This is a genomic window from Marisediminicola sp. UYEF4, assembly GCF_040546025.1.
Taxonomy (GTDB): domain Bacteria; phylum Actinomycetota; class Actinomycetes; order Actinomycetales; family Microbacteriaceae; genus Marisediminicola.
Genome location: NZ_JBEPNA010000014.1, coordinates 1 through 94,887 on the forward strand (window position 1 = coordinate 1; position 94,887 = coordinate 94,887).

Sequence of the window (94,887 nt, forward strand, 5' to 3'; positions counted from 1 at the left end):
AGCCGTGGTAGCCGTGGTAGCCGTGGTAGCCGGGGTAGCCGTGGTAGCCGTGGTAGCCGTGGTAGCCGTGGTAGCCGTGGTAGCCGTGGTAGCCGTGGTAGCCGTGGTAGCCGTGGTAGCCGTGGTAGCCGTGGTAGCCGTGGTAGCCGTGGTAGCCGTGGTAGCCGTGGTAGCCGTGGTAGCCGTGGTAGCCGTGGTAGCCGTGGTAGCCGTGGTAGCCGTGGTAGCCGAGGGTAGCCGTGGTAGCCGGCGCATGCCGCACGGGGAGCTGCCCACCCAGCAGAACCACTTCTACCCGCGCACTCCCAGCGCGAACGGCAGCACTCCAGCGGCGCCACCCTGGCGCAGCACCCTGGCGGCGACGGTGAGCGTCCACCGGCTGTCGACCAGATCGTCGACGAGCAGCACCGGCCCCGACAGTCCGGACAAGGCAGACCCGAGCGCCCCGCCGACCGTGAAACCGCCCCAGACGCTCTGCAACCGGTAGGCGCTGTTGCCGCCGGGCTCGCCGACCGGGCCGTCGCCAACGAGGTCAAGCGATCCGAGATAGGGCAGCCGGCCGACTCCGGCGAGCGCCGTCGCGACCGACTCGACGAGCAGCGGATGCGACCGCGACGGCATCGAGACGACCGCCGCGGGCCGCTCCTCCCAGCCCCATTCGCCGAGCACCCGGATGCACGCCGCGATGAGCTGCGGGGAGGCCGGAGCGTCGATGTTCGACGGGGAGAACACCGCGCGCAGGGTGCCGCCCCAGCCGAGGTCGGTGAGGCGGGCGAGGGCGCGGCCATCCAGCATCCGCTCGCCCGGCGCGATCTTGCCCTTCGCCGGCACGCCGAGGCGGTCGGCTCCGGTGGGCCACTGCGCGCGCGGCTCGATGATCACGCCGACGCGGTCGAGGGAGGACGCCGCCTTCGCCGCCTGCTCGTCCCGCACGTCGACGGGGTACCAGGCGCCGGCGCAGTTGTCGCAACGTCCGCAGGGCACAGCGGTGTCGTCGTCGAGCGAGCGCTGGAGGTATTCCATGCGGCATCCGTCGGTCTGCTCGTACTCGATCATGTGCTGCTGCTCGGCGATCCGCTCGGCGGCGATGCGCTCGTACCGTTCGCGGTCGTAGGTCCACGGCGTGCCGGTCGCGATCCAGCCGCCCTGCACCCGTTTGACCGCGCCGTCGACGTCGAGCACCTTGAGCAGCAACTCGAGCGGAGTGCGCCGGATGTTCACGCGCGCCTCGAGCGCCGGCGTCGAGAGGGGTGCGCCGCCGTTCGCGTTGAGCTCGTCGATCACGGTTTCGGCGCGCTGCTGGTTGGGCATCGACGCGGTGGCGAAGTACTGCCAGATCGCCTCGTCCTCGGTGCCGGGCAGCAGCAGCACGTCGGCGTTCGCGGTGGCTCGGCCGGCGCGGCCGACCTGCTGGTAGTAGGCGACGGGCGAGGACGGCGCACCGAGGTGCAGCACGAAGCCCAGATCGGGTTTGTCGAAGCCCATGCCGAGCGCGCTCGTGGCGATCAGCGCCTTCACCTGGTTGCCCTTGAGTAGCCCCTCGGACTCCTCCCGCTCGCTCGTGTCGGTCTGGCCGGTGTAGGCACGCACGACGTGGCCGGCCTCGCGCAGCAGCCGTGCCGTGTCTTCGGCGGCGGCGACGGTGAGCGTGTAGATGATGCCGCTGCCGGGCAGGTCGTCGAGGTGGCTGAGCAGCCAGCCGAGCCGGGCACTGGCATCCGGCATCCGCAGCACGCCCAGCCGGAGGGATGCCCGGGCGAGCGGCCCGCGGATCGTGACGACGTCGGTGTGCGCGGCCCCAGGAGCGAGCGCGCCGAGCTGCTCCGCGACATCCTGCACCACCCGGCTGTTGGCGGTCGCGGTCGTCGCGAGCACGGGCACCCCGGCGGGCATCTGCGCGATCAGGTCGCGCAGGCGCCGGTAGTCGGGCCGGAAGTCATGACCCCAGTCGGAAATGCAGTGCGCCTCGTCGACGACGAGCATGCCGACCCGCGGGATCAGCTGCGGCAGCTGCTGCTCCCGGAACGACGGATTGTTGAGCCGCTCCGGCGAGACGAGCAGCACGTCAACCTCGTCGGCGGCGAGCTGGCGCAGCACGTCGCCCCACTCGTGAGCGTTGGTCGAGTTGATCGCGACCGCGCGCACCCCGGCGCGGGCCGCTGCCGCGATCTGGTCGCGCATCAGGGCGAGCAGCGGCGAGACGAGGATTGTCGGGCCGGCGCCCTGCTGGCGCAGCAGCAGCGTCGCGACGAAGTACACCGCCGACTTGCCCCAGCCGGTGCGCTGCACGACGAGCGCACGGCGGCGGTCGTCGACAAGGGTCTCGATGGCCTCGAACTGGCCCTCGTGGAAGGCCGCGTCGTCACGCCCGACGAGCGTGCGCAGAATCTCGAGAGCGGATGCGCGGGTGTCGGTCATCGCTCCAGCCTGACAGAGACCCACGACACCGCCCATCAACTACGCTTGGCGCCCATGGTCCTGCCCGAAGTGAGCGTCTGCTATCTGCTGCGCGAGACCGCGGCCGGGCCCGAGATTCTCCTGGGACGCAAGAAGACCGGGCTGGGGCTGGGTAACCTCGTCGGGCCGGGCGGCAAGCTCGAGGCCGGCGAGACGCCGACGGATGCTGCGGTGCGCGAGACACGGGAAGAGATCGGCGTGACTGTGCACCCCGACTCACTCACCCTCATCGGCGAGCTCACGTACCCATTTCCCTACCGCCCGGCGTGGAGCCAGAAGTCATGGGCTTTCCTCTGCCGGGAGTTCTCCGGCGAGCCCATGGAGTCGGATGAACTGCGCCCGGAGTGGTTCGCGCTCGATGCGCTCCCCCTCGACCGGATGTGGGACGACGCGAAGCACTGGCTGCCGTTGGCCCTCGGCGGCCGGTTCGTGCGTGCGACGTTCACGTTCGCGGCCGACGGCAAGTCAGTGGAGTCGTCGGATTTCGTGAAGCCTCCGGGCTACCCGGCCGTCGACATGACGGGCTCCGAGTAGGAGAACCCGTCGGTGACGTTGTCGATCCGCACCTCGAGAGTGCCGGTGGCCCCGGTGTCATCGGTGACCGCGCAGTCGAGCGTCGCCCCCGGCAGGATCTGTTCCGGCGTTTCGCACTCCACCGTGTGCTCGGTGCCGCCGACGGACAGCTCCCACGCGATCGACTCCTCGATGTTGCCCGTGATCAGGGGCACAAACGAGGCGCGGAACGAGAACGCGAGCACCACGCATCCGGCGGCGACGATCAGCACGTTCAGGAACCACACCCAGGCGGGTGCTGCACCGATTCCCGCATGCTTGCGGGTCACGACGGCCCGGGCGATCAGGTAGACCGGTGCGCCGAGCAGCGACCACGATGCGCGCGCGACATCGTGGTGCCCCCAGATGCGGAGGCGGCGCACGTCACGCACAGCGAAGACGATCACGACCAGGTAGGGCAGCAGGACCGCGGCGAGTACCCACCAGGTCCAGCCGTAGAGGGTGATCAGGACGAGCGCGGCGGCGCCCGCGACGAACGCGACGAATGGGCTGAACGCGATGATCCAGACGGAAATCGAGCTCCATCGGCTCGGCAGGATGTCCCAACCCCCGGGGGTCTCGACGCGGCGCGCGACAACGACAGCGGGGCGATTGCTTTCTTGACGCGGCCACCCGAAGCTGGGCTCCGGCTCCGGCTCCGGCTCCGGCTCGGGCTCGGCCTCAACCTCGTCAGCCGGCAGCGGGGCCGTGTGCTCCGACCAGCCCTCGCCCGTCCACCAGCGCATGCGCGACGGCGACGCTGGATCCACGTGCCATCCCGCGGGAACGACGGCGGTCGGAACGTCAGTCACTTGGCCCCCCAATAAGTGTTGACCAATAGTGGCGTACGCGGGCCCCCGGCGCCCTCCCCACATCTGGGGTGAAACGCCCCGTTCTTCCCGCGGGAATCAGATGATTTTGTGGTCTATCGGCGGCAGCAAAACAACCCCTCCCCCGGCCCCCTGCCCGCCCCTATCCTCGGAGCACTGAAAGTCCCAGCACCGCACCTCACAGCATCCGAGGCCACAGCACATTCACCGACGAATGGAGCGACGCGATGACGGCCATCACCACTATCCGCAATCGGATGCGGCCACGGTCGAGGCTCGGCTGGTGGAGCACCGGCCTCGCGGGCCTTGTCCTGTTTGTCGCCCCGCTCGCGAGCCTCATCACCGGCCTCGCGATCGCCCTCTTCGAGCGTTCCTACGTGGTGAGCACAAGCGACGCGGTGTACCTGACGATTCCGTGCGTTGTGGTCTCGGCCACGCTCGGCATCGTGGCGGTCCTACGCGGAGACCGCAGTCCCGTGGTGGTCCTCGGGACTGGTGTGATGACGGCGATCACAGGCGCCCTCTGGGCGGACGAGTTCCTCTTTCGCATCTGAATCCGCGCCTCAGGTCGCGAAATTCCCGCGTTCGGGAATGTTGTCCGTCTTCGGCGGCTTTCAGCACAGGGAAGCAGACGAGGATGGGCCAGTGACGGAGACCACGCGGTGACGAGCAGAGCCGATGTGGGGTTCCGATCGGAACGCGGCCCGATCCTCATCGCCATCATGATGACGACCGGACTCGTCGCCATCGACGCGACGATCCTCGCGACCGCGATCACCTCCATCGTCGGCGACCTCGGCGGGTTCGCCCAGTTCCCGTGGCTGTTCTCGATCTACCTGCTCGCGCAGGCCGTCTCGGTGCCCATCTATGCAAAGCTCTCCGACGTGGTCGGGCGGGGGCCGATCATCATCTTCGGCATCGCCCTGTTTTTGCTCGGCTCGATCCTCTGCGGGCTCGCCTGGAGCATGCCGGCCCTCATAGCGTTCCGCGCCGTGCAGGGCCTCGGCGCCGGCGCCGTGCAGCCGACGGCGATCACCATCGTGGGCGACATCTACAGCATCGCCGAGCGGGCGCAGGTGCAGGGCTACCTCGCGAGCGTCTGGGCGGTTTCGTCGGTCGTCGGCCCGACGCTCGGCGGGCTGTTCTCGGAGTTCCTGTCGTGGCGCTGGATCTTCTTCATCAACATCCCGCTCTGCATCGTCGCGGGCTGGATGATCCTGCGCACCCTGCACGAGAAGATCGAGCCACGTGCGCACCGCGTCGACTACCTCGGCGCGGTGCTGCTCACCAGCTCGCTCAGTCTGCTCATCCTCGGCATCCTCGAGGGCGGACAATCGTGGGCCTGGGATTCCCCGCTGAGCATCGGGGCCTTCGTCGTCGGCGGGATTCTGCTCGGATGCTTCGTGCTGGCCGAGACGCGCGCCGCCGAGCCGATCCTGCCGCTCTGGGTCTTCTCCCGCAGGCTGCTGCTGACCACGGCACTGGTCGGGCTCGGCGTCGGTGCGATCCTGATCGGCCTCACCTCGTACGTGCCCACCTACCTCGAGGGGTCGCTCGAGGTGTCGCCGCTCGTCGCGGGGCTCGCCCTCGCCGCACTGACGATCGGCTGGCCGATCTCGGCATCCCTCTCCGGGCGCTTCTATCTGCGGATCGGGTTCCGCAACACGGCGGTCATCGGAATGGTCATCGTGGTCTCGGGCGCCGTCATCCTCGCCGCCTTCGCGGGCGAGCCGAGCCTCGTCACCGTCGCGGCGAGCTGCTTCCTCATCGGCCTCGGGCTCGGCCTCGTCGCCACCCCGACGCTCATCGCCGCCCAGTCGAGCGTCGAGTGGAACCAGCGTGGCGTCGTGACCGGCGCGAGCCTGTTCTCCCGCTCAATCGGCAGCGCGATCGGCGTCGCGATCTTCGGCGCGGTCGCGAACGGCATCTTCGCGGCATCCGGGGGCTCCGGAATGGATGCTGAGACGATCACCACCGCGTCGTCGGCGGTCTTCCTCGCCGTCGTCATCGCCGCGGCGGCGACCGTCGTCGCGGTCGTCGCGATGCCGCGCACCCCAGCTCAGGGTGCCCGGGCGTAACAGTCGGCGCGGCGGCGATCGTTCTCGCCGACGACGATTTTCCGAGCGAGCCCCGGCAGTGGCTCAGCTCGTGTGCGGCTGCTCGATTATGGTGTCGCCGCCGGGAAACACGAGCGCCTCGTGTCCGTCATCGAATCGCACGAGGTATGGCGCGGACCCCTCACTGCCACGCACCTCGAGAATCTCGCCGTGCCTGTCCGGGGACTCGACCGTCTTGCCGCGGATCACAATCCGCTCGCCTGCCTTTGCGCGCATCTGCGTCACCTCCTGGCGAAATGGTAACTCCGGAGGCGGTCAGCAATAAGGGGTTGCCGCCGGGCGGATGCCGTGGGGCGGGGCCGCGCTTTCATCATTCAGGAGTTTCAGCCCTGCCGGGCTTTCATCATTCAGGAGTTTCAGCCCTGCCGGGCTTTCATCATTCAGGAGTCTGGAACCCGGGGCGACCGTAAATTGTCCAGCATCCGTCATTCTGGCTATTCCCGCGCGGCCTCGAGCCAACTTTCCTTGCCCAACTCCTGAATAATGACCAGCCTGCCGCCGGTCAACTCTTGAATAATGACAGTGCCCCCGCCGTGCCCCCGCCGGTCAACTCCTGAATAATGACGAGGCGACCCCCGTCAGCGCCCGGCGAAGCCGTCCGTCGCCTCGATCAGCGCCGACAGGATGCCGGGCTCGTCGAACGAGTGCCCCGCATCCGGGATCATCTGGAACTCGGCCTCCGGCCAGGCCCGGTGCAGGTCCCACGCGGTGACGGGCGGGGTGCAGATGTCGTAGCGGCCCTGCACGATGACGGCGGGGATGTCGCGCAGCAGGCGCGCTCCCGCGATCAGCTGGCCGTCGGCCATCCACCCCTTGTTGACGAAATAGTGGTTCTCGATGCGCGCGAACGCCAGCGCGAACCGGGGGTCGGAGAAAACGGCCACGGTCTCGGGTTGCGGCAGCAGGGTGATCGCGCTCGCCTCCCACGTCGACCAGGCCACCGCGGCGGGCCCGTGCACGGCCGGATCGGGGTCGCCCAGCAGCGCGTGGTAGGCGTCGATGTAGCCGCCACGCTGCCCGCCGGGAACCTGCGCCGCGTAGCGCTCCCAGACATCCGGGAAGATCTGCCCGGCCGGGCCCTCGTAGAACCAGTCGAGCTCGGACTCGCGCAGGGTGAAGATGCCGCGCAGCACGAGCTCGGTGACCCGAACCGGATGCGTCTGGGCGTAGGCGAGCGCGAGGGTGCTGCCCCAGCTTCCGCCGAACACCTGCCAGCGGTCGATCCCGAGGTGCTCGCGCAGCCGCTCAATGTCGGCGACGAGATGCCAGGTTGTGTGGACCGCGAGGTCGTAGCCCGCCTCGCTCGCGTGCGGCACGCTCTGGCCCGATCCGCGCTGGTCGAACAGGATGATGCGGTATTTCGCAGGGTCGAACACGCGGCGGTGCTTGGGCCCGACGGCGCCGCCCGGGCCACCGTGAAGGAACACGACGGGCTTCCCGCCCGGGTTGCCGGATGCCTCCCAGTAAAGGCTCTGGCCGTCGCCCACGTCGAGCAGGCCGGAGTCGTACGGTTCGATCTCGGGGTAGTAGGTGCGCATCAGCCCAGCCTAAGTCGATGGTGCCGGGCCAACGGGGCGTGCGCTCCCCACCGGCGGGCGTAGTGTGGGCGAGTGCAATTGCGGCCCCGGCTGGAACGCGCCTCGACGAGGCGCCCTCGCCTGCACCCGGCGCAGATTGTGATGGCCGGGTTCGCGGCGACGATCCTCATCGGAACCGGCCTCCTGATGCTGCCGATCGCGCGCGTCGGCCCCGGTGGCGCGAGCTTCCTCGAGGCGCTGTTCACCGCCACGTCTGCCGTGTGCGTCACGGGCCACATCGTCGTCGATACCGCGGCCTACTGGACCCCGTTCGGGCAGGTCGTGATCCTCGCCCTCGTGCAGATCGGCGGATTCGGCATCATGGCCTTCGCGTCGGTGATCGGACTCGCCGTTGTGCGGCGCATGTCGCTGCGCGCCAAGGTCACGACCGCCGCGGAGGCCCACAGCATGGGGCTCGACGACGTCGGTGGACTCGTGTTGGGCGTCATCCGCATCTCCCTCGTCGTCGAAGTGGTCGTCGCGGTGATGCTCACACTTCGGTTCGCGATCGGCTACGGCGAACCGATCGGACGCGCGGCGTGGCTCGGCGTCTTCCACGCCGTGTCATCGTTCAACAACGCCGGCTTCGCGCTGTTCAGTGACAGTTTCGTGCAGTACGCGACCGATCCGTTCATCTCCCTGCCGATCTGCGCCGCGATCATCATCGGCGGCCTCGGATTTCCCGTCATCATGCAGCTGCGCAAGCACCTGGGCCGCACGCTCAAATGGACCATGAACACGCGCATCGTCGTCGCCGGCACGCTCGCGCTGCTCGTCACCGGCTGGGTCTACATCACGGCCATCGAGTGGAACAACCCGGCGACGCTCGGCCCCCTCGACTGGCCGAGCAAACTCCTCGTCGGCTTCTTCACCTCGGTGCAGACGCGCACCGCGGGCTTCAACTCCATCGACACGGGGCTGATGGATCCCGCGAGCTGGCTCGGCATGGACGCCCTCATGCTCATCGGCGGCGGCCCGGCCGGCACCGCCGGCGGCATCAAGATCACGACCTTCGCGGTGCTGTTCTTCATCATCGTCACCGAGCTCCGCGGCGACGGCGCCGTCAACGTCTTCGGCAAGCGCCTGTCGCGGGCCGTTCACCGCGAGGCGATCACCGTCGTGCTGCTCGCCGTCGCGGTCATCGTCGCCGCCACGACCGCACTGCTGCTGATGACCGACTTCGACCTCGACCGGGTGCTGTTCGAGGTGGTCTCCGCGTTCGGCACCGTCGGAATGTCGACCGGCATCACGGCCGACCTGCCGCCGGCCGGCCAGCTGATCCTCGTGCTGCTCATGTTCATCGGGCGGCTCGGTCCGATCACCTTCGCGTCGTCGATCGCCCTGCGCAAACGCCGCATCACCTACGAGTTCCCGCAAGAGAGGCCCATCATTGGATAAGTTCGCGCTCTTCTCCCGCAACCACCCCAACCGAATTGCAGAGGCGGGGGCCGTCGTTGTCATCGGGCTCGGCCGATTCGGCAGCGCGCTCGCGCTCGAGCTGATGGCCAGCGGCACCGAGGTGCTCGGGATCGACGACCGCGAAGACATCGTGCAGAGCCACAATGGGCTGCTCACGCACGTCGTGCGCGCCGACTCGACCAAGGCAGAGACGCTCGAGCAGCTGGGCGTGCCGGAGTTCGAACGCGTCGTCGTGGCGATCGGCGGCGACCTTCAGGCCAGCATCCTCACCGCCGCGCTCGTTCTCAAGCTCAAAGTGCCGACCGTGTGGGCGAAGGCGGTCACAGACCAGCACGGCGAGATCCTCACCCAGCTGGGCGTGCACCATGTGGTCTATCCCGAGAAGGACATGGGAAAGAGGGTCGCGCACCTGGTGCGCGGTGCGATGCAGGACTACATCGAGGTCGGCGAGAACTTCGCGATCGTCAAGACCACGCCGCCCGCATCGGTGCTCGGCAAGCCGCTTGGCGAGACGAAGGTGCGCGCGAACCACGGCATCACCATCACGGCATTCGAGCGGCCGGGCACGGGATGGAGCTACACGACGCTCGACACAGTGCTCGAGCCAGGCGACATCATCCTGATCGCCGGACAGCCCGACCGAGTGGAAGCGTTCAGCCAGCTGCGGTGATCTGGGAACCGCCGACTCTGATTCGGGAACGCGCGAAAAAATTGATACCGTCGGCTTCACTGACCAGCCGCTGCGGCCGGTGGGACTGGGGGTCTCGTGGATGACGACGAATCGCGCGCGGGCGCACCGCGAGGCATGCTCGCGGAGCTCAAGGACCTCGCGCTCAGCCCGGCGATGAGCGTCTGGGGATCGAGCGTCGATCGGGCCCTCCGGCACATTCCGCGCCCGTCCGGTCCCGCACGCGCGTACGCCTCGGGACGGGACAGCCTGCGCGCCCTCATTTTCGGCGCTGGCCCGGCGATCGGCTGGGGCGTCACCTCTCACGACCTCGCGCTCCCGGGGGCGTTCGCGCGGGCGCTGTCGGCGAGCACCGGGCGCGGAGCGGATGTCGACCTCGCCGCCGATCCGGACCTCTGCATCTCGAGTGCGCTGCAGTCCATGCTCTCGATGCAGCTGTGGCGCTACGACGTGATTGTGATGGTGCTCGGGGTGAATGACGCCACGCGGCTGACCTCGCTCGACACCTGGAAGCAGAAGCTCGACGAGCTCGTGGCCGGAGTGGAGGAGGCCACTTCGTCCGGCACGAAGGTCGTCGTGACGGGCATCCATCCGATCCGGTCCATTCCCACCTTCGATTCGGTGCTCGGCACCGTCGCCGACCAGCACGCCACGGCAATGAACGAGATCACCGAGCAAGCGTGCGCGCGCTCGCAGCGGGCGACGTTCGCGCCGCTCACCTCGATTACTGCGGTGAACACGAAGCGGCACCGGGAGCCGGCCGCCTACACGCACTGGGCCGACGAGATCGTGCGCGTGATCCCGGCCGGCCCGAACGACGTGCTCCGGGTGCCGCGGGATCCGCACCGCCCGAGCGCCGTCGACGAGCCTGCCCACGAGGCGAACCGCCAGCGCGCACTCGACCGCATGGCCCTCGACGCGCGCCCGAACGTGCGACTCGACCGGGTCGTATCGATCGCGCAACGTGCGCTCGGCACGGCGAGCGCGTTGTTCACGGTGATCGACGGTGATCGGCAGTGGCACAAGGCGCGCAGCGGAGTCGACATGACCGAGATTGCGCGCAAAGACGCGTTCTGCGACTTCACGATCCGCACGCGGGAGGGAATGGTCGTCTGCGACGCCCGCGAGGACCCGCGGTTCCGCGACAAGCCCTATGTGACCGGCGAGCCCTTCATCCGCTTCTACGCCGGATACCCAATCGAATCGCCCACCGGCGAGCGCATCGGCGCCCTCTGCGTGTTCGACTCGAAGCCGCGCGAGGAGTCCGACGTCGACATGGTCTACCTGCGTGAGCTCGCCCGCCTGGCTCAGCGGGAGCTCGAGCGGGACGACGACGAACTTAGCGTGGACGGTCGCTGAGAGTAATCTCGGTCAGTCGGCGGCCACGTCGACGCTCGAACCGGAGGCGACGGCGGAGCGGCCGATAGCTTCGATGTGCCGGATGTCGCATCCGCAGCATCCGCCGAGCACCGTCAGCTGGTGGTTGGCTCGCCGCAGGTCGCCGAGCTGACACCCGAGTTCCTCGGGGTTGCCGTCGTCGAGCGTGTCGGAGTTGTCGAGTTCGGCGTGGCTGCTGCTGGATGCGTTCGCGCGGAGCCCGCGGACCCGCCGGCGCACCACGTCGTCGTCCCACATGCCCTCGGCAAGGTGCGTCGGATGCGCGCAGTTGACCGCGAAATACGCCGGGTACCAGCCGGAGTCGATGTCCACCGCGGAGATAGCCTCGCTGAGGCTCTCGCCACTCGCGAGCCGGCCGTCGGTCTCGACGGTGAACGAGATGGCGACGGGCATCCCCGCCTCCCGCGCGGCGCGGGTGATACCGATCGCCTCCTCGCTGTAGTTGATGGTGAGTGCGCTGATGAAGTCGGCCTCCGTGTCGGCGAAGAGGTCGATCTGCCAGGAGTGGTAGTCGGCGGCCTGCTGCGCGGACTGCCGCTCGGAGATGACGTAGCCGTCGGCGCGGGGACCGACCACCGCGGCGATCACGATCCGGGAGCCATCCGTCTCCCACACCCGGCGCACCTTATCGGCGAGCAGCACGGACGAGCGATTGACCCGCTCGAACTCGTGCGCGTCGTAGCCGAGTCGCGCGGTCCAGTCGGGATTCGCGCGCCAGGTCGCGGTGTCGAGAACGAACCCGAGGCCGAGCCGGGTGGCGGCGGCGGCGTGACGGTTGAAGTAGGACCGCAGCACGTCGCGGCCCTCGTCGGTGCGCAGCAGCTCGCATGCCGCGAAATGCGGGAGATCGATCCCCTCCCGAAACAGGAGGGTCGTCTCGAGTCCGGCGTCAGTGAGGAACAGCGCGCCCTCATCCAGTTGCGGCAGGGCGGCACGGTACTTCGGCATTCGGGCTCCGATCAACGATGACCACCCCCCCCCTTGGTTGGCCCAACGCTAGACCCGCTCCCGCGCCGGTGCAACTGCGGGAGACGCTTATTCGGGTCGACGTCCGGTGTGCTAGTCGGTCTCGTCGTCCGTCGCGCCGTCGCCGGGGTCGTCGCTGTCGCGTCGTTCGTGGCGGAGTCCGTCTCGGTGGCCGGGGCCGATATCGCGAAGCCCCTCGCCGGGGCCACCGGGACGATCGCCGTCCGAGTTACCGACGAAGGCCGCTCGGTCGAAGCCGCGCGGCCCGTCGAGGGCTGATCCGAGCAGCGCTCCCCCGCCGAGGCCGATCGCGAGTCCGGCCACGAGGGCGATGCCGGGCACGAGCAGGCGGCGGACTCGGCTCGGCCTGTCTGCCGCAGCGGGGGGAGCGGATGCTGTCGGTGCGGATGCCGTCGCTGCGGCCTGAGCGGATGCTGTCGGTGCGGCCTCGCCGGTCCAACCGGCATCCGGTGCCTCGTCGTCCTTATCGGCCATGGCTGTTCTCCTTCGTCGGGGCGGCGCCGTTGCGCCGGTTCTCCCTCGACACTGCCGACGAACCCTATGGGCCAGCTATGCGCGAACTATCGCGGCGCCGTGAATCGTGGATGGTGCGTCGCCCGCGCAGACGACGGTCAGGCCGCGCTGATCGCGTCGAGGAGCTTCTGCCCGTACTTCTCGAGCTTCGACTCGCCGACGCCCGACACCGTGCCCAGCTCGGCGAGGGTGCCGGGGGTGCCGGTCGCGATCTCGCGGAGAGTCGCATCGTGGAAGATCACATACGCCGGAACGCCCTGCTCCTTCGCCTCCGCGGCACGCCAGGCCCGCAACTTCTCGAACAGCGGGGCGGCTCCGGCGGGGAGCTCGGCGGATGCCCCGCGCGCCGTTCGTGACGCCTTCTTCGCCGGGCGATCGGGCTCGCGGCGCAGCGAGACCTTGCGCGCTCCGGAGAGCACCGCGGCGCTGTCGTCGGTGATCACGAGCGTGCCGAAGCCGTCGCTGTTGACCTGGAGCAGCCCCTGCGCGAGCAGCTGCCGCACAACGCCGCGCCACTCTGCCTCACTCAGCTCGCCGCCGATTCCGAAGGTGCTCAGGTTGTCGTGGCCGTTCTGCTCGACGCGCGGCGTGCGCTTGCCGAGCAGGATGTCGATGAGTTGTCCCGCGCCGAACTTCTGGTTGCGCTCGCGCTGCAGCCGCACGACCGTCGACAGAAGCTTCTGGGCGGCGACGGTGCCGTCGATCGACTCGGGCGGCGACAGGCAGGTGTCGCAGTTGCCGCACGCGGTCGACGTCTCGCCGAAGTAGGCGAGCAACTGCACTCGGCGGCATTCGACCGTCTCGCACAGCGCGAGCATCGCGTCGAGGTGCGCGGAGAGCTTGCGTCGGTGCGCGTTGTCGCCCTCCGAGTCGGCGATCATCCGGCGCTGCTGCACGACGTCCTGCAGCCCGTAGGCGAGCCACGCGGTCGACGGCAGCCCGTCGCGGCCAGCGCGCCCGGTCTCCTGGTAGTAGCCCTCGACGCTCTTCGGCAGGTCGAGGTGGGCGACGAACCGCACATCCGGCTTGTCGATGCCCATCCCGAACGCGATCGTCGCGACCATGATGATGCCGTCTTCTCGCAGGAACCGAGACTGGTTCGCCGCCCGGATCGGCGCAGGGAGACCCGCGTGGTACGGCAGCGCCGGGATTCCGTTGTCGACCAGCATCTGCGCGGTCTTCTCGACGGATGCCCGCGACAGGCAGTAGACGATGCCCGCGTCGCCGTCATGCTCGCTTCGCACGAGCTGGAGCAGCTGTTGCTGGGGAGAGTTCTTCGCCGCGATCCGGTACTGGATGTTCGGACGGTCGAAGCTCGCCACGAAGTGCTTCGCCTCGCCGAGCTGCAGGCGCTGGGCGATCTCCGCGTGGGTCTGTTCGGTCGCGGTCGCGGTGAGCGCGATGCGCGGCACGCTCGGCCAGCGCTCGTGCAGCATCGACAACTGCAGGTAGTCGGGGCGGAAGTCGTGGCCCCACTGCGACACACAGTGCGCCTCGTCGATCGCGAACAGGGCCATCTCGCCCCGGTCGAGCAGAGCAGCGGTCGACTGCACCCGCAGTCGCTCCGGCGCGAGATAGAGCAGGTCGAGCTCGCCCGCGAGATAGGCGCGCTCGACGGCCGCCTTGGCATCCGGCGCCTGGGTCGAGTTGAGGTAGGCCGCGCGCACCCCGACCGCGGAGAGCGCGTCGACCTGGTCCTGCATGAGGGCGATGAGCGGGGAGATGACGATGCCGGTTCCGCGGCGCACGAGCGCGGGGATCTGGTAGCAGAGGGACTTGCCGCCGCCGGTGGGCATGAGCACGAGCGCGTCGCCGCCGGATGACACGTGGTCAATGATCTCGGCTTGGTTGCCGCGGAATTCGTCGTACCCGAAGACGCGGTGCAGCACCTCCGCCGGTGCGCTGCGCGCGAGGGGGCGGGCGGGCGCATCCGGTGTCGAACTCATGGCTGCAAGTTTACGAGGCCCCGCCGACAGCCAGGCCCTCCCTGCTCAACCAGCTCAATCTCGAGCGGGCTCCTCCACCTGCGGCCAGACAGCATCGCCAGTGGCGGGCACCGGCGCCGGTTCCGGCGGCAGCACCGTGCGCGTCGTGACGAGTCCGCTGCGGTTCGCCGCCCGCACCACGAGCGCCGAGTAGGCGACCATGATGACGACCGTCACGAGCAGCCCGATCGGGCTGCCGGAGTCGGCGTTGAGGTCGGTCAGCCCGAACGCGCCGAGAACGAACAGCGTCGTGTTGTTGATCACGTGCGCCACGATCGCCGCCTCGAGTCCGCCGGTGCGCCAAGTCAGCCAGGCCGCGGTGACGGCGAAGATGGCGACGTCCAGCATTCCCCACACGTCGTAGTTGTGGCCGAACACGAACAGCGGGACAGGCAGCAGGATCGCCCAGGCCGGATGCTTCAGCCATCCGCCGATCGTCTGCATGAGGTACCCGCGGAACACGTACTCCTCCGCCGTCGCCTGCAGCGGGGTCAACACGAGTGCGAGCACGATGAGCACCCACGTCGTCGAGGTGACGACCGGAGCGAGTGGTTCCGCCCCGGTGAGGGGGTCGATGACGAGGAAGGAGAGCCCGAAGACGGCGCCGTAGACGAGGAGGGCGAGCGGGATGCAGCGCGCGAGCCAGCCCCAGCGGAGGCGTCCGGCCACCGACGAGAGCAGGCCGAGCGGCCGCGGTCCCATGATCAGCGTCGCGAGGATGACCGACGGCAGCAGCAGGGCGATCGAGCCGACCGCGAACGCGAAGGTGACCGGATCGGACAGGTCGATCTCGCCGAGGGAGAGCACGTCGTCGAAGCCGCCGAAGACATCCGGGGCGAGGTAGGACCCCACCATGAAGGCGACCGCGACAACGAGCGACAGCAGCACGAAGATCGCCCCGCCGATGAGCGCGGTGATCAGCGGCTTCCACCACGTGTACTTCGGCCACGAGCGGGTGAGGCGGTGATAGGCATAGTCCACGGGACGAGCCTAGACACACTCCCCTGACAACGGGATCAACCTCAGATATAGATCGCCGGGTCGATGTAGAAGTCATCGCTGGCAGCATCCGGCGCATCGACCGGCACGGCCTTCGCGGGCATGCCGGTGAGCACCGAGCGTGCGGGGGCGTCGCGCACGACCACCGCGCCGGCGCCCACGCTGCTTCCCTCGCCGATCGTGATGGGCCCGAGGATCACCGCGCCGGCCCCGACGAGCACGCCGTTGCCGAGGGTCGGATGCCGCTTCTCCTGCTTCGTGCTGCGTCCGCCGAGGGTGACCCCGTGGTACAGCATGACGTCGTCGCCGAGCACCGCCGTCTCGCCGATCACGACGCCCATGCCGTGGTCGATGAACAGGCGGCGCCCGATCGTCGCGCCGGGGTGGATCTCCACGCCCGTCGCGGCGCGCGCGGCCTGGGAGATCGCGCGGGCGACGAAGAAGAAGCGCCGCCGCCACAGCTTGTTAGCAAGCCGGTACCACCAGACGGCGTGCACGCCCGGGTAGAGCCAGAACACCTCGGCGTTGCTGCGCGCGGCCGGGTCACGCAGCCGGGCGGCGGCGATGTCCTCGGTCATCCGCGGGCCGAGGCCGAACGCCGCACGCAAGCGCCGACGCACCCCGGCCAGGTAGCTCAATGTCAGTCCTGGAGGTGTTCGAACAGCACGCTGGACAGGTAGCGCTCGCCCGTGTCGCAGATGATCGCAACGATGGTCTTGCCGGCGTTCTCCGGGCGCTTCGCCAGCTCGAGGGCGGCCCAGATGATCGCGCCGGAGGAGATCCCGGTGAAGATGCCCTCCTCTGTGGCGAGGCGGCGGGCGATGTCGAGCGAGTCGTCCAGAGTGACGTCGATGATCTCGTCGTAGGCGTTCTTGTCGAGGATCGACGGCACGAAGTTGGCTCCGATGCCCTGGATCTTGTGCGGCCCGGCCTTGCCCTGGGTCAGCAGGGGCGAGTCGATCGGCTCGACGCCGACGATCTGCACGCCGGGCTTGCGCTCCTTGAGCACCTGACCGACACCCGTGATGGTGCCGCCGGTGCCGATGCCCGCGACGAAGATGTCGACGGCGCCGTCGGTGTCGTTCCAGACCTCTTCCGCGGTGGTCTCGCGGTGGATCTGCGGGTTCGCCTCGTTGTCGAACTGGCGGGCCCAGATGGAGTTCGGGGTGTTCGCGACGATCTCTTGCGCCTTCTCGATCGCTCCGCGCATCCCCTCGGATCCGGGGGTGAGCACGATCTCGGCGCCGAACGCGCGCAGAATCACGCGCCGTTCCTTGCTCATCGTCTCGGGCATGGTCATGATCACCTTGTAGCCGCGGGCGGCGCCGGCCATGGCGAGCGCGATTCCCGTGTTGCCGCTCGTGCCCTCGACGATGGTGCCGCCGGGCTTCAGCTCGCCGGACTTCTCGGCGGCGTCGATGATCGCAACCCCGATGCGGTCCTTGACGCTTCCGGCGGGGTTGTAGAACTCGAGCTTCGCGAGAATCGTGGCTCCGACTCCCTCGGCCAGTCGGTTGATGCGCACAAGGGGCGTGTTTCCGACTAGTTCAGTGACGTTGGAGTAGATGCGTCCGGCCATGTGTGCGCGTTCCGTTCTTCGTTGAGGGCAGTCGTACTTACCCTAACCACCAGCGCTGCACGGTCCCCAGATATTCCGCCTGCTGCTTTCATCATTCAGGAGTGGGCTGCCGGCGGCTGCTTTCATTATTCAGGAGATGAAAGCGGGAATCGCTGCGGATGCTGCCTCCTGACGCCACAGGAAGTAACATCCATCACTCCAGCCCCAACCAGTCCTGAATTATGAAAGGGCGGATGCTGCCGAATCAGTCGATTCTGCAGCATCCGCCCACTTCAGTCCCCACCACTCCTGAATAATGAAAGTGATCAGTCGCCGGGCTTCTCGGCGACGCGCGACCGGGTGCCCCTGATGCCGCTCTGCACCTTGTCGCTGTTCCAGAACTTGTCCGCCCTGACCTTCAGCTTCTCGTAGGTCTCTCGCCCGGCTCTGGAGCCCAGCACGTACCCGGTGGCAGCACCTGCCACAAAGAGGATCTTGCCCATCATGAGGTTCTCCTTCGCCCCGAGCCGCGTGCTCAGTGGTAAGTATCAGTGGTGAATGACGTCCCCGCCGAGCCCAGTCGGCGGGGACGTCAAGTTGTGGGGGGCTACTTCTTGAAGATGTCCTTGACGTTTTCGCCGGCCTGCTTGGCGCTGCCCTTGGCCTGGTCGGCCCGGCCCTCAGCTTCCAAACGCTCGTTGTCGGTGAGCTTGCCCGCCGTCTCCTTGGCCTTGCCCATCATCTTCTCGCCCGTGTTCTGAGCCTTGTCATCGATACCCATTGTCATCTCCTTCTTCAGTGATTCTGTTGGGGGAATACCGGTCGGATGGTTTCCTCGCGGTGGTGAGTCTGTTGGGCACCGGAGGCGTCCGCGTCCGTGCCGAGCACGATCCCCTGCCGGCGCTCGAGGCGCATCCCGACGATCGCGCTGACGATCAGGAACGCCGTGCCGAGGCTTGCGCCGAGCACCGCGATCGCGATGAGGATCAGGCTGTAGATGTAGCCAGGGTTCGCGGTGGGCGAGCCGACGAATTCCGAGATGAACGACGTGCGGCCGAGGGCACGGAGCAGAATCTCGGTGCCCACCAGGGCGGCGAGAGCGAGCACCGTGACGGCGACGGCGATCACCGCCACAGCGAGCATCAAGCGGTCGTGCTCCGGCTGCACCGGCGGCGTCGGCGGCTCGAGAGGGGCTGCCCCTGCGCGGGTAATCGACGCAGGGGAAGAGTGGCGGGATCGCTCGGGAAGTGCTGCCCCCGCGGGTGAACTCACCGCAGGGGAAGAGTGGGGGAGCCGCGCGAGGAGGTCGTCCCACATCGACCGCATGGTGCGCGTCTCGCGTACGGCAAGCTCACGATAGGTGGAGCGGCGCTTGTTCACAGGAGTCCTCTGGTGTGCGTCACGAATCGCAGTAGTTCGAATTGCTGCGGTCGCTACCATCGTCGGGGCTCCCGGGGTCTTGGGGAGAGTGTCTTCAACAGGCACGCTACGCGATGGTTATGAGATAGTCATTGACTAAGACGGTGCCGGGGGCCATTTCGTCACGCGCGAGGCAAAAATTTGTTGAAAAAGAGAAGAGGTGGTCACCGTCGCGTCTGAACACGCTCCGGCCTCTCTCTCCGACGCCGACGACCGCACCCTCGCCGGCCGCGCCTCCGACGGCGACGTGCGCGCCTTCGAGGTGCTCGTGCGCCGGTACGGCCCGCTCATGCGCGCCTATTCCACCCGCATCCTCGGGTCGAATGCCGAGTCCGACGACGTCGTTCAGGATGCCTTCGTGACGGCCTGGCAGCAGCTGTCGAGCCTCGACGACGGCCGCGCCGTGAAGAGCTGGATGATGCGCATCGTCAGCAACAAGAGCATCGACCGGCTGCGGGTCAGGCGCGAGCACGGCGACATCGACGACCACGACCCGCAGGCACCCATCGAGCAGTCCCCGGCGCACCTGGCCGAGTCCCGCTCGCAGGAGGAGGCGCTCTCGCAGGCCCTCGCCGCGCTTCCCGAGCTGCAGCGCCAGTGTTGGACTCTCAAGGAGATCGCCGACTACAGTTACGAGGAAATAGCCGAGCAACTCGACCTGCCGACCTCCACCGTGCGCGGCCTTCTGGCCCGGGCGCGCAAGGCACTCACTCGAGAAATGGAGGCGTGGCGATGACGAGCAATTCCGCCGAGCCTGCCGACTTCTCCGGCGACGAGCCCGAGGGCCTGGACGGCCACACCATCGAGGAGCTCAACGACTACCTCGACCGCGACCGCACCCCGAGCGACGAGTCGATCGACAACTCCCCCGGCTGCCAGATCGCCCTTGCCGCGCTCGAGCGGCTGCGCGGACTGACCAGCACGATTCTCGACCGGGATGCCCTCGCCGAGCCCGAGCGCGACGACAGCTGGGTCGCGTCGATACTCGCCAACCTCACGCGCGAGGTGCACGCGGGTCGCGACATCCCGATCACGCATGACTCCCCCAACGCGCGGCTCAGCGTCAGCGAGGGTGCGGTGCGCGGCATGATCCGCGCCGCCGGCGACTCGGTGGGCGGTATCGTCACGGGACGCTGCCGTCTCGAGGGCGACGTCACCGTTCTGGGAGAGCCGATCGTCGTGCTCGTCGAGGCGAATGCCTTCTGGGCCGACAGCCTCGCGGATGCCGAGGAGGATGTTCGCCGCGCGGTTCGCGCCGAACTCGAGCGCCACACCGAGCTCAATATCGCGACGATCGATGTCGCCATCGAGGATGCCACGGCATCACTCGCCCCGACGGAGTAGCAGATGACCGACACCGAAACCATTTCCACCGACCTCACCGAGCTCGTGCAGTCGACGCCCGGCGTGCGGATCGTCTACGACGCGGCGTCCACGATGGGGCGCGTGCTCGACAAGGTCGTGGACTTCGTGACCGGACGCGAGTCCGACACGAATCCCGTCGTCGTCAAGGAGCCGAAGGGCGGCACGCCGGTGCTCGACAAGGTCGTGGACTTCGTGACCGGGCGCGGGTCCGACCCGGATCCCGCGGCCGCCAAGGAACCGAAGGGCGGCACCGAGGTGCGCGTGAGCATCGGCGTGAGCGAAGACGAATCGGCATCCGAGGTCTGCCGCCGGGTGCACGATGCCGTCGCCGCGTACCTCGAGCAGCAGGGCGACGAGGCCACCGAGATCTCAGTGAAGGTCAGCAGCATCGGCTGAGTCCTGCGGCCGTGGCGCGGGGCACCACAGGCGTTCACAACTGCGGTGAATCGGCCGGGCGCCAGCATCCGCTCCCGGAAACGCGGGCCGCCGCGGGCAGCCCCTGCAATTCCGCCTGAGTTGCGCACAGGATGCCCGGCAGGCGCAGCCGGCCGCGATCATGCGCAGCCGGCCGCGATCAGCAGCTGCTACCGGGTGCCGTGCTTGCCCTTCGCGCCCTTCACGAGCTTCGCGTGTGAGGTCGCCGTACCGTCGGCGTAGCCTTCCGCTGACGCCGTCGCGGTGACCGTGAGCGATGTGCCCGCATCGGCGGCGGTGAGGGTGTAGCGCACGTCCGTCGCCCCGTCGATCGCGACACCGTCACGGTTCCACTGGTACGACACCTCGGCATCCGTGACATCGAACTTCGCGCCGACGGCCCTGACCGTGAAGCCGACCCTCACGTTGCCCGCGATTTTCGGGTCCTTCAGCGCGGTGATCGGTTCGTCGGCGAAGGTGAATGGCACCGACACGGACGTTCCCGTCTCGGGCACCGACACCGTCAACACCTGGGGCCCGAACACGCCCTCGGGAACCGTCATCACGATGGATGCGCGGCCGACCTCGTCCGTCGTGTCGATGATCGTCGGGTCGATCGGCGCGCTGCCAAGCACCGTGTCGCCGAGCGAGACGACTGCGGTTCCCCGGTTCGCCTCGCCGGCGCTGAAGAGCAGCGACGACAGGTCGATGGTGACCATTTCGCCGGCGTTGTAGCCGTCGGCATCGGCCGGCGAGAACTTCACGCCGACGGCGCGCTGCTCGAGCGGCGGGGAGTTGACCGGGAAGGCCACGAAGTAGTCGACCATGCTCTGCAGGTCGATCCTGCCGGTGTCGGCGCGGTTCGTGCCCGAGGCCAGGGTGAAGAAGTTGTCTCCGCCGCCGGCGAGGAACGAGTTCACCGTGACCCGGTACGACTCGCCGGGCTGCACGAGCACACCATTCACGTACATGGCGGTGATGTGCGAGCCCGCCGCGGCGGTGGGATCGTAGGCGTAGGTCAGCGACTCCGACAGGCCGAGCTTCAGGAACGGCCGGCCCGAACCGGCGGGCTGCCACTGCTCCTCGAGGACCGCCTTGAGCTGCTCGCTCGTGAGGTCCATGGCGACGAGCGTGTTGGCGAACGGCTGCACGCCGGCCGCCTCCGAGAACGTCACGAGCCCGTCCGCGTCGCCGGCCGTGGCGGGGTCGGCCGCGTAGGTGAGGTTGGCGCGGAGCCCGCCCGGGTTCATCAGGGCGATCTCGGCGGATGCCGACTGCGTGGCCCACAGCTGAACGTCGGCGACGAAGTTGCTGAGCGTCGACTCGCCGCCGCGGTTCTCCTGACCGTCAGTCCGGCGGGCACGGTTGAAGTCGGCGGTGATGTCGCCGACCTTGACCGATCCCAGCACGCTCGCGACCTCGACGGCATCCGAAACGATCGCAGCGACCTCGGGGTCGGGCAGGAAGGCTCCGGCGAGCGACTTCACCTCGGACGTGATACTGAGCAGCTCCTTCGAGGTGGGGTCGACCTGCAGGTTCATGGCGCCGTACTGCTCGCCGTACTGCCCGGCGGAGATGACCGGGCGGATGCGGTCGGTTCCAGCGATCGGAATCTGGTGGTTATAGGCCAGGTGGGTGTGCGCCGAGACGATCGCGTCGACGTTGGCGTTCACACCCGAGACGAGACGGCCGAAGTCCGAGTCGTCGGTGGCCGAGGAGATGTTCGTGGTGGCGGCACCCTCGTGCACGAGCATGATGAGCACGTCGGCTTCGCCGTTGGTCTCGTCGCCGTCGCTGAGGCGGTCGGCGACGCGGTTGACCGCGGGGACGACCGGGCCCACGGCGAGGCTCGCGATGCCGGTCGGGCTCACGAGCGACGGGAGGTCCTCGGTGGTCGCGCCGATGAAGCCGACGCGCACGCCCTCGAACGTCTCGATCGAGTACTCCTGGTAGGCGGGGGTGGTGGTGCCCGTTTCGTAGATGTTCGCGCTGAGGTAGTCCCAGTCGGCCGCCGGAATGACCCGGTCGTCGAGGTCGGCGCGACCGCGATCGAACTCGTGGTTGCCGAGCGCGGAGGTGTCGAGCCCGATCTCGTTGAGCGCGTCGATCGTCGGCTGGTCGTCCTGGATGAACGACGTGAACGTCGAGGCCCCGATGAGGTCGCCGGCACCGACGAGCAGGGTGTTCGGATTGTTCGCCTCGAAGGCGTTCACGAGCCCGCCGAGGACGGCCGCCCCCGCGACCGAGCGGTTGGCCTCGAGGCGACCGTGGAAGTCGTTCGTGGTGAGCACGTCGATGCTCACCGGGGCGTGATCGACGGCCACTGCGGGCGGCGCCGCGAAGGCGGAGAGACCGACCGTCAGGACGACCGCCGAGGCGACAACCCCCCGGCGAGATCGTGGCCGCGTCGAGAGCGCGATCGTGGTGGCCGAGGGCAGGCTGTCGTGCATGGCGAGGACTCCTTGTGGGGGGATAACCGTCGTTGGATCACCCCCTGATGGGGGTCGTTATTTGACACTAACCTCAGCTTGCGGCATTCGCTACGACCCAGGGGAAATGTCATCAGGCGTTAACCAGTAGCGTGTCTGTGACCCCCTCGATTGGCTGCCCTTGTTTTCAGTACTCCTCGGCCTGACCGGCGCCCTCGTCTACGGGGCCGCCGACTTCTTCGGGGGAATCGCGGCCAAGCGCATCAGCGCGCTCAAGGTGACGGCAATCGGCGCCGCGAGCGGACTCGTCCTGCTCCTGCTGCTGCTCCCCCTCACCGGCGGAACCTGGTCGGTGCAGGCCGTCACGCTCGGCGCTCTCTCCGGCATCTCGGGGGCGCTGGCCATCTCGCTGCTCTACGCCTGCCTCGCGATCGGGCCGATGAGCATCCTCTCCCCGCTCACCGCGGTGATCTCGGCGATGGTTCCGCTCACCGCCGGGGTGCTGCGCGGCGACCGCCTCCCCCCACTCGGATACCTCGCGCTCGGCCTCGCCCTGCTCGCGGTCGTCCTCGTCGGGTTCGTGCCCGACCGTAAGGCCGTGCGCCCCTCAGCCAAGGCGCTCGGGATGGCGGTCGGGGCCGGCGCCCTGATCGGCGTCTTTCTCATCGTGATCGACCTCACTCCGAGCGACTCCGGCGTCGTCCCGCTCATCGCCAACCGCACCGTGAACGCGACGCTCATGTTCGCGACGATCGGCGTGCTCGCCCTCCTCGCGTCGCGGCGGACGAGGCGGGCGGATGCTGCGGTGCGGGTGGATGCTGCGGGCCAGAGCCCCACCACTCCCGCCAGCACCCCGGGACGCCTCGCCCACTGGTCCCCCGGGCTCCGGCTCGCGATCGTGGGCGGCACCCTCGACGCAACGGCGAACGTGCTGATCTTGCTCGGCCTGCGCGCGGGCGACCTCAGCATCATGGCCGTGCTCACGGCGATGTACCCGGCGGGCACGATCATCCTCGCGGCGGTCCTGCTCAAGGAACGCATCACCCCGACGCAGGGCATCGGTCTCGTGCTCGCCCTCGCCGCGGCCGCGATGCTCGCGCTGATCTGACCGTCCGCGTCCGCGATCCTCCCGCTGATCTGATCGCCGCGACACCCCTCCCGCCAACTCGCCGCTCCCCCGCGCCGAACGTGCCCGCTCGCGCCGAGAGCACCCGTTCCTGCAGGCACACTCGGCGGCAACGGGCACACTCGCCGAATGGGCACACCGAGCGGCAGCCCACGAGAGCCTCGGCCCGCGCCGGCGCCCCTTCCCTCCCAGAGCATCCGTTCGCGCAGGCACACTCGGCCGCAATCAGCGCCGAACGTGCCCACTGTCGCCGAAAGTGCCCGTTCCTGCGAGCACACTCGGCGCCCACAGGCACTCTCGGCGAACATGACGCGCAGCGCGTCTCAGTCGCCCGCGACCTCGGTCATGACGCCGTCGACGAACTCGAAGCGGTCGCCTGTGCTGGGGCACAGCCATCCGTCGCCCTCGGGCTCCAGCGGCACGCCGGCCCTCCCTACCCAGCCGACCTGACGGGCGGGCACCCCGACCACGAGCGCGAAGTCGGGCACGTCCTTCGTTACGACCGCTCCGGCCGCGACGGTCGCCCACTTTCCGATGCTGACCGGCGCGATGCACACCGCGCGCGCGCCGATCGCCGCCCCGTCGCCAATCGTCACTCCGACGGCCTCCCAGTCGTGGGCGTTCTTGAGTGAACCGTCGGGGTTGACCGCCCGAGGGTAGGTGTCGTTGGTCAGCACCACTGCCGGGCCGATGAAGACCCCGTGGCCAAGCACGGCCGGCTCGTAGACGAGCGCGTAGTTCTGCACCTTGCAGTTGTCGCCGAGCACAACGCCCGGGCCGACGTAGGCGCCGCGGCCGATCACGCAGGTGGCGCCGAGCACGGCATGCTCCCGCACCTGGGCGAGATGCCAAATCGAGCTGCCCGCCCCGATCTCGGCGGTCGGTGCGACGTCGGCAGTCGGTGCGACGCGGGTCTCGGGGGTGGTGGTCACTGGGGCTCCTTGTCGGCGTGAACCGGGCGTGTGGCGCTCACCCTACTCCGCCCCTGTCGGCGGTCAATCGCCGGCGACGGTGGCGCAGTCGAGCTGATTGGTCACAATCACGGTGGGGTTCACGAGCGGGGTCACCTGCGCCTCGAGCGCCTTCTCCCCGGGCTCTGCCGAGACGAAGTCATAGGTGAGAGTCACGGTCTCCCCTGGCCGCGCGAGCACGACAAGCTTCGCGACCGGGTAGTCGGTGTCGTGCAGGTCGGCGATCGCGGCGGGGGCGCCGTTGATTGTCGCCCCCGTGATGCTCGCTCCGGGCGGCGCGTAGAGCACCACCCACAGGCGCTGGGCGGCGCGGGGCACACCCTCGCGCTCCCAGGTGCCCACGATGGAGGGCGAGAGAGTCGCGGCATCCGCGGGATTGACGGTATTGGTCAGCTCGACCGTCACCCGGTTGCTCTGCCGGCCGTCGTCGCGGCAGCTCGCCGTGCCGAGCGCCACGCTCTGCTGCAGGTAGTAATTGAGTTTCGAGCCCACGTTGTCGTGAAAGTAGACGCCAACACGATCGGTCTCGTTGTCGCTGACCGGCAGCTCGCCGGTGAGGCCGTTCGCCTCGAGTTGCGTCTGCTCCTCCGGGTTCGTGCTCCAGAACAACAGCCGCCGCTCCTCCCAACCCTGCAGGAGCGCCTCGACGAGAACCTTCGGGTCGACCTGCCCGCTCGTCAGCTGGTCAAACGTCTTCTCGACGGCCTCGGCGTAGACGGCATCCTGAGAGATGTTGTCAAGGGCGGTGTCTCCTGAGTTGAACCATCGATACACGCTGTTGAGCAGCACCGTGACGGTGCTGTCGCCTGTGAGCACGTCGCCGTTGGACAGGGGAATCGGGTCGGTTGCCTGCATCACGTAGCCGAGCGCGACCGGGTCGGCCGACAGCACCCCGTCGATCTCCATGCCGAACGAGCGCCTCCAGTTCTCCTGGGTGATCGCCGCCGCGGTGCCAAAGCTCGGCCGGGTCGTCGCGTTGGCGATAAAGGTTCCGAGATAGCCGGGGTAGATCTCGTCGACGCCGTCGGGCAGCGGAACGATGGACTCCGGGTAGGTGGGAAACCCCGCCCGCGAGGTCGGCACGGCCGGCAGCAGGTCGATCGCGCCGTTGTCAACAGTGATCACCGCGAACGACAGGGCCGTGCCACCCAGGGCGCGCGATTCTGCGGGGTTCTGGAACATGAGCACGTAGTTGCGCGGGCCCTCGGAGCCGAGCGCGGGGGGCAGCATCGGCACGACCGCATTGAGCGTCTTGAGCGTCGGCGCGAGCTCGGCGAGCAGGGCAGCGAGCTTGTCCCGCGCCTCGCCGATCGGCGCGATCGTGCCCTCGGTGTCGATGGCATCGACCGCATCGACGGCGCGCCCCACGGCGACAGTCGCCTCCTCGACCGCGGGAACGGCCGCGATGAGCGGCTCGAGGTCGACGACCTGTTCGACGGGGGTGAAGGATGCCGGGTCGATGCTGCCGGCGACGCCGACGAGCGGGGCGGCGACATCCGTCATCACCTGGTCGGAGACGGCCGCAAGCTCCCGGACGGCGGTGAGGTTCTTGCCCAGCACGGGAAACGCCTCGGCCACTCGCCACAGCGCCCCGTCGGTGAGGTCGGCGGCGCGGTTGGTGTGGCCGATGACCGTGTCAAGCGTGGCCTCGGCCGCCCCGAGGTCGAGCGCGGTCGCCTCGCTCTGCAACTGGGGCAGCAGCGCCTGTGCCGACTCGAGTTCGGTCTTGGCCTCGAGGGCGCGCGTGCCGATGTAGGCGGCGGATGCTGCCGCGACCACGACCAGCGCGACGACCACGATCACCCAGAACCACCACCGGCGCAGGATGCTGCGGCGCCGAGTTGCCGTGGCGGGCGCGGGCTCCGGCGGCGGCGAGGTCGGGTCGGTCGCGGTCACGAAGTCATTCAAGCATGAAGGCCACGATCGCCGGTCGGTGTCGGTGAGGAAAATCCGGGAACGGCGCGGGCGCGGCCCCGAGTCTGCTACGGAGCCGCGACCGTGGCGCAGTCGAGAGCCTCGGTCGAAATCGCGGTGGCGTTCACCATCGGAGTCACCTGCGCCTCCAGGGTCTTCTCGCCGGCCTGCGGCGACACGAAGTCGTAGGTCACCGTGACGGTCTCGCCGGGCGGCACGGTCACGGTGAGCTTGCCGACGGGGAACTCGGCGTCGTGCAGGTCGTCGAGCGGAACGGCTGATCCGCCGATCGTCGCGCCGGTGATCTGCGCCCCGGGGGGCGCGTAGAGCAGGCTCCAGATGCGCTGGGCCCCCTTCTGCACGCCTTCGGCTTTCCAGTTGCCGAGCACCGAGACGGTGCGGGAGTCGACGATCGACGGGTCGAGCGAATTGGTGAGGTCGACCGAGACGCGGTTGCTCTGCAGCCCGTCGTCCGCGCAGCTCGCGGCACTCAGGCGCACCGCCTGCTTCAGATAGAAGTTGACCTTCGAGCCGACGTTGTCGTGGAAGTAGACGCCGACGCGCTCGGTCTCGGCGTCGCTGATGGGGATCTCCCCGTTGAGTCCGATCTCGGCAAGCTGCGCCTGCTCTGCCTCGTTCGCGCTCCAGTAGAGAAGCCGCCGTTCGTCCCACCCCTGCACCAGCGCCTCGATGAGCAGGTTGGGGTCGAGCGGGCCTCCCGTGATCCGGCCGAAGGTCGCGTCGACCGCCTCGGCGTAGACCAGGTCCTGGGCGATGTTGTCCCTTCTTGCGTTACCCGAATCAAAGCGCTGGTAGACGTCATTGAGCAGGAACGGAACGAGGGATTCGCTCGTGAGGATGTCGCCGGTGGAGAGGGTGATCGGGTCGGTCGCGCGGAGGATGTATCCGAGTGCGACGGGGTCGACCGACAGCACGCCGTCGACCGGGGAGCCGAACTGGCGCTTCCACGTCTCTTGGGTGATCTGCGCGGCGGTCGTGAAGCTGGGGCGGGTGGTCGCGTTGGCTATGAAGGTGCCGATGAAGTCGGGGTAGACCTCGGCGGCGCCGTCCGGAACGGGAATGACACCCTCCGGGTAGCGGTCAAAGTTGGAGAAACCGGCGGGACGGGTCTCGACCAGCTCGATGCGGCCGTTGTCAACTCGGATCAGCGCGAACGACAGTGCAGTGCCGCCGAGAGACCGAGCCTCGGCCGGGTTCTGGAACATGAGCGCGTAGGTGCGTGGCTCCTCTGAGCCGAGGGCAGGCGGCAGCAGCGGCAGCACCGTATTGAGCGTCTCGAGGGTGGGGCCGAGATCATCGAGCAGCACGGCGAGCTGGTCTTTCGCGCCGGAGACCTGCGACAGCGTGCCGTCGGTGTCGATCGCGTCGAGCACATCGATCACCGCCGTCACGCCAGCGGTCGCCTCTTTGACCGCTGGCACGGCGTCCACGAGCGGCTGCAAGTCGATAGCGCCGTCCTTGGGCGCGAAAGAGGCCGGATCGATGCTGCCCGCGACGCCGATGAGCGGTGCCGCGACATCCGTCATGACGTCGTCGGTGACGACTGCGAGTTCGCGCACTGCCGTGAGGTTTTTGCCCAGAATCGGCACGAACTCCCCGACACGCCAGATCGCGCCACCGGTGGCATCGACGGCGCGTCCTGTGTGGCCCGTAATTGTCTCGAACGTGGCGGTGGCGCTCTCGATGTCGAGGGCGACCGCCTCGGTCTTGAGCTGCGGCACGAGGGCCTGGGCCGCCTCGAGCTCGGACTTCGCTTCGAGAGCACGGGTGGCGATCGCGAACGCACCGGCTGCCGCAACACCGAGCAGAACGACGACAATGAGTGTCCAGAACCACCAGCGACGATGGATGCCCGCGCGCGATCGCCGTGCGTGGGCTCTTGGAGTCGCGGCGGCAGGCATCCGATCATTCAACCATGGAGGGTTTCCGCGCCACTGCAACACGGCGATTCGGTCTACCCCTGTTCTGGGGCAGCTTGGGTGACCATAACTCGCTTTGAGAGGAGGGGGCGCACTCTAGGCTGTGGCACGTGTCGAGAATCCGCCCGGAGCAACGAGGCCACAGCCACTTCCTCAAGCGCGGGCGAAGCACGATTGTGCTTCAGTACGGGCTGCTTGCATTCGCTGCGATCGCCGCCGGGGTAGGTGCATTTCTTGCGTTCTCGATGACTTGATCGTGCCCCGAGGCACCGCTGTTCGATCCGCGCGTGACCACAGAGTGACTACAGATAAGTCCGATACGGGATCAGGCCGGCATAGTTCTGCAGGTACGCGAAGAAGTACGCGGCCGCCAAGATCAAAACGGCCGCGACATGCAGATTTTTCCCGCGGTCACTTATGTCACGCGTCAGGGCCAACGCATTCGGCAGCGCGAGCACGAGGAAAATTCCAAAGTACATCTCCATTCGAGCAACCACCAGGTACTGCGTGCCAATAATGAGGAAGATAAGGCCCACCGTAACCATTGCCACATACTCGGCGGGCTGCCGACGGAGCAGGTGCAGCGTGTACAGGAGGATCCCGAGCTTGAACATGATGGTCAAGTAGGTGCCGAGCCCCACGGCGTTGGGCACCAGATAAATCTCGTACCGAGGAATGATGGACGCAAGAACCTGTCGGACGGGAGGAAAAGACATCAGCAACACCACCACGAAAGCGGAGAATAATGCGACCAATACGCCTCCGGTTCGCGGCTTCCACTTCCTCACCGCTATCTGGACGACCGCAGCGACAGCGGCCGAAAGGTGCAATGTCGAGGCGACCACATTCAAAGCCACGAATACCCAGGGGCGCTTTTCTAGGAACGTACTTGCCCAAAAATTTAGACCTACGGCCATGCCCTGGCGGATCGCGTTCAAAGGGGCGAGGTAGAAAGCGAGCAGAATGTAAAGGAGCAAGGCGAAGGCGGGATGCAGGCTCTGCTTCTTGATCACGACATAGACGGGCAGAATCGTGACTGCGGACGTCACCCAGAAGATAAGGTAGGGAAAATCAGACAGGGCGCGAAGCGCAATTGTCAGTTGCGTATACCCCCAGTCCAGGCTGGACCGCTCAAGATAGTATTGCCAAAACTCAGGTTGAATTTGCGAATAGTTCAGTGCGTAGATCGCATAGTCGGTGCCGACTTCAAAGCGGAATGCAGAGAACGAAATTAAGGCGCTCAGCGCCAGCACATCAAAGACTGTCCAGCGCGACGCGCGCAAACCTTCGCCGTTGACGCCGGGCCTGGTTAGTTTCGACTTAGTCGCAGCGATCACGCTAGAGAGTCCAGCGAAGACACCCGCTACGGCAGTCACCGCGAAGTACGCAAGCAAGATTGCCCTTCGTGTCGCAACTGGTAAGAAGATTTGGCCGAATTGGCGTATCGGTGTGTACATACTTTCACGGATGCGAATCGATAAATGCGGCTCAGGCAGCGACTCGTCTGGAGCCCCGAGAGCTACATTCGCCTGCGATAGGATTCGTAAGTCGTTTGCTTCGCCTGTGCGCATCATCCTCGACGGGAAGTAAAAGTCAACGGCCGCAAACGACCAAGAGCCTCGGAAGGACGTCCAGGTGCTTGATCGTGCATGGTTGAAGAACTGGCCGGCGCTCCTGGTTCTGGTCTCCAATATCGCGCGCGCCGCTTCGCAGTGGATCCTAGTCTGGTGTTATGCGCTGCTGGGCGGTTCGTCTGCCGTCGGTGAATTTTCACTGGCACTAGCCATTGTCACCCCGATCTTCATTGCGTCCGAGATGTCCCTACGCAACGTGTACGTGACTCTTCATCGGGAGATTGCGTTCACCAGCTACGTTCTCGTGCGGAGCGTCTCAACCATGTTCGCGCTGGGGGTCGCCGTGGCCATTTCGGGCTGGAGCTTCGTGAGCATGGAATTAGTCCTCCTGCTCGCACTCATCAAGGCCGCGGACTCAGTAGCGGATTTATCATACGCTGCACTCCAAAAAGAAGGGCGACTCGCATCAATTGCGACAAGTTCGATTGCCAATTCGTTTCTGACGGTCCTAGTCGGTGTGAGCGCGTATTGGGCAACTCGAAGCATCGAGCTATCACTCCTGGGCTCGCTTCTTGCGTCCGTTGCTGTGGCTGGAGCCGTATTTGTCCCAGTGCTTCGACGTCGGCCCGGAGCCAGCACACCGGGAATTTCAACTGGTGGATCCTATCGAGGGATCTTGCATGCTGGCCTTCCGTCCGGTCTTGCCTTCGCATCGGTGTCCTTGCTCACATATGTTCCGTTTTACTTCCTCGGGCTCACCGCGGGAATTGACCAGGTGGGGTCCTTCGCGGTGCTCGCATACTTCCTAGTCTTTGCGAATCTCTTCTACGCGTCGGTGCAGCAATCTACCCTCCACTCCTTTGTCGCTTCGTTCATTTCGCACGGCAAGACGGGGCTGCTCAGATACGCTGTTCGAATCGGCTGGCCGCTAGCCTGGTGCGGGATCCTGAGCGGCACCGCCGTGCTATTTGCAGGCGCCCCCTTAATTGAGCTCCTGTACGGAGCTGAATTCACTTTGACCGCGGGGGAGGTTTGGCCGATCGCCGTAGCGCTTGCCCTTCTTCCCTTGACATATGTGTCCGGCGCCGTTCTTCTGACCCGAAACCTTTACACCGTCCAGTTCGCAATTGGGCTCGTATCGCTTCTGGCGACGGTGGGGATTGGCGTTTCGCAGACTGAGGGCTTTTCCCTGACGACGGCTGGTCTGCTCGTTCTCGCTGGCACAACCTTTAGAGGCGTGCTTGGAATCACGGCAGCTGCTGTCGTTCTGGCGCCCCGAGGCCCGAGGCGAAGTCCCATCGAGAATGCGACATGACCAAGGAATCTCATATGCCCAGAAGACAGCGCGCTCACATTGTTGGGTACTACGGGATGGCAAACTTTGGCGATGACCTATTCTGCGAGGTTATCCGAAACTACGCGAGCCATCTGCTCCCCGGCCTTGACGTCAAGATTGTGGGTGACTTTGCCCGTGGGAAGGCAAAGGGCACGTACTTAGAGTCGTTAAGGGCCCAGTTGTTCTCTTCGAACAGTCCTCTTGGATCAGCCGTTCGCCTCGCAGTTGGCTTGAACACTGTCGTGAGGGCTGATCTCATAGTCCTTGGCGGCGGATCCGTGCTTTCAAGCGTCAAGGGGGTGTGGTCTGTTCAGAACCGGCTCGCAGTTCTATGCAACACGTCGTTCCGCGCACTTGGCGTTTCGATCGGTCCTTTTGCAGCTGACGTCGACCGTTCTGCGATCTCCGTCTTTGCAAATAGATTCGACAGAATAGTGGTGCGGGACAACTCATCCCTTATGAATGGGCGGGAACTGGTCTCACCCGCAAAAGTGACGCTAGGCGGGGATCTCGCTGCACTTTATGTGTCTCCCGACGTCAAGGTACCTCGAGTTCCCGGGATCCGACGGGTCGGCATTGCCCTGTGCAACTTCCCCGGGTTCACCATCAGGGAGTTGAAGGATCTGATTTCGGCCACGGTCGAAGCTCTAGCGCTAACGAGGTCACCCGATGTAATTGACCACGTGTTCGTGATCTCCTTGAACAGCAACGTCGAGTTCGGGGACGACGAACTCTCTCAGCTCGCGGCCCGAGAGCTGACCGCGGCGAATGTCGCGGTGTCTCTCATTAGGTATGCCGACAACGACGTTTCATTCATCTGGAATCTTCTCGGTTCTTTGGACGCTCTCATCGCCGTGCGGCTTCATGCTGCCATCTGTGCATATATGAACTCCGTGCCATTCGTATTGTTGGAATACCATCAGAAATGCCGCGACTTTTGCGATGACATCGGCCAGCTCGCAGCGCTGCGCGCTGGCGCCTTCCCCAGCCAGTCGTCTGCGCTCATTAAGATCACTGCGCTCTTATCTGGAAGTCGCTCGACTGTGGCGCTTGCCCCAGCCGAGTATGCCGCTCGGGCTCGTGCGATTTACTTCGAGGGGACTCAGTGAAGGCGAGCGGCCCGGTTCAGACGGGCGATACGTCGCCGGTGACTGCAGTGATTCCCTGCTTTCGCAATGCCACTACATTGCGCCGTGCCGTTAAATCGGTCTTTGCTCAAACCAATCGCCCACGGGAGGTGATTGTGGTCGACGACGCTAGTGATGACGAAGATACCGAAGTACTTCTCTCTGCTCTTGAGGTTGAATATGGCGATCTTGTCAAGGTGATCAGGTTAGATTCGAACGGTGGCCCATCAGGAGCTCGCAATCGCGGATGGGAAGCCGCTTCCCAGCCATTTATCGCATTTCTTGATGCGGACGATGCCTGGCACCACGAGAAGATTGCGCTGCAGATGCCGCTCATGCTTGGTCCCCACGGTGCTTCAATATCGGGGCATCCGATTTCAATCAACACATTCTTTATGTGCGACGCCAATGTGGACGTTGAGCATCTGGCTAGACCACTCAGGATAGGACAGCTACTTTTTCGCAATCAGTTGCCAACGCCCTCCGTCATTGTGAAGGCTTCGCTTCAACAGCGTTTCGATCCTTCGAGACGCCTGTGTGAGGACTATGACCTTTGGTTGCGTATTTTGATGGCAGGCGAATTCTGCAGGTACTTGCCGATTCCACTGACAACCACCTTCAAAGCGTCCTTCGGCGAGGGCGGGCTGAGTGAAGACTTGTTCGCTATGGAGCAAGCCCAAGCTGGTGTATACCGTGGCTTGGTGGCCGATCGATTGATTTCGATGCCGACCTATGCGGCCTTGGTAGTTTGGGGTTGGGTGCGATTTGCGCGCCGGGTTGCAATATCGAAAACGCGGCAGCCCTTACGGAAATTGCGGCGTGAATGCTAGATCACCGTGCGACAGCTTTCGGAACCGTATCCCACGGCCAACCGCTTCTTATTTCCATTGTTGTTAGCCATTGACGAAGTTGGCGATTGGGTGGGATTTGGCAGGCGCGAACCTGCTATTCGTTCCAGTCGCACGGGGAGAGCCTAATGATTGACCCGTCGATGCCCCGGGTCCTCATCTTGGGGGCCGGGGGGAATCTGGGGAGGGCACTTCAGCTGCGTTTGCGCTCGTCACAGCGATGGTTAGTCTTGCCGATCTTTGGCCCGCGCGCCGCCTCTGGCCAGAAGAGGGTAGACATCACCGATCGCAATGAAGTGGATGCACTCATCCGAGAGTTACGTCCGAACGCCGTCGTGCACCTAGCCGGGCTAACCGGCAACGAGTGCGCTCAAGACCCGGAACGGGCGGTCGAGGTGAATGTGCGCGCGGTTGAAAAGGTCGCCCGCGCCAGTAGTAAGTATGGGGTGACGTCGCTCCTATTTCCTTCCACCTCGGCCGTATACGGAGACCGATATACGCGTCCGGCTGCCGAGGAGATGCAACTGGACATCCGGAATGCGTATGCGGAAACGAAAGCCCGTGCAGAAGCTGTCTTGAGGGATCTGCACAGAGAGGGCGATGGGCCGGCCGCGGCGATCCTTCGCGTATTCAACGTTTATGGGGCTGGCCTCGCCGAATCGCTCGTTGAACGATTACTGGCGTCGAGCCCGACGAGGCCCGTGTCGCTGCGTAGCGCTGAAACTTTCACTCGGGATTACAGCAGCGTGTCCGAAATCGCAAAGGTGATGGAATTCATCCTCGATCAATCGGCAGCGGATCAAATTGACCCTTTCACCGTCAACATTGGAAGCGGCATACCGACGTCCAACGGTCGTCTTTTGCAGATCCTCCAACGGCATCGTCGAGTGTACACAAGCGAGACGCCAGGGGCCTGGAGTTACAGTTGTGCCGATGTGACCGCCGCCCGGAGGCTCGCGATCCCAATTCCGCTCGGCTTGGATGCGCTGGTCGAACGTGCATCAGTAGTTGGGGATTAGGGCGCCACGAAGGGTTTCGCAAGATTTTCGGCCTGACGGTGATGGCGCGGAGGGCAGCGGCGGTGCGGTGTTTAGCGGCCATCTTGTCGTGGCGGGTGGTGATTGAGTATTTGAGGCTTTGAGCACCACCCAATCGTGCGGTTCAGCACCACCGATCGTGCGAGAGAGGGACTGCCCCGAGTTCAGTTGACTCGGTGGGTTAGTGGTTTCACGCGGCCTTGAGGGGCACGTTTATTGTCTCAAACTCGATCGGGGTGAGTTTACCGAGGCGGCGCTGGCGGCGCCTCCGGTGGTAGGTCCGCTCGATCCAGACGACGATCGCCAGGCGCAGTTCTTCCCGGGTCGACCACCGTTGCCGGTCCAGGACGTTCTTCTGCAGCAACGCTGATGGCGCTCACTGAAATTCCCCAGTTCTGCTCACTGAAATTCCCCACTCCGGGTCGCTTCCGCACATAGAAGCGGGCCCTCCTCGATGCTGATGGTCTTCGACCACACACCCGCTCGAGAAGGGCCCTACTCCTATGCTTTCAGTCCCGAACTACCAGATGTAGTTCAGGGAGCGTTCGACGACACAACACCCCGCGTCATGAAGAAATTGACGCATCCCGATCGGATCTGTTTCAAAACCCAGGGCGAGTTAGCCGAATTTCAAGTGGCAACCGACAACCTCGTTGCATTTCCGATCGATTGGCCACCAAAAGCCGCTCAGCCGCTACCACGCGACTTACGCCTTCGACGTGCGGGCCTCAAGGCCAGAGCGAAGGAATTTTCGTATGGTGAATTGGACCTCAGACGTCTCGTACCGTGCTTCGACCATTTCCAGTGCACTCTCCACCATTGACGCTGATGCGTCTCGATCGAGCAGGGCCTTTCGCAGAGCATAGGCGAGTTCATTCTCAGATCCGAGCGGTACCAGGTATCCGGATACACCATCCTCAACGAGGTCTCTCGAGCCGGTCGCATCTGTGGCGACTACAACTCGTCGGCTTGCCATTGCCTCAAGGATCACATTTGGCAAGCCCTCTCGGAGGCTCGGCAAACAAAAGACGTCCATCAACGCATAGAAGGGCGCAACGTCATCTTGATATCCAGCAGATATGATTCGCTGCCCCGTGCGATTCAACAAATTCAGCGCATCGTGACCAGAATCATCGTCAACCATACCCACAACCAGAAGCTGGAGCTCAAGGCCGCTGTCGTGCAGAATACTCAAGGCTCCCGCAAGTTCCGGGAGTCCCTTGTCGCGCGTCAGCCTTCCAACGAACCCCACCACTGGGATCTGATCGTCTATGCCCAGGTAGTTCGACCAATATTCCGTAGTTGTTGTGTCCTGGGATATTTGTCGGAAGCGCGCGGTGTCGACACCATTGCAGCTTCCGGCACCTAGAACGGAGCTGTGACCGAACTTTGTGATTCCCAGATCAATCGCGAGCATTCTGAGGGACTCACTCACGGCGACTACGTCATGGGCGCTGGCCGCCGTGAGCCGCTCCATCAGACGATATACCCACCTTGAAGGCCCTACAGACGTCTCCAAGCGAAGCCCCAACAGCTCATAAACGCGATAGGGCACTCGGAACGCTCTTGCGGCCACAGTACCCAACAACGCCGCCTTTGGGGTCCCGATCAGCGTGACTTCCGGGCGTACCTGACGAATGAGCTTCAGCCATCGCCACAATGCAGCGAGGTCCCGGAATAGGCTCGTTTCTCGCGCCATCGATAGCTCGTGGACCGTTACCCCGTTCACCGGGCGCAGCGACTCGAGCCGACGACCCGGGCCGGACACGACGTGAACGTCCCAGCCGTCCTGCACCAGCGCTTCCGGGAGCCCAACGTGAAATTGAAGCGAGTCATCGATCGTAACGCCGATGAGTATTCGCCTAGATCCCGCTAAATCGCGCAAAGTCAGTCGCCTGCCCGAGTATCCGAGCGGGAAGCGAAGACTCGCCCAGTCGCACGAAGGGCAACTCGTGTCGCGACAACCTCGGTGTAGTTCGGTATGAATTGAGAAATATTCGTTATTACCTTTAGGTCCCCGATGAGTCTTTCCACCTCCGGCCTCCTGCCGCTTAGGGAACCGGCCAGCTCGAGCAAACGTGGCGGGAATGGGAAGAGTCGCGGCCTCCGCCCCAGCCCGGCCGCCAATTCCCGGATAATGTCTGCTGTGGACAACGATTCGCTGTCAGCGACGAGTACTGCGTCCGCCGTGCCAAAATCTGGGCCGATGCACAGGGCAATTATGTTCGTGAAATTGTCGACCGAGATCATTGCCCGCTGATTATGGACCGATGCAAGTGGTAACGGAATGCCTCGTTCGATGATTTTCATCAGCCGGAGCAAATTTCCGCCCACCCCGCCCCCGTAAACCAACGGCGGCCGAAGAATCACAATGCCGAACTCAAACTCGCGTTCCAGCCTACGTAATCCCTCCTCCGCACGGAGCTTCGATAGGCCGTAGGCATCGGTTGGGCTGGAGGCGTCGGTGACTGCGTACGACGAAGGGCCACCCTCGCCCTGAGCCTTTATTGAACTCACATATACGAGGCGATCGACCCCTGCAAGGATTGCCTGCTCTGCGAGTCTGACGGTGCCAGCCGCATTCGCTTTCGCAAACGCGGCGTGAGGATCCGAACTGGACTCCGCCATGACGTGGACCCGCGCCGCAAGGTGAACCACATATTCTTGGCCATCCAGCGCTCCCTCCCAGTCCGTATCTGGCCCCAGATCGCCGACGATTACTTCGCGGGCCCCTTCGGGCGCCAGCCCTGGTCGCCGAACGGAAGCCGTAACTACATGGCCTCGTGAAATCATCTGACTGCAAAGGTGACGTCCGACGAAGCCGTTAGCCCCTGTGACGAGTACTCTGCTCAAGTTCGCTCCGATGCTTTTGATCTAGTGAGTGCGTTCAACAGACTTGGTAGCAAAAGGTACGCGGTGGCAACGCCCACCATGCCGATCGCGGCAGGGAGCAGGAAGTCCACGTTCAGCGTCAACAGCCCAAGGGATGCCGTAAGAATGGTTGCGCCGGTAACAGCACACGTAGCCTGAACGTGGCTCAGGCCCGAGGATGTTAGTCGCTGATAAACGTGGGTGCGGTGAGCCTCAGCCCATCGCTCCCCGCGTCGAATTCGGCGCAGAAGGGTGCTTCCAACGTCGACGATGTAGATAACGAGCGGGCCAGCGACTGCGCCCAACGATGTGCCACCGGCGATTGCCGCAACGGCAATGATTGCGATTGCTGCGCCGAGCAAGTAACTGCCCACGTCGCCCAGAAACATCCCACCTCGGCTCAGCAGGTTCCACGGCAGGAATGCAATAAAGGCAGCCGACAGCAGCAATCCGCAAGCAGTAAGCCAGGGCAGGTTCACCAGCATGCCAAGGGCCGCATAGGCCCCGCCTACGACGGCTCCGTGCAGACTTGAGATGGCGTTTATGCCATCCATAAAATTGGCGACGTTAATGTAGGCAGCAATAGCGATTGCGCCCAGAGGAACGAGCCACCAATCTGCACCCGTAAGTGCAACAACCGTTACGGCACCCGCACTCCCGATAAGAATCTGGGCAATCGCGCGAGCGTAGACGGGCAACCCTCGAAGGTCCTCTGTCAGACCAAGTATGCCAGCGGTGGCCGGCATTGCGACCAGTAACAAGAGGAGTGCCTCATCAGGGCTGTCCGCGCTTGAATACAGCAGCACTCCGTATCCAGCCAACAATCCAGCTAACGGGGCCAGTCCAACTCCGCGGACCGTCGGTCGCTCATGTGAAGACCTGTCGTTGGGCACGTCAAGGATTCCGAGCCTCTTGAGCAATGGCCGGAATAGGAGTGGCGAAGAGACGCTAACGAGAAACGCGGTGGTCACCGCTATAGCGAGCGCCATTCCTAGGCGCCGCTTACTGAGTTGCCCAATGAACGCTCCCCGCTCTCCAACCGGCAGCGCGCTTCCCAGTCATCCCGGTCAAGGTCGTGCGGAGCGAGGGGGTTGATCGCCGCATGAGATATCTTGGGATGAACAGGGCGGTGGTCGCTCTCGCCGTCTCCGATGAGCTCCTCGTGCAGCTTCTCCCCCGGGCGCAGACCCGTGTAGACGATCGCGATGTCCTTGCCCGACATGTCGATCATGCGCTGGGCCACGTCGAGAATGCGCACCGGCTCTCCCATGTCGAGAATGAGCACCTCGCCGGGACCGCCGATGCCGCCCGCCTGAACCACGAGCTGGCAGGCCTCGGGGATGGTCATGAAGAAACGCGTAACGTCGGGATGGGTGATGGTCAGCGGTCCACCGGCCTCGATGATCGAGGTGAAGGTCGGCAGCATCGAGCCCCGGCTGCCGATCACGTTGCCGAAGCGCACAGAGAGGTATCGCGAGCCAGTCTCGTGGGCAGCCCATGCAGTGAGCTTTTCGGCAACTCGCTTGGAGTGACCGAGCACGCTCGTGGGATTCGCCGCCTTATCGGTCGAGATGTTGACGAAGGTTGCGACGCCGACCGCTCGTGCGGCCTCCAATACGTTACGCGTGCCAAGCACGTTCGACTTCCAGGCCTCGGCCGGGTACTGCTCCAGCATCGGCAGGTGCTTGAGTGCCGCCGCGTGGAAGACGACCTCCGGGCGCCGCTCGTCGAATATGCGCTTCAGTGCGTCGCGGTCGCGGATGGAGGCGAGCACGACGTCCTGGGTGTCAAGCAGGCCGTGGCCCAGGATCGACAGCTGGGTGCCCTGAAGCCCGGTCTCGTCGTGGTCGAGCATGATCAGCTCGCTCGGGCCGAACCGGGAGATCTGCCGGCATAGCTCTGAGCCGATCGATCCGCCGGCGCCCGTGACGAGCACGCGTTTGCCTTGGAGGTAGCCAGCGATCGACTCGACCTCGGTGTCGACGGGGTGTCGACCGATGAGGTCCTCGATGGCGAGGTCACGGAGGTCCTTGAGCCGGGACTTGCCCTCAAGCACCTCCTCCAGCGGCGGAAGCACCTTGACGGAGACGCCGGCGAGCAGGGCAGCATCCGAAATCTCGCGGAGGAGGGTCGCATCCGCCCGCGCGATGGCGACCACGAGCACGGTCGCCTGGGTGGTGCGCGTGGCGTAGGTGAGGTCGAGCGCTGTGCCCAGCACCCGGATGCCGTCGAGCCAGAGATTGCGCTTAGTGGGGTCGTCGTCGATGAGGCCAACGGGCAGGTAGGCCGACTCGCGGTCCGTGAGCATGCGCCGCACGATGGTGGAACCAAGGTAGCCGGCTCCGTAGACGAGGGCCCGCTCGGTGTGGCCGACGGGGCGGATGGCGCGCTCGACAAGCAATCTCTTGACGTAGCGGACGAGCCCCATGAGCACGAACGCGATCGGAAGGGCGATAAAGATGGCGCTGCGCGGCACAAATACGACCGGACCGAAGCTGAGGAGCGGGATCGCGAGCACGGCGGCGGTGAGGAGGACGACGAGCGAGAGCGCCCGCACCTCCGCGAAGCTGCCATAGGGGTGGCGTCCGCGATAGAGGTAGAAGAGGTATCCGGCGCAGAGCTGTAGAGCAGCGGCCGCGAGGCACACCATGAAGGTCGAGAACCAGGTGATTTGGTCGAGCGCGAAATCGTAGCGTAGCAAGACCGCGAGGAGGATTGCCACAGTCCACGCGAGCGCGTCGAGAACATATTGTGTTCCGAACCTCGACACCGGCCCGTTCTCATACAACGCCTGCATCTTGCCCACAGCGAGATCGCTCAGAGCCATGTTTCTCCCCCATCCCCCGAACGGACGAGCGCGTCGCCAGCCCAGAGCCAAATCGTGTCGTCCGTCACCGAGACGGCCACGTTGCCGGCCAATGCTTCTGGCGTCTGCGCGCTCGGCAGGCACCCCAGCGGTGCAGCGGCGGCCGCCTCACTCAGCCCGACCAGCCGCACGCCGGCGCAGGCCTCGTCGCCCACAACCGCGACGGTGTATCCGTCGCTCGACGCCGCGATATTGAGCGCGCCCGCTATCTGCACTGGCGCAGACCACGTGGTCGCTGCGTCCGCCGTGCGGTGGATCGTGCCGTCCGCGCAGAGCACGGCCGCGCCGGCCGCGTCCCGGGCGGCAAGGGCCAGCACCGTTGCACACGGCGCCGCGAAGTCGCCAGCAGGGCTGCGCACTTCGGCGCCGTTCAGCGGGTTGACATGCCAGGCACCTCCGAGGCCCTCGGCGAACTCCTCGTAGTTGGTTCCGCCGACGAACGTGCGCACGAACATCGCCGCGCAATCGACTGGTGACTGGCCGACGAAGGAAGCCAGATCCCGGCCTTCGACGATGATCCTACGAATCGACCGCATATCGGTGGGGGCGGTGGCATCTGTGGCAACCCAAGTCCCACCTGCGTCGGTCGTGCGCTCCGGGAGCGCCGGCGTCTCCGGACACGTGCCGGTCGTCGCGCGCCAGGCGATCGAGTCGTCGAGCGCGACGAGGAGGCGAGTAGGGGCGACGGCGAGAACGGCTGGGGCTGCGGTCGTCGGCTCGGGCGTCACCTCGGGCGCGGCGTCCACCTCCACCGTCGGTACCGGCGCCTCGGCCGCCGCGCCGCTCGGAGCGCGACCTGTGTTGAGCGCGACGGCGACGAGTCCGATGTCCAGAATCAGGAACAGACCGAGAGCGAGCGCCATGAACCGTCGACGACGAAGGGTTCGACCGGGGTCGACGCGCCTCACCTGTTTGACTGCCATGGCTTCGCCCTCAGGGGCTCGTCACCGCCAGGGCGCGAGCGAACTGCGCGAGCACCACGTTGACCGCCGGCACGAGCTGGTCGGCTGACGCACGGTAGACATCGTCGCCGCGACGATAAGGATCGACGACGTCATCGTCCGTCGGGAACTCCGGTGGCTCGACCATGCCGCGGCGTGAGGCCGCGACCTCGACGAGTTCGGCGAGGCGTCCGGACCTGTCCGACAGATCGAGTGCGGCCGCGTCGGCGAGGTCGTCATCGGTGATTCCCTCCGCCAGACGCGCGAACTCGCGCAGCGTGAATGTGCGCCGTGAGGCGCGAGGGAGAAGCTCGACGGCTCCGCGCCGGTGCTCACGGGCGAGGCCGAGGATGAGATCGAAGTCGCGCACGTGATCGGCGGTGAGATCACGCGCGGTGTGGGCCTCCGGATTCGCGCCGCCGAATTCCCTCGACAGCGCCTGCGCCTGGTCGGGCATGCCGTCGCCGACCAGCGCGGACGTGCCCGCACTCGCAACCTTCACCTCAGGCCACTGTGCCGTGCCGGCGCGGAGGAGCTGCTCGGCGAGCGGAGAGCGGCAGATATTGCCGGTGCATACGGTGAGGATCGAAAATGTCATGGGCTACTTGCCCCGGCGTCGTCGAACGTTCTTCGACAGCTCTTCGACGTCGGGCTCGAGCCGCGTGTCGCCGTAGGTGTAGGTGCCGTAACCATAGGCATCCGGACCCTTGGTCGGGAGCATCGTGATGACGACTCCGAGCAGACGGCTGCCGACATGGTCGAGGGCGCGCACCGCGCCGGACATCTCGGCCCGCTTGGTGCGGCCGGACGCCGCGACGAGAATCGCGCCGCCGGCCAGCTTGCTCAGCAGCGCGGCATCCGTCACGAGCAGCAGCGGCGGCGCATCGATGATCACGTAGTCGAACTTGGAGGTGAGGGTCTCGAGCAGACGAGCCATGTTGCCCGATCCGAGCAGCTCGCTCGGGTTCGGGGGGATGCGTCCGCTGGGCAGCACGAAGAGCTGGCCCCGGCCCCACTTCTGCATGACATCGGTGAGCTCTGCCCGCCCGATGAGCACATCGGTGAGGCCCACAGCGCCCTCGATGCCCATGTATTCGGCGACGCGCGGCAGGCGGAGGTCTCCGTCGACAAGGGCCACCTTGGCGCCGGTCTCGGCGAGCGAGATCGCGATGTTCGCCGCTGTGGTGCTCTTGCCCTCGCCGGGCACCGAGCTGGTGATGACGAAGCTCGGCGGGCCGCCGTCGACGTTGACGAACTGCAGGTTGGTGCGCAGGGTGCGGAACGACTCGGCGCGCGGGCTTCGCGGGTCGACGTGAACGACGAGCGGACGACGTTTAGCGTCGGGGTCGAACGAGATGCCACCGAGCATGGGCTTGTCGGTCACCAGCTCGACGTCGTGGGACGAATGGATGCGCGTATCGAGCACGGTGCGCAGCACGGCGACGCCGATTCCGACGGCGAGCCCGACGAGGAAGCCGAGGGCGATGTTGAGGGGCACGTTCGGGCTCGCGGGCTTTGTCGCAGCGACGGCGGGCTGCACGGTCTCGATCTTCACGAGGCTCACCGCTCCCTCGCCTTCCGGCTTCTCCAGCACATTGACCACGATGTCGGAGAAGTTCGTGCCGACGGAGTTGGCGATCGCGGCGGCGCGAGCCGGATCATCATCGGTCACGGTGATCTCGATGAGCACAGTGTTGAGCGGCGAGGAGGCCGTGACTCTGGATGCGAGCTGCTGCACGGTGATGTCGAGTCCGAGTTCAGCGATAACGGGTTCGAGCACGCGCGCGCTGTTGACCACCGAGACGTAGGAGGTGACGGCCTGCCGGGCGAAGGTCGTGCCCTGGGCCGCCTCGCTCGTGGTCGAGTCGGTGCCGGAGCGCACACTTACGTACAGCTCCGTTGACGAGACGTACTTCGGGGTCGAGGCAATCGAGAAGCCCGACGCCGCAGCGACACCGAGGAGGGTGCAGGCCACGATCAGAATCCAGTTTTTGTGCAGGATCCTCAGATAGTCGCGCAGTTCCACGTGTGTGTCCTTCGTATTTCATCGTGACCCGAGCGCGTCGTCGGCATCCCCCGACGGCGAATTACCCTTTGTGGCAGGGCTCGCGTCCAGCAGCCTTCCCGAGGCTGACCTGTTTGAGACTACCCGCTCGGTCAACCTCAGGCGGGCTGCAACTGCTGTTGCGCGAGTTATTGCGTGTGCCACGCTGCGGCTGCGGGCACCGGGTCCTCCACCCACGCCCCCATAAACCGCTCCCTACGATACGCCGCTGGCAGTGGCCACCGTCAGGCGATGGAGTCGAAGTGGAGCTTGAGCCCGAGAGCCCTGGCGACCTTCATGATGGTCGCGAAGCTTGGGTTGCCGTCGGCAGATAGTGCCTTGTAGAGCCCTTCGCGACTCATGCCGATCCGGCGGGCGAGCTCGCTCACGTTGCCGGAGCGCGCGATGGTGCCGAGCGCTTGGGCGATGACTGCGGGGTCGTCCCCGGTCTCGTCAAGGGCCGCCTCCAGGTAGGCAGCAGCCGTCTCGACATCGACGAGGTAATCGGCGCTGTCGTACGGGCTGAACGTCTCAGTCGTCTTGGTCATCATTCTTCCACTCCTCGGCGATCCGGTGCGCTTGCTCGATGTCGCGGTCCTGGCTGGACTTGTCGCCACCACACAGCAGCAGGATCAGGCGCTGCCCCTCTTCCAGGTAATAGACCCGGTAGCCCGGGCCATAGTCAATCCGCAGCTCCGAGATCCCGCTACCGACCGGCTTCACATCGCCGGGGTTGCCCGCGGCAAGGCGGTCGATCCTTACCAAGACTCGTGCCGCGGCCCGCCGATCCTTCAGTTTGCGCAACCAACGGTCGAAGGCCGCGCTTTTGACGATCTCGACCATGTGTTAACTGTAGTTCACAGTCCTGCCGGTGCCAAGTCCGCCGACGAATACGCCGACTTCACGAAGGAATACGGCCCCCACCACGAAGGAATACCAACGACTTTCAATGCACAATCGGCATTTCCAACTCGTTATCCCTTAGCGGCACACTTCCGAAGAAAGGCGGCCACCCCGAGGGGTGACCGCCATTCTCCGCGGAGCTGGTTGCTCAGGCTACAGCGCGGCGAGCTCGTCGAGCAGCGCGTCGCCGGGGCGAGCGGCCACCGACGTGGCGCGGATCTCGGCGCGGCCGAGCAGCTCGTCCATGCGGCGCTTGCGCGACTTGGAGACGAGCGTGACCACGGTTCCGACCTTGCCCGCGCGGCCCGTACGGCCGGCACGGTGCAGGTACGACTTGTACTCGTCCGGGGCGTCGGCCTGGATCACCAGGGTGATGTCGTCCACGTGGATGCCGCGGGCCGCAACGTCCGTCGCGACGAGCACGTTGACGCGCCCGCTGGTGAGCAGCTGCAGGTTGCGGGTACGTCGCGACTGGTTGAGGTCACCGTGCAGCGACGTGGCGGGAACGCCGGCGTCTTCGAGCTGGTCGGCGAGCTCCTCCGCGAACGCACGGGTGCGGGCGAAGATGAGGGTCTTGCCGGCGCCGGATGCCAGCTGCTCGATGATCGCGCGCTTGTCGCGCTGCTCGATGAGCAGAACCTTGTGGTCGATCGTCGAGGAGGCCTGGTCTTCACCGGCGACCTCGTGCACGGACGGGTCCTTGAGGAACTGCTTGACGAGCGTCGCGACACCCTTGTCGAGGGTTGCCGAGAAGAGCAGCTTCTGGCCGCCCTTCGCGGTCGAGGTCAGGATGCGCTGAACGGGCTCGAGGAAGCCGAGGTCGCACATGTGGTCGGCCTCGTCGAGAACGGTGACGATGACCTCGCTGAGGTCGAGGCGTCCCTGCTCGATGAGGTCTTCCACGCGGCCCGGGGTCGCGATGACGATGTCGACGCCGCGCTGCAGCGTGGAGACCTGCTTGAACTGCGGCACGCCACCGACGATGGTCGTGGTGAAGAGGCCGACCGAGCGGGCGATGGGCTCGACGGTGCGGTTGATCTGCATCGCGAGCTCACGGGTCGGGGCGAGGATCAGCGCGCGGGGCTTGCGGCCCGGCTTGCGTCCCTTGCCGCCGTTGTTCTCCATGAGGCGCTCGACGAGAGGAGCGCCGAAGGCGATCGTCTTGCCGGAGCCGGTCTTGCCGCGACCGAGCACGTCCTTGCCGGCGAGCACATCCGGAATCGTCGCGGCCTGGATCGGGAACGGCGCGGCCGCTCCCATCGTGGCCAGCTGGCGGGTGATGTTGTCGCCGAGGCCGAGATCGCCGAAGGTCTTGCCCTCGACGTCACCGGCGGTGATCACCTTGGCCTCGAGGCGCTCGAGAACGACGTCTTCCTGCGGGCCGCTCTTGGCGTCGCGGCTCGGGTAGAGGTCGGACGAGCGGCGCTGCGAGCCGTCCTGCGAGGGACGGTCGCTGTAGGAGGGGCGCTCGTTGCGCGACGAGCGGTCCGAGTAGGACGAACGCTCCGGGCGGTCGCCGTAGGACGGGCGCTCGGTGCGGGCCGGGCGGTCGTTGTAGCTGGGACGCTCGGTGCGGGCCGCGCGGTCCTGGTATGAGGGACGCTCGGGGCGGTCGCCGTACGACGGGCGCTCCGTGCGGGCCGGGCGGTCAGCGTACGACGAACGCTCGGGGCGGTCTCCATAGGAGGGGCGCTCGGTGCGCGCCGGGCGGTCGCGGTCGTTGAAGTTCGTGCGCGGGGCGCGGTCGTTCGTGGCCGGGCGGTCGCCGTAGGAGGGACGCTCGGTGCGCTGCGGGCGGTCACCGTACGACGGGCGCTCGGTGCGGGCCGGGCGGTCGTTGTAGCTGGGGCGCTCGGTGCGCTCGCCGTAGGACGGGCGCTCGGTCCGCTGCGGACGGTCACCATACGACGGGCGCTCAGTCCGCTGCGGACGGTCACCATACGACGGGCGCTCAGTGCGCTGCGGGCGATCGCCGTACGAGGGACGCTCGGTCCGCTGCGGACGGTCACCATAGGAGGGACGCTCGGTGCTGCGCGGGGCGCGGTCGTTCGTGGTCGGGCGGTCGCCGCGCTGCGGGCGGTCGCCGTAGGAGCCGCTGCGGTTCGGGCGGTCGCCGTAGGCGGGCTTCTCGCGCGGGTTCCAGTCGGGACGACGGTCGTTCGACGCGGAACGGTCGCCGGTGCGCGCGGCGCGGTCGTTGTTGGTCCAGCGCTTCTTGGCGGGAGCGGCGTCGCCGTGGAATCCACGGTGGCCTTCGCTGCGGCTGCCGGGGGCAGACGAGGAGGCCGACTTGCGCGGCTCAAACTTGTTGGTGTTCGGCTTTTTGTAATCAGGCATTGAGAGGAGTTCTGGGTTGTTGTCATTGCATGGCAACGCAGAGCTCGGTTGAGCTCGCACTACTAGAACCCGGGCAGTCAGGATCGAGCGGACAGAAATCCGCACAGAAAACCGATCGGGGCCGTTTCACATACATTGTGAAGTCTCACCCCACGCAGAGTTCGCGCACACGGAGTCCATATCCGATTGGTGAAGTACCGGCCCAACTGACTTACAAACCCATCCGCCAAATCGCGGTGTCAAGAGCCGACCTATATACGTTACACGGCGCGGCCCGGTCACGCCAGCTTTGCATCCTGCGCCGGGTAGATTGAACCCCATCATGAAGGTCGCGGCCGGCACGGGTGCCCGCGTGCTGGCGGCGTGCGTCAGCCTGGTCATCGTGCTGTCGGCATGCGCCCCCACCGGCGACGAGTCCGAGCAGGTCGAGCGCGAGCCGGTGCCGTTCCCGGTGGTGCAGACCTACCCGGACATCGACGTGATCGAGAATCTCGCCTATGGGGCGGGGGCGGATGCCGGAGGCGCCGAGATTCTCGTGGACGTCTGCCTTCCCGAGGTGGTGACCAAGCCGGCATCCGTCACGGTCGAGCCCGCGCCAGCCACAGACGATGCGATCACCGCGTCGACCGCCCGCGCCGCGGTGCTCTCGGTGCACGGCGGCAGCTGGCGGCAGGGCGACAAGGCGGACCTCTACTGGCGCAGTGCCTGCCAGTGGCTCGCCTCGGAGGGATTCGTCGCGTTCTCGGTCAACTACCGCCTCGCCCCGGCGAACCCCTACCCCGCGGCGATCGACGACGTGCGCCAGGTCGTCCGCTGGCTGCGCGACGACGCGCAGGTCGAGCGGTTCGACATCGATCCCGACCGCATCGGCGCGTTCGGCGGCTCGGCCGGCGGCAACCTCGTCTCGCTGCTCGGCCTCGAGGGCATGGGCGACCTCGCCGAAGGATCGAGGGTCGCGGCGGTCGTGAACCTCAGCGGGCCGATCGACCTCACGACCGACGGGTTTGCGCTCGGCGGGGTGGTGCCCGCGTTCCGCCAGGTGCAGCTCGACTATCTCGGTTGCGAGAGCTACACGGACTGCCCGCAGGCGCTGGCCGCGTCACCTCTCTATTCGGTGGACGAGAGCGATCCGCCGTTCTTCGTCGGGCACTCGCTGGAGGAGATGATCCCGGTGCAGCAGTCGGATGCCCTGGTCGAGCTGCTCCGCGGGGCCGGCGTCGACACGACCTACCTCACCGTGGAGGGAAACCTTCACTCGATCGCGATGCTCGACGACCCGATCCGGCTGCAGATCGCGGACTGGCTGCGAGACAAGCTCGAGCCGTAGCCAGCGGGGCGGGATCGCGCGCGTGGCTGCTGCGCGCCCGCCGCGGCTACCGCAGCGGGCGCTCAGACGCCTTCATCGTGCGCATGCGCCGGATCGCTGCCGCGCCCCGACCGCACGACCGCCGCGATGACACCCCCGAGCACGAGCATCCCACCGAGGGCGGCGATCGCGACCGCCGTGATCACCCCGCCGCTGAAGCCGCTCAGGTCGACGAAGGTGCCGACGAGGAACAGGGTGGCAAAGCCGATGAGGATCGCGCCCCAGACGATGGTGGTGGTTCGGGTCTTCATCAGCGGTCTCCCTCGGTGGTGATGGTCAGGTTTCCGGCGCCCACGATGATGTCGAGGGTGAGCCGGCGGTCAGTGGTGCCGGCGGTCTCGCCGACGGGGCCGAACTCGAGCGCCAGGTCGTCGTAGCTTCCGCGGCCGAAGTCCCGGTCGGGCGTGCTGAGCTCGCCCCAGCCGACGATCGAGTCGACCGTGACGAACTCGTCGTCGGGCAGGATCACGGTGATGTCACCGAGCCCGCCGACGATGTCGACACTCGACGTGCCGGTTACCGAGTCGGTCTGGCCGTCCCAGTATCCGGTCAGGTCGATCACCGCGTCGCCGACGCCGACCACGTAGTCCTGGGAGCGTCCATCGGCATAGCTCGGCGCGAACTCGGTGCCGTCGTCGGCGATCGCGGTGAACCGTGAGCCTCCCGAAACGACGTCGATGGAGCTGAACCCGTTGACGGCGCTGGCCCCGACGAGCGCGATCGCGACCACGATGGCGAGCCCGCTCGACCCGCCGCTGCGCTTGCCCCGGATGCCGTTGATCACGATGGCGGTGCCGAGCACGGCGAGCGCCGAGGCGAGGCCGGCGACCAGCCCGCGGCTCGTGAACGAGTAGTCGCCGACCAGGAGCGTGACGAGCGCGCCGACAACTAGGGCGAGGCCGATCGCGACGAGCGTGTAGAGCGGGTTCGACCGGGTGAGCCGGCGTTCATCACGGTAGGCGGCGGCGCGCTCCTCACGGATCCGTCGCTGCTCCTCGGTGTGCGCGGCGAAGGCCGCGCGGCGTGCCTCCTCCTCGGACTTCACGAACTCGTCCCTCTCCTGCTTGAACCGCGCCTGCTGCGCCGTCCAGGCTGCGAGCTCGGTCGCGTCGGTCGGCGGGGGGCCGGCCGGGGCGGCGGCCGTCAGCACGGTGGCGGCGTAGGCGGGTGCGTAATTCGGGGTGCCGCTCGGCGACGGGCCCGGGTCGGATGTGGCGGGCGAACTGGGCATCGAGTAGCTGGGCGTGCCGTAGCCCGGCGCCGCAGCATCCGCCCCTCGAGCGCCGCGGCTGGAGCGGCGCACGATCCAGACGACGAACCAGATGGCGGCCGCGATGATCGCGAGGGTCCAGACGGCGCGTCCGAAGCCGCCGAAGCCGCCGTCGCCGATGTAGGGCAGACCCCAGCTGACGCCGCCGAACCAGCCGGGGCCGGAGGGCAACAGGGAGAGCAGCACGAGCACGCCGGCACCGGCGACGGGCGCCTCGAAGTTGCCGCGGCCGAGCTCCTCGGCGTGGATCTTGCCGGTGTGGTCGGGCAGCAGCATCCACGCCGCGGCGTAGGCGAGCAGCAGCGGGGCGCCGAGAATGGCGAGCACGACCACGATGCCGCGCACGATGATCGGGTCGATGCCGATGCGGGTGGCGATGCCGGCGCAGACGCCGCCGATCCAGCCGGGCTGGCGCGGGAGGTCGAGCGAGCGCATCCAGGAGAAGAAGCGGTTGCCGCGGGGCGGGGCGTCGGAGGGGGCCGCGGGAGTCGACTCCGGAGGGCTTTCGGGCTGGGCGGAGGGGTTCTCCGAGTTGGTTTCAGTGGGCATGGTCCGATGCTGGCAGCGCGGGCGCACCCCGCACCATCAGGGTTCACCCTGAACGCACCCTGATCGCTCGCCCCGAGAGGCCCGTGTCGTGGTTGGATTTGGCTGTGACCGAGACTCCTCGGGCGCCCTCTCGGGCGCCTGCGATGCGCCGCCCGCGCGCCGCCGTGCTCGGCGGGGTCTGCGCCGGGCTCGCCGAGCATCTCGGCGCGCCCGTGGGCCGGATGCGGCTGCTCGCGATCGTGCTCACCTTTCTCGGCGGCGCCGGCGCCCTGCTCTACCTGTGGCTGTGGGCGCTGACCCCGCTCGAGAAGCCCACGGATGGCGCTGCCGCAGTGCGGCGCTCCTTCCCGGCCGCGCCCGTGCTGCTCGGGCTGGCTGGCCTGAGCGCCCTCGCCGCGCTCGCGATCGCGGTCCGCGACGCGGGCGCCGACCCGGCCGTCGAGGTGCTGCTCACGATCGTCTTCGCGGGCGGGGCCGTCACCTGGAGCCTGCTCTTCGACCGGCACGACCCGCGTCGATCGGACCGGTACGGGTTTCAGGTGCGCACCGCCGCCGCGGCGCTCATGCTCCTGACCGCGGTTCTGCTGCTGCTCACCGACCCGCGTGCGCAGACCGCCGTGCTGTCGGTCGTGATGATCATCGCCGGATTCGGGGTGCTCGTCGCCCCGCAGGTCGTGCGTCTGTGGACCGAGCTCATGGCCGAGCGCAGCACGCGGTTTCGGCAGGAGAGCCGCGCCGAGGTCGCCGCACACCTGCACGACTCGGTGCTGCAGACCCTCGCCCTCATCCAGAACCGCGCGGGGGCGTCGAGCGAGATCGCCCGCATCGCCCGGGCCCAGGAGCGGGAGCTGCGCGACTGGCTCTTCGCCGGCACGACCCCGAGCGACGCCGACTTCGCCGCCGAGCTGCGCGAGGCCGCCTCGGAACTCGAGCTGGAGCATCCGGTGCGCTTCGAGGTCGTCACCGTCGGCGACTTCACCGACCGATCCTTTGCGGCGGTGCTCGCCGCCGCTCGGGAGGCGATGCTCAATGCGGCCCGGCACGCCGGCGGCGACGTCTCGGTCTACGCGGAGCTGTCGGCCTCCGCCCTCGACGTGTTCGTGCGCGACCGCGGTGCCGGCTTCTCCGTGGCGGCGGTGCCGGACGGGCGGCTCGGGGTGCGGGAGTCGATCGTGGGCAGGATGGCGCGGCACGGCGGGCGCGCCACCGTGGTCTCGGGCGCTGGCGGCACCGAGGTGCGGCTGCACCTGCCGCTGGGCGGCGCGCAACAGGTGCCCGCGCACCCCGGAGTGGCGCAGCCCTCTGGCGGGCAGCCCGCCCCGCCTACGCCCTCCGCTGGGCGACCCGCCGACGACGTCCTGCCCGCCCACCAGCCTGCCCCGGGAGGCACCGCATGAAGGTACTCATCGTCGACGACCACTCGATCTTTCGGTCGGGGCTGCGCGCCGACTTGGCCGAGTTCATCGAGGTGGTCGGCGAGGCGGCGACAGTCGACGAGGCGCTCGCGCTCATCGAGCAGACCGCGCCCGAGGTCGTGCTGCTCGACGTGCACCTGCCCGGCGGGGAGGGCGGAGGCGGTGCCGAGGTGATCCGGCGCAGTGCGCGGCTGCTCGGCAGCATCCGGTTCCTCGCGCTCAGCGTGTCCGACTCGGCCGAAGACGTCGTCGGCGTGATCCGCGCCGGCGCCCGCGGCTACATCACCAAGAGCAGTTCAGGAGCCGAGGTCTCGCGCGCGGTCGCCGCGGTCGCCGCCGGGGACGCCGTGTTCTCGCCGCGGCTGGCCGGCTTCGTGCTGGATGCGTTCGGCGCGGTCGCCGGGGAGCAGGCCGAGACGAGTGATGAGCTCGACCGGCTGAGCGCGCGCGAGCGCGAGGTGATGCGGCTGATCGCGCGCGGCTACGCCTATAAAGAGGTCGCGACCGACCTGTTCATCTCGATCAAGACGGTCGAGACCCACGTGTCGGCGGTGCTGCGCAAGCTGCAGCTGTCGTCGCGGCACGAGCTGACCGCCTGGGCGCTGGAGCGCAAGCTGCTGTAGCTCGCCCTACTGTGCGTCGAGACGCGCGGCGATGTCGGCCGGGAAGCCACCCGTCGCGATCGGTCCCCACCGGGTCGGGGTGATGCGGATGAGCGACTTGTCCTGGACCGCCATCGCGGCGCGGTACTCGTCCCAGTCGGGGTGTTCCCCGGCGATGCAGCGGAAGTAGTCGACGAGGCCGTCGGCGGCCTCGGGCATGTGCAGCACCTCGGCATCGCCGTCGACCTGCACCCAGGGGCCGTCCCAGTCGTCGGAGAGTACGAGCACCGAGGCGCGGGAGTCCCGCTCGGCATTGCGGGTCTTGAAGCGCGTCGGGTACGTCGAGATAACGATGCGCCCGTCGGCATCGACACCTCCGGCGACCGGCGACATCTGGGGGCGCCCGTCGACGCGGGTGGTGGCGAGCAGCATCCGATGACGGGGACGGATGAAGTCGAGCACGTCTCCGAGCTCGACCCGGGTGGAAGTCGCGATTGTTCTGGCCATGGTTTCGAGGGTAGCTGGCCAGAATCGACCCGATCTCTTTCATCATTCAGGAGTTTGAGGGCCACCACTCGACCGTCTGCTGAGTTTGGGGCTGGCACCTCTTTCATCATTCAGGAGTTTGAGGGCCACCACTCGACCGTCTGGTCAGTTTGGGGCTGGCTCCTCTTTCATCATTCAGGAGGTGACGGCAGCCGCGTTGACGGCGTGCGATCGAAAGTTGCGTGGCACGTTAGATTCGTGCGGCGGATGCGGGGATGGGCGCAACTTTCCGGCATCCGCCCGCCCATGCTCGAAGTCGCCTGCTCTCCACTCCTGAATAATGAAAGCCGCCCAGACCGGCTGGCTCCTGAATAATGAAAGCCGCCCAGACCGGCTGGCTCCTGAATAATGAAAGCCCATGCAGATCGCCATCGCCACCGAACCGCCCCGCCAGCCCGAGCTGATCGAGCTGCTGCGGCTCAGCGACGAGTTCGCGCTGAGCCTGTACCCGGCCGAGAGCTGCTACATGCTCGACGTCGGCCAGCTCGAGGCCGACGGCGTGACGGTGTTCGTCGCCCGGGCGGGGGCCGATGCCGTCGGGATCGCCGCCCTCGTCGACCGCGGCGACGGCTCGGGCGAGATCAAGCGGATGTTCGTGCACGGCTCCGCCCGCGGTCGCGGCATCGCCCGCGCATTGCTCGCCGCCATCGACAGAACCGCGCTGGCCCGCGGCATCCGCACGCTCCAGCTCGAGACCGGGCCTGAGCACGTCGCGGCGATCGCCCTTTATCTGGCGAGCGGATTCGCAGTCATCCCGAACTTCGGCCAGTATGTCGGCGACGAGTTCAGCATCTGCATGGAGAAGGCTCTCCCGTAGACTCCAGTTTGGTTTAAGGGAGAGTTTCTATGGCCAAGCGCGCCTTCATCACCGGCATCACCGGCCAGGACGGCTCCTACCTCGCGGAGCTTCTGCTCGCCAAGGGCTACGAGGTGCACGGCCTCATCCGCCGGGCCTCGACGTTCAACACCTCGCGCATCGACCACCTCTATGTCGACCCGCACAACCCCGCCGCGAAGCTCTTTCTGCACTACGGCGACCTCAGCGACGGCGGACGCATGGCGACCCTGCTCGCCACGATCAAGCCCGACGAGGTCTACAACCTCGCCGCCCAGTCACACGTGCGCGTCTCGTTCGACGAGCCCGAGCACACCGCCGACACGACCGGCACGGGAACAATCCGCCTGCTCGAGGCCGTGCGCATGGCCGGCATCGAGACGCGTTTCTACCAGGCCTCGAGCTCGGAGATGTTCGGCGCTACCCCGCCGCCGCAGAACGAGGACACCCCGTTCTACCCGCGCTCGCCCTACGGCGTCGCCAAGGTCTACAGCTACTGGATCACCAAGAACTACCGCGAGGCATACGACATGTTCGCGGTCAACGGCATTCTGTTCAACCACGAGTCCCCCCGCCGCGGCGAGACCTTCGTGACCCGCAAGATCACCCGCGCCGTCGCCGCCATCCAGGCCGGCAAGCAAGACCACGTCTACCTCGGCAACCTCGACTCGGTGCGCGACTGGGGTTACGCCCCGGAATATGTCGAGGGCATGTGGCGGATGCTGCAGGCCGACGAGCCCGAGGACTTCGTGCTCGCCACTGGCGGCAGCTACACCGTGCGCGACTTCGTCGAGGCCTCGTTCACCCGGGCCGGGCTGGACTGGGAGAAGCACGTGAAGTTCGACCCGCGTTACCTGCGGCCCACCGAGGTCGACGCCCTCGTCGGCGACGCCTCCAAGGCCCGCGACAAGCTCGGCTGGGTGCCGACGGTCGATACCGCCGAGCTCGCCCGAATCATGGTCGACGCCGACATCGAGTCGCTCACGCACGACGGGAGTCACTGGATCGACTCCCCGAAACTCGCCTCGTGGGGCACTGAGTGACCCGACCCGACCTGGCCACGCCCGCACCGGACCAGTTCACACCCGGACGCCTTGACCGCGATGCCCCGTTCTACATTGCCGGTCACCGCGGACTCGCCGGCTCGGCGATGTGGCGCCTGCTCGAGGCCGAGGGCTTCACGAACCTGATCGGTCGCTCCTCGGTAGAGCTCGACCTCAAAGACCGCGCGGCGGTATTCGCGTTCTTCGAGGAGGCCAAGCCCCGCTACGTGGTGCTTGCGGCCGCGAAGGTCGGCGGCATCATGGCCAATAACACCTACCCGGTCGACTTCCTCAGCGAGAACCTGCAGGTGCAGGTGAATGTGATCGATGCGGCTCTCGCCGTCGACGTCGAGCGTCTGCTGTTCCTCGGCTCGTCATGCATCTACCCGCGGCTGGCCCCGCAGCCGATCACCGAGGACACGCTGCTCACCGGCTACCTCGAGCCCACCAACGACGCCTACGCGATCGCCAAGATCGCCGGCATCTTCCACATTCAGGCCGCCCGCCGCCAGTACGGCAAGCACTGGATCTCGGCCATGCCGACCAACCTCTACGGGCCGGGCGACAACTTCTCGCCCCAGGGCTCGCACGTGCTGCCCGCCCTGATCCAGCGCTACGACACCGCGGTGAAGTCGGGCGCGACCACCGTGACGAACTGGGGCTCCGGCACGCCCCGGCGCGAGTTCATGCACGTCGACGACATGGCGGCCGCCTTCCTGCACCTGCTCGAGCACTACGACGCCCCCGAGCAGGTCAACGTGGGAACCGGCAAGGACCTCACCATTCGCGAGATCGCCGAGACCATCGCGCGCGTCGTCGGCTTCACCGGCGAGACCCTGTGGGACACCAGCAAGCCCGACGGCACACCGCAGAAGCTGCTCGACGTGTCCAAGCTCGCGGATGCCGGCTGGACGGCTCGCATCGACCTCGAAGACGGCGTGCGCAGCACGGTCGACTGGTACCACGAACACTTGGCGACCCTTCGGCGCTAGGTTCGGCGTAGCGCGTCGGCCCTGGCGGCCGGCTCCGGTCGGCTCAGTATTGCCGGTGGCTATCATTCCGTGATGCACCCGCCCGACGCCGCCGGAGCCGACGAGCCGCGGTGACCATGCAGCACCGCGCTGACCTGCATGACCGCTCGCCCATGGTATGCCTTATCTATTGTCGTACAGTAGAAAAGGTACACTTTATATGTTGGGGCACAATAGATAACGTACGTCTGAGCAGAGACTTGCTCTACGCTTGGGACATGGCAACGTCGATCGGTCTCCTCGCCCAGGAACTCAGCAACGGGAATCCGTGGTGGAGGGGCACTCAATGGGTCGAGCGGGATCCAGACCTCAGCGAAGTCGCGCAGGCGCCGTTGAGTTATGAATCCGGTTGCCTGAGTGGCCTTGAGGCGGGCAATCTCTACATCCTGCGGGGGCCTCGCAGGGTGGGGAAAACGGTCGCTGTGAAGCAGACCATTCGACGACTGCTCGATGACGGAGTACGGGCGACCAGAATCATCCGCGTCGCCGTGGACGGGTGGGACGCCAAAACTCTGAGGACTTTGGTCAGCAACTCTACACTCCCCGTTCTCCGCGAGGGCGAGACGCGCTTCTGGTTCCTCGACGAGGTCTCAGCGGTATCTGGAGACTGGGCTCAGCAGTTGAAGTGGCTGCGCGACAACGACGAGCAGTTCCGGAAGGACACGGTTGTTCTCACTGGATCTAATGCGCGGGCGCTGACGGAGGCCGCCGGTGTCCTTGCCGGTAGACGCGGACGCGGAAGTCATCTCGACCGGATGCTGCTTCCTATGGGTTTCAGGACGTTCGCGACCACGATCCTGCGCGGCGACGTGCCGCCCGGGAACCATCTCTCCGCCGGGGCACTCCGCACACACGAAGCGAGAGAGCGATTCGAAGGCTCGATTCCGTGGCTGGACGGACTCACTAAGGCCTGGGAACAATACCTGCTCTACGGTGGGTTCCCTCGCTCAGTCTCCGCACTCCTCGACGGTCAACCGGTGCCGGCGTCGTTCATCGGCGACCTGTTCGACGTCGTCTCCGCGGACGTATTCAAGAACAGCCAGCTTCCTTCGGCCACCGAGATGGCGCTTCTCGAAAGGCTGTGGAAGAGCATCTCGAGCCCGGCGAACCTCACGTCTATCGGCGAAGACGTCGGCATAAGCAACCAGGTCGTCACCCGACACGTCGAGTATTTGCGCGACGCATTCCTCTTATGGGCGTGCCCGCAACGACACGACAGCAGGTGGCTTCCGCGACCGAAGGCACAGAACAAGCTCTACGCTGTCGATCCTCTCGTCGCGCGCCTGCCGCACCTGAGAAACCCGGCACGTCCTGACCTCGATCCGACACTTCTCGCCGAAATGCAGATCGGAATGGCCATCAGACGGAGAGCGCTCGCCGACCGACCACTCGCGGGCAACGACGACTTCCTATTCTACTCGCGCACCCCCGCCAGAAAAGAGATCGACTTTGTTTCGGCCGACCTCGGCGGCGTGGCGGTTGAAGGCAAGTACACCGACCGGGGGTCGTGGAAGAGCGAAGCCGCGACTGTGAACGCGTCCGAGTGGGACGGAATACTCATTACGAGAAACGTTCTAGATATTTCCGATCCGCACGCAGCATGGGCGGTACCCGCGGGCATTTTCGCGTACTGCCTAGACGTGTAACTGCAGAATTCGACGTCGGAGAGGTCGACCGCGCGTCCGTTTCAGTGCCCGATCGACGTGGCTGACGCCCGCAGCGCCTCGGCCGACGCGTGCAGCTGGTCGAGCTCCACAGCATCCATCGGCACATCGAGCACTCGCTCGACGCCGCCGGAACCGACGATCGACGGCACACTGAGCGCGACCCCGTCGATTCCGCGGTAACTCTCCAGAACCGAGCTGACCTGCATGACCGCGCGCTCGTCGCGCAGCACGGCTTCGACGATGCGGGTGCCCGACAGACCGATTGCATAGTTGGTGGCGCCCTTGCCGGCGATGACCCGGTCGGCAGCATGCACCACGTCGTGCCGGATCTGGTCGAGCACGCTCTGCGGGAAGACCAGCTCGCCGTCGGAGTCGGTCCACTCGCGGATCGGCGTCGGGCCGATGCGGGCGCCGGACCAGAGCGGGAACTCGGTGTCGCCGTGCTCGCCGACGATGTGGGCGTGCACGCTGTGGGCGGCGATGCAGGCGCGCTCGGCGATGAGCCAGCGGAGCCTCGCGGAGTCGAGCAGGGTGCCGGAGGAGAAGACCCGCCCGGTGGGGAGTTGCGCGATCTGCTGGGCGACGACCGTGAGCACGTCGCAGGGGTTGGTCACCAGCAGGTAGACCGCACCTGGTGCTCGCTCAAGCAGCTGCGGCATGAGCCGCTCGAGAATTCCAGCGTTGGTCGCGGCGAGGTCGAGCCGGGTCTGGCCCGGGTTCTGCTTCGCACCCGCCGTGATCACGACCATGTCGGCATCCGCCACGACGTCGATATCGGCGCCCCCCCTGATGCGGGAGGCACCAGTGAACGGGGTGCCATGAGCGAGGTCGAGCACCTCGGCCTCGGCCTTCGCCGCGTTGACGTCGTACAGCACCACCTCGCGTGCAGAGCCTCGAATGAGGGCGGCATAGGCCAGCGAGGTGCCGACGCTTCCCGCGCCGATTACGGCGAGCTTCGTGTTTCCGGAGGCTGTCATGTGCTCATCTTGGCAGCACTGGGTCCACTGGGCTCATCCCGCTGGCCAGGGACGCTGCGATGTCAGCCCTCAGCGCCGAAAGTACGCGAATTGGCGCCTCCCCAAGCCGGGGAAGAGCCGAAACCCGTACTCTCGGCGAGCGCGGCGGCGGAAGCCCGGGCGGAAGCCCGGGCGGAAGCCCGGGCGGAAGCAAGCCCGCCGCTCAGGGGCGCGGCGACAGGTGCTCGTGCACCGCGAGCCAGCGGATGCCCCGCTTCTCGAACACGATCGTCTCGCGCTCGCGCATCGTGTCAATCAGGCCATCCATCTCGATCATCGTCTCGACGTCGTGCGTGAAGATGCCGAAGTGCTCGCCCGTCTGCACGTGGTGGTTCGTCGAGTTGCAGCCGAGCACGCGGAACTGGTTCTCGGACTCCCACGTCGCCCACAGCGTCTCGTAGGCCGCCCTCGACTCGAGCCGCTCTGGCGTCGAGTAGAAGATGAACGAGGCGTCCATGGCGAAGCCGTCGAAGTAGCGCAGTGGGTCGTGCGAACCGAATGCCGCAACGATCTCCGCCGCCGCCGCGAGAATCTCGTCGTCCTTGACCGTCATGCCGATCCCTTCCGCGTCTGCACCCTCTGAGCCTGGATGGCCATGCTCGAGATGAGCTCATAGGCCACGTGCGCCGCCGCGATCCCCGTGATCTGCGCATGATCGTAGGCGGGTGCGACCTCGACAATATCCGCCCCGACGAGGTTTGTCGACGACAGGGCGCGCAGAATCGCGAGCAGTTCGCGGCTCGTGAAGCCGCCCGCCTCGGGCGTTCCCGTGCCCGGCGCGAAAGCGGGGTCGAGCACGTCGATGTCGACCGAGACGTAGACCGGTCGGTCACCGACGCGCGCCAGCATCCGCTCGATCATGCCCGCGACGCCGATGCTGTCCATCTCGGTGGCGTGCGCGATCTGAAAACCGAGGTCGCCGTCTTGGGTGAGGTCGTCGGCGGAGTAGAGCGGACCGCGGATGCCGAGGTGCATGCACGAGTCCGGGGCGAGCAGCCCCTCCTCGGCGGCCCGACGGAACGGGGTGCCGTGGGTGTAGTCGGCACCGAAGTAGGTGTCCCAGGTGTCGAGGTGCGCGTCGAAGTGGATGACCGCGAGGGGCCCGTGCACCTCGGTCGTCGCACGCAGCAGCGGCAGCGCGATCGTGTGGTCGCCGCCGAGCACGACGAGCCGCGACCCGGCCCGCAGGTGGGCCGCCGCGGCCTCCTCGATCTGCATGAGCGCCTCGGCGATGTCGAACGGGTTCGCGGCGATGTCGCCCGCATCCGCCACCTGCAGCAGCGCGAACGGCTGCACGTCTTGCGCGGGGTTATACGGGCGGAGCAGCCTGGACGACTCGCGGATGTGGCTCGGGCCGAAGCGCGCACCCGGGCGGTAGCTGACCCCGGAGTCGAAGGGAACGCCGACCACGACGACATCCGCCGACTCGACCTCGTCGATGCGCGGCAGCCGCGCGAAGGTCGGCGCACCCCCGAAACGGGGCACGATCGTCGCGTCGACCTGGCCGAGCTTGCCGCCGGTGGCCAGGCGCGGGATCGGCCCCTGGGCTGGCCGCGGGTCCGGGGTCGCGTCAGCCACGGGGGGACCTGGCATCCGCACGGGCGTCGGCGCGCACCTGGGCCCGGGCGGCCTGGGAGGCGTGGTCGATCACGACCTCCCGCTCGGTGCCGGGCTTCGAGGAGACCACCCGCGGGCCACTCGGCCCGAACGAGTACGAGGGCTCGGGGAAGATCACCAGCGCCCCGATGTACAACACCGCCGCCGTGCCGATCGCGACGATGAGGCTGAGGTCGACGCCGCCGGCGGCGTTCGCGAAAGGTCCGGAGATCACGGGCGGGAAGTAGGCGAAGAGCAGCCCGAGGGTGGCCGCGGCGATCCAGGCGACCATGCCGCGCCAGTTGACGCCGCCGTTGTACCAGTACTTTCCGCCGGTCTCGCCGCGGTTGAAGACCTGCAGCATGCGGGCGTCGTACTCGCCGCGGTGCACGAAGTAGCCGATCGCCATGATGATCATCCACGGCGTCGTCGTCACGATGATCGCGCCGACGAAGGCGTTGACCGCGCCCAGCAGGTCGAAGGCGAGGCGGCCGACGAGGATGAACACGAAGGCGAGCGAGCCGATCGCGATCGTCGCCTGCACCCGGCTGAACCGCGGGAACACCGACGAGAAGTCGAGGCCGGTGCCATAGAGCGAGGTCGTGCCGGTGGAAAGCCCGCCGATGAAGGCGACGAAGATCAGCACGACCGCGTACCAGAGCGGGGAGGCCTGGATGAGCGCGACGACGTAGTCGACTTCGCCCGCGACGATCGTCGCCGTCGCGACGCCGAACAGGAACGGCACGAGAGTGGCGAGCTGCCCGAGCAGGGTCGCGGCGAACAGCTTGCGCGGGGGCGTGTTCTTCGGGATGTAGCGCGACCAGTCGCCGAGGAATGCGCCGAACGAGATCGGGTTGCTCATGGCGATGAGGGCGGCGAGCACGAACGTCGGCCAGAATGAGCCGAGGGCATAGGCATCCGGTCCCGGGTCGTAGCTCGGATCGAACGTGGTCGAGAACGCCACGAGGGCGAGCAGGAACAGCACCGTGTTGGCGATGACCGCGGTCTTGTTCACCAGCAGCATGAACTGGTACCCGTAGACCACGACGACGATGACGATCGCGCCGATGATGGCGTAGATCACCGTGCGCAGGCCGATCGAGTCTTCGACGCCGGCGAGGCGGGTGAGCGCGCCGACGATCGCGTCGCCGCTCACCCAGACCGAGATCGAGTAGAACGCGATCGCGGTGAGCAGCGAGAGGAACGAGCCGACGACGCGGCCGCGCACCCCGAAGTGCGCACCGGAGGAGACGGCGTTGTTCGTGCCCGTCTTCGGGCCGAACAGGCCCATCGGCATGAGGATGATCGCGCCGATCAGCACCCCGGCGACCGTGGCGAGCACGGCCTCCCAGAACGAGAGGCCGAGCGCGATCGAGAAGGTGCCGAGCAGCACGGTCGCGAAGGTGTTCGCACCGCCGAACTGGATGCGGAACAGGTCGAAGGGCCTCGACGTGCGGTCGGCGTCGGGGATCGTGTTGATGCCATGGAGCTCGACCTCGGTCGCCTTGGGGCGAGGGTTGAGGGTCACGCCGGCGTCGTTGCCGTTCTGGGTCATGGGGAAGCCTCTCTACGGGTTCGCTGAAATAGTAGGCCCCAAGTTGCCGCTGAGGCAATATTGTTTTCTCATGAGGATAATGAAGGTCGTTGACCTGTCGGTCGTCGTCGGCGCCGGAACACAGGTGTATCCGGGCGACCCGGAGCCCCGGCTGACCCCGCACAGCACCATCGAACGCGACGGTTTCAACCTGCTCAGCGTGGCGATGGGCTCGCAGACGGGCACCCACGTCGACGCCCCGTACCACTTCGACGAGGCGACAGAGAGGATCGACGAGGTGCCGCTCGAGCGCTTCGTCGGCCGCGGTGTGATCGTCGACGCGACCGGGGTCGGCCCGCGCGGCGTGATCACCTGGGCGCACGTCGAGCCGGTCGCCGACTCGATCGACCCCGGATGCATCGTGCTGCTGCACACCGGCTGGAGCCTCCACTACGGCACCGACGCCTACTTCGAGAACCCCTACCTCGACGCCGCCGCCTGCCGCGAGCTGCTCGCGCGTGGGGTTCGCACTTTCGGCATCGACGCCATCAACATCGACGAGACGCCGGACCCTGAGCATCCGGGGATCGGGTTCCCGGTTCACCACCTCATCGCCGAGGCCGGCGGCATCATCTGCGAGAACCTCACCAATCTTGCGGCCATCGACTTCGCGGAGCCGCAGATCTCGCTGCTGCCCATCTCCTTGGAGGCGGCAGACGGCGCGCCGGTGCGGGCCGTTGCAATACAGTTCGGGGAGTGACACCGGGCAATGAATGGATGGCGATGGCGGAACAGGTTTTGATCGGGGCACGGCTGAGGGTCGCGCGCCTGTCGAAGGGGCTCACGCTCGGCACCGTCGCGTCGGTCACCGGGCTGACGCAGGGGTACCTGAGCAAGCTCGAGCGCGACCAGGTCTCGCCGTCGGTCGCGTCGCTCGTGGCCGTCTGCGCTGCCGTTGGGCTTCGCGTCGGCGACCTGTTCGAGCCGCCGCCCTCGGCGATCGTGCGGGCGGGCCAGGGCACCCTCATCAACTTCGGCGCGCACGACGCCCGCGAGTATGTGATCACTCCGGGCGACCAGACCATGATCGAAGTGATCCACTCGTTCGTCGAGCCGACCGGAAGCGGCGGCTCGACCCAGTACGCGCTCGACTGCGATATCGAGTTCATCTTCGTCGTGTCGGGCGCCCTCGACCTGATCCTCGGCGACGAGGTGTTCTCCCTCGGCGCCGGCGACGCGATGACGATGCGCGGTCGGGAGCCGCACACCTGGCGCAACCCGTCAACCGACGCCGGCTGCGAAGTGCTCTGGATGCTGGCGCCCGCGCCGTAGGCGTAGATCGAGGACGCGCCCGCCCGACCGGGCGCCGGCGTCACGCCGACTGATCGAGCGGGCCGCCCACGGCCGTGTCGAAACCGGCAGTCTTGCTACCCCATGTGCGTCGAGCGGTGGCGACGGCCCGACTCGACCTCGGCCAGGCCGAGGCGGTTCTCCTCGCGCCGCTCCTTCGCGCCCTCGACCAGGTAGTACAGCACCGGCAGCACGACGAGGGTCAGCGCGGTCGATGAGATGAGCCCGCCGATCACGATGATCGCGAGCGGCTGCGAGATGAAGCCGCCGGTTCCGGTGAGGCCCACCGCGAGCGGCAGCAGCGCGAAGATTGTCGACACCGCCGTCATCAGAATCGGCCGCAGCCTGCGGCTCGCGCCCTGGATGATCGCGTCGCCGACCCTGAGACCCCTCTCCCTGTACTGGTTCACGAGGTCGACGAGCACAATCGCATTGGTCACGACGATGCCGACGAGCATCAGCACGCCGATCAGCGACGGCACGCCGAGCGGGATGCCCGAGACCACCTGCAGCAGGATCGCGCCCGTCGCCGCGAACGGGATCGACACGAGCAGCAGAAGCGGCTGGCGCAGGCTCTTGAAGGTGGCGACCATCACGACGTAGACGATCAGGATCGCCACGAGCAGCGCGAGCCCGAGCTGCTGGAACGCGTCGGCCTGCTGCGCCGTGACGCCGCCGATCTCGGCATCCGCACTCGCCGGCAGGTCGGCATCCGCGAGGGCCGCCTGCACCGCGGCCGACGCCGTTCCGACGTCGTCGCTGTTCGGGGTGATGCTGATCGTCGCGGCACGGATGCCCTTGACTGTCGTGATGCTCGAGGGCCCGTCGACCTGCTCGACCGTGGCGACCTCGCTGAGCGGGATGATGCCGCGGGCGCTCGGGATGCCGAAGTCGCGCAGCTCCTGCACCGTGGTCGGGGCGTCGGGGTTCGTGATGTAGATCGAGAGGGTCTTCTCGTCGATCACGACGGATCCGACGGCGGCGGGCAGCTTGCTCTCGGCCACGATCGCGCCGACCGCGATCTCGCTGAGCCCGGCCTGGGCGGCGAGCTCCCGGTCGACGTTCACCGCGAGGTACGGCTGCGCGTTGGACAGGTTGCTGGTGGCCTCGGCGGTGACGTCGAGGTCGCGGACAGTCTCGAGCATCGCATCCGACGCGGCGTTCAGGTCGGCCTGCCCGTTCGCGGTGATGTTGATCTCGATGTCGGAGGAGGCGAAGCCCGACGCGGCGGCCGCGAGGGAGACCTCGCCGACGTCGTCGAGCTCGGCGAGTGCGTCGCGCACATCGGCCTGCAGGGCCACCTGGTCGACCTCCGGGTCGGTGGTGAGCGAGAAGGTGATGTTGCTGCCGCCGAGGAAGGCCTGGCGGATGGAGTCGTTGCCGCTTCCGAGCGAGAGCTGCACGACGTCGACGCCGTCGACGCCGAGCAGGGCCTCCTCGACCGTGGTCGCGGCCTCGTCCTGCGCCTCGAGGCTCGCCCCGAGCGGAACGGACTGGCTCACCGTGAGCGTGTTCTGCCCGCTGTCGCCGATGAAGTTGGTCTTCAGCAGCGGGATGAGCGCGACCGTGCCGCCGAGGATCAGCAGCGCGATGAGCAGCGTCGCGACGGGGCGGGCGAGGGTCCAGCGGATGATCGGCAGATAGCCGCGCTGCAACCGCGTCGGCTTCTCGGCGAGCTCGTCGGCGGTGAGCTGGGTTGTGGTGAGCTGGGTTGTGGTGCGGGCGGGGGCGGATGCTTCCGGCGCGGCGGCGGATGCGGTCGCGGCGACGATGGGCTGGGCCGGGCGCTTCTGCCAGGGGAAGCGGCGCTTGCGCGGCCCGGCGGGGGCCGAGGTGCCGGCGCCGGCCGCGAGGCTGGGTGCCGGGTGGCTTCCGGCGGCGGCGTCAGCGGCGACCACGGCATCCGTCCCCTCCCCCTCCGCGTCGGGCGCGGCATGCCTATGGGCCTGCGGGGCGCGCAGGAACCAGTAGGCGAGCACCGGCACGATCGTGAGGGCGACGAACAGCGAGGCGGCGAGCGCGATGGTCACGGTGAGGGCGAACGGGCGGAACAGCTCGCCGGTGATGTCGCCGACGAGCGCGAGCGGCAGGAACACCGCGACGGTCGTGACGGTCGACGCCGTGATCGCGGCGGCGACCTCCCTGACGGCGCTCGAGATCGCGACGAGCTTCGTCTCGCCGAGGCCGAGGTGCCGCTTGATGTTCTCGATGACGACGATGGAGTCGTCGACGACGCGTCCGATCGCGATGGTGAGCGCGCCGAGCGTGATGATGTTGAGGGTGTAGCCGGCCGCGTACATGCCGATGAAGGTGATGAGCACCGAGGCCGGTATCGAGATCGCGGTGACGAGCGTCGCGCGCACCGAGAGCAGGAACACGAGGATCACGATCACGGCGAAGAGCAGCCCGAGCGCTCCCTCGGTCGCGAGCGACTCGATCGACTGCTCGATGAACGGTGCCTGGTCGAAGACGACGGTGAACTGGGTGTTGTTGGCGAGCGCCTCCTCGAGCTCGGGGATGAGCTCCCGCACCGCCTCGGACACCGCGACGGTGTTGCCCGCGGGTGTCTTGGTGACCGCGATCGTGAGCGAGGGCTCACCGTTGACCCGGGAAATCCCGGTGACCGGCTCGTCGGCCACGGCGACCGCTGCGACGCTCGCGATCGTGACGACGCTGCCGTCGGTGGAGGTGGCGCCGACGAGCGGGAGCTGCCCGATCTCGTCGGCGGTTCCGAGACGCGCCCCGGTCTGCACTGTGAGCGTCTGGTCGTTCTCGGTGATCGAACCGGCCGGAAGCAGAGTGCCATTGGCGTCGAGGGCATCGCGGATGGCCTGGTTGTCGACGCCGGCGGCGGCGAGGGCGGCGGCATCCGGAGTGATCTCGACGCGCTGCTCGCTGATGCCGAGCAGGTCGGCCTCGCGCACGCCCTCGAGGCCCTGGATGTCGTTGAGCGTAGAGTTCTCCAGCTGTGCGGTGAGCTCGTTCGGCGGCAGGTCGCTCGTGACGGCGATCTGGATCACCGGGAGGTCCTCGATGCTTCCGGTGACGACCTGCGGGTCGATGCCGTCGGGCAGCAGCGACGAGATGCGGTTGATCGCCTGGGTGACCTTCTGGTCGGCGGTCGCGATGTCGGTGCCGTAGACGAAGGTGGCCGAGACGGTGGAGAAGTTGGTGTTCGAGGTCGCGGTGGTGCCCTCGAGCCCGGGCACTCCCTGGATCGCGGTCTCGATCGGGGTGCTCACGTCTTCGTTGACGACCTCCGGCGCGGCACCGAGGTACGGCGTGACGACGACCAGCTGGGGGAAGGAGACCGACGGAATCAGCTCCTGCTTGAGCAGTCCGAGCGAGATCGAGCCGAACACCGCGACGACGATGGTGACGAGGGCGATCAGCGCGCGGTTGCGCAGGCTGAATACCGACAGAAAATGCACGAAGTGTCTCCCGAGGCTCGGCGCCGGGTTCGCGGCGCTCGACTAATGAGCACGACCGCGTGCCCCTGGAGAATTGTGTCATTCGTGACTGGGAGTCTGCGTACTCCCGTGGGAGTGATCACGGGTGAGCCTCCGCAGGAGATTCTGCGGCACGCCGGCGATACTGGCGCGACAGCTCGGCGTGGCGCAGAATCTCCTGTTCTGCGGGGCGCTCGGGTCGACGTCATCCGCGATGCGTGCGCAACTCAGGGGAAACGGCGCGCGGCAGCATCCGGCGGCCGTGGTTGGGGGCCGTAATCGCGACGGCGGCGAGTTGGCCTGAATACTCGATGCGGATGCCGTGAGGCCCACCTACTCGGGTGCGGGGACGCTGGACACGTGACGAGACTGAGGCCTCCGGCGCGAGGCGGGTGAGCCTCCGCAGGAGATTGCGCGGCACGCCGGTGAACCTGGCGCGACAGCTCGGCGTGGCGCAGAATCTCCTGTTGTGCGGTGCGGTCGGGCCGACGTTTGCGGTGCGGTCGGGCCGACGTTCGCGACTCTTACAGCGCGCGGGAGGTCAGCGGCGTGCCCTTGAAATTGCGCAGCCGCAGGCTGTTGCTGACCACGAACACCGACGAGAATGCCATCGCGGCGCCGGCCAGCAGCGGGTTGAGCAGCCCGAGCATGGCGATCGGGATCGCCGCGACGTTGTACGCGAACGCCCAGAACAGGTTTCCCTTGATCGTGCCGAGCGTGCGGCGGGCGAGCCTGATCGCGTCGCCGACCACGACGAGGTCGCCGCTCATCACGGTGATGTCGCTGGCGGCGATCGCAGCATCCGTTCCCGCGCCCATCGCGATGCCGAGGTCGGCCGCCGCGAGCGCCGCCGCGTCGTTGACGCCGTCGCCGACCATGGCGACGACCCGTCCGCGGGACTGCAGCTCGCGGATCGCCTCGAGCTTGCCCTTGGGGGTGATGCCGGCGCGCACGTCGGCGATTCCGACGGATGCCGCGACCGACCCGGCCGCGCCCGCGTTGTCGCCGCTGAGCAGCACGGGCTCGAGCCCGAGATTGATGAAGTAGGCGATCGCTGCGGCGCTCGACGGCTTCACGGTGTCGCTCACGACGAAGGCGCCGCGCGCGGCGCCGTCCCACGCGGTGACGACGGCGGTGCTCCCGGCGAGCTCAGCGGCGGCAACGGTATCTCGCAGCGCGTCGGGAAGCTCGATCGACCACTCGGATGCGAGCCAGTCGGCGCGTCCGACAGTGACCAGGCGGCCGTCGACGATGGCCTGCACGCCCTGCCCCTGGTGGGAGACGAACGATTCGGTCGCACCGAGCTCGATCGCGCGGGTGCGGGCCTCGGCGACGATCGCGCGGGCGACCGGATGCTCGGAGGCGTTCTCGATTGTCCCGGTGATACGGAGGAGGTCGTCGAGTTCGGTGCCGGAACCCGAGACCGCGCCCGCGTTCGCAGAAGCGCCGACCGCAGCATCCGCCAGCACGACGTCGACGACGCTCATCTTGCCGGTCGTGATCGTTCCGGTCTTGTCGAGCACGATCGTGTCGATGCGGCGGGTCTGCTCGAGCACCTGCGGGCCGCGGATGAGGATGCCGAGCTGCGAGCCGCGTCCGGTGCCGACGAGCAGCGCGGTCGGGGTCGCGAGACCGAGGGCGCACGGGCAGGCGATGATGAGTGTCGCGACGGCGGCGGTGAAGGCGACCGTGAGCGAGGATCCGAAGAAGGTCCAGGCGAGGAAGGTGCCGATCGCGAGGACGAACACGACGGGCACGAAGACGGCCGAGACGCGGTCGGCGAGGCGTTGGACTTCGGCCTTGCCTGTCTGCGCCTCTTCGACCAGGCGGCCGAGGCGCGCCAGCTCGGTGTCGGAGCCGACGCGCGTGACCTCCACGACGAGGCGCCCGCCCACGTTGACGGTCGCACCGACGACGCGGTCGCCGACGGTGACCTCGACGGGCACGGACTCGCCGGTGAGCATGCTGGCGTCGACGGCGGATGCCCCATCGACGATGAGTCCGTCGGTCGCGATCTTCTCACCCGGGCGAACCACGATGGTGTCGCCGGGGACGAGGGAGTCGACGGCGACGGTGGACTCGCGATCACCGACCAGGAGGGTCGCCTCGCGCGCGCCCAGTTCGAGCAGGGCGCGCATCGCGGCCCCGGACTCCTTCTTGGCCCTCGCCTCGAAGTAGCGCCCGGCGAGGATGAACACCGTGACGGCGGCGGCCACCTCGAGGTAGATGTCGTGCGCTCCCCCGCCCGGCTCGGTGACGAGCTGGAACGACATGGTCATGCCGGGCATGCCGGCCATGCCGAAGAAGAGGGCGTAGAGCGACCAGGTGAACGCGGCGATCACCCCGACGCTGATGAGAGTGTCCATCGTGGCGGCGCCGTGCCGGGCGTTGGTCCAGGCAGCGCGGTGGAACGGCAGCGCGCCCCAGACCGCGACGGGCGCGGCGAGAGTGAGCGCGAGCCACTGCCAGTTGGTGAACTGCAGTGCCGGGATCATCGACAGCACGAGCACCGGGGCGGCCAGCGACGCGGAGACGATGAGGCGCAGACGCAGCGCGTCGACCTCGTTCTCGCGCGCCGACTGGGCGTCGCTCGGGGCATCCGTCTTCGCCGCGCGCGGCGGCGCGGGCAGGATCGCCGTGTATCCGGCGGACTCGACCGCCGCGATCAGCGTGGCCTGGTCGACGCCTTCCGGAACGCGCACGTGCGCTTTCTCGGTGGCGTAGTTGACGCTCGCCTCGACGCCTTGGATGCGGTTGAGCTTGCGCTCCACGCGCGTGGCGCACGACGCGCAGGTCATGCCGCCGATTTCGAGGTTTACGTCAGTGAGGCTCATGAGAAGGTGCGCGGTCCCACGAGTTCGTAGCCGGCCTCGGAGACGGCGAGGGTCGCAGCATCCGCGGGAATGGTCTCGGCGCTCACGACGGTCACGGTCGAGACGCCGCCCTTGTTCAGCTCCACCTCGACGGATTCGACGCCCTCGAGCGTGGAGAACTCCTCTTTCACGCTGGCGACGCAGTGTCCGCAGGTCATTCCGGTTACTTGGTATTCGGTCGTGGTCATTTTTTTCTCCCTTGGTGGATGGCGTGGTGAAGCGGTTAGGAACGGACGAGGCGGGCAATCGCCGCGGATGCTTCGCGCATCTTGTCCTCGCCGACCTGGCCGCCCTCCCTGGCCGCCTCGGCGACGCAGTGGTTGAGGTGGTCGTCGAGCAGGCCCAGCGCCACGGTCTCGAGCGCCTTCGTGGCCGCCGACACCTGAGTGAGCACGTCGATGCAGTAGGTGTCTTCTTCGATCATGCGCTGGATGCCGCGCACCTGGCCCTCGGCGCGGCGCAGCCGCTTGAGGAGGTCGTCCTTGTTGGCGACGTAACCGTGCTGCATGGGGGTTCCTTCCGCGTGCGTGGTTCCAGTATACCCCCTAGGGGTATTGGTTCTCGCGGTGCGACGGCCGCCAGGGCACCGGCGAACGGCGACCTTGTCGCCAAAGTCGGAACCCATGCGCGAGGCGCCCAGATATGCCGGCTCCAACCCTGACAACCCGGGCACATGCGGGCGGCTCGACGATGCCGGCTCAGAGAGTTCCGACTTTGGCGACACCGCGACCACGCGACCAGCAGAATCTGCATTCACTGACACGAGGGGGGAGGCACGGCGACAGCCACCTACTTCTTCACGATCCGCTCCGGGTTGAGGTCGAGCCGACGCAGCAGCTGCGCATTGAGGGCGACCACGACGGTCGACGCCGACATGAGCACGGCACCGGCGGCCGGCGAGAGCACGAAGCCCGCGAAGGCGAGCACCCCGGCGGCCAGCGGAACGCTGATGATGTTGTACCCGGTGGCCCAGGCGAGGTTCTGCCACATCTTGCGGTAGCTCGCCCGGGACAGGTCGATCACCGAGAGCACCGCGCGCGGGTCGTTGCCCGCGAGCACGACGCCGGCGGACTCGATCGCGACATCCGTGCCCGCGCCGATCGCGATGCCGACCTCGGCCCTGGCCAGCGCCGGGGCGTCGTTCACGCCGTCGCCGACCATCGCGACCTTCAGCTTGCGGGCCTGGAGTTCGGCGACCTTGGCATCCTTGTCTTGCGGAAGCACCTCGGCGAAGACCTCGTCGATGTCGAGCTCGCGCGCGACCCGGTCGGCGACCTGCTGGGCGTCGCCGGTGATCATGGCGACGCGCACCCCGCGACGGTGCAGGGCGTCGATCGCCTCGCGCGACTCCGCCCGCACCTCGTCCTCGAGCGCGATCGCCCCGACCACGGACCCGTCGCGCACGACGTGCAGCACGGAGGCGCCAGCCGCGACAAATTCCTCGACCCGGGTGCCGAGCTCGGCGGGGGTGTCGAGTCCGAGCTCGGTCAGCAGCGCCGGGCCGCCGACGGCGACCGTGCGCCCGTCGACCGTCGCCTGCACGCCGCGGCCGGTCATCGAGCGGAATTGCGTCGCGACCGGGCGGGCGGATGCTGGGGAGGAGGCGTCCGCGGGGGCAGCGCCCGCCGCCCGCACGATCGCCCGGGCGAGCGGGTGCTCGCTGTCGGACTCGACGGCCGCGGCGATGGAGATGAGTTCCCGCTCGGTGATGCCCCCGACGACGGCGGTCGCCGTGACGGCGGGCTCGCCCTTGGTGAGCGTGCCAGTCTTGTCGAAGAGCAGGACGTCGACGGTGCGCATGCGCTCGAGGGCCAAGCGATCCTTGACCAGAACGCCAGCCTTCGCCGCACGCTCGGTGGAGATCGCGATCACGAGCGGGATCGCGAGGCCGAGGGCGTGGGGGCACGCGATCACGAGCACGGTGACGGTGCGGGTGACGGCATCGTCGGGGCTGCCGAGCAGCATCCAGGCGATGAAGGTGATGACCGCCGCGGCGAGCGCGAAGTAGAACAGGAACGCCGCGGCCCGGTCGGCCAGCGCCTGCGCGCGCGAGGAGCTCTGCTGCGCCTCGGCGACCAGCCGCTGAATGCCGGCGAGCGCGGTGTCGTCACCGACGGCGTTCACCTCGACCCGCAGCGTGTTGTCGGTCGCGACGGTTCCGGCCACGACGGTGTCGCCGATGCCGCGGTGCGCCGCGCGGGACTCCCCCGTGATCATCGACTCGTCGACATCCGCCTCGCCCTCGACGACCGTGCCGTCGGCGGGCACCCGCGCACCCGGACGCACCAGCACCACGTCGCCCGGTGCCAGCTCGGAGATCGACACCTCGACGACCCCGGCATCCGTCACCTTGTCCGCGGAGTCGGGCAGCAGCGCCGCGAGCGCGTCGAGGGCCCCGGATGCTGCCCCCAGCGCCCGCATCTCGAGCCAGTGCCCGAGCAGCATGATGACGATGAGCAGCGCGAGCTCCCACCAGAAGTCGAGGTCGAATCCGCCGATCTGGAGGGTCGTGGCCCACGAGGCGACAAACGCGACCGAGATCGCGAGCGAGATGAGCAGCATCATCCCGGGGCGGCGGGACCTGAGCTCACTCCACCCGCCGCTGAGGAACGGCCAGCCGCCGTAGAGGAAGAGCACGGTGCCGAGAACGGGGGCGATCCAGGTGGCGCCAGCGAAGTCGGGGATGTCGTAGCCGAGCAGGCTCGCGAACATCGGGCTGAAGAACACGACTGGCACGCCGAGCACGAGGCTGGACCAGAACTTGCTGCGGAACTGGGCGGCGTGGTCGCCGTGGCCCGCGTGGCCCGCGGATGCGCCGTGGCCGGCGTTGCTGGCAGATGCGTCGTGGCCGGCGTGCGCGCCCTGCGTAGCGGATGCGCCGTGGCCGGCGTGCGCGCCCTGCGCGGCGGGCATTGTCGGTGCGTCGTGCGTGTCGTGCTCGAGTTCGTCGTTGCGAGATTCCATTGCGGCAAGCCTTCCTCTGGATACCCCTAGGGGGTATGTGCCAGAACGAACTTTGTGCTGGGGATATTCCTCTTCATGCGAATCATTCTGCTCCGACCCGTCTCACCCCGGAACGCGACCCCGGCGAGCACTCCCACCGTTTGCGCGGTCCCGCGATAACCGCCGCGCGAGTGAGCAACACCCGCGCGCGGTCGCAGATCAGCCGGCGGCAGGGAGCGCGGCGAGCAGCTTCTTCATCGTGGAGATCTCCTTCTGCTGGGCGCCCTCGATGGATTCCGCGAGCTCGACAGCATCCGCGTTTTTCCCGTCGATGACCTGCGGGCTGGCCATGTCGATCGCGCCCTCGTGGTGCTTGATCATCTGCTCGAGGAAGAGGCGCTCGGCATCGGGCCCGGTCGCGGCGTCGAGCGCCGTCATGTCGTCGTCGGTCATCATGTCGGAGGAGTGGTCCATTCCGGCCATGTCGTCGACGGCGGTCATCTTGTCGAATCCCCAGGCGACGAGCAGGGCGTTGAGCTGGGCGATCTCCGGCTCCTGGGCGGCCTTGATCTCCTCGGCGAGGGCAACGGTCTCCGCGCTGATCCCGGTCTTCGCGAGCAGGGTGTCGCTCATCTCGACGGCCTGCAGGTGGTGCGGAATCATCACCTGAGCGAACATGATGTCGGCCTCGTTGAACTCCGTGGCGTCGCCCTTGAGCTCCGTCGCCGGAGCTGATGCCGCGGGCTGGCTCATCGAGGCGGGTTCGGTTGGCGCGCAGGCCGCGAGGGTCAGGGCGGCAACGAGGGCCGCGGATGCGGCGAGTAATGTGCGTGTGCTGGTCATAGTGGTTGTCCATTCGTGTCTGGGGAGTTCGCGGTCGCGCCGGTCAGGCTGAGCCCGTGGTCGGCAGTGTCGGTGGCGAGCGCCAACCTAGACGCGAATGACCGACAGAAGAGCGCGCGACGGCGGACGTTCGGCCGCCTCCGTGGCGAGCAGCGAGGCGACCGGGACGGATGCGACGAGCGCCGAGACCGTGACGCCGGGGAACGCGTGCACAGTGATGGTCGGCACGCCCGAGGCGTTGGCCGCGGACGAACACCACTCAGCGTCATCGGACGAACTGCAGACCTCGGATGCGCCGTGGCCGTGTGTGCTGGAGGCGAGCTCAGCGGATGCGCCCTGGCCGCGAACCGCGGAGGCGGACCCGGCGTCGACGGCGACGAGCGTGTTCCCGCCCACCGCGGCCGCCTCAACCGAGTGGTGCGATCCGGCCGTCACCGTGGCGGTCCCGAATGTCAGCGAGTGCAGCGCGGCGAGCGCGATCATGACGGCGAGCGCGATCCCGATGGCGAGCGGGAGGGCAGGGCGCAGTGCAGCCTTCATCGCGCCCTCCTTGATGATTGGTGGGAGTTCGGCATCGGCAACAATCCCCGAACCCACGGTCCTACCCCTCAAGGGTAGCGCCCCCCGTTGGGAGCGAGCCGAGTTATGCGCGCACCCTACGCGCGGCCCCTACGCACGCACCGCGAGCAACGCGTCGCGCACCTGCCGCCGCATGACCTTGCCGATGAGCGACCGGGGCAGCTCGTCGAGCACGACGATCCGCTTCGGTACCTTATACCCGGCGAGGCTCCCGCGGCAGAACTCGCGCAGCGCTCCGGAGTCGAAGGCGGCCCCCGCACGCAGCACGACCGCCGCCGAGACCTCCTCGCCGCCCGACGAATGCGGAAGGCCGACGACCGCCGCCGCCGTGACATCCGGGTGCGCGAGCAGCGCCGCCTCGACCTCGGACGGCGACACGTTGAAGCCGCCGGTGATGATGAGCTCCTTCACGCGGTCGACGACGGTGACAAATCCGTCGGGCGCGACCGTGACGATGTCGCCGGTGCGAAGCCAGCCGTCCGGCATGAGGGTGTGCGCGGTGTCCTCCGGGTTGTGCCAGTAGCCGTGGAACACCTGCGGCCCGCGGATGAGCAGCTCCCCCGGCTCGCCGTCGGGGCGGTCGATGGTCGGGTCGGCCGGGTCGACGACGCGAATCTCGGTACTCGGGAACGGCACCCCCACGGTGCCGGGCCGCCGTGACGGCCCGATCGGATTGCCGAGCGCGACGGGCGAGGACTCGGTCATGCCGTAGCCCTCGACGAGGAGACCGCCGGTCACCGCCTCCCACCGCCGCACGGTCTCGACGGGCAGGCTCATCGCCCCCGAGATCGCGAACCGGATGCTGCTCAGGTCGACCTTCCGCGACTCCGCGGCCGCGGCGAGCTGGTCGTAGATCGGCGGTACGGCCGGCAGGAACGTCGGCGGCGACGTGCGCACGGCGGCCAACACGAGGTCGACGTCGAAGCGCGGGAACAGCACGAGCCGCGCGCCGATGCTCATCGCGAAGGTCAGACACAGGGTGAGGCCGTAGGCATGGAAAAGTGGGAGTACCGCGTAGAAGGTCTCCTTGCCCCGGGTCAGCCCGGGGACCCAGGCCTCCCCCTGCGCCGCGTTCGCCCGCAGATTCGCGTGACTGAGGATCGCGCCCTTGGGCGAGCCGGTCGTTCCGCTCGTGTACTGCAGCAGGGCGGTGTCGCTCGGCCGGGGAGCCGGATGCCGCTTCGACAGGCGACGGCCCGAGATCAGGCGGTCCCAGGTGAACACGTTGCGCCCGGAGGGGGTCGCCGTCATCGCAGCCCGCGCGGTGCGGGCCTTCGGGATCGGCAGGCGCAGCGCGAACCGCTTGCCGAACGGGAGCGCCGCGGTGAGGTCGACCGAGACCAGGCGTTCCAGCCGGATGTCTTTCGGAAAGCCGGCCAGCGTGTCGTAGACCTTGTCCCACACGATGGCGACTCGCGCGCCGTGGTCCTCGAACTGGTGGCGTAGCTCGCGCGCCGTGTACAGCGGGTTGTGCTCGACGACGATCGCGCCGAGCCGCAGCACCGCGTAGAAGGCGACGACGTGCTGCGGGCAGTTCGGCAGCACGATCGCCACGCGGTCTCCCGCCTCCACCCCGAGCCGGCGCAGGCCCTCGGCCGCGTGCGCGATCTGCTCGCCGAGCTCGGCGTAGGTGGTCTCCGCCCCGAAGAACTCGAGCGCGACGTCGCGACGGTAGGTGGCGACGGCCTCGTCGATCATGTCGACGAGCGTCTGGTTGACCGGCTCGATCTCGTGCGGCACGCCGTCGGCGTAGGCGCGGAGCCAGGGCTTGCTGTCGAGGCTGTTCATGGGAATCCTTTCGACGACGGGATCCAGTATCTGTCATCTTCGCTGGACGGATGCGGTCGGGCGCGGATCAGACGACGGCGGCGAGGTAGTTCTGCTCGGGGAGCGGATGCCGCGACAGCGCGCCCCACGCGCGGGCGAGCGACGCGACCGCGCGGTCGGTCTCGTCGGGGGTATAGCTGAACGGCAGGCGCAGGAACCGCTCGAACGCCCCGTCGATGCCGAATCTCGGGCCGGACGCGAGCACGAGGCCCTCATTACGCGCGGCGAGGGTGAGCTGCGAGCTCGCCGGTCGCCCGAGGTTCACCCAGGTGGTGAGGCCGCCCCTCACGTGCGGCACTGTCCACTGCGGGAGCGCCGCGCGCACGGCACGCTCGAGGTAGTCGCGACCGTGGCGCAGCTGCTCCCGGCGCCCCTCGAGTACCTCGTCGTAGCGGCCGAGCAGTTCGATCGCGATGAGCTGCTCGAGGATCGGCGTGCCGAGGTCGCCAGCGGACCGGGCCCGCACGAGCTTCTGGATCAGCTGGGGCTCGGCGCGGATCCAGCCGATGCGCACGCCGCCCCAGACGGTCTTGCCGAGCGATCCGATCGACACCGCGGGGCCGTAGCCGGCGAGCGGCAGCAGGGCCTCCGGCGCGTCGATGCCGAGCTCGGCCATTGTCTCGTCCGCGATGACTGTGGTGCCTTGGAGGGCGGCGAGTCCCAGCATCCGCTCCCGGAGCCCGGCGCTCATCACCCGGCCGGTCGGATTGTGAAAATCGGGCATGACATAGGCGAGCGCGGGGCTCGTGCGGCGCAGGCCCTGCTCGAGGGCGTCTTCGTCCCAGCCGTCGTCGCTCGTGACGCCGACCGGAACCAGCCGGGCGCCTGCAACCCGCAGCGCGTCGAAGGCGTGCGGATAGCTCGGCGACTCGACGAGGGCGCTGTCGCCGCGATCGAGCAACACCCGGGCGAGCAGCGCGATCGCGTGCTGCGCGCCGATCGTGATCATGACCTGCTCGGCGTCGGTGGGCAGGCCCCGCGCGGCATAGCGGTCGGCGACCGCCTGGCGCAGCCGGGGCAGCCCGATCGGGTCGAAACCGGTGTCGGCAAGGTAGGCAGGGAGCGCCTGGGCGGCCCGCACCGCGGCATCCGCCAGCAGGGGGCTCGCCGGCAGGGCCGCCTTGCTGAAGTCGAGGAACCCGGCGCTCGGCTCGTGGATCGGCACGGGCGCGCGGCCGGGCAGCCGGGCGATGCTGCCGGATCCGCGCACGCTCGAGAGGTAGCCGGCCTCGCGCAGCTCGGCGTAGCTCGCGCTGACGGTCGTGCGGCTCACGCCGAGGTGCTGCGCGAGGTCGCGTTCGGCCGGGAGGCGGGCGCCGACGGGGATGCGTCCGTCGAGAATGAGCAGTCGGATGCGGTCGGCGAGGGCCGTGTAGGCGGGCGTGCTGCTGCGCCAATCCTGCAGGAGCGAGTCCAATATGCGGGCTGAGATGCTGGACATCAGGCCAGTGTACGAAGATTGGCCTCTTGAGAGAAGACCAATTGAGCGATTGGATGCTTTCATGTCGTTTGTTTTCGCCCGTCGTGTGACCCAGCTGGTGGTCGGTCTCTTTCTCTACGGCGTCGCGATCGCGATGATGATCCAGGCCGGCATCGGCGTCTCGCCGTGGGACGTGCTCTCACAGGGGGTGTCGTTGCGCACCGGCATCCCGTTCGGCTGGGTGACGGTGATCATCGGCGCGATCGTGCTGCTGCTGTGGATCCCGATCCGGCAGAAGCCGGGAATCGGCACCATCCTCAATGTGCTGCTCATCGGGCCGGCCGCCGAGGTCGGCCTGGCAGTGCTGCCGCTCGCGACCGAGCTCTGGAGCCAGATTCTGCTGTTCGCCGGCGGCCTCGCGCTCCTCGCGATCGCCACCGGGCTCTACATCGGCGCCAGGTTCGGCCCGGGCCCGCGCGACGGCCTGATGACGGGCATCCACGACCGCTGGGGCGTGCGGTTCTGGATCGTGCGCACTGCGATCGAGGTGACCGTGCTGTCGATCGGATGGCTGCTCGGCGGAACGGTCGGCGTCGGCACGGTCGCGTTCGCGCTGCTGATCGGGCCGATGGTCAATGTGACGCTGCCGCTGCTGCGGGTGCCAGAGGTGGCACCCGCGACCGTCCTCGTCGTTGAAGGGAGGTGATCGGTGTGTACGTCGTTCTCGTTCCGGCGGTGACACTCGCCCTGTGGGTGCTCATCGCGACGATCGAGCTCATCCGGCGCGACGGCTATGGGCCGCGCCCAACGCTGCCCGGATACGACTCCCGGCGCGACTGGGTGCAGTACAGGCTGTAGGTCGCGGCGCCACGGCGCCCGCGGCTTTCACCATTCAGGAGTGCCGGGCCGGCGAGCCCTTTCATCATTCAGGAGTGCCGGGCCGGCGAGCCCTTTCATCATTCAGGAGTGGGGAGCCGGAATGGACGAACGGATGCCGGTATTGCAGCATCCGACGGCATCCGCCGCACCATTTCGGCGCGAAACGCATCTTTCTCGCGCCCGGCCCACTCACGGCACCACATCACTCCTGAATGATGAAAGCGGCCGGCGCCCGAAACCTCGGGTCAACCAGCCGCCCACACCTCCAACTCCTGAATAATGAAAGTCAGCCCTTCTCGGCCCCCTCCGTCGTGTTCATCAGCCGCTTCTGGAAGATGAAGAACACGACCGCAACCGGAATGGTCATGAGCATCGCCGAGGCGAGCACGATCGGGAACTGGTTGCCCGAGCCGAGCTGCCCCGACACGAGCGACGCGACACCGGTCGTCAGCGTGTTCAGGTCCGGATCGGACCGCGACACGATGAAGTGCGAGAACTCGTTCCACGAGCCCTGGAAGCTCAGGATCACGAGCGTCACGACCGCGGGCCGGGCCATCGGGAGCACGATCGTCCAGAAAGTGCGGAACACGCCGGCCCCGTCGATGCGGGCGGCCTCCTCCACGCTGATCGGGATCGACTCGAAGAACTGCCTCATGATGAAGATGCCGGCCGCGTCGATGAGGAGCGGGATGATCATTCCACCATAGCTGTCGTACAGGCCGAGCTCCTTGAGGATCAGGAAGCGCGGAATCAGCAACACCACGCCCGGAACCGCCATGACGGCGATGAGCGCGGCGAAGATGAAGTTGCGACCGCGGAACTGCAGCCGCGAGAGCGCGTACCCGGCGAGCGAGTCGAAGAACACCCGCCCGAGGGTGACGATGATGGTGATCATCGTCGAGTTGGCCGCCCAGCGCGGTAGTGGCACGTCGGTGAAGAGCCGTTCGTAGGCGGCGAACGACCAGGTCTCGGGGATCAGGGCGAGCGGGTTGGCCGTGGAATCGGCATCCGTCTTGAAGCTCCCCGCGACCGAGATGAGGAACGGGTAGATGTAGACGAGCGCGAGCAGGATGAGCAGCAGATAGCTCGCGAAAATCGACGAGCGCATCTTGCGCGAGAGCCCCTTCCGGCGCGGCGGGGTCGATCCGGCCGGGCGTGGGTCCGGTTCGGACTGGATCGCGGCCTGCGTGAGAGTCGTCATCGGATGCCCGCCTGTCTGGTGTCGGTGTTCGAGGAGGCGTTCTTCGCGCTGGCCCGCGCCGCGCCGACATGCAACTCGGCGGCGGCCTTCGTGGCATTGGTCTCGGCCCGCTTGCCGACGTCGCGGTCGCGCAGGATGAAGCGCTGCAGCAGCGTGAGCGCCACGATGATCGCGAACAGGATGAACGAGATCGCCGCTCCCTGACCCCACTTCAGATCGTTGAACGACGTGGAGAAAGCCAGGAATGCGGGGGTCAGCAGCGTCTTCGCCGGAGCGCCGTTGCCGCCGGTCAGATACACCTGGTCGAAGACCTGCCAGGTGCCGATCAACCCGAGCGTCAGCACGGTGAACAGGGTCGGCTTCAGCATCGGCAGCGTCACCGAGAAGAACTTGCGGAAGGGTCCGGAGCCGTCCATCAGCGCCGCCTCGTCGATCTCGGCGCCGATGTTCTGCAGCGCCGCGAGGAACAGCAGCATGAAGGTACCGGAGGTCGTGAACACGGCGAGCGCGATCAGCGCGCACATCGCGACCGATGGCCCGGCCACCCACTGCCACCAGCTGATTCCGAGCGGGCCCTGCACGTCGAGGAAGGCGGGCGCCGAGTTGACCCCGAACACGCCGAGGATGTTGTGGATGACCCCGCTCGGGTCTTTGAACCAGTTGGGCCCGTTGATGCCGAAGAAGGCGAGGATCGAGTTGACGACGCCCGACGCGGTAAAGAGGAACAGGAAGATCGTGGTGATCGCGATCGAGCTCGTGACACTCGGGAAGTAGAACGCGGTGCGGAAGAATCCGCGGCCGCGCAGCACGCGCCGGTTGACCTGCACGGCCAGGAACAGCGCCAGTGCTGTCTGGGCCGGCACGACGAAGATGACGTAGTAGAAGTTGTTGCGGATCGAGGTGCCGAAGTCGCTCTTGCTGAGCCCGTCGTCGACGAGTACCTTGGCGTAGTTCTCGGTGCCGATGAACTCGGAGTTGCCGAGCGGTGACCCGAGGCCATTCCAGTTGCTGAAGCTCACGTAGAGCGCCAGGAAGATCGGCGCCACCAGGAAGACCCCGATGATGATGACAGCCGGAGCGACGAACAGGTACCCGTACTTCGCTTCACCGGCACGCATGCCCTTGCTCATGATTCCTCTTTCGATGAGGGGCCGGGCGGCGGATGCTGCGCCGCCCGGCCGGTGTGTGGTGGGGAACCTACTGGGCGTTCGCTTCGTCCAGCGCGGCCTGAAGGCTCGTCTGGAACGACTCGAGGATGCCCTGGGCGTCGCCGCCGATGAGCGTCTCGAGCTGCGAGTTGAAGTCGGCGATCGCCGACGTGGATCCGGCGAAGTTGACCGGGCTCACGGCGTACTCGGCGCTCGCGACGAACGACGCGTTCTCCGGGTAGCTCTCGGCGTAGAGAGCTGCAGCCGACTCCGTCGAGGGCAGAACGCCGAAGGCATCCGCCGCGGCCATCTGCTGCTCGTCCGAGGTCAGGAACTCGACGAGCGAGGTCGCGGCCTCGGCGGTGTCGGAGCCCTGCGGGATGCCCCAGCAGTTGCTGAACGTGTAGGTCGACTGACCCTCGGGGCCGGCCGGCAGTTCATAGGCGGCGTAGTTGGTGTCGGGGAAGTCGTTCTTGATTCCCTTGATCCACGGTCCCTCGATCACCATGGCGGCGGCACCCTTGCCGAGAGCCTCGCCCGACCATCCGGAGTCGATCTCGGACGGGGTCTTGTAGACGCCAGCGTCGTGGAGCTTCTGGATGTACTCGAGGCCCGCGAGGTTCTCTGCACTGTCGGCCTCGACGGTTTCGCCATCATCGCTGATGAGCTGCCCACCGGCCTGGTTCATGAATGCGCCGGCCCTGGCGTATTCGAGGCCGAACGAGAGTCCGACCTGGCTGTCGGTCGTGAGCGTCGTCGCGACGGCCTCGAGGGTGTCCCAATCGGTGGGGATGTCGGCCTCGGTGAGTCCGGCCGCGGCCCACGCGTCGGTATTGACAATGAGGCCGAGGGTCGAGAAGTCCTTCGGGGCGCAGGTGAAGGTGTCGTCGTAGGTGAACGTGTCGACGAGGCCGCTGTAGAAGTCGCCGGAATTGGCGAGGTCGGCCGCGTACGGCTGGAGGTACCCGTTGCTCGCATAGGTCGCGAACTGGTCCCAGCCCATGTAGAAGAGGTCGGGGGCGCTGTCGCCGGCGAAGCCCTGGCTGAGCTGCTGGTTGAGGTCGTTCGCGACGATGACCTCGACGGTCGCGTCGTTCTCCGCCGCCCAGGCGTTCGCCGCCTCGGTGACCGCCTGCGTCTCGGCGTCACCGCTCGAGCCGATCAGGATGCTGAGCTCCTGGCCCTCGGCGCTGTCGCCGCCGGAGCCGGCCGCGCATCCCCCGAGGGTTGCGGTGAGGCCGATCGCAAGGGCCGCTGCGCCCAGTGCTTTCTTGTTCATGATGTTTCCTTTCGGTGATGATTGCGAACAGCGGGAGCTGTCCTCTCGGTGGTGGTGCCATAGAGCGGCAAGTGGTTGGGCGTGCGGAGCACGAGCGCCGGCGCGATGAGCCGGTGGGACGGGCCGGCATCCGTCCCGCGCGAAACGATGCTGTTGCCCTCGCTGCCGAGCAGCAGCTCGAGCGTCGCGACGGCGACACGGTCGAGCACCTGGTCGACGCTGGAGAGGCCGACGGCCTCGGCGACAGGCGTGTTGTCGAACCCGATGATCGGCAGGTCGGTGAGGCCGGCGGATGATGCGGCGATGAGCGCGCCGAGCGCGAGGGTGTCGCTCGCGCAGACGAGCGCATCCGGAACCCGGCCCGCGCGCAGCATGTCGGCGACGGTCTCGGTCGCCTCGGACACGCCGTCATAGGATTCGACGCTCAGTGCGACGAGTTCGGCGTCGCTCGCGCCGACGCGCTCCCGCATCGCCTCCTCCCAGCCGGCCCGACGGTCGTCGCCCGTGCCGGAGGGTCGCGGCCAGCCGACCCAGCCCACGCGCGTCGCGCCGTCGTCGATGAGCCGCGCGGTGGCATCCTTGACGCCCTCGCGTCCGTCAATGTCGACCCAGAGGTGCTTCGGGTCGTCCATGTCGTCGATGCCCCAGGGGCGGCCGAAGGTCACGAAGGGCACGTCGTTCTCGATGAGCCAGGCGGTGCGCGGGTCGCCGTGGAAGGTCGCCGTCAGCACGAACGCGTCGACATCCGCCCCCTCGTGCAGAGAGCGGATCTGCTCGATCTCGTCCTGCGGGCTCGCCGCCGTGAACAGCAGCACGCGCATCGAGCGGGCATCCGCCTGCTCGGTGAGGGCGTGCACGAAGCGGTCGAGCACGGCACCGGAGATGCCGTTGCGGACGGGGTCGAGGCGCACGCCGATCGTCGAGGACTTCTGCTGCCGCAGGCGGCGCGCCGAGAGATTGGGCCGGTAGCCGAGCTGGGCGATGGCCGCCTGAACCCGGTCGCGGGTGGCGGGCTTCACGATCGACGGGGTGTTGATGACATTCGACACGGTCTGCCGCGACACGTTCGCCTCGCGGGCGACGTCTTCTACCGTTGGCTGGGCCATGCGGCCTCCTTTGGCCTCAACAACACTGGTGGGTTGGATCGTTCAAGTTTTGGGCCGAGCAAACTGGGCGAATGCCCGATTCCCGATGATCCAAAAAATTTGATCGATCAAATTCTGAGTGTTACGTTACCTCAGAGGACGCAAAAGTCAATCGCGAGTTGCTGGCGAATATTCTCCGTCCCCCAGAAGACCTCCGTTCACGCCAATCAATGAGGAGTCGTGACAGTCCATGTCCAACCCCGTGCAATCCGTAACCCTGCCGTCGCCCGAGGCAACCGAGCCCGGGTGCGCCGAACACTCCCTCCAGCCGCTCATCCACGCCGAGACCCTCGTGCTGCGGGCGCCGACCCAGGCGTGGTCGGCGGCCGACGGCTCGATGGGATCCGCGAGCATCCACGGAATCTTCTTCTCCGACATGCGCCTCGTCAACCGCGCCGTCCTGCGGATCGGCGGCCAGGCCGGCGAGGTCATCGCGACGAGCTCGAACGGCGCGTCATCCGTCACCTTCGTAGCCCTCCAGCGCCACCTCGACGACCGGATGCCGGACCCGCGCGTTCGCTCGCTGCTCACGCGCACCGCGACGACGGCGGGCATCCGCGAGGACCTGCGACTCGAGTCGAACCTGGGCACCGAGATCAACACGACGGTCGAGCTCGTGCTGTCACTGGACCTCGCCGACATGGACCATGTGAAGGGCGGGCACGGCGCGGCCGACCCCGCCCCGCTCGCGAACGTCGACGGCACCGGCATCCGCTGGTCGAACGACTCGATCAGCGCCTCGATCGATGCCCCGGCGGCCACCATCACGGTGCTCGGCTCGGGCGAGGTCCGACTGCTGTGGCAGGTCACCGTTCCCCCGTTCGGCTCGGCCACCGTCGGCTGGAACCTCTCCGCGGTCGACTCGCGGGCGATCGTGCACGGCGTCGAGGGGCCGGCCGCCTGGAGCATCCCCACCGTGGACGCCGCCGACGACCGTCTCGGCCGCTGGCTTGCCGTCGCCCTCGACGACCTCGCCGCCCTGCGCCTCAGCCCCGCGAGCCACCCCGACCGGGTCTTCCTTGCCGCGGGCGCCCCCTGGTTCTTCACTCTCTTCGGCCGCGACTCGATCTGGGCCGCGCGGATGATGCTGCCGCTCGGCACCGAGCTCGCCGCCGACACTCTGCGCGTGCTCGCCAACCTGCAGGGCACCACCTCGGTGCCCGACACCGCCGAGCAGCCGGGCAAGATCATGCACGAGATGCGCCGCGACGGCCTCTCGATGCCCGGCGAGGGACTCCACCTGCCGCCGCTCTACTACGGCACCGTCGATGCGACTCCGCTCTGGGTCTGCCTGCTGCACGACGCCTGGCGCTGGGGCATGCCGGAGGAACAGGTGCGCGAGCTGCTGCCGAACGTCGTTGCCGCGCTCGAGTGGATGCGGGACTTCGGCGACGCCGACGGCGACGGCCTGCTCGAATACGTCGACGAGACCGGGCACGGCCTCGCCAACCAGGGCTGGAAGGACTCCGGCGACTCCGTGCAGTGGCGCGACGGCACCCTCGCCGACGGTCCGATCGCACTGTGCGAGGTGCAGGCCTACGCCTTCGAGGCCGCGACGCACGGCGCCGACCTGCTCGACCATTTCGGGGTCGACGGTGGCGACGCCTGGCGGGACTGGGCATCCGTGTTGCGCACCCGGTTCAACGAGGAGTTCTGGATCGACTCCCCCGCCGGCGCCTACCCGGCGATCGCTCTCGACGCCGCGAAGCGCCCCGTCGACACCGTAACGAGCAACCTCGGACACCTGCTCGGCACCGGGCTGCTCGACGCGGCCCAGGCGCGGCGGATCGCCGACCACCTCGTCTCGCCCGAGATGAGCAGCGGCTACGGCCTGCGCACGATGAGCACCGACTCGGCCGGATACTGGCCGCTCAGCTACCACGGCGGCAGCGTGTGGACCCATGACACCGCCATCGCGATCGCCGGCCTTGCCCGTGAGGGCTTCGCGGCCGAAGCCGGCGTGCTCGTCTCGGGGCTGCTCGCCGCGGCATCCGGATTCGATTTCCGTCTCCCCGAACTGCACTCGGGCGACCCCGCTGCACTGTTCTCCACGCCGGTGCCGTACCCGGCGGCGTGCCGCCCGCAGGCGTGGTCGGCCGCGTCGTCGGTGTCGATCCTGTCGAGCGTGCTCGGGCTCGCGCCGGATGCCGTGGCCGGGGTGCTCGGGGTGTCGCCGGCGGCGACGGCCCTCGCGCCGCTGAGCGTGACGGGTCTGCGGTTCGCGGGCGCACCGGTGTCGATCGCGGTCAACGCCGACGGTGAGGTCTCGGGGGCGTCGGGCGCGACCATCGAGGTGCGCTGAGCCGGCACCTCGATCACAGGCTGCCCCCGACGAGCGCCCGGTCGCTTTCATTATTCAGGAGTGGTGGGCGGGGCGGCGGGCGGATGCTGGGACATCGAGCATCCGACCGCTTGCGCCGCACCATTCTTGCGAGAAACGCAGCATTCTTGCGTCCGGTTGGCCCCGGCAGCATTTCACTCCTGAATAATGAAAGCTGTCAGAGGTTGCTGAGGGTCGCGACCACCTGACGCGCGATCGTGCGCCCGGCCCGGTTCGCACCGACCGTGGATCCCTGCGGCCCGTAGCCCGCGAAAAAGACGCGGGCGTCCTTCCAGGCCGAGCTGTTGCCAACCTGAATGCCGCCGGCCTTCTCGCGCAGCTTGAGCGGAGCGAGGTGGCGCAGCTCCGGGCGGAAGCCGGTCGACCAGATGATCGCGTCGGCTTTCTGGAAGCTGCCGTCGGCGAACCGCACGCCATCCGGCTCGATCGCGGTGAACAGTGGTCGGGCGACGAGCGTTCCCCGCTCGATGCCGGCCGCAATGCGCCGGGTCTTGGGCACACCGGTGCCGCTCACGATGCTCGGCAGCGCCCGGCCCTCGCGCGCGGCGAGGTCCTGCATCGCGACCGCGGAGACCCGAGCCTCGAGGTCGAAGTCGCCCTCGTCGAGAAACTCGATCTCGCGGCGACTGACCCATGCGAGCTGCCCGGCGACCCCCTCGAGCTCGAGCAGGAATCCGATCGCCGAGGTGCCGCCGCCGACCACGACGACGCTCTGCCCGGCAAACTCCGAGGCGGCCACGTAGTCGGTGGTGTGAACGTGGCGTCCCGCGAACGAGTTCAATCCCGGGTAGTACGGCACGAACGGCGAGCCCCACGTGCCGGTCGCATTGACGACGGTGTGTGTCGGCACATCCCGCTGCCCCGCAGGGCCGGCGATGCGAACGACAAGCTCGATCCCCCGGTTGAACACCGACCTGACCGCCGCCGGACGCTCCACCCGCAGCCCGAAGTGCTCCTCGTATGTGCGATAGTAGGTGGCCACGACGGCCTTCGCCGGGGCGTGGCGGTCTGCGTCATCGAAGCTCAGGCCGAGTTCCTTCATGCCGGGAAGGTCGTTGATGCGGTGTGCCGAACCAATCCGCAGGGCCTCCCACCGGTGCTGCCACGCACCGCCCGTTCCCGGCCCGCGATCGACGATGAGGAAGTCCTCGCCGGGGACCAGCCCGAGCTTCTGCAGGTAATAGGCGACCGAGAGTCCTGCCTGTCCTGCGCCGATGACGATGACGCCGGGATGGCTCGGGTCATAGGTCACGCGTTCACGCTACCGGTCGATGCCGCGCTCGCGAGAATTCCCATCGGACCAAGGGCGGATGCTCCAGTCCGACCCTGTGGACAGACGGCGCTGAGCGCTCGGCGCTTAGTGCTAAAGTTAGGGGTTAGTTCATAGCATTCCTGTTGGCCATTGCCCGACGCGTCCTTCCCGTGCGCGGGCTGGAATTGTAAGGGGGTCATCCATGGGACGCGGTCGCCAGAAGGCAAAGCACACCAAGGTCGCCCGGGAGCTGAAGTACTTCAGCCCAGACACCAACTATGGCGCGCTCCAGCGCGAGTTGACCCACTCGTCGCCCGAGCAGGATGAACTCATCGACAAGTGGGCGGATGTCGCAGCCGACCCCCAGGCGTTCGGCCCCAACGCCGATGACGACGACGACGAGACCGAAGATTCCTCCGAGGCGCAGAGCGCCTGAAGTTCCGGCGCTGAGCGCCTGACGGCTCGCCGATGGCGCACCGCCCCCGGGTCTCGAACAGCCGTCGCCAACTGCTGCCCGCGATCAACCGCCCGCGTGCATCCTCCGGTAGCTCGCCAGCGGCATTCCGCACGCCGCGGTGAAGCTGGCGTAGAACGTGCTGTGCGAGGGGAACCCCGACGCCCGCCCGACATCGGACACCGGGATGTCGCCGGTGACGAGCAGGCGTTGCGCCTCTCCCACCCGGTACTGCACAAGGTAGGCGTGGATCGAGAGTCCGACGACGCGCTTGAACAGCGCGGTGGCGTAGTGCGGGTGCACGTGCGCCACCTCGGCGACCTGCGCGACCCGCAGCGGCCGATGGAAGTTGTCGGCGATGTAGGCCGCCATGTCGCCCGCCCGCCGCACGGCGTCGTCGTCGGCCCCGGCAACGGCAGACGAGGCGCCACCCGGCGTCGGCCCGGCGCTCCCCTGCGGCTGGGCGACCAGCGCGAACCGGGAGAGGAACGCCTCCACCTCGAGCGCCGCCACGGATTCCGCGAACTCGGAGCCGCTCGCCAGGTCGTGCGTCCACGGCGCGAGCCGCCGCCCGCCGTCGGCCACCGTCCAGTCCGCGGGGGCGACTAGCACCTCGCCGCCGAGCAGCGCCCGCACCGCCGCGCGGGGCACCCGCCACGAGGTGAACCTGGCCAGCGGAATGGTGAGCCAGGTGATCGGCGCTTCGGCGCGCACCTCCACGAGCTGGTGCGGTGTCGCGCCCCAGAACGCGGAGACCCTTCCGGCCGGCACCTCGACCCGTCGCCCGCCCACCATGTAGGCGAGGTCCGACGCACTGAAGTTCACCTCGATGTCGTTGTGCTGGTGCGCGGTCGACATCCGCCCGGCACTCGCGCTCCAGCAGGAGAACCCAAACGAAGCACGGTCACCGAACATGAGTTGATTATTCCGGAAACGAACCGCGAAATTCGAGATGAATGCCGAATACCACGTCCGTATCGTGGGTGCATGATCACCACCAGCATCCGTCAGCTCACCCCGCACCACCTGACCGCCGAGCAGGTCGCGACCTTCGATGAGCAGGGCTACCTCGTGCTCAAGAGCCGCATTCCGGCCGATCTCCTGCTCCGCCTCCAGGATGCCGCGGCGCGCTGGATCGAGACCGGCCGCACCTCCGCCGCATCCGGGCACCCCGACCCCGACTACGTCTTCGCTCAGCGTTCCGGCGGCCGCGTGATGTTCCGCATTGACTACCTTCACGGCAAGAGCGAGCCCGCCTCCCTCGAGCTGCTCGGCAGCCCCGCCGTGCTCAGGATCGCGGAGAGTCTCGCCGGGGCGAATTTCGTGCCCACCTACGAATCCCTCGTCTTCAAGGACGAGGGCGACGGCGCCGCCATCGACTGGCACCAGGACGCCGTGCACCCCCGCAACCACCGCATCTTCAACGTCGATGTCTACCTCGACGCCGCGCGTCCCGGTGAGGGCTCGTTGCGCGTCGCCCCGGGGTCACACACCAGGCCCGTCGACGTCTGCCAGCTCGCCGAGGAGTACGGCTGGGACGCCCCCGGCGTCGTGCAGACCGAGCTCGAGCCCGGTGACGTGCTCGTGCACGACGTCATGGTGGTGCACGGGTCGGAGGCCGTGACCAACAATCGCCTGCGCCGCACGATCTACTACGAATTCCGTCCCGCGGAGCAGATCATTGCAGAGGGGCCGTGGAGCGCCGAGTGGGTCGACCAGCGGATGCGCCTGATTCCGCTCGCCCTCGCGGCGGATGCGCGCCGGCATCCGGGGGACGGCGGATTCGCCTGGAACCCCGACGACCGGTTCCGGCCCGAGGTCGGCGACGACGCGGAGGCCGAGCTGCGCATTGCGCACAGAGTGCACAGCAGAGGCTCCTACTGCAGCGCCGGCAGCGTGGCCTAGTGGCGCCGGTCAGGCGTTGAGAACGGCCGCGTTGCTCATCTCGACGAACGCCGGGATCGAGAAGATCCCGATGCTGAGCGCGATGATCAGGATCACCACCATCACCAGCCCGAGGAACAGTATCGCGCCGTTGATCCACACGCCCGCGAGGGCGAAGTTCCTGCCCTCCGGCTCACGCCGCAGGCCCATCACGCCGAGCACGAGTCCGACGATCGGCACCACGACGGTGAATCCGAAGAACAGCGACAGGATTCCGAGCACCGTGCTCGCGATGCTGAGCCCGCGCTCCGGCGCCTGGGAGAAGCCGTTTGACTGGTACGGGTTGGTGTCGTAGCCGCTACCGGGCTGCGGCGGCGGGGTGGGTGCATTCTGCGGATCGGTCATCTACACGAAACTAGACTCTGCGGCATCCGGGGGCCACCCCCGCATCCGGGGCGATCAGGCGTAGGCGCCGACGAGGCGAACGGCGCCGCCGTCGACACCCTTCGCGCCCTGCTCGAAACCGGTGAGGTCGCGCGCGGCGGTCTGGACGACGCCGAGCGTCCACGCCGGGATGCCGCCGTCGCGCAGCCGGTCGACGATGATTGCGGCCTTGTCGGCGCGCACGACCGCGATCATGCCGATGCCGAGGTTCCAGGTTCCCTCGGTGTCGGCGAGCGAGAGGCCGCCCCACCCGGCGAGCACGTGGAAGACGGGCTGAGGAGTCCAGCTGCTGCGCTCGAGCTCGACCCAGGAGCCCACCGGCAGCACGCGGGCGAGGTTCGCGGCGATGCCGCCCCCGGTGACGTGGCTGAGCGCGTGCACGCCGTCGCCCGTGACGGGGTCGTCGAGCAGCCGCAGCAGTGGTGCGGTGTAGAGCCGGGTCGGCTCGAGCAGCACCTCGCCGATGAGGCCGCCGAGGTCGTCGGAGTGGTCGGTGTAGCCGGCGTCCCGCCCGGCGAGGATGTGCCGCACGAGCGAATAGCCGTTGCTGTGCAGGCCGGATGATTCGAGCGCCACCACGACGTCGCCGTCGGTCACCCGGTGCGCACCGAGCAGGGCATCCGCCTCGACCGCGCCGACCGCGGCGCCCGCGACGTCGTAGTCGTCGGGGCCGAGCAGGCCCGGATGCTCGGCCGTCTCGCCGCCGACGAGGGCGGTGCCGGTCTCGGAGCATCCGCGCGCGATGCCGGCGACGATCGCCGCGATCCGCTCGGGGATGACCTTGCCGCAGGCGATGTAGTCGGTCATGAACAGGGGTTTCGCGCCGACGACGACGATGTCGTCGACGACCATGCCGACGAGGTCGAGTCCGATGGTGTCGTGCTTGTCGAGCGCCTGCGCGATTGCGACCTTGGTGCCGACCCCGTCGGTCGAGGTCGCGAGCAGCGGGCGCTCGAACGACTTCAGGAACGACACGTCGAAGAGGCCGGCAAAGCCGCCCACACCGCCGACGACTCCGGGCCCGTGCGTCGCGGAGACGGCCGACTTCATGAGCTCGACGGCGAGATCCCCGGCGGCGGTGTCCACGCCGGCGGCACTGTAACTGTTCGACATTCGCGGTTCCGTTCGTGAGCGTGAAAGACTGGGGTGCGCCGCGTTATTCAGCTGCGGTACAACTCTATGGTCTGGAGCACGCCCACGAATGTGCGGCATTGTCGGCATTGTTTCTTCGGAACCCGCCAACCAACTCGTCTACGAAAGCCTTCTCCTGCTGCAGCACCGCGGCCAGGACTCGACCGGCATCGCTACCGCCGACGGCCGAACCTTCCACATGGTGAAGGCAAAAGGCCAGGTGCGGGAGGCATTCCGCACGCGTGACATGCGTGCTCTGCCCGGCACCATGGGCCTCGGCCACGTGCGCTACGCGACCCGCGGTTCCGCCGCGAACGAGGAGGAGGCGCAGCCGTTCTACGTGAACGCGCCCTACGGCATCGTTCTCGTGCACAACGGCAACCTCACCAACACCCGCGAGCTCACCCAAGAGCTGTTCGATATCGACCGGCGCCACCTCAACACGACATCCGACACCGAACTGCTCGTCAATGTGCTCGCGCACGAGCTGCAGCAGCAGGTGTCCGGCGCCGACCTCGACCCCTCGCAGATCTTCGCGGCGGTCGAGCGAGTGCACGAGCGGGTCGAGGGCTCCTATGCCACGATCGCGCTCATTCCCGGACACGGCCTGCTCGCGTTCCGCGATCCGTTCGGCATCCGTCCGCTCGTTCTGGGCCGGCGCCCCAAGGGCATGGTCGGCTACGAGTGGGTCGTCGCATCCGAGTCGCTCGTGCTCGAGAGCGGCGGATACGAGATGGTTCGGGATGTCGCGCCCGGCGAGGCGATCTTCATCGCCCTCGATGGCGAGATGACCTCGAAGCAGTGCGCGGCGAACCCGCGGCTGATTCCGTGCTCGTTCGAGTACGTGTACCTCGCCCGCCCCGACTCGGTCATGAACGGCATCTCGGTCTACGAGGCGCGGCTTCGGCTCGGCGACAGCCTCGCCGACACGATCGCGAAGTACACCCCGCGCGGCGACATCGACGTCGTCATGCCCATTCCGGATTCGGCCAGGCCCGCGGCGATGCAGGTGGCCCGCAAGCTCGGGCTCGAGTACCGCGAGGGCTTCTACAAGAACCGCTACGTCGGCCGCACGTTCATCATGCCGGGGCAGGCGGAGCGCAAGAAGAGCGTGCGGCAGAAGCTCAACGCGATGGGCAGCGAGTTCCGCGGCAAGAACATCCTCATCGTCGACGACTCGATCGTGCGCGGGACGACCTCGAAGGAGATCGTCGAGATGGCGAGGCTCGCCGGGGCCAACAAGGTCACCTTCACGTCGGCGGCCCCGCCCGTGCGCTTTCCGCACGTCTACGGAATCAACATGCCCAGCCGGCACGAGCTCGTGGCGCACGGGAAGAAGATTCCCGACATCCGCACGGACCTCGGCGCGGACTACCTGATCTTTCAGGAGGTCGCGGACATGCAGGCGGCGATCATCGCCGGCTCGTCGGTCACCGAGCTCGAGATGAGCTGCTTCACGGGCGACTACGTCACTGGCTCGGTCTCGCCGGAGTACCTCAACTGGGTCGAGCGCAACCAGGCCAGCTAGCCGCTGGGGGCTGTCATTATTCAGGAGTAGTCGGCCCGGCGGGCTTTCATTATTCAGGAGTAACCAGCCCTGCGGGCTTTCATCATTCAGGAGTAACCAGCCCGGCGGGCTTTCATCATTCAGGACCCGGCGGGGCGGATGCTGCAAAATCGGCCGAACCGTCGGCGGCAGGCATCCGTTTGATCCGGTTTTTAGCCCTGGCTCAGGCGAATCTCCTGAATAATGACAGGCCGCCCAGCCTCAAACCCCTGAATAATGACAGGCCGCCCAGCCTCAAACTCCTGAATAATGAAAGCTGAAGGTCAGTCTTCGAGGTCACCCTCGACGTCTTCCGGCGTCGGGTCGACGACAGTGCGCTCGGCGCCCATCGTCTTCGCGCGGCGCGTGGCAACCGTGTCGAGGGCGATCGCGACGAGCCCCCCGATCGCGGCGCCGGCCGAGACGCCGATGAGCGCGAAGTAGCCGAACAGCGCCGCGAATCCGACGAGGGGGTCGATCGGGAACGCCGCCGTGAGGATGTACGCGACGATCGCGCCCAGTCCTGCCCCGAGCAGGATGAAGCGCGGGTAACGCGGGGCGCGGCGCATGGTCACGCTGCCCTCGCTCGTCACACCGCCATTACTCGGCGAGCTGCCCGCGCTCGCCAAGCGGCCAGCGGGGTCGGATGCCGCGCCCTCCGGATCGGTGCCGGCCGGCGCGGTACTGCCGGCCTGTGGAGTGCTGCCCGCGGGGTCGGCGCCCTGGGGCTGTTGGTCGGTCATGCCCCTATTGTTGCCGACTCAGACGGGAGTTCGCTGCCACAGCACGGGGAGCTCGTCGGAGAGGTCCGCGCGCTGGCCGGAGGCGGAGACGTTGCCACGCTGCACAGCATCCGCCCATCCGATTCCGCCGGTCGCGAGCTGGAGCCAGGTCGCGGCATCCGTCTCGATGACGTTCGGAGGCGTGCCACGGGTGTGATTCGGACCCTCGACGCATTGCACCGCGCCGAACGGCGGAACCCGTACCTCGACTGTGCCTCCCGGCGCGTTCTCGGAGAGCACCTGCAGCAGGTACCGCACCGCGACAGCGGTCGTCTCCCGATCCGCCCCGGGCCGCAGCGCCTGCCGAACCGCCGCTTCGCCGACAAGTGCCACTATTTTCGCTCTGCCCATGGTTCTACGGTAACAACCGCCCCGCTAACCTTGCAGGGTGAGAATCCTCGTTCTTGGCTCCGGTGCGCGTGAACACGCCATCATCACGGCACTGCTCGCGGAGAATGCGGGCCACGACATCACTGCGGCACCCGGCAACGCCGGCATCGCGCTCGATGTTCCGGTGATCCACCTCGACCCGACTAACGGTGCGGTCGTCGCCGGCTTCGCGCTGGACAACGACATCGAACTCGTCATCATCGGCCCGGAGGCACCACTCGTCGCCGGCGTCGCCGACACGCTGCGCAACCGCGGCATCGCCGTGTTCGGCCCTGGCAAGGCGGCCGCCCAGCTCGAAGGGAGCAAGACCTTCGCCAAGCGGATCATGGATGACGCCGGAGTTCCGACCGGCCGTGCGACGCGGTCGGGCACGCTCGAGGAGGCCATCGAGGCCATCGACGAGTACGGCGCCCCCTACGTCGTGAAGGCCGACGGGCTCGCGGCGGGCAAGGGCGTGCTCGTGACCGGTGAACGCAATGCCGCCATCGCGCACGCCGAGTACTGGCTGCGCCACGGGAGCGTGCTCGTCGAGGAGTTCCTCGCCGGCCAGGAGGTGTCGCTGTTCCTGCTCAGCGACGGCCACAGCGTGCTCCCGCTCTCCCCCGCGCAGGATTACAAGCGTCTCTTCGACGGAGACCTCGGCCCCAACACCGGCGGAATGGGTTCTTACTCGCCGCTCCCCTGGCTGCCGGAGGGCTTCGTCGACGAGGTCATCGACACGATCGCGATCCCCACCGTGCGCCAGCTCGCCGCGGAGCAGACGCCGTTCATCGGGCTGCTGTACTGCGGTCTCATCGTGACGGACCACGGCATCCGCGTCATAGAATTCAACGCCCGATTCGGCGACCCCGAGACGCAGGCGGTGCTGCCGCGTCTCATCACCCCGCTCAGCGGCCTGCTGTTTGCCGCATCGACCGGCGGCCTCGGCTCGCTGCCGCGCCCGCGGTTCACGGCCGATGTCGCCGTCACGGTCGTGCTCGCGAGCGAGGGATACCCGGAGACCCCGATCACCGGGCGGGTCATCACCGGACTCGACGAGGCCCTCGCGATGCCCGGCATCACGATCACCCACGCCGCCACCGCGGCCCTCGACAACACCGGCCTCGTCGCGACCGGCGGCCGCGTGCTCAGCGTCGTCGCCGTCGCCCCGAGCTTTACCGAGGCGAGGGCGCGCGCGTATCGGGCGCTCGAGGTCATCAAGCTCGAAGGCGGGCAGTACCGCACCGACATCGCGGCGCGCGTCGCAGAGTAGGGCGGGGACGGATGCTGGCGCCGGGCCTGGCAGCCTCGCCGGCAGTGGGCGGCCTCGCCGGCAGTGAATAATGGGGGGCGTGACCGACGCGACTGATCTCCCCGGCTGGACCCACGAATACTCCGGGAAGGTGCGCGACCTGTATTCGTCGCCCGACTACCCGGGACGGATGCTCGTGGTTGCGAGCGACCGGGTGAGCGCGTTCGACCACATCCTCGAGCCGGGCATCCCGGGCAAAGGCTCGCTGCTCACCCAGCTGAGCCTGTGGTGGTTCGCCCAACTCGACGGCATCCCAAACCACATTGTGGCCCCCGTCGCGGACAACCCGGAGGCGTCCGCCGGACTGCCCGAGTCGGTCGCCGGCCGGGCGATGCTGGCGAAAAGGCTCGAGATGTTCCCGATCGAGTGCGTTGTGCGCGGATACCTTGTGGGATCTGGATGGCTGGAGTACCAGCAGACCCAGAGCGTCTGCGGCGTTCCCCTCCCGGCCGGACTCGACAACGGCGACCGCCTGCCCGAGCCCATCTATACGCCCGCGTTCAAGGCGACGCTCGGCGACCACGACGAGAACATCACCTTCGAGCGCACCGTCGAACTCGTCGGCGAGGACGTTGCAACGGCGCTGCGGGAGAGGAGCCTGGAGATCTTCCGCCGGGCATCCGAGATCGCCGCCGGGCGCGGGATCATCCTCGCCGACACCAAGTTCGAGTTCGGCGCGGACCCCGAGACGGGCGAGATCACCCTCGGCGACGAGGTGCTCACGAGCGACAGCAGCCGGTTCTGGGATGCGGCGGCCTGGGAGTCTGGGGATAGGGGCGCCAGCTTCGACAAGCAGATCGTGCGCAACTGGCTCGCGGCGAACTGGGACCCCACCTCCGGCGAGGGCTCGCCCCCGCCGCCCCTGCCGCCGGAGATCGTGGCCCAGACCGCCGCGCGCTACCGCGAGCTGATCGAGCGGCTGACACGGCACTAGCCCAAGGCGCCGATCTCGGCCGGGTCAGCAGGTCGCGTGTGTCGACACTCCGCACGGGGTGCCTTCCACTCCTCCTCCACAGGGCCTGTTCCGGGAGGGTTGTTCACAGGCAATACCCCAGATCAAGGTGTTGTTTGGTGTCTGCGGGAATGTCGGTGGTGCCTGTCAGTATGTGGGTATGTGCAAGACAACCGACACCCTCATCGACAGCGCTGCTGCGTTCGCGGCCGTGTGGGCTGGTGCGCTCACCGGGTTCGGCGACCAGGTCGGCGTGCACCCCGCCACTGGCGCGCCCGATGCGACCACGGGCGCGTTCGGCGAAGCGGTCGTTGTGGCACCCGCCCAGCTCGATGTCGAGACCATGTCCGACGCGGGTCTGCTCCGGGCGCTCCGGTCGGGGTACACCCTGAAGCGGCAGGTTGATGCGCTGCTGGTGCGTGCCGCGGGGGAGCTCAGTGTGCGCTCCCGCCCCTCGCTGGGCCAGGGCGGG

General features: G+C 67.5%; 87 protein-coding genes and 1 pseudogene. 32 read left to right on the plus strand and 56 right to left on the minus strand.

The annotated features are described in order from the left end of the window. On the minus strand, nt 1-289 hold a 289-nt coding region (locus tag ABIB15_RS11965; protein WP_354478782.1), incomplete at its 3' end, for a hypothetical protein. Nucleotides 290-291: 2 nt separating this feature from the next. Next, nucleotides 292-2,418, minus strand: coding sequence for a RecQ family ATP-dependent DNA helicase (locus ABIB15_RS11970; protein ID WP_354478785.1), 2,127 nt, complete (start codon nt 2,416-2,418; stop codon nt 292-294). Nucleotides 2,419-2,472: 54 nt separating this feature from the next. Between ABIB15_RS11970 and ABIB15_RS11975 the strand changes: the two genes are divergently transcribed. Beyond that, complete coding sequence (locus tag ABIB15_RS11975) at nt 2,473-2,991, plus strand: 8-oxo-dGTP diphosphatase (protein ID WP_354478788.1); 519 nt, start codon at nt 2,473-2,475, stop codon at nt 2,989-2,991. Here the strand turns inward: ABIB15_RS11975 and ABIB15_RS11980 are convergent. Next, nucleotides 2,958-3,821 carry a DUF2510 domain-containing protein gene (locus tag ABIB15_RS11980; RefSeq protein ID WP_354478791.1) on the minus strand — a complete coding sequence of 288 codons (864 nt, stop codon included), beginning with the start codon at nt 3,819-3,821 and terminating at the stop codon, nt 2,958-2,960. The genes ABIB15_RS11975 and ABIB15_RS11980 overlap by 34 nt on opposite strands. A gap of 245 nt (nt 3,822-4,066) precedes the next feature. On the opposite strand from ABIB15_RS11980, the gene ABIB15_RS11985 reads away from it, so the two are divergent. Further along, the gene (locus ABIB15_RS11985; protein ID WP_354478794.1) at nt 4,067-4,393 is read left to right on the plus strand and encodes a hypothetical protein; all 327 of its coding nucleotides are present in this window, start codon (nt 4,067-4,069) and stop codon (nt 4,391-4,393) included. Between the two features lie 168 nt (nt 4,394-4,561). Next, entirely contained in the window at nt 4,562-5,917 is a 1,356-nt protein-coding gene (locus tag ABIB15_RS11990; protein WP_354479019.1) for an MFS transporter, read from the plus strand. 63 nt (nt 5,918-5,980) lie between these two features. Here ABIB15_RS11990 and ABIB15_RS11995 read toward each other — a convergent pair whose 3' ends face one another. Both ABIB15_RS11995 and pip read right to left on the minus strand, forming a co-directional pair. Further along, on the minus strand, nt 5,981-6,172 hold the full coding sequence (locus ABIB15_RS11995) for a DUF1918 domain-containing protein (RefSeq protein WP_354478797.1): 192 nt from the start codon (nt 6,170-6,172) through the stop codon (nt 5,981-5,983). A 362-nt stretch (nt 6,173-6,534) separates the two neighbouring features. Next, a complete protein-coding gene (gene pip, locus ABIB15_RS12000) occupies nt 6,535-7,494 on the minus strand; it encodes a prolyl aminopeptidase (RefSeq protein WP_354478800.1) in 960 nt (319 codons plus the stop codon). A 141-nt stretch (nt 7,495-7,635) separates the two neighbouring features. On the opposite strand from pip, the gene ABIB15_RS12005 reads away from it, so the two are divergent. From ABIB15_RS12005 to ABIB15_RS12015, 3 genes are all read left to right on the plus strand, one after another. Beyond that, on the plus strand, nt 7,636-8,931 hold the full coding sequence (locus ABIB15_RS12005; protein WP_354479021.1) for a TrkH family potassium uptake protein: 1,296 nt from the start codon (nt 7,636-7,638) through the stop codon (nt 8,929-8,931). After that, nucleotides 8,924-9,622, plus strand: a complete 699-nt coding sequence (locus ABIB15_RS12010; protein WP_354478803.1) for a potassium channel family protein — start codon at nt 8,924-8,926, stop codon at nt 9,620-9,622. Before ABIB15_RS12005 ends, ABIB15_RS12010 begins: the two co-directional genes overlap by 8 nt. A 96-nt stretch (nt 9,623-9,718) precedes the next feature. After that, nucleotides 9,719-10,999 (plus strand): GDSL-type esterase/lipase family protein, encoded by a 1,281-nt coding sequence (locus ABIB15_RS12015; protein WP_354478805.1) that lies wholly within the window; start codon nt 9,719-9,721, stop codon nt 10,997-10,999. Nucleotides 11,000-11,011: 12 nt separating this feature from the next. On the opposite strand, the gene ABIB15_RS12020 is transcribed toward ABIB15_RS12015, so the two are convergent. The 9 genes from ABIB15_RS12020 to ABIB15_RS12060 all read right to left on the minus strand — a co-directional run bounded on the left by ABIB15_RS12020 (nt 11,012) and on the right by ABIB15_RS12060 (nt 18,226). Continuing rightward, nucleotides 11,012-11,986 (minus strand): homocysteine S-methyltransferase family protein, encoded by a 975-nt coding sequence (locus ABIB15_RS12020; protein WP_354478808.1) that lies wholly within the window; start codon nt 11,984-11,986, stop codon nt 11,012-11,014. 111 nt (nt 11,987-12,097) lie between these two features. After that, complete coding sequence (locus ABIB15_RS12025) at nt 12,098-12,499, minus strand: hypothetical protein (RefSeq protein ID WP_354478811.1); 402 nt, start codon at nt 12,497-12,499, stop codon at nt 12,098-12,100. A gap of 137 nt (nt 12,500-12,636) precedes the next feature. Beyond that, the gene (gene recQ, locus ABIB15_RS12030; protein WP_354478814.1) at nt 12,637-14,484 is read right to left on the minus strand and encodes a DNA helicase RecQ; all 1,848 of its coding nucleotides are present in this window, start codon (nt 14,482-14,484) and stop codon (nt 12,637-12,639) included. Nucleotides 14,485-14,538: 54 nt separating this feature from the next. Beyond that, entirely contained in the window at nt 14,539-15,504 is a 966-nt protein-coding gene (locus tag ABIB15_RS12035) for a CPBP family intramembrane glutamic endopeptidase (protein WP_354478816.1), read from the minus strand. Nucleotides 15,505-15,545: 41 nt separating this feature from the next. Further along, nucleotides 15,546-16,100 carry a serine O-acetyltransferase EpsC gene (gene epsC, locus ABIB15_RS12040; protein ID WP_354479023.1) on the minus strand — a complete coding sequence of 185 codons (555 nt, stop codon included), beginning with the start codon at nt 16,098-16,100 and terminating at the stop codon, nt 15,546-15,548. Between the two features lie 62 nt (nt 16,101-16,162). Then, nucleotides 16,163-17,101, minus strand: a complete 939-nt coding sequence (cysK, locus tag ABIB15_RS12045; protein WP_354478819.1) for a cysteine synthase A — start codon at nt 17,099-17,101, stop codon at nt 16,163-16,165. 305 nt (nt 17,102-17,406) lie between these two features. Then, entirely contained in the window at nt 17,407-17,586 is a 180-nt protein-coding gene (locus ABIB15_RS12050) for a YtxH domain-containing protein (RefSeq protein WP_354478822.1), read from the minus strand. 101 nt (nt 17,587-17,687) lie between these two features. Then, entirely contained in the window at nt 17,688-17,861 is a 174-nt protein-coding gene (locus tag ABIB15_RS12055; protein ID WP_354478825.1) for a CsbD family protein, read from the minus strand. 14 nt (nt 17,862-17,875) lie between these two features. Continuing rightward, entirely contained in the window at nt 17,876-18,226 is a 351-nt protein-coding gene (locus ABIB15_RS12060) for a hypothetical protein (protein WP_354478828.1), read from the minus strand. Between the two features lie 433 nt (nt 18,227-18,659). Between ABIB15_RS12060 and ABIB15_RS12065 the strand changes: the two genes are divergently transcribed. The 3 genes from ABIB15_RS12065 to ABIB15_RS12075 are packed head-to-tail and all read left to right on the plus strand — an operon-like array spanning nt 18,660 to nt 20,260. After that, the gene (locus ABIB15_RS12065; RefSeq protein ID WP_354478830.1) at nt 18,660-19,235 is read left to right on the plus strand and encodes an RNA polymerase sigma factor; all 576 of its coding nucleotides are present in this window, start codon (nt 18,660-18,662) and stop codon (nt 19,233-19,235) included. Further along, the gene (locus ABIB15_RS12070) at nt 19,232-19,843 is read left to right on the plus strand and encodes a hypothetical protein (protein ID WP_354478833.1); all 612 of its coding nucleotides are present in this window, start codon (nt 19,232-19,234) and stop codon (nt 19,841-19,843) included. The genes ABIB15_RS12065 and ABIB15_RS12070 overlap by 4 nt, the downstream gene beginning before the upstream one ends. Before the next feature lie 3 nt (nt 19,844-19,846). Continuing rightward, nucleotides 19,847-20,260 (plus strand): hypothetical protein, encoded by a 414-nt coding sequence (locus ABIB15_RS12075; protein ID WP_354478836.1) that lies wholly within the window; start codon nt 19,847-19,849, stop codon nt 20,258-20,260. 188 nt (nt 20,261-20,448) lie between these two features. On the opposite strand, the gene ABIB15_RS12080 is transcribed toward ABIB15_RS12075, so the two are convergent. Next, complete coding sequence (locus ABIB15_RS12080) at nt 20,449-22,728, minus strand: 5'-nucleotidase C-terminal domain-containing protein (RefSeq protein WP_354478839.1); 2,280 nt, start codon at nt 22,726-22,728, stop codon at nt 20,449-20,451. Nucleotides 22,729-22,888: 160 nt separating this feature from the next. Here ABIB15_RS12080 and ABIB15_RS12085 point away from each other — a divergent pair, with 160 nt between their 5' ends. Further along, nucleotides 22,889-23,815: an EamA family transporter gene (locus tag ABIB15_RS12085; RefSeq protein WP_354478842.1), complete on the plus strand. Its 927-nt coding sequence runs from the start codon at nt 22,889-22,891 to the stop codon at nt 23,813-23,815. A 341-nt stretch (nt 23,816-24,156) separates the two neighbouring features. Here ABIB15_RS12085 and ABIB15_RS12090 read toward each other — a convergent pair whose 3' ends face one another. From ABIB15_RS12090 to ABIB15_RS12105, 4 genes are all read right to left on the minus strand, one after another. After that, nucleotides 24,157-24,765, minus strand: coding sequence for an acyltransferase (locus ABIB15_RS12090; RefSeq protein WP_354478845.1), 609 nt, complete (start codon nt 24,763-24,765; stop codon nt 24,157-24,159). Nucleotides 24,766-24,828: 63 nt separating this feature from the next. After that, nucleotides 24,829-26,712 (minus strand): DUF4012 domain-containing protein, encoded by a 1,884-nt coding sequence (locus tag ABIB15_RS12095; RefSeq protein ID WP_354478848.1) that lies wholly within the window; start codon nt 26,710-26,712, stop codon nt 24,829-24,831. A gap of 74 nt (nt 26,713-26,786) precedes the next feature. Beyond that, nucleotides 26,787-28,640: a DUF4012 domain-containing protein gene (locus ABIB15_RS12100; protein ID WP_354478851.1), complete on the minus strand. Its 1,854-nt coding sequence runs from the start codon at nt 28,638-28,640 to the stop codon at nt 26,787-26,789. Nucleotides 28,641-28,960: 320 nt separating this feature from the next. Then, the gene (locus tag ABIB15_RS12105) at nt 28,961-29,995 is read right to left on the minus strand and encodes an EpsG family protein (protein ID WP_354478857.1); all 1,035 of its coding nucleotides are present in this window, start codon (nt 29,993-29,995) and stop codon (nt 28,961-28,963) included. A 298-nt stretch (nt 29,996-30,293) separates the two neighbouring features. On the opposite strand from ABIB15_RS12105, the gene ABIB15_RS12110 reads away from it, so the two are divergent. From ABIB15_RS12110 to ABIB15_RS12125, 4 genes are all read left to right on the plus strand, one after another. Further along, complete coding sequence (locus tag ABIB15_RS12110; protein WP_354478865.1) at nt 30,294-31,547, plus strand: lipopolysaccharide biosynthesis protein; 1,254 nt, start codon at nt 30,294-30,296, stop codon at nt 31,545-31,547. Further along, entirely contained in the window at nt 31,544-32,677 is a 1,134-nt protein-coding gene (locus ABIB15_RS12115) for a polysaccharide pyruvyl transferase family protein (RefSeq protein WP_354478868.1), read from the plus strand. The genes ABIB15_RS12110 and ABIB15_RS12115 overlap by 4 nt, the downstream gene beginning before the upstream one ends. After that, a complete protein-coding gene (locus ABIB15_RS12120; protein ID WP_354478871.1) occupies nt 32,674-33,525 on the plus strand; it encodes a glycosyltransferase family 2 protein in 852 nt (283 codons plus the stop codon). Before ABIB15_RS12115 ends, ABIB15_RS12120 begins: the two co-directional genes overlap by 4 nt. Before the next feature lie 161 nt (nt 33,526-33,686). Further along, nucleotides 33,687-34,562 carry an NAD-dependent epimerase/dehydratase family protein gene (locus ABIB15_RS12125; RefSeq protein WP_354479026.1) on the plus strand — a complete coding sequence of 292 codons (876 nt, stop codon included), beginning with the start codon at nt 33,687-33,689 and terminating at the stop codon, nt 34,560-34,562. 208 nt (nt 34,563-34,770) lie between these two features. Here the strand turns inward: ABIB15_RS12125 and ABIB15_RS12130 are convergent. The 11 genes and pseudogenes from ABIB15_RS12130 to ABIB15_RS12180 all read right to left on the minus strand — a co-directional run. Continuing rightward, nucleotides 34,771-34,947: pseudogene (locus tag ABIB15_RS12130) on the minus strand (IS3 family transposase); the annotation flags it as partial. A gap of 339 nt (nt 34,948-35,286) precedes the next feature. Beyond that, nucleotides 35,287-36,375: a glycosyltransferase family 4 protein gene (locus ABIB15_RS12135; protein WP_354479029.1), complete on the minus strand. Its 1,089-nt coding sequence runs from the start codon at nt 36,373-36,375 to the stop codon at nt 35,287-35,289. A 92-nt stretch (nt 36,376-36,467) separates the two neighbouring features. Beyond that, on the minus strand, nt 36,468-37,433 hold the full coding sequence (locus ABIB15_RS12140; RefSeq protein WP_354478874.1) for an NAD-dependent epimerase/dehydratase family protein: 966 nt from the start codon (nt 37,431-37,433) through the stop codon (nt 36,468-36,470). Next, nucleotides 37,430-38,257 carry an MraY family glycosyltransferase gene (locus ABIB15_RS12145; protein ID WP_354478877.1) on the minus strand — a complete coding sequence of 276 codons (828 nt, stop codon included), beginning with the start codon at nt 38,255-38,257 and terminating at the stop codon, nt 37,430-37,432. Before ABIB15_RS12145 ends, ABIB15_RS12140 begins: the two co-directional genes overlap by 4 nt. A gap of 185 nt (nt 38,258-38,442) precedes the next feature. Continuing rightward, the gene (locus ABIB15_RS12150) at nt 38,443-40,278 is read right to left on the minus strand and encodes a polysaccharide biosynthesis protein (RefSeq protein WP_354478879.1); all 1,836 of its coding nucleotides are present in this window, start codon (nt 40,276-40,278) and stop codon (nt 38,443-38,445) included. Continuing rightward, nucleotides 40,269-41,240, minus strand: a complete 972-nt coding sequence (locus tag ABIB15_RS12155) for a hypothetical protein (RefSeq protein ID WP_354478881.1) — start codon at nt 41,238-41,240, stop codon at nt 40,269-40,271. Before ABIB15_RS12155 ends, ABIB15_RS12150 begins: the two co-directional genes overlap by 10 nt. Before the next feature lie 10 nt (nt 41,241-41,250). After that, a complete protein-coding gene (locus tag ABIB15_RS12160) occupies nt 41,251-41,856 on the minus strand; it encodes an arsenate reductase/protein-tyrosine-phosphatase family protein (RefSeq protein ID WP_354478884.1) in 606 nt (201 codons plus the stop codon). Nucleotides 41,857-41,859: 3 nt separating this feature from the next. Next, entirely contained in the window at nt 41,860-43,284 is a 1,425-nt protein-coding gene (locus ABIB15_RS12165) for a tyrosine-protein kinase domain-containing protein (RefSeq protein ID WP_354478886.1), read from the minus strand. A 263-nt stretch (nt 43,285-43,547) separates the two neighbouring features. Next, complete coding sequence (locus ABIB15_RS12170; protein WP_354478889.1) at nt 43,548-43,850, minus strand: addiction module antidote protein; 303 nt, start codon at nt 43,848-43,850, stop codon at nt 43,548-43,550. Continuing rightward, the gene (locus ABIB15_RS12175) at nt 43,834-44,145 is read right to left on the minus strand and encodes a type II toxin-antitoxin system RelE/ParE family toxin (RefSeq protein ID WP_354478892.1); all 312 of its coding nucleotides are present in this window, start codon (nt 44,143-44,145) and stop codon (nt 43,834-43,836) included. The genes ABIB15_RS12170 and ABIB15_RS12175 overlap by 17 nt, the downstream gene beginning before the upstream one ends. A gap of 213 nt (nt 44,146-44,358) precedes the next feature. After that, nucleotides 44,359-46,542: a DEAD/DEAH box helicase gene (locus tag ABIB15_RS12180; RefSeq protein WP_354478895.1), complete on the minus strand. Its 2,184-nt coding sequence runs from the start codon at nt 46,540-46,542 to the stop codon at nt 44,359-44,361. A 322-nt stretch (nt 46,543-46,864) separates the two neighbouring features. Between ABIB15_RS12180 and ABIB15_RS12185 the strand changes: the two genes are divergently transcribed. Next, nucleotides 46,865-47,869 carry an alpha/beta hydrolase gene (locus ABIB15_RS12185; RefSeq protein WP_354478897.1) on the plus strand — a complete coding sequence of 335 codons (1,005 nt, stop codon included), beginning with the start codon at nt 46,865-46,867 and terminating at the stop codon, nt 47,867-47,869. A 62-nt stretch (nt 47,870-47,931) separates the two neighbouring features. Here ABIB15_RS12185 and ABIB15_RS12190 read toward each other — a convergent pair whose 3' ends face one another. Together ABIB15_RS12190 and ABIB15_RS12195 are read right to left on the minus strand one after the other, a co-directional pair. Continuing rightward, nucleotides 47,932-48,159: a hypothetical protein gene (locus ABIB15_RS12190; RefSeq protein ID WP_354478900.1), complete on the minus strand. Its 228-nt coding sequence runs from the start codon at nt 48,157-48,159 to the stop codon at nt 47,932-47,934. After that, nucleotides 48,159-49,727 (minus strand): PspC domain-containing protein, encoded by a 1,569-nt coding sequence (locus tag ABIB15_RS12195; protein WP_354478903.1) that lies wholly within the window; start codon nt 49,725-49,727, stop codon nt 48,159-48,161. Before ABIB15_RS12195 ends, ABIB15_RS12190 begins: the two co-directional genes overlap by 1 nt. 104 nt (nt 49,728-49,831) lie before the next feature. Here ABIB15_RS12195 and ABIB15_RS12200 point away from each other — a divergent pair, with 104 nt between their 5' ends. After that, nucleotides 49,832-51,124, plus strand: a complete 1,293-nt coding sequence (locus ABIB15_RS12200; protein WP_354478905.1) for an ATP-binding protein — start codon at nt 49,832-49,834, stop codon at nt 51,122-51,124. Continuing rightward, on the plus strand, nt 51,121-51,765 hold the full coding sequence (locus ABIB15_RS12205) for a LuxR C-terminal-related transcriptional regulator (protein ID WP_354478908.1): 645 nt from the start codon (nt 51,121-51,123) through the stop codon (nt 51,763-51,765). Before ABIB15_RS12200 ends, ABIB15_RS12205 begins: the two co-directional genes overlap by 4 nt. Before the next feature lie 6 nt (nt 51,766-51,771). Here ABIB15_RS12205 and ABIB15_RS12210 read toward each other — a convergent pair whose 3' ends face one another. Continuing rightward, a complete protein-coding gene (locus ABIB15_RS12210) occupies nt 51,772-52,251 on the minus strand; it encodes a PPOX class F420-dependent oxidoreductase (protein WP_354478911.1) in 480 nt (159 codons plus the stop codon). Between the two features lie 397 nt (nt 52,252-52,648). Between ABIB15_RS12210 and ABIB15_RS12215 the strand changes: the two genes are divergently transcribed. From ABIB15_RS12215 to ABIB15_RS12230, 4 genes are all read left to right on the plus strand, one after another. Continuing rightward, complete coding sequence (locus ABIB15_RS12215; RefSeq protein WP_354478914.1) at nt 52,649-53,107, plus strand: GNAT family N-acetyltransferase; 459 nt, start codon at nt 52,649-52,651, stop codon at nt 53,105-53,107. A 29-nt stretch (nt 53,108-53,136) separates the two neighbouring features. Next, the gene (gmd, locus tag ABIB15_RS12220) at nt 53,137-54,168 is read left to right on the plus strand and encodes a GDP-mannose 4,6-dehydratase (protein ID WP_354478917.1); all 1,032 of its coding nucleotides are present in this window, start codon (nt 53,137-53,139) and stop codon (nt 54,166-54,168) included. After that, nucleotides 54,165-55,160: a GDP-L-fucose synthase family protein gene (locus ABIB15_RS12225; RefSeq protein WP_354478920.1), complete on the plus strand. Its 996-nt coding sequence runs from the start codon at nt 54,165-54,167 to the stop codon at nt 55,158-55,160. Before gmd ends, ABIB15_RS12225 begins: the two co-directional genes overlap by 4 nt. Nucleotides 55,161-55,417: 257 nt before the next feature. Then, complete coding sequence (locus ABIB15_RS12230; RefSeq protein WP_354478923.1) at nt 55,418-56,845, plus strand: ATP-binding protein; 1,428 nt, start codon at nt 55,418-55,420, stop codon at nt 56,843-56,845. Nucleotides 56,846-56,886: 41 nt separating this feature from the next. Here the strand turns inward: ABIB15_RS12230 and ABIB15_RS12235 are convergent, their stop codons facing one another. The 4 genes from ABIB15_RS12235 to ABIB15_RS12250 form a co-directional block, all read right to left on the minus strand. Beyond that, nucleotides 56,887-57,843, minus strand: coding sequence for an L-lactate dehydrogenase (locus ABIB15_RS12235; RefSeq protein ID WP_354478926.1), 957 nt, complete (start codon nt 57,841-57,843; stop codon nt 56,887-56,889). A 202-nt stretch (nt 57,844-58,045) separates the two neighbouring features. Next, entirely contained in the window at nt 58,046-58,435 is a 390-nt protein-coding gene (locus ABIB15_RS12240; protein WP_354478929.1) for a nuclear transport factor 2 family protein, read from the minus strand. Beyond that, on the minus strand, nt 58,432-59,409 hold the full coding sequence (gene speB / locus ABIB15_RS12245) for an agmatinase (protein WP_354479032.1): 978 nt from the start codon (nt 59,407-59,409) through the stop codon (nt 58,432-58,434). Before speB ends, ABIB15_RS12240 begins: the two co-directional genes overlap by 4 nt. Before the next feature lie 43 nt (nt 59,410-59,452). After that, complete coding sequence (locus ABIB15_RS12250; RefSeq protein WP_354478931.1) at nt 59,453-61,033, minus strand: purine-cytosine permease family protein; 1,581 nt, start codon at nt 61,031-61,033, stop codon at nt 59,453-59,455. Nucleotides 61,034-61,103: 70 nt separating this feature from the next. Between ABIB15_RS12250 and ABIB15_RS12255 the strand changes: the two genes are divergently transcribed. Both ABIB15_RS12255 and ABIB15_RS12260 read left to right on the plus strand, forming a co-directional pair. Next, the gene (locus tag ABIB15_RS12255) at nt 61,104-61,772 is read left to right on the plus strand and encodes a cyclase family protein (protein WP_354478934.1); all 669 of its coding nucleotides are present in this window, start codon (nt 61,104-61,106) and stop codon (nt 61,770-61,772) included. Further along, nucleotides 61,769-62,344 (plus strand): helix-turn-helix domain-containing protein, encoded by a 576-nt coding sequence (locus tag ABIB15_RS12260; protein ID WP_354478937.1) that lies wholly within the window; start codon nt 61,769-61,771, stop codon nt 62,342-62,344. Before ABIB15_RS12255 ends, ABIB15_RS12260 begins: the two co-directional genes overlap by 4 nt. Nucleotides 62,345-62,439: 95 nt before the next feature. Here the strand turns inward: ABIB15_RS12260 and ABIB15_RS12265 are convergent, their stop codons facing one another. From ABIB15_RS12265 to yczR, 9 genes are all read right to left on the minus strand, one after another. Next, the gene (locus ABIB15_RS12265; protein WP_354478940.1) at nt 62,440-65,793 is read right to left on the minus strand and encodes an efflux RND transporter permease subunit; all 3,354 of its coding nucleotides are present in this window, start codon (nt 65,791-65,793) and stop codon (nt 62,440-62,442) included. A 542-nt stretch (nt 65,794-66,335) separates the two neighbouring features. Beyond that, nucleotides 66,336-68,645, minus strand: coding sequence for a heavy metal translocating P-type ATPase (locus ABIB15_RS12270; protein WP_354478943.1), 2,310 nt, complete (start codon nt 68,643-68,645; stop codon nt 66,336-66,338). After that, on the minus strand, nt 68,642-68,872 hold the full coding sequence (locus ABIB15_RS12275; RefSeq protein ID WP_354478946.1) for a heavy-metal-associated domain-containing protein: 231 nt from the start codon (nt 68,870-68,872) through the stop codon (nt 68,642-68,644). The genes ABIB15_RS12270 and ABIB15_RS12275 overlap by 4 nt, the downstream gene beginning before the upstream one ends. Nucleotides 68,873-68,907: 35 nt before the next feature. Next, nucleotides 68,908-69,192, minus strand: a complete 285-nt coding sequence (locus ABIB15_RS12280; protein ID WP_354478949.1) for a metal-sensitive transcriptional regulator — start codon at nt 69,190-69,192, stop codon at nt 68,908-68,910. A 281-nt stretch (nt 69,193-69,473) separates the two neighbouring features. Next, nucleotides 69,474-71,648, minus strand: a complete 2,175-nt coding sequence (locus tag ABIB15_RS12285) for a heavy metal translocating P-type ATPase (protein WP_354478952.1) — start codon at nt 71,646-71,648, stop codon at nt 69,474-69,476. Between the two features lie 198 nt (nt 71,649-71,846). Then, nucleotides 71,847-72,470 carry a DUF305 domain-containing protein gene (locus ABIB15_RS12290; protein ID WP_354478955.1) on the minus strand — a complete coding sequence of 208 codons (624 nt, stop codon included), beginning with the start codon at nt 72,468-72,470 and terminating at the stop codon, nt 71,847-71,849. An 87-nt stretch (nt 72,471-72,557) separates the two neighbouring features. After that, the gene (locus ABIB15_RS12295) at nt 72,558-73,010 is read right to left on the minus strand and encodes a hypothetical protein (protein WP_354478958.1); all 453 of its coding nucleotides are present in this window, start codon (nt 73,008-73,010) and stop codon (nt 72,558-72,560) included. A 129-nt stretch (nt 73,011-73,139) separates the two neighbouring features. Then, the gene (locus ABIB15_RS12300; protein ID WP_354478961.1) at nt 73,140-74,837 is read right to left on the minus strand and encodes a long-chain-fatty-acid--CoA ligase; all 1,698 of its coding nucleotides are present in this window, start codon (nt 74,835-74,837) and stop codon (nt 73,140-73,142) included. 67 nt (nt 74,838-74,904) lie between these two features. Further along, a complete protein-coding gene (gene yczR, locus ABIB15_RS12305; RefSeq protein WP_354478963.1) occupies nt 74,905-76,317 on the minus strand; it encodes a MocR-like transcription factor YczR in 1,413 nt (470 codons plus the stop codon). A gap of 61 nt (nt 76,318-76,378) precedes the next feature. On the opposite strand from yczR, the gene yczE reads away from it, so the two are divergent. Beyond that, complete coding sequence (yczE, locus tag ABIB15_RS12310) at nt 76,379-77,002, plus strand: membrane protein YczE (RefSeq protein WP_354478966.1); 624 nt, start codon at nt 76,379-76,381, stop codon at nt 77,000-77,002. A gap of 5 nt (nt 77,003-77,007) precedes the next feature. Beyond that, complete coding sequence (locus ABIB15_RS12315; RefSeq protein ID WP_354478969.1) at nt 77,008-77,154, plus strand: hypothetical protein; 147 nt, start codon at nt 77,008-77,010, stop codon at nt 77,152-77,154. A gap of 307 nt (nt 77,155-77,461) precedes the next feature. Here the strand turns inward: ABIB15_RS12315 and ABIB15_RS12320 are convergent, their stop codons facing one another. From ABIB15_RS12320 to ABIB15_RS12335, 4 genes are all read right to left on the minus strand, one after another. Then, nucleotides 77,462-78,376, minus strand: coding sequence for a carbohydrate ABC transporter permease (locus tag ABIB15_RS12320; RefSeq protein WP_502908961.1), 915 nt, complete (start codon nt 78,374-78,376; stop codon nt 77,462-77,464). Further along, on the minus strand, nt 78,373-79,506 hold the full coding sequence (locus ABIB15_RS12325; protein WP_354478972.1) for a carbohydrate ABC transporter permease: 1,134 nt from the start codon (nt 79,504-79,506) through the stop codon (nt 78,373-78,375). Before ABIB15_RS12325 ends, ABIB15_RS12320 begins: the two co-directional genes overlap by 4 nt. Nucleotides 79,507-79,573: 67 nt before the next feature. Continuing rightward, nucleotides 79,574-80,803 carry a sugar ABC transporter substrate-binding protein gene (locus tag ABIB15_RS12330; protein ID WP_354478975.1) on the minus strand — a complete coding sequence of 410 codons (1,230 nt, stop codon included), beginning with the start codon at nt 80,801-80,803 and terminating at the stop codon, nt 79,574-79,576. After that, on the minus strand, nt 80,800-81,909 hold the full coding sequence (locus tag ABIB15_RS12335; protein WP_354478978.1) for a LacI family DNA-binding transcriptional regulator: 1,110 nt from the start codon (nt 81,907-81,909) through the stop codon (nt 80,800-80,802). Before ABIB15_RS12335 ends, ABIB15_RS12330 begins: the two co-directional genes overlap by 4 nt. A 241-nt stretch (nt 81,910-82,150) precedes the next feature. Between ABIB15_RS12335 and ABIB15_RS12340 the strand changes: the two genes are divergently transcribed. After that, nucleotides 82,151-84,250: a glycogen debranching N-terminal domain-containing protein gene (locus ABIB15_RS12340; RefSeq protein WP_354478981.1), complete on the plus strand. Its 2,100-nt coding sequence runs from the start codon at nt 82,151-82,153 to the stop codon at nt 84,248-84,250. Between the two features lie 196 nt (nt 84,251-84,446). Here the strand turns inward: ABIB15_RS12340 and ABIB15_RS12345 are convergent, their stop codons facing one another. After that, nucleotides 84,447-85,541 carry an NAD(P)-binding domain-containing protein gene (locus tag ABIB15_RS12345; protein WP_354478984.1) on the minus strand — a complete coding sequence of 365 codons (1,095 nt, stop codon included), beginning with the start codon at nt 85,539-85,541 and terminating at the stop codon, nt 84,447-84,449. Between the two features lie 202 nt (nt 85,542-85,743). On the opposite strand from ABIB15_RS12345, the gene ABIB15_RS12350 reads away from it, so the two are divergent. Then, the gene (locus tag ABIB15_RS12350; protein WP_354478987.1) at nt 85,744-85,977 is read left to right on the plus strand and encodes a DUF3073 domain-containing protein; all 234 of its coding nucleotides are present in this window, start codon (nt 85,744-85,746) and stop codon (nt 85,975-85,977) included. 84 nt (nt 85,978-86,061) lie between these two features. Here ABIB15_RS12350 and ABIB15_RS12355 read toward each other — a convergent pair whose 3' ends face one another. Next, complete coding sequence (locus ABIB15_RS12355) at nt 86,062-86,910, minus strand: helix-turn-helix domain-containing protein (RefSeq protein WP_354478990.1); 849 nt, start codon at nt 86,908-86,910, stop codon at nt 86,062-86,064. A gap of 72 nt (nt 86,911-86,982) precedes the next feature. On the opposite strand from ABIB15_RS12355, the gene ABIB15_RS12360 reads away from it, so the two are divergent. Next, complete coding sequence (locus tag ABIB15_RS12360; protein WP_354478993.1) at nt 86,983-87,900, plus strand: phytanoyl-CoA dioxygenase family protein; 918 nt, start codon at nt 86,983-86,985, stop codon at nt 87,898-87,900. Between the two features lie 9 nt (nt 87,901-87,909). Here the strand turns inward: ABIB15_RS12360 and ABIB15_RS12365 are convergent, their stop codons facing one another. Both ABIB15_RS12365 and purM read right to left on the minus strand, forming a co-directional pair. After that, complete coding sequence (locus ABIB15_RS12365; protein WP_354478996.1) at nt 87,910-88,284, minus strand: DUF4190 domain-containing protein; 375 nt, start codon at nt 88,282-88,284, stop codon at nt 87,910-87,912. A 54-nt stretch (nt 88,285-88,338) separates the two neighbouring features. Next, nucleotides 88,339-89,436 (minus strand): phosphoribosylformylglycinamidine cyclo-ligase, encoded by a 1,098-nt coding sequence (purM, locus tag ABIB15_RS12370; RefSeq protein WP_354478999.1) that lies wholly within the window; start codon nt 89,434-89,436, stop codon nt 88,339-88,341. Between the two features lie 88 nt (nt 89,437-89,524). On the opposite strand from purM, the gene purF reads away from it, so the two are divergent. Beyond that, nucleotides 89,525-90,982, plus strand: a complete 1,458-nt coding sequence (gene purF / locus ABIB15_RS12375) for an amidophosphoribosyltransferase (protein WP_354479002.1) — start codon at nt 89,525-89,527, stop codon at nt 90,980-90,982. A gap of 302 nt (nt 90,983-91,284) precedes the next feature. Here the strand turns inward: purF and ABIB15_RS12380 are convergent, their stop codons facing one another. Together ABIB15_RS12380 and ABIB15_RS12385 are read right to left on the minus strand one after the other, a co-directional pair. Continuing rightward, nucleotides 91,285-91,743, minus strand: coding sequence for a hypothetical protein (locus ABIB15_RS12380; protein WP_354479005.1), 459 nt, complete (start codon nt 91,741-91,743; stop codon nt 91,285-91,287). Between the two features lie 18 nt (nt 91,744-91,761). Then, complete coding sequence (locus ABIB15_RS12385; RefSeq protein WP_354479008.1) at nt 91,762-92,133, minus strand: sterol carrier family protein; 372 nt, start codon at nt 92,131-92,133, stop codon at nt 91,762-91,764. A gap of 37 nt (nt 92,134-92,170) precedes the next feature. On the opposite strand from ABIB15_RS12385, the gene purD reads away from it, so the two are divergent. The 3 genes from purD to ABIB15_RS12400 all read left to right on the plus strand — a co-directional run. Next, nucleotides 92,171-93,424, plus strand: coding sequence for a phosphoribosylamine--glycine ligase (purD, locus tag ABIB15_RS12390; protein WP_354479010.1), 1,254 nt, complete (start codon nt 92,171-92,173; stop codon nt 93,422-93,424). A 79-nt stretch (nt 93,425-93,503) separates the two neighbouring features. Beyond that, nucleotides 93,504-94,397 (plus strand): phosphoribosylaminoimidazolesuccinocarboxamide synthase, encoded by an 894-nt coding sequence (locus tag ABIB15_RS12395; protein WP_502908962.1) that lies wholly within the window; start codon nt 93,504-93,506, stop codon nt 94,395-94,397. A 178-nt stretch (nt 94,398-94,575) separates the two neighbouring features. After that, nucleotides 94,576-94,887: hypothetical protein (locus tag ABIB15_RS12400; protein ID WP_354479016.1), on the plus strand; the 312-nt coding region annotated here is incomplete at its 3' end.

Bases quoted from the DNA above. Each gene is read 5' to 3' on its own strand.
- ABIB15_RS12180 (WP_354478895.1), bottom strand. From the start codon at position 46,542: ATGCCTGATTACAAAAAGCCGAACACCAACAAGTTTGAGCCGCGCAAG.
- ABIB15_RS12280 (WP_354478949.1), bottom strand. From the start codon at position 69,192: ATGCAGCACGGTTACGTCGCCAACAAGGACGACCTCCTCAAGCGGCTG.
- pip (WP_354478800.1), bottom strand. From the start codon at position 7,494: ATGCGCACCTACTACCCCGAGATCGAACCGTACGACTCCGGCCTGCTC.
- ABIB15_RS12005 (WP_354479021.1), top strand. From the start codon at position 7,636: ATGGCCGGGTTCGCGGCGACGATCCTCATCGGAACCGGCCTCCTGATG.
- ABIB15_RS12320 (WP_502908961.1), bottom strand. From the start codon at position 78,376: ATGACGACTCTCACGCAGGCCGCGATCCAGTCCGAACCGGACCCACGC.
- ABIB15_RS12215 (WP_354478914.1), top strand. From the start codon at position 52,649: ATGCAGATCGCCATCGCCACCGAACCGCCCCGCCAGCCCGAGCTGATC.
- ABIB15_RS12360 (WP_354478993.1), top strand. From the start codon at position 86,983: ATGATCACCACCAGCATCCGTCAGCTCACCCCGCACCACCTGACCGCC.
- ABIB15_RS12020 (WP_354478808.1), bottom strand. From the start codon at position 11,986: ATGCCGAAGTACCGTGCCGCCCTGCCGCAACTGGATGAGGGCGCGCTG.
- ABIB15_RS12300 (WP_354478961.1), bottom strand. From the start codon at position 74,837: ATGAACAGCCTCGACAGCAAGCCCTGGCTCCGCGCCTACGCCGACGGC.
- yczE (WP_354478966.1), top strand. From the start codon at position 76,379: ATGTCGTTTGTTTTCGCCCGTCGTGTGACCCAGCTGGTGGTCGGTCTC.
- ABIB15_RS12210 (WP_354478911.1), bottom strand. From the start codon at position 52,251: ATGGCCAGAACAATCGCGACTTCCACCCGGGTCGAGCTCGGAGACGTG.
- ABIB15_RS12275 (WP_354478946.1), bottom strand. From the start codon at position 68,872: ATGACCACGACCGAATACCAAGTAACCGGAATGACCTGCGGACACTGC.
- ABIB15_RS12290 (WP_354478955.1), bottom strand. From the start codon at position 72,470: ATGACCAGCACACGCACATTACTCGCCGCATCCGCGGCCCTCGTTGCC.
- ABIB15_RS12160 (WP_354478884.1), bottom strand. From the start codon at position 41,856: ATGACATTTTCGATCCTCACCGTATGCACCGGCAATATCTGCCGCTCT.
- ABIB15_RS12080 (WP_354478839.1), bottom strand. From the start codon at position 22,728: ATGCACGACAGCCTGCCCTCGGCCACCACGATCGCGCTCTCGACGCGG.
- ABIB15_RS11970 (WP_354478785.1), bottom strand. From the start codon at position 2,418: ATGACCGACACCCGCGCATCCGCTCTCGAGATTCTGCGCACGCTCGTC.
- ABIB15_RS12250 (WP_354478931.1), bottom strand. From the start codon at position 61,033: ATGACCCAGAACGGCAACGACGCCGGCGTGACCCTCAACCCTCGCCCC.
- ABIB15_RS12385 (WP_354479008.1), bottom strand. From the start codon at position 92,133: ATGGGCAGAGCGAAAATAGTGGCACTTGTCGGCGAAGCGGCGGTTCGG.
- purF (WP_354479002.1), top strand. From the start codon at position 89,525: ATGTGCGGCATTGTCGGCATTGTTTCTTCGGAACCCGCCAACCAACTC.
- ABIB15_RS12155 (WP_354478881.1), bottom strand. From the start codon at position 41,240: ATGGCAGTCAAACAGGTGAGGCGCGTCGACCCCGGTCGAACCCTTCGT.
- ABIB15_RS12230 (WP_354478923.1), top strand. From the start codon at position 55,418: ATGGCAACGTCGATCGGTCTCCTCGCCCAGGAACTCAGCAACGGGAAT.
- ABIB15_RS11985 (WP_354478794.1), top strand. From the start codon at position 4,067: ATGACGGCCATCACCACTATCCGCAATCGGATGCGGCCACGGTCGAGG.
- ABIB15_RS12150 (WP_354478879.1), bottom strand. From the start codon at position 40,278: ATGGCTCTGAGCGATCTCGCTGTGGGCAAGATGCAGGCGTTGTATGAG.
- ABIB15_RS12125 (WP_354479026.1), top strand. From the start codon at position 33,687: ATGCCCCGGGTCCTCATCTTGGGGGCCGGGGGGAATCTGGGGAGGGCA.
- ABIB15_RS12255 (WP_354478934.1), top strand. From the start codon at position 61,104: ATGAGGATAATGAAGGTCGTTGACCTGTCGGTCGTCGTCGGCGCCGGA.
- ABIB15_RS12070 (WP_354478833.1), top strand. From the start codon at position 19,232: ATGACGAGCAATTCCGCCGAGCCTGCCGACTTCTCCGGCGACGAGCCC.
- ABIB15_RS12025 (WP_354478811.1), bottom strand. From the start codon at position 12,499: ATGGCCGATAAGGACGACGAGGCACCGGATGCCGGTTGGACCGGCGAG.
- ABIB15_RS12330 (WP_354478975.1), bottom strand. From the start codon at position 80,803: ATGAACAAGAAAGCACTGGGCGCAGCGGCCCTTGCGATCGGCCTCACC.
- recQ (WP_354478814.1), bottom strand. From the start codon at position 14,484: ATGAGTTCGACACCGGATGCGCCCGCCCGCCCCCTCGCGCGCAGCGCA.
- ABIB15_RS11975 (WP_354478788.1), top strand. From the start codon at position 2,473: ATGGTCCTGCCCGAAGTGAGCGTCTGCTATCTGCTGCGCGAGACCGCG.
- ABIB15_RS11990 (WP_354479019.1), top strand. From the start codon at position 4,562: ATGATGACGACCGGACTCGTCGCCATCGACGCGACGATCCTCGCGACC.
- ABIB15_RS12350 (WP_354478987.1), top strand. From the start codon at position 85,744: ATGGGACGCGGTCGCCAGAAGGCAAAGCACACCAAGGTCGCCCGGGAG.
- ABIB15_RS12235 (WP_354478926.1), bottom strand. From the start codon at position 57,843: ATGACAGCCTCCGGAAACACGAAGCTCGCCGTAATCGGCGCGGGAAGC.
- ABIB15_RS12175 (WP_354478892.1), bottom strand. From the start codon at position 44,145: ATGGTCGAGATCGTCAAAAGCGCGGCCTTCGACCGTTGGTTGCGCAAA.
- ABIB15_RS12055 (WP_354478825.1), bottom strand. From the start codon at position 17,861: ATGGGTATCGATGACAAGGCTCAGAACACGGGCGAGAAGATGATGGGC.
- ABIB15_RS12335 (WP_354478978.1), bottom strand. From the start codon at position 81,909: ATGGCCCAGCCAACGGTAGAAGACGTCGCCCGCGAGGCGAACGTGTCG.
- yczR (WP_354478963.1), bottom strand. From the start codon at position 76,317: ATGTCCAGCATCTCAGCCCGCATATTGGACTCGCTCCTGCAGGATTGG.
- ABIB15_RS11995 (WP_354478797.1), bottom strand. From the start codon at position 6,172: ATGCGCGCAAAGGCAGGCGAGCGGATTGTGATCCGCGGCAAGACGGTC.
- ABIB15_RS12170 (WP_354478889.1), bottom strand. From the start codon at position 43,850: ATGACCAAGACGACTGAGACGTTCAGCCCGTACGACAGCGCCGATTAC.
- ABIB15_RS12285 (WP_354478952.1), bottom strand. From the start codon at position 71,648: ATGGAATCTCGCAACGACGAACTCGAGCACGACACGCACGACGCACCG.
- purM (WP_354478999.1), bottom strand. From the start codon at position 89,436: ATGTCGAACAGTTACAGTGCCGCCGGCGTGGACACCGCCGCCGGGGAT.
- ABIB15_RS12115 (WP_354478868.1), top strand. From the start codon at position 31,544: ATGACCAAGGAATCTCATATGCCCAGAAGACAGCGCGCTCACATTGTT.
- ABIB15_RS12295 (WP_354478958.1), bottom strand. From the start codon at position 73,010: ATGAAGGCTGCACTGCGCCCTGCCCTCCCGCTCGCCATCGGGATCGCG.
- epsC (WP_354479023.1), bottom strand. From the start codon at position 16,100: ATGACCGAGGACATCGCCGCCGCCCGGCTGCGTGACCCGGCCGCGCGC.
- ABIB15_RS12185 (WP_354478897.1), top strand. From the start codon at position 46,865: ATGAAGGTCGCGGCCGGCACGGGTGCCCGCGTGCTGGCGGCGTGCGTC.
- ABIB15_RS12050 (WP_354478822.1), bottom strand. From the start codon at position 17,586: ATGATGGGCAAGATCCTCTTTGTGGCAGGTGCTGCCACCGGGTACGTG.
- ABIB15_RS12325 (WP_354478972.1), bottom strand. From the start codon at position 79,506: ATGAGCAAGGGCATGCGTGCCGGTGAAGCGAAGTACGGGTACCTGTTC.
- ABIB15_RS12195 (WP_354478903.1), bottom strand. From the start codon at position 49,727: ATGCCCACTGAAACCAACTCGGAGAACCCCTCCGCCCAGCCCGAAAGC.
- ABIB15_RS12100 (WP_354478851.1), bottom strand. From the start codon at position 28,640: ATGCCTGCCGCCGCGACTCCAAGAGCCCACGCACGGCGATCGCGCGCG.
- ABIB15_RS12190 (WP_354478900.1), bottom strand. From the start codon at position 48,159: ATGAAGACCCGAACCACCACCATCGTCTGGGGCGCGATCCTCATCGGC.
- ABIB15_RS12365 (WP_354478996.1), bottom strand. From the start codon at position 88,284: ATGACCGATCCGCAGAATGCACCCACCCCGCCGCCGCAGCCCGGTAGC.
- ABIB15_RS12380 (WP_354479005.1), bottom strand. From the start codon at position 91,743: ATGACCGACCAACAGCCCCAGGGCGCCGACCCCGCGGGCAGCACTCCA.
- ABIB15_RS12240 (WP_354478929.1), bottom strand. From the start codon at position 58,435: ATGACGGTCAAGGACGACGAGATTCTCGCGGCGGCGGCGGAGATCGTT.
- ABIB15_RS12355 (WP_354478990.1), bottom strand. From the start codon at position 86,910: ATGTTCGGTGACCGTGCTTCGTTTGGGTTCTCCTGCTGGAGCGCGAGT.
- ABIB15_RS12205 (WP_354478908.1), top strand. From the start codon at position 51,121: ATGAAGGTACTCATCGTCGACGACCACTCGATCTTTCGGTCGGGGCTG.
- cysK (WP_354478819.1), bottom strand. From the start codon at position 17,101: ATGGCCGGACGCATCTACTCCAACGTCACTGAACTAGTCGGAAACACG.
- ABIB15_RS12270 (WP_354478943.1), bottom strand. From the start codon at position 68,645: ATGAGCCTCACTGACGTAAACCTCGAAATCGGCGGCATGACCTGCGCG.
- gmd (WP_354478917.1), top strand. From the start codon at position 53,137: ATGGCCAAGCGCGCCTTCATCACCGGCATCACCGGCCAGGACGGCTCC.
- ABIB15_RS12075 (WP_354478836.1), top strand. From the start codon at position 19,847: ATGACCGACACCGAAACCATTTCCACCGACCTCACCGAGCTCGTGCAG.